The organism is Caballeronia sp. LZ043, from assembly GCF_031451075.1.
GTDB lineage: Bacteria > Pseudomonadota > Gammaproteobacteria > Burkholderiales > Burkholderiaceae > Caballeronia.
In genome coordinates, this window is sequence record NZ_JARUXT010000001.1 from 1,201,966 (window position 1) to 1,290,953 (window position 88,988).

At 64.6% G+C, this 88,988-nt stretch carries 79 protein-coding genes and 1 pseudogene (1 of these 80 running past the window's edge); 52 read left to right on the top strand and 28 right to left on the bottom strand.

The genetic code is table 11. The features are described from left to right. The 4 genes and pseudogenes from pcaF to pcaC form a co-directional block, all read left to right on the top strand. Positions 1 to 257, top strand: partial view of a 3-oxoadipyl-CoA thiolase gene (gene pcaF / locus QCE64_RS05345; RefSeq protein WP_310002976.1) — the final stretch only. 946 nt of this gene lie to the left of the window's left edge; 257 of the gene's 1,203 nt are visible here — the last part of the coding sequence; its start codon lies beyond the left edge, outside the window; the stop codon is at positions 255 to 257. A gap of 4 nt (positions 258 to 261) precedes the next feature. Beyond that, positions 262 to 1,599 (top strand): annotated as a pseudogene (locus QCE64_RS05350) (3-carboxy-cis,cis-muconate cycloisomerase); the annotation flags it as partial. Between the two features lie 42 nt (positions 1,600 to 1,641). Next, positions 1,642 to 2,430: a 3-oxoadipate enol-lactonase gene (pcaD, locus tag QCE64_RS05355; protein ID WP_310004151.1), complete on the top strand. Its 789-nt coding sequence runs from the start codon at positions 1,642 to 1,644 to the stop codon at positions 2,428 to 2,430. Between the two features lie 2 nt (positions 2,431 to 2,432). Further along, positions 2,433 to 2,822 carry a 4-carboxymuconolactone decarboxylase gene (gene pcaC, locus QCE64_RS05360; protein ID WP_309808034.1) on the top strand — a complete coding sequence of 130 codons (390 nt, stop codon included), beginning with the start codon at positions 2,433 to 2,435 and terminating at the stop codon, positions 2,820 to 2,822. A gap of 85 nt (positions 2,823 to 2,907) precedes the next feature. Here pcaC and QCE64_RS05365 read toward each other — a convergent pair whose 3' ends face one another. After that, entirely contained in the window at positions 2,908 to 4,209 is a 1,302-nt protein-coding gene (locus QCE64_RS05365) for a DUF3443 domain-containing protein (RefSeq protein WP_310002979.1), read from the bottom strand. A 9-nt stretch (positions 4,210 to 4,218) separates the two neighbouring features. Then, entirely contained in the window at positions 4,219 to 4,680 is a 462-nt protein-coding gene (locus tag QCE64_RS05370; protein ID WP_309929733.1) for a DUF2844 domain-containing protein, read from the bottom strand. A gap of 421 nt (positions 4,681 to 5,101) precedes the next feature. Here QCE64_RS05370 and bamC point away from each other — a divergent pair, with 421 nt between their 5' ends. Further along, on the top strand, positions 5,102 to 6,355 hold the full coding sequence (bamC, locus tag QCE64_RS05375) for an outer membrane protein assembly factor BamC (protein ID WP_404987296.1): 1,254 nt from the start codon (positions 5,102 to 5,104) through the stop codon (positions 6,353 to 6,355). Positions 6,356 to 6,839: 484 nt separating this feature from the next. After that, complete coding sequence (locus QCE64_RS05380) at positions 6,840 to 7,130, top strand: putative quinol monooxygenase (protein WP_310002980.1); 291 nt, start codon at positions 6,840 to 6,842, stop codon at positions 7,128 to 7,130. Between the two features lie 21 nt (positions 7,131 to 7,151). On the opposite strand, the gene QCE64_RS05385 is transcribed toward QCE64_RS05380, so the two are convergent. The 3 genes from QCE64_RS05385 to QCE64_RS05395 form a co-directional block, all read right to left on the bottom strand. Continuing rightward, positions 7,152 to 7,412 (bottom strand): DNA-binding protein, encoded by a 261-nt coding sequence (locus QCE64_RS05385; protein WP_309919647.1) that lies wholly within the window; start codon positions 7,410 to 7,412, stop codon positions 7,152 to 7,154. A 160-nt stretch (positions 7,413 to 7,572) separates the two neighbouring features. Then, positions 7,573 to 9,183, bottom strand: coding sequence for a malate synthase A (aceB, locus tag QCE64_RS05390; protein WP_310002982.1), 1,611 nt, complete (start codon positions 9,181 to 9,183; stop codon positions 7,573 to 7,575). 78 nt (positions 9,184 to 9,261) lie between these two features. Then, entirely contained in the window at positions 9,262 to 10,041 is a 780-nt protein-coding gene (locus QCE64_RS05395) for a haloacid dehalogenase type II (protein ID WP_309929736.1), read from the bottom strand. 192 nt (positions 10,042 to 10,233) lie between these two features. Between QCE64_RS05395 and QCE64_RS05400 the strand changes: the two genes are divergently transcribed. Both QCE64_RS05400 and QCE64_RS05405 read left to right on the top strand, forming a co-directional pair. Continuing rightward, positions 10,234 to 11,145, top strand: coding sequence for a LysR family transcriptional regulator (locus QCE64_RS05400; RefSeq protein WP_309915396.1), 912 nt, complete (start codon positions 10,234 to 10,236; stop codon positions 11,143 to 11,145). Between the two features lie 105 nt (positions 11,146 to 11,250). Further along, the gene (locus QCE64_RS05405) at positions 11,251 to 11,685 is read left to right on the top strand and encodes a universal stress protein (protein WP_309808040.1); all 435 of its coding nucleotides are present in this window, start codon (positions 11,251 to 11,253) and stop codon (positions 11,683 to 11,685) included. A gap of 112 nt (positions 11,686 to 11,797) precedes the next feature. On the opposite strand, the gene aceA is transcribed toward QCE64_RS05405, so the two are convergent. From aceA to QCE64_RS05420, 3 genes are all read right to left on the bottom strand, one after another. Then, complete coding sequence (aceA, locus tag QCE64_RS05410) at positions 11,798 to 13,105, bottom strand: isocitrate lyase (protein ID WP_310002984.1); 1,308 nt, start codon at positions 13,103 to 13,105, stop codon at positions 11,798 to 11,800. 396 nt (positions 13,106 to 13,501) lie between these two features. Beyond that, complete coding sequence (locus QCE64_RS05415; protein WP_310002986.1) at positions 13,502 to 15,166, bottom strand: DEAD/DEAH box helicase; 1,665 nt, start codon at positions 15,164 to 15,166, stop codon at positions 13,502 to 13,504. Between the two features lie 508 nt (positions 15,167 to 15,674). Next, positions 15,675 to 15,944, bottom strand: coding sequence for an acyl-CoA-binding protein (locus QCE64_RS05420; RefSeq protein WP_309915405.1), 270 nt, complete (start codon positions 15,942 to 15,944; stop codon positions 15,675 to 15,677). A gap of 182 nt (positions 15,945 to 16,126) precedes the next feature. Here QCE64_RS05420 and tsaB point away from each other — a divergent pair, with 182 nt between their 5' ends. From tsaB to QCE64_RS05440, 4 genes are read left to right on the top strand one after another with little or no spacing between them, the layout of a single operon-like run. Beyond that, positions 16,127 to 16,924, top strand: coding sequence for a tRNA (adenosine(37)-N6)-threonylcarbamoyltransferase complex dimerization subunit type 1 TsaB (gene tsaB, locus QCE64_RS05425; protein WP_309915409.1), 798 nt, complete (start codon positions 16,127 to 16,129; stop codon positions 16,922 to 16,924). Then, a complete protein-coding gene (gene rimI / locus QCE64_RS05430; RefSeq protein WP_309808045.1) occupies positions 16,921 to 17,415 on the top strand; it encodes a ribosomal protein S18-alanine N-acetyltransferase in 495 nt (164 codons plus the stop codon). Before tsaB ends, rimI begins: the two co-directional genes overlap by 4 nt. After that, positions 17,402 to 18,373: a uracil-DNA glycosylase family protein gene (locus QCE64_RS05435; protein ID WP_310002988.1), complete on the top strand. Its 972-nt coding sequence runs from the start codon at positions 17,402 to 17,404 to the stop codon at positions 18,371 to 18,373. The genes rimI and QCE64_RS05435 overlap by 14 nt, the downstream gene beginning before the upstream one ends. After that, positions 18,373 to 19,356 (top strand): DUF1853 family protein, encoded by a 984-nt coding sequence (locus tag QCE64_RS05440; RefSeq protein ID WP_310002990.1) that lies wholly within the window; start codon positions 18,373 to 18,375, stop codon positions 19,354 to 19,356. The genes QCE64_RS05435 and QCE64_RS05440 overlap by 1 nt, the downstream gene beginning before the upstream one ends. A gap of 18 nt (positions 19,357 to 19,374) precedes the next feature. On the opposite strand, the gene thiD is transcribed toward QCE64_RS05440, so the two are convergent. Genes thiD through lplT form a run of 4 tightly spaced genes read right to left on the bottom strand, consistent with a single transcriptional unit; the run spans position 19,375 to position 23,013 of the window. Further along, on the bottom strand, positions 19,375 to 20,187 hold the full coding sequence (thiD, locus tag QCE64_RS05445; RefSeq protein WP_309931560.1) for a bifunctional hydroxymethylpyrimidine kinase/phosphomethylpyrimidine kinase: 813 nt from the start codon (positions 20,185 to 20,187) through the stop codon (positions 19,375 to 19,377). A gap of 16 nt (positions 20,188 to 20,203) precedes the next feature. Then, the gene (gene thiE / locus QCE64_RS05450; protein ID WP_309929747.1) at positions 20,204 to 20,851 is read right to left on the bottom strand and encodes a thiamine phosphate synthase; all 648 of its coding nucleotides are present in this window, start codon (positions 20,849 to 20,851) and stop codon (positions 20,204 to 20,206) included. A gap of 2 nt (positions 20,852 to 20,853) precedes the next feature. After that, positions 20,854 to 21,669, bottom strand: a complete 816-nt coding sequence (gene thiM / locus QCE64_RS05455) for a hydroxyethylthiazole kinase (RefSeq protein WP_309929748.1) — start codon at positions 21,667 to 21,669, stop codon at positions 20,854 to 20,856. Between the two features lie 36 nt (positions 21,670 to 21,705). Next, positions 21,706 to 23,013, bottom strand: coding sequence for a lysophospholipid transporter LplT (gene lplT, locus QCE64_RS05460; RefSeq protein WP_309915426.1), 1,308 nt, complete (start codon positions 23,011 to 23,013; stop codon positions 21,706 to 21,708). Between the two features lie 280 nt (positions 23,014 to 23,293). On the opposite strand from lplT, the gene alr reads away from it, so the two are divergent. From alr to QCE64_RS05475, 3 genes are all read left to right on the top strand, one after another. Further along, the gene (gene alr / locus QCE64_RS05465) at positions 23,294 to 24,364 is read left to right on the top strand and encodes an alanine racemase (protein ID WP_309915428.1); all 1,071 of its coding nucleotides are present in this window, start codon (positions 23,294 to 23,296) and stop codon (positions 24,362 to 24,364) included. A gap of 51 nt (positions 24,365 to 24,415) precedes the next feature. Further along, positions 24,416 to 25,801: a DNA repair protein RadA gene (gene radA / locus QCE64_RS05470; protein ID WP_309808052.1), complete on the top strand. Its 1,386-nt coding sequence runs from the start codon at positions 24,416 to 24,418 to the stop codon at positions 25,799 to 25,801. Positions 25,802 to 25,998: 197 nt separating this feature from the next. Next, positions 25,999 to 26,262: a DUF2866 domain-containing protein gene (locus tag QCE64_RS05475; RefSeq protein WP_309915434.1), complete on the top strand. Its 264-nt coding sequence runs from the start codon at positions 25,999 to 26,001 to the stop codon at positions 26,260 to 26,262. Here QCE64_RS05475 and QCE64_RS05480 read toward each other — a convergent pair. Together QCE64_RS05480 and QCE64_RS05485 are read right to left on the bottom strand one after the other, a co-directional pair. Next, positions 26,259 to 27,296, bottom strand: a complete 1,038-nt coding sequence (locus QCE64_RS05480; protein WP_310002992.1) for a CaiB/BaiF CoA-transferase family protein — start codon at positions 27,294 to 27,296, stop codon at positions 26,259 to 26,261. The two genes, QCE64_RS05475 and QCE64_RS05480, sit on opposite strands and share 4 nt — an antisense overlap. Positions 27,297 to 27,312: 16 nt before the next feature. Further along, positions 27,313 to 29,250, bottom strand: a complete 1,938-nt coding sequence (locus QCE64_RS05485; protein WP_310002994.1) for an ATP-binding cassette domain-containing protein — start codon at positions 29,248 to 29,250, stop codon at positions 27,313 to 27,315. A 181-nt stretch (positions 29,251 to 29,431) separates the two neighbouring features. Between QCE64_RS05485 and QCE64_RS05490 the strand changes: the two genes are divergently transcribed. Continuing rightward, the gene (locus tag QCE64_RS05490; protein ID WP_309811483.1) at positions 29,432 to 29,923 is read left to right on the top strand and encodes a glutathione peroxidase; all 492 of its coding nucleotides are present in this window, start codon (positions 29,432 to 29,434) and stop codon (positions 29,921 to 29,923) included. A gap of 4 nt (positions 29,924 to 29,927) precedes the next feature. On the opposite strand, the gene cls is transcribed toward QCE64_RS05490, so the two are convergent. From cls to dapC, 6 genes are all read right to left on the bottom strand, one after another. Beyond that, positions 29,928 to 31,418, bottom strand: coding sequence for a cardiolipin synthase (cls, locus tag QCE64_RS05495; protein ID WP_310002996.1), 1,491 nt, complete (start codon positions 31,416 to 31,418; stop codon positions 29,928 to 29,930). Between the two features lie 143 nt (positions 31,419 to 31,561). Further along, the gene (gene prmB, locus QCE64_RS05500) at positions 31,562 to 32,446 is read right to left on the bottom strand and encodes a 50S ribosomal protein L3 N(5)-glutamine methyltransferase (RefSeq protein ID WP_310002999.1); all 885 of its coding nucleotides are present in this window, start codon (positions 32,444 to 32,446) and stop codon (positions 31,562 to 31,564) included. A gap of 43 nt (positions 32,447 to 32,489) precedes the next feature. Beyond that, complete coding sequence (gene dapE, locus QCE64_RS05505; RefSeq protein WP_310003001.1) at positions 32,490 to 33,626, bottom strand: succinyl-diaminopimelate desuccinylase; 1,137 nt, start codon at positions 33,624 to 33,626, stop codon at positions 32,490 to 32,492. A 97-nt stretch (positions 33,627 to 33,723) separates the two neighbouring features. Beyond that, on the bottom strand, positions 33,724 to 34,095 hold the full coding sequence (locus tag QCE64_RS05510) for an ArsC family reductase (RefSeq protein WP_310003003.1): 372 nt from the start codon (positions 34,093 to 34,095) through the stop codon (positions 33,724 to 33,726). 2 nt (positions 34,096 to 34,097) lie between these two features. Then, complete coding sequence (dapD, locus tag QCE64_RS05515) at positions 34,098 to 34,925, bottom strand: 2,3,4,5-tetrahydropyridine-2,6-dicarboxylate N-succinyltransferase (protein ID WP_309808060.1); 828 nt, start codon at positions 34,923 to 34,925, stop codon at positions 34,098 to 34,100. A 66-nt stretch (positions 34,926 to 34,991) separates the two neighbouring features. After that, the gene (gene dapC, locus QCE64_RS05520; protein ID WP_309915448.1) at positions 34,992 to 36,212 is read right to left on the bottom strand and encodes a succinyldiaminopimelate transaminase; all 1,221 of its coding nucleotides are present in this window, start codon (positions 36,210 to 36,212) and stop codon (positions 34,992 to 34,994) included. Between the two features lie 226 nt (positions 36,213 to 36,438). Here dapC and QCE64_RS05525 point away from each other — a divergent pair, with 226 nt between their 5' ends. The 5 genes from QCE64_RS05525 (at position 36,439) to def (ending at position 45,368) form a co-directional block, all read left to right on the top strand. Beyond that, positions 36,439 to 37,446 carry a DMT family transporter gene (locus QCE64_RS05525; RefSeq protein ID WP_309929761.1) on the top strand — a complete coding sequence of 336 codons (1,008 nt, stop codon included), beginning with the start codon at positions 36,439 to 36,441 and terminating at the stop codon, positions 37,444 to 37,446. Between the two features lie 124 nt (positions 37,447 to 37,570). Then, complete coding sequence (gene smc, locus QCE64_RS05530; RefSeq protein ID WP_309915455.1) at positions 37,571 to 41,086, top strand: chromosome segregation protein SMC; 3,516 nt, start codon at positions 37,571 to 37,573, stop codon at positions 41,084 to 41,086. Between the two features lie 188 nt (positions 41,087 to 41,274). Then, complete coding sequence (locus QCE64_RS05535) at positions 41,275 to 42,537, top strand: cell division protein ZipA C-terminal FtsZ-binding domain-containing protein (protein ID WP_309929765.1); 1,263 nt, start codon at positions 41,275 to 41,277, stop codon at positions 42,535 to 42,537. Positions 42,538 to 42,759: 222 nt separating this feature from the next. Beyond that, the gene (ligA, locus tag QCE64_RS05540) at positions 42,760 to 44,838 is read left to right on the top strand and encodes an NAD-dependent DNA ligase LigA (protein ID WP_310003005.1); all 2,079 of its coding nucleotides are present in this window, start codon (positions 42,760 to 42,762) and stop codon (positions 44,836 to 44,838) included. Beyond that, a complete protein-coding gene (gene def / locus QCE64_RS05545; RefSeq protein WP_309808066.1) occupies positions 44,835 to 45,368 on the top strand; it encodes a peptide deformylase in 534 nt (177 codons plus the stop codon). The genes ligA and def overlap by 4 nt, the downstream gene beginning before the upstream one ends. A gap of 92 nt (positions 45,369 to 45,460) precedes the next feature. Here the strand turns inward: def and QCE64_RS05550 are convergent, their stop codons facing one another. From QCE64_RS05550 to map, 4 genes are all read right to left on the bottom strand, one after another. Next, complete coding sequence (locus tag QCE64_RS05550; protein WP_309915464.1) at positions 45,461 to 45,697, bottom strand: hypothetical protein; 237 nt, start codon at positions 45,695 to 45,697, stop codon at positions 45,461 to 45,463. A 224-nt stretch (positions 45,698 to 45,921) separates the two neighbouring features. After that, the gene (locus QCE64_RS05555; RefSeq protein ID WP_310003007.1) at positions 45,922 to 47,871 is read right to left on the bottom strand and encodes a pseudouridine synthase; all 1,950 of its coding nucleotides are present in this window, start codon (positions 47,869 to 47,871) and stop codon (positions 45,922 to 45,924) included. Positions 47,872 to 47,877: 6 nt separating this feature from the next. Continuing rightward, a complete protein-coding gene (locus tag QCE64_RS05560; RefSeq protein ID WP_309915470.1) occupies positions 47,878 to 50,457 on the bottom strand; it encodes a [protein-PII] uridylyltransferase in 2,580 nt (859 codons plus the stop codon). Between the two features lie 73 nt (positions 50,458 to 50,530). Further along, a complete protein-coding gene (gene map, locus QCE64_RS05565; RefSeq protein ID WP_309831914.1) occupies positions 50,531 to 51,340 on the bottom strand; it encodes a type I methionyl aminopeptidase in 810 nt (269 codons plus the stop codon). 501 nt (positions 51,341 to 51,841) lie between these two features. On the opposite strand from map, the gene rpsB reads away from it, so the two are divergent. The 16 genes from rpsB (at position 51,842) to QCE64_RS05645 (ending at position 67,818) form a co-directional block, all read left to right on the top strand. Continuing rightward, complete coding sequence (gene rpsB, locus QCE64_RS05570; protein WP_309915473.1) at positions 51,842 to 52,594, top strand: 30S ribosomal protein S2; 753 nt, start codon at positions 51,842 to 51,844, stop codon at positions 52,592 to 52,594. Between the two features lie 141 nt (positions 52,595 to 52,735). After that, the gene (gene tsf, locus QCE64_RS05575; RefSeq protein ID WP_309915475.1) at positions 52,736 to 53,617 is read left to right on the top strand and encodes a translation elongation factor Ts; all 882 of its coding nucleotides are present in this window, start codon (positions 52,736 to 52,738) and stop codon (positions 53,615 to 53,617) included. A gap of 256 nt (positions 53,618 to 53,873) precedes the next feature. Continuing rightward, entirely contained in the window at positions 53,874 to 54,587 is a 714-nt protein-coding gene (gene pyrH / locus QCE64_RS05580) for a UMP kinase (protein ID WP_309808074.1), read from the top strand. A 91-nt stretch (positions 54,588 to 54,678) separates the two neighbouring features. Beyond that, a complete protein-coding gene (gene frr / locus QCE64_RS05585) occupies positions 54,679 to 55,239 on the top strand; it encodes a ribosome recycling factor (protein ID WP_309808075.1) in 561 nt (186 codons plus the stop codon). Positions 55,240 to 55,321: 82 nt separating this feature from the next. Beyond that, entirely contained in the window at positions 55,322 to 56,104 is a 783-nt protein-coding gene (uppS, locus tag QCE64_RS05590; RefSeq protein WP_309915478.1) for a polyprenyl diphosphate synthase, read from the top strand. Next, positions 56,098 to 56,910 (top strand): phosphatidate cytidylyltransferase, encoded by an 813-nt coding sequence (locus QCE64_RS05595; RefSeq protein ID WP_310003009.1) that lies wholly within the window; start codon positions 56,098 to 56,100, stop codon positions 56,908 to 56,910. Before uppS ends, QCE64_RS05595 begins: the two co-directional genes overlap by 7 nt. 18 nt (positions 56,911 to 56,928) lie before the next feature. After that, entirely contained in the window at positions 56,929 to 58,146 is a 1,218-nt protein-coding gene (locus tag QCE64_RS05600; protein WP_309915484.1) for a 1-deoxy-D-xylulose-5-phosphate reductoisomerase, read from the top strand. 7 nt (positions 58,147 to 58,153) lie between these two features. After that, on the top strand, positions 58,154 to 59,536 hold the full coding sequence (rseP, locus tag QCE64_RS05605) for an RIP metalloprotease RseP (protein ID WP_309915487.1): 1,383 nt from the start codon (positions 58,154 to 58,156) through the stop codon (positions 59,534 to 59,536). Between the two features lie 77 nt (positions 59,537 to 59,613). Continuing rightward, on the top strand, positions 59,614 to 61,926 hold the full coding sequence (gene bamA / locus QCE64_RS05610; RefSeq protein WP_309915490.1) for an outer membrane protein assembly factor BamA: 2,313 nt from the start codon (positions 59,614 to 59,616) through the stop codon (positions 61,924 to 61,926). Positions 61,927 to 61,969: 43 nt separating this feature from the next. Continuing rightward, positions 61,970 to 62,542 (top strand): OmpH family outer membrane protein, encoded by a 573-nt coding sequence (locus QCE64_RS05615; RefSeq protein ID WP_404987297.1) that lies wholly within the window; start codon positions 61,970 to 61,972, stop codon positions 62,540 to 62,542. Positions 62,543 to 62,570: 28 nt separating this feature from the next. Continuing rightward, the gene (gene lpxD / locus QCE64_RS05620) at positions 62,571 to 63,659 is read left to right on the top strand and encodes a UDP-3-O-(3-hydroxymyristoyl)glucosamine N-acyltransferase (protein ID WP_309919657.1); all 1,089 of its coding nucleotides are present in this window, start codon (positions 62,571 to 62,573) and stop codon (positions 63,657 to 63,659) included. Between the two features lie 174 nt (positions 63,660 to 63,833). Then, a complete protein-coding gene (gene fabZ, locus QCE64_RS05625; RefSeq protein ID WP_309808082.1) occupies positions 63,834 to 64,292 on the top strand; it encodes a 3-hydroxyacyl-ACP dehydratase FabZ in 459 nt (152 codons plus the stop codon). Between the two features lie 61 nt (positions 64,293 to 64,353). Then, positions 64,354 to 65,142, top strand: a complete 789-nt coding sequence (gene lpxA / locus QCE64_RS05630) for an acyl-ACP--UDP-N-acetylglucosamine O-acyltransferase (RefSeq protein ID WP_309808083.1) — start codon at positions 64,354 to 64,356, stop codon at positions 65,140 to 65,142. Between the two features lie 11 nt (positions 65,143 to 65,153). Then, positions 65,154 to 66,320, top strand: a complete 1,167-nt coding sequence (gene lpxB / locus QCE64_RS05635; protein ID WP_309808084.1) for a lipid-A-disaccharide synthase — start codon at positions 65,154 to 65,156, stop codon at positions 66,318 to 66,320. Further along, on the top strand, positions 66,320 to 67,021 hold the full coding sequence (gene rnhB, locus QCE64_RS05640) for a ribonuclease HII (protein WP_309915493.1): 702 nt from the start codon (positions 66,320 to 66,322) through the stop codon (positions 67,019 to 67,021). The genes lpxB and rnhB overlap by 1 nt, the downstream gene beginning before the upstream one ends. A gap of 20 nt (positions 67,022 to 67,041) precedes the next feature. Next, complete coding sequence (locus QCE64_RS05645; RefSeq protein WP_309915497.1) at positions 67,042 to 67,818, top strand: RNA methyltransferase; 777 nt, start codon at positions 67,042 to 67,044, stop codon at positions 67,816 to 67,818. Positions 67,819 to 67,833: 15 nt separating this feature from the next. On the opposite strand, the gene QCE64_RS05650 is transcribed toward QCE64_RS05645, so the two are convergent. Then, positions 67,834 to 68,652: a pyruvate, water dikinase regulatory protein gene (locus QCE64_RS05650; protein WP_309808087.1), complete on the bottom strand. Its 819-nt coding sequence runs from the start codon at positions 68,650 to 68,652 to the stop codon at positions 67,834 to 67,836. A 527-nt stretch (positions 68,653 to 69,179) separates the two neighbouring features. Between QCE64_RS05650 and ppsA the strand changes: the two genes are divergently transcribed. The 3 genes from ppsA (at position 69,180) to QCE64_RS05665 (ending at position 73,096) form a co-directional block, all read left to right on the top strand. Further along, positions 69,180 to 71,597 carry a phosphoenolpyruvate synthase gene (ppsA, locus tag QCE64_RS05655; RefSeq protein ID WP_309915499.1) on the top strand — a complete coding sequence of 806 codons (2,418 nt, stop codon included), beginning with the start codon at positions 69,180 to 69,182 and terminating at the stop codon, positions 71,595 to 71,597. Positions 71,598 to 71,692: 95 nt separating this feature from the next. Beyond that, positions 71,693 to 72,121, top strand: coding sequence for an NfeD family protein (locus QCE64_RS05660; protein WP_310003012.1), 429 nt, complete (start codon positions 71,693 to 71,695; stop codon positions 72,119 to 72,121). 36 nt (positions 72,122 to 72,157) lie between these two features. Continuing rightward, the gene (locus QCE64_RS05665) at positions 72,158 to 73,096 is read left to right on the top strand and encodes an SPFH domain-containing protein (RefSeq protein ID WP_309929781.1); all 939 of its coding nucleotides are present in this window, start codon (positions 72,158 to 72,160) and stop codon (positions 73,094 to 73,096) included. Positions 73,097 to 73,129: 33 nt separating this feature from the next. On the opposite strand, the gene smpB is transcribed toward QCE64_RS05665, so the two are convergent. Then, positions 73,130 to 73,579, bottom strand: coding sequence for an SsrA-binding protein SmpB (gene smpB, locus QCE64_RS05670; RefSeq protein WP_309808092.1), 450 nt, complete (start codon positions 73,577 to 73,579; stop codon positions 73,130 to 73,132). 119 nt (positions 73,580 to 73,698) lie between these two features. Between smpB and QCE64_RS05675 the strand changes: the two genes are divergently transcribed. Together QCE64_RS05675 and QCE64_RS05680 are read left to right on the top strand one after the other, a co-directional pair. Then, the gene (locus QCE64_RS05675) at positions 73,699 to 74,136 is read left to right on the top strand and encodes a type II toxin-antitoxin system RatA family toxin (protein ID WP_309831957.1); all 438 of its coding nucleotides are present in this window, start codon (positions 73,699 to 73,701) and stop codon (positions 74,134 to 74,136) included. After that, positions 74,133 to 74,459 carry an RnfH family protein gene (locus QCE64_RS05680; RefSeq protein ID WP_310003015.1) on the top strand — a complete coding sequence of 109 codons (327 nt, stop codon included), beginning with the start codon at positions 74,133 to 74,135 and terminating at the stop codon, positions 74,457 to 74,459. Before QCE64_RS05675 ends, QCE64_RS05680 begins: the two co-directional genes overlap by 4 nt. Positions 74,460 to 74,472: 13 nt before the next feature. Here the strand turns inward: QCE64_RS05680 and QCE64_RS05685 are convergent, their stop codons facing one another. Then, a complete protein-coding gene (locus QCE64_RS05685; RefSeq protein WP_309915507.1) occupies positions 74,473 to 75,447 on the bottom strand; it encodes a DMT family transporter in 975 nt (324 codons plus the stop codon). A gap of 198 nt (positions 75,448 to 75,645) precedes the next feature. On the opposite strand from QCE64_RS05685, the gene guaB reads away from it, so the two are divergent. The 10 genes from guaB to QCE64_RS05735 all read left to right on the top strand — a co-directional run bounded on the left by guaB (position 75,646) and on the right by QCE64_RS05735 (position 88,793). Further along, a complete protein-coding gene (guaB, locus tag QCE64_RS05690) occupies positions 75,646 to 77,106 on the top strand; it encodes an IMP dehydrogenase (RefSeq protein WP_309915511.1) in 1,461 nt (486 codons plus the stop codon). Positions 77,107 to 77,158: 52 nt separating this feature from the next. Then, a complete protein-coding gene (locus QCE64_RS05695) occupies positions 77,159 to 78,019 on the top strand; it encodes a hypothetical protein (protein ID WP_310003017.1) in 861 nt (286 codons plus the stop codon). A gap of 187 nt (positions 78,020 to 78,206) precedes the next feature. Beyond that, complete coding sequence (gene guaA / locus QCE64_RS05700) at positions 78,207 to 79,790, top strand: glutamine-hydrolyzing GMP synthase (RefSeq protein ID WP_309808098.1); 1,584 nt, start codon at positions 78,207 to 78,209, stop codon at positions 79,788 to 79,790. A 224-nt stretch (positions 79,791 to 80,014) separates the two neighbouring features. After that, entirely contained in the window at positions 80,015 to 80,206 is a 192-nt protein-coding gene (locus QCE64_RS05705; protein ID WP_309915518.1) for a transcriptional regulator, read from the top strand. A gap of 109 nt (positions 80,207 to 80,315) precedes the next feature. Continuing rightward, the gene (hsdR, locus tag QCE64_RS05710) at positions 80,316 to 82,706 is read left to right on the top strand and encodes an EcoAI/FtnUII family type I restriction enzme subunit R (protein ID WP_310003019.1); all 2,391 of its coding nucleotides are present in this window, start codon (positions 80,316 to 80,318) and stop codon (positions 82,704 to 82,706) included. 25 nt (positions 82,707 to 82,731) lie between these two features. Next, a complete protein-coding gene (locus tag QCE64_RS05715; RefSeq protein WP_310003021.1) occupies positions 82,732 to 84,210 on the top strand; it encodes a class I SAM-dependent DNA methyltransferase in 1,479 nt (492 codons plus the stop codon). Continuing rightward, a complete protein-coding gene (locus QCE64_RS05720; RefSeq protein WP_310003023.1) occupies positions 84,207 to 85,247 on the top strand; it encodes a PDDEXK nuclease domain-containing protein in 1,041 nt (346 codons plus the stop codon). Before QCE64_RS05715 ends, QCE64_RS05720 begins: the two co-directional genes overlap by 4 nt. Next, positions 85,240 to 87,615 carry a restriction endonuclease subunit S gene (locus QCE64_RS05725; RefSeq protein ID WP_310003026.1) on the top strand — a complete coding sequence of 792 codons (2,376 nt, stop codon included), beginning with the start codon at positions 85,240 to 85,242 and terminating at the stop codon, positions 87,613 to 87,615. Before QCE64_RS05720 ends, QCE64_RS05725 begins: the two co-directional genes overlap by 8 nt. Positions 87,616 to 87,742: 127 nt before the next feature. Continuing rightward, positions 87,743 to 88,003 carry a PDDEXK nuclease domain-containing protein gene (locus QCE64_RS05730; protein ID WP_310003028.1) on the top strand — a complete coding sequence of 87 codons (261 nt, stop codon included), beginning with the start codon at positions 87,743 to 87,745 and terminating at the stop codon, positions 88,001 to 88,003. Positions 88,004 to 88,292: 289 nt separating this feature from the next. Then, entirely contained in the window at positions 88,293 to 88,793 is a 501-nt protein-coding gene (locus QCE64_RS05735; RefSeq protein WP_310003030.1) for a hypothetical protein, read from the top strand. Positions 88,794 to 88,829: 36 nt separating this feature from the next. Here QCE64_RS05735 and QCE64_RS05740 read toward each other — a convergent pair. Further along, positions 88,830 to 88,988 (bottom strand): IS3 family transposase (locus tag QCE64_RS05740; RefSeq protein ID WP_310004155.1); only part of this gene is annotated, 159 nt, incomplete at its 5' end.

The window sequence follows — 88,988 nt, forward strand, 5'->3', positions numbered from 1 at the left end:
TGGACGTGATCGAGCTGAACGAAGCGTTTGCCGCGCAAGGTCTCGCGACGCTGCGCATGCTCGGTGTGGCCGACGACGACGCCCGCGTCAACCCGAACGGCGGCGCCATCGCGCTGGGCCATCCGCTCGGCGCGTCGGGCGCGCGTCTCGTCACGACCGCGAGCTATCAGCTGCATCGCACCGGCGGCCGCTACGCGCTGTGCACGATGTGCATCGGCGTGGGCCAGGGCATCGCGATCGTCATCGAGCGCGCGTAAGCGCATGTTCGCAGCCACGGGACGTCTCACGGATCTGATCTGCGGCAGCGAGGCCGCCAACGCGCTCTGGTCGCCGCGCGCGACCGTGCAGGCGATGCTCGACGTCGAAGCCGCGCTCGCGCGTGCGTCGGCGTTGCATGGCGTGATTCCGGCGAGCGCCGTGGACGCGATCGTCGCCGCGTGCCAGGCCGACGAGATCGACGCGCAAGCCTTGATGAGCGGCGCGCAGGCGGGCGGCAATCTGGCCATTCCGCTCGTCAAGCAGTTGACGGCCGTGGTCAAGGCGCGCGACGCCGAGGCCGCGAAGTATGTGCACTGGGGCGCGACGAGCCAGGACATCATCGACACGGGACTGGTGCTGCAACTGCGCGCCGCGCTCGATCAGCTCGATGCCGACCTGCGCACGCTCGCCACGGCGCTCGCCGCGCAGGCGCAGGCGCACCGCGCGACGCCGATGATCGGCCGCACGTGGCTGCAGCAGGCGCTGCCGATCACGCTCGGTCTCAAGTTCGCGCAATGGCTCGACGCCATCACGCGCCAGCGCGCGCGCCTGGGCGAGCTGAAAGCGCGCGCGCTGGTGCTGCAGTTCGGCGGCGCGGCGGGCACGCTCGCGAGTCTGCGCGACCACGCACTGCCGGTCGCGCAGTCGCTCGCGGACGATCTCCATCTGACGCTGCCAGTCCTGCCGTGGCATACGCAGCGCGACCGCATTGCGGAAGCCGCGGCCTGGTTCGGCATGCTGACGGGCACGCTCGGCAAGATCGCGCGCGACATCTCGCTGATGATGCAGACCGAGGTCGGCGAAGTCGCGGAGCCGGCGGCGGCGGGCAAGGGCGGTTCGTCGACGATGCCGCACAAGCGCAATCCGGTCGGCTGCGCGGCGGTGCTGACGGCCGCGACGCGCGCGCCGAATCTCGTCGCGACGATCTTTGCCGGCATGGTCCAGGAGCACGAACGCGCGCTCGGCGGCTGGCAGGCCGAATGGGAAGCGCTGCCCGACCTCGCGCGGCTCGCGGCGGGCGCGGTGACGAATCTCAACGGCATCGTCGCGGGGCTGGAAGTGAACGCGGAACGGCTCGCGCAGAATCTCGATGCCACCCACGGCCTCGTGCTCGGCGAAGCGGTGATGCTGGCGCTGGGCGATGCCATCGGCCGGATGGAGGCGCACAAGCTGGTGGAAGGGGCATCGAAGGCGGCGGTCGCGAACGGCCGTCCGTTGCTCGAAGCACTCGCCGCCAACGAAACCGTGATGCGCCATCTGTCGCGCGCTCAACTCGAATCCTTGCTCGATCCGGCGAACTACGTCGGACAGGCGCAGTCGTTCGTCGATGCGGCCATCGCGAACGCCAACTTGAAAGAACCGAAAGAACAGGAGCGTCAAGACATGCCTCTTGCTGAAGTCAACGGAACCCGGCTGCACTATCGCGTCGATGCCACGGCCGGCGACAGCGCCCCGTGGCTCGTGCTGTCCAACTCGCTCGGCGCGGATGTGTCGATGTGGACACCGAACATCGAGGCCTTCGCGCAGCGTTACCGGGTCCTGCGCTACGACACGCGCGGCCACGGTCACTCGGACGTGCCGCCGGGGCCGTACACGATCGATCAGCTGATCGGCGACGTGATCGGCCTCATGGATCATCTGAAGATCGAGCGCGCGCACTACTGCGGGCTGTCGATGGGCGGTCTCACCGGCATCGGCCTGGCGGCGCGGCATCCGCAGCGCTTTGCGCGCGTCGTGTTGTCGAACACGGCCGCGCTGATCGGCTCGGACGCGGTGTGGACGCCGCGCGCCGCGAAAGCGCGCGAGCCGGGCGGCATGCCCGCGCTCACCGACGCCGTGATCGCGCGCTGGTTCACCGCGCCGTTCATCGAGCGCGAGCCGCTTGCGCTCGCCAACATCCGCGATGTGTTCCGCCATACGTCGGGCGAAGGCTACGCGTCGAATTGCGAAGCGATCCGCGACGCCGACCTGCGTGACGAAGCGAAGACCATCACGCTGCCGGTGCTGATGATCGCCGGTACGCACGATCTCTCGACGACCGCCGAGCAGGGCCGCGAGCTGGCGGGTTATATCGAAGGCGCGCGTTATCTCGAACTGGACGCGGCGCATTTGTCGAACATCGAAAAGCGCAACGAATACACCAGCGCCGTTCTCGACTTTCTTGGAGCATGAGCATGACCGATGACGAACGCTACGAAGCCGGGATGAAGGTACGCCGCGCGGTGTTGTCCGACGCGCACGTGGACCGGTCGCTTGCGAACCGCACCGAACTCACGACCGATTTCCAGAACTTCATCACGCGTTATGCATGGGGCGAGATCTGGACGCGCGACGGCCTGCCGCGGCACACGCGCAGCCTCATCACGATCGCGATGATGGTCGCGCTGAATCGCAGCGAGGAACTCGCGCTGCATCTGCGCGCCGCGAAGAACAACGGCGTGACGCAGGACGAGATCAAGGAAGTGCTGTTGCAGACGGCCGTGTATTGCGGTGTGCCGGCAGCTAACTCGGCGTATCACCTGGCGCAGAAAATCTTCGACGAAGAGAAGCAGAAGCAGGCCTAGCCGCGCGCGCGTTCTCGAAGCAGATATCGAAGCGGATCCTGAAGCTGTCCCGGCGCAAACCGGGACGGCTTTTTTCATGCGCGGTTCAGAACGCGTAGTAAGGACCGGCGCCGGCCGGCGTCGCGCGTTCCTGGAACGCCGTGAAGACGCGCCGGCCGAAGAAGAACGGCAAGCCCCAGGCGAAGCCACTGTTCGACGGCCCCGCGAGATTGTCGAAGGCGTAATTGCCGCTGCCGAACAGGCTCGTCGAGGACGCGACGCTGAAATTCACCGTGCTTTGCGCGCCCGCCGGCGAGCGGATCGTCGCGCTGAGCGACTGCGTCGTCGCCGGACAGAACCATGCGCCGCAGCGGGCGAGTGTCGTCGAGGGAAAGAACAGGCCGTTCGAACCGCTGTCGATGTAACTCGCGCCATAGGTCGTGCCGCCGAAATCCGTCGACACGTAGGCGCTCGACGCATTCGCGGCGAGCACCGTGGCCGAGCCGAGCGCATTGTTCGCCTGCGAGCCGATGCCGAAGGTCAGCGTGCCGTTGACGCTGAAGGCGCCGTCATCCGGCACGTCGGGCAGTTCGATCACGACGCCGTTGTTGTCGGTGGCGAAGTTCGCGACCGGATTCGTCACCTGCTGCGCGACCGCGAGCGGGCTTGCGGCGCACGCGCCCGACGTGCACTGGTAATACCAGCGCGGCATGGGCGCGCTGGCGCAGTTCGCGCCGCAATCGGCGACGAAAGGCCCGATGCCGAGAATGCCGTTGCCGCGCAGCGTGGTTGCGTTGAGCATCGACAGTCCCGACTGGTTGCAATCCTGCGCAACAGCGGGGACCGACGGGTCGGCGATGATCTGCACCGACGTCGAGGCCGCCAGCTGGCCCGCGAGCCGGATGTCGGCCTGGCGCACCGCGCCCCACGTGTAGCCGGAACCGAACACGGCGCATTCCGCCATCGCCGAGCCGGACGTGCTGCCCGCGACGGGCGGCAGCGCCATCGTCGGATCGAGCGCGGAGGCCAGGACACGCAGACCGTGCGATCCGGTATCGACCTGAATGCCGTCGATGGTCTGGCAGGTGTTCGTGCCCGGCACGCAGAGCGTCACGCTGGTTTGCAGCATGTTGCGCGTGTCGGTGGAGGTGCGGGACACGGTGACGGGCTGCACGTTGGGCAACGACGATTGCACGACGGCCGTGCTCGCCGCGTCCGGCGCGCTTGCCTGTGCGGGTGCAGCCGAAGATGCGGGTGGCGCGGGTTGGGCGGTGGCGGTCCCGCGGGCGCTGGCCCCCCCCGCCGCGCCATCTCCTCCGCCACCGCCGCCGCAGGCAACCAGCAGCGAGCAGAGCGTCATGACGAGCAGCAGCGCGCAGGCTTCACGAAACGCTTCGAGGCAGGGCATGGCGGCCTCCTACTGAATGTCCGACGCGTTCACGCCGGGCGGCAGCGCGTTCGCGAGCCACGCGCGTCCGCTGAACTCGCGCAGGCGCATGTGGTTCTCGACGACCAGGTCTCCTGTCGCCACCTGCGCCGTGTGCAGTCCGAGCGCGCCCATCGATGCCAGCGCGCCTTCCCTGAACGTCTCGAAATGCGCGCCCAGGAGCGCCTGGATATCCGGCATCGCGGGCCCGCGCCAGGATACGGCGTAGACCGCGCCGTTTCCATCGACATACTCGCGGATGACGATCCCGTTCGCGTCGGTCGTTTCGCTGAAGGCCGGCAGGCCCGATTGCGCCCGCCGCATGACGGCGTCCGACGCTTCGTCCGACGCGCGCACCGTACCGCCGAGATGAGCCGTCGCGGTCGCCGTCAGCAGTAGAGAACATACCGCGAGCCCCCGCGCGATATTTTTAGGATGTCTGATCTTGGCCATCGAATCTCTCTCTCAGATTGGGAGTTTTCGTATTGTTTTAGAGGAGATTCTAGGGTTATGGTTAGCCTTCGCAATAGATGGCTGCTTTTGAACAGCTATACGCCGAATATTGCGCTCATCAAGAAAATCCAATATGAATCAGCGGGTTGGCGCGAACATGAACGGCAAACGCCGCCTTGATCAATCGTCATAAATTGTCATTTCTTGTCGGGTCGCTTTGGCAGCTCGTCCGAATGGTCCATCGGCGTCGGGCGTCGCAACGAAGGACCGAGATCGAATGCAACACAGGCTTGCCGACTCATGCCGCCGTGCCGGTCATGAGGGATATCCCGTGTTTTTGCACCAGCGCGCGCGGGATCGGTAAAATAACGGGTTGATCCACGGAAGAACGCCCGTGGCGTAGCGGAAGGACTTTCCAGACATGACAGATTTTCGTGTAACCAGGCGGGTAACCCAGCAGCTCACCACGCGGGCGGCCACGCGCATGGCTGCGCTGCTCGCGGTGGCAGGAATCGTGGCGGGATGCGGCTCGACCAATCCCAATGCGTTCAATTACAAGAGCGATCAGCGTTCGAAGCAGGTGTCTCTCGCCGTGCCGCCGAATCTGATCGACGAAGCATCCGACTCGCGCTCGCTGCCGCCGCAGGGCGGACAGGCCTCGCTCTCCGATCTCCAGCAAGTACAGAAAGTCGCCCCGAACGCGCCGACCGTCGTGCCGCCCGTCTCGGGCATGCACATCCAGCGGGACGGCGCCGAGCGCTGGCTCGTGGTCGACGGCAAGTCCCCTGATCAGGTGTGGCCGCAAATCCGTCGCTTCTGGCAGGAGCAGGGCTTCCTGCTGGTGGTGGATCAGCGCGACAAGGGCGTGATGGAAACGGACTGGAACGAAACCCATCCGCAGATTTCCGACGGCCTGATTCGCGACACGCTCGCCAAGGCCACCGGCAATTCGTATGTCACGGCCGAGCGCAACAAGTACCGGACGCGTCTCGAAAAAGCGCCGGACGGCGGCACCTACGTGTTCGTCAGCCAGAAGGGCATGCGTGAGGCGCTCACCGGCGTCAACAACGATTCGAGCCAGTGGCAAGCGCGTCCCAACGATCCCGCGCTCGAGAACGAATATCTGAAGCGGTTGATGTCCTCGCTCGCGTTGTCCGACCAGCGCGCGGCTTCAGGCGGCGCGACTTCGCTGGATACGCCGGCCGCCGTCGGCGCGGCAGGTGCAGGCGCGCAAGCTGCGAAGGGCGGCGATGCCAAGGCGGCTTCGGTCGCGGCACAGAACGTCGCGAATGCCGGCAACACGCCGATCCGCAACGAAGTCGTGCCCGAGGCCGATACCTCGCAAATCACCTTGCCGGAAGCCTACGATCGCGCGTGGCTGCGCGTGGGCACCGCGCTCGATCGCGCGAACTTCACCGTGGATGACCGGGATCGCGCCAAGGGCATGTACTACGTGCGCTACGTCGATCCGACCGACAAGACGTCGGCGGAGCAGGGCTTCTGGAGCCAGGTGTTCCACGGCCGCAAGGAAATGAAGGCCAAGCAGTATCAGGTCAACGTGCGGGCCGTGACGGAAGCGCAGACGCGCGTCGCGATTGTCGATGACAAGGGCAATCCGGATTCGTCGCCGCAAGCGCGTCAGATCATGGCGCTCCTCGCCGGGCAGATCAGCTGATCTCTCCCGCAAGACGCTGCTCTTCGCAACGCCTCCTCCGGGAGGCGTTTTTGTTTGCATCGCTCGCGAAGATTCCAGCAAAAGCGGTCATCGCATGCTCGTTTCGTAATGCGCGCTAATGCGAAACTCGCCTTCGATATGCGCAGACAATTCTTTCGATCGGGAAATGTGCGCAAAAGCTTATAAAGAATAGGCCCATGGATAGTACATTGCATCAATGGCGCGAATCGCCGCTTGAACTTCTTCGACAAGCGAGTCATCCCGCGCAATGCACCAGACATGCCGAACATTGGCTCGCCATGCAGCGAGCCCCGATGGCCCCGTCGCCTATCCTCGTAGGGCGACGGTTTTTGCCCGCGTTTCCACCGAAACGCGGGCTTTTTCTTTGTGGCTTGCGCCTGTGTCGCGCTCATGTGATTCCGGCAGCGCATGACGCGGACGGTTATGCTCGTGCTTCGTCAATCAACGAAGACAGGAGAAGCTCATGTCGGAAGTCGCCGTTGTCGCGATATTTGTCGCGAAGCCGGGCAAGGAAGAGGAACTGAAGCAGGTGCTCGAAGCGAACGTCGAGCCGACGCGCAAGGAGCGCGGCGCATTGCAATACGACCTGCATCGCGACAACGAGGAGCCGCGCCGCTTCATCTTCGTCGAGCGCTGGGAGAGCCAGGACGCGCTCGACGCACACGGACGGGCGCCGCACATCCAGGCATTCCGCGCGAAGGCGCCGGCGTTGTGCGAACACGGCGAAGTGCGCAAGGCGACGAAGCTCCTCTGAGCCCGCAGGAGCGGGACGTTGTCAGTGCGTTTCGTGCGGCACGTCGAGAATGAGGATGATGGTCCAGTCGGCGTCGCCTTCGTGATGGTACTGGCGTTCCGCGACGATGAACGGCTGCTGCTTGCCGTCCGGACCGAGAAAGAGCACGTCGCCTTCCATCGGCAGGCATTCGATGGGCGGCAGCGCCAGGTATGCGTCCTTGCTGGCGTTGCGCGGCATCAGTTTTTCGATCTTGCGCGATGCCGCTTCGGTCCATTCGATATCGAGCTGGATGTTGCTCATGCTGTCGTTCGCACGGTGAGTGCGCTCCACGGTTGAATCGTTGAAAAAGGCGATGCGCAATGTAGCACACGCCATGCTCGGTCCATCATGCGCCTCAAACGAAAAAACGGCCCGCAGGCCGTTTTTCTCGCACGCTGAAGCGTCGTTGCGGACGACGCGCTCAGATCTCCTCGTACAGCGGCAGCGTCAGAAACTCGGTGAAGTCGGCCGAGGTCGACATCTCCTCGAAGATCTTCGCCGCGCGTTCATACGGCTTCGTGTCCGCGCCCGTTGCGCCGACGCTCATTCTCACCTTCTCCAGCTCGTCGATGGTGATCTCGCGCACCAGCGCGGCCGTGACCTTGCGGCCGTCGTCGAGCGAGCCCTTGGGCGAGCGGATCCACTGCCACACTTGCGAGCGCGAGATCTCGGCGGTCGCGGCATCTTCCATCAGGTTGTGGATCGGCACGCAGCCATTGCCCGCGAGCCACGAACCGAGATAGTGGATGCCGACGTTCACATTGTTGCGCAGACCGGCTTCGGTGATCGGCGCTTCCGGACGGAAATCGAGCAGATCGTGCGCGGTAACCTGGACATCAGGGCGCTGCTTGCCGATCTGGTTCGGCTGATCGCCGAGCACGTCGACGAACGCTTTCATCGCGATCGGCACGAGGCCCGGATGCGCCACCCAGCCGCCGTCGTAGCCGTCGGTGGCGTCGCGCGTCTTGTCGGAGCGCACGCCGTCCATGGCGCGCTCGTTCGCCGCGGGATCGTTCTTGATCGGAATCAGCGCCGACATGCCGCCGATCGCCGGCGCATTGCGCTTGTGGCAGGTCTTCAGCAGTTCGAGCGCATAGGCGCGCATGAACGGCGAGGTCATCGTGATCTTCGCGCGGTCGGCGAGACAGAAGTCCGTGTCGTTCTTGAACTTCTTGATCGCCGAGAAGATGTAGTCCCAGCGGCCCGCGTTCAAGCCCGAGCTGTGCTCGCGCAGTTCGTAGAGGATCTCGTCCATTTCGAAGGCGGCGAGAATCGTCTCGACGAGCACGGTTGCGCGGATCGTGCCGCGCGGAATGGCGACCGCCTCCTGTGCCGCGACAAACACATCGTTCCACAGGCGCGCTTCGAGATGGCTCTCCATCTTCGGCAGATAGAAGTAAGGACCGCTGCCGCGCGCGATCAGCTCGTGCGCGTTGTGGAACAGATAGAGCGCGAAGTCGAACAGGCCGCCGGACACGCGCTGGCCGTCGACGGTCACGTGCTTTTCGTCGAGATGCCAGCCGCGCGGACGGACGATCAGCGTCGCGGTCCTGTCGTTGAGCGTGTACGACTTGCCGTTCTGCTGCAGCGAGATCGTGCGGCGCACCGCGTCGCGCAGATTGATCTGACCGACGATCTGGTTGTCCCAGTTCGGCGCGTTCGAATCCTCGAAGTCGGTCATGTACGAATCGGCGCCGGAATTGAGCGCGTTGATGATCATCTTGCGCTCGACCGGACCCGTGATCTCGACGCGGCGGCATTGCAGATCCTTCGGCAGCGGCGCGACGGTCCAGTCGCTCTCGCGGATCGAACGCGTGGCGTCGAGGAAATCGGGGCGCTCGCCGGCGTCGAGGCGTTGGGTGCGCTCGACGCGTGCGGCGAGCAAGTGCTGGCGGCGCGGTTCGAACTGACGGTGCAGCGCCGCGACCAGTTCGAGCGCTTCGCGCGTCAGGATGGCCTGGTAGTCCGGCTTGATGTCGGCCGAGATGGTCATGCCTTTCGGCAGCGAGAGCGGATTCGAGATTGAGGTCATTGTTTTCTCCTTGGTCGGTCAGACAGTTTTGCTTGCTGGTTTTGCGTAGTGGCTTGCGTGGGATTGATGCGTGGCGACTCAGGCCGCGGACGAACGGCGCGCGCTGCCTGCCGTACTGCCCGCTGTGCGGCTGCGCTCTCGCGCGGGCGGGCGCACCGCGCTCGCTTCGACGAACGCGACGAGATCCGCCATGCCGCGCCCGCGTCCATGCGGCGCGACGCCGAGTTCTTCGGCCGCCAGCGCCGCGCGATTGATCCAGAAACTCGTGTAGCCGAACCAGGTCGCTCCCGCGACGTTCCAGCCGCTGCCCGAGACGAACACGATGTCGCGCGGCGGCGCGTCGAAGGCGCGCGTGCCGAGTGCATACGCGGCGGGGGCGGGCGGATAGGCGCGCGCGGCATCGACGGACAGCACGTGATCGAACAGGCCGCTCATGCCGGCGCTTTTCACGGCGACCTCGAGCATCGGGGCGCTGCCGTTCGAGAGGATCGCGAGCGGCAGGTTGAAGCGGTCGCGCAGCGCCGTGAGCGCCGGCACGATGTCGGGAAACGTCGAGAGGCACGCGTATTCGTCGAGCAGGCGCTTTTCGGCGGCGCGGGTCAGCGCGTCGGCGAGCGCGAGACGCGCGGCGGCGTGGCGCAGCGCATCGACGGTGATCTTCCAGAACGGCTCGTAGTGCGTGCCGGCCGGGTCGGCGAGCGTACGCAATTGGGTGTATTCGATCTGCTTGCGGCGCCACAGCCGCGACAGCGCGACGCCGCGTCCCGGGAACAGCTGTTCGGCGGCGGCGACGACCGAATGGACGTCGAAGAGGGTGCCGTAGGCATCGAAGATGACGGCGCGCGGAAGCCGGGGCATGTCGGGGAGAGACGGGGGTGTCGCGTTTGCGGTGAGTGTCGTTCTGGCCGACATAGCCGTGCGCTCCGTGTAGAGGTCGGGACCGATTTTATTCGTGATCCAGGTGATGGAAAAAGCACCGCAACATCACTTGATCTTTTACTTTTTAATACCTAATCTGTGTCCGGTCTCCCTGAATGACGACGAAAACGCATGGATCGGTTCAAGCAGATAGAAACCTTCGCCTCGGTGGCAGCGAAAGGCAGTCTCTCGGCGGCGGCGCAGGCGGAAGGCATCGCGCCGGCCGTGATCGGACGCCGGCTTGACGCGCTCGAAGAACGTCTTGGCGTCAAGCTGCTGGTGCGCACCACGCGCAGGATCACGCTGACCTTCGAAGGTTCGGCGTTCCTGGAGGATTGCCAGCGCATCATCAACGACATGCAGAACGCCGAGGCCAGCGTATCGGCGGGCGGCGTGAAGGCGAGCGGGCACTTGCGTGTGTCGGCGCCGGCGGGATTCGGCCGGCGGCATGTCGCCTCGCTGGTGCCGCGCTTCACCGCGCAGCATCCGGATGTGTCGGTGAGCCTCGACCTGACCGACCGCATGGTCGATCTCGTCAATGAAGGTTTCGACTGCGCCGTGCGGCTCGGAGAATTGCCGGATTCGTCGCTGGTGTCGCTGAAGCTCGGCGAGAACCGGCGCGTGTGCGTCGCGTCGCCGGACTATCTGGCGCGCCGCGGCACGCCCGCCGATCTCGCCGCGCTCGCCCAGCACAATTGCCTGGCGCTCGGGGCATCGGCGAATCAGCAGCGCGGCTGGGTGTTCCAGCAGGACGGCCGGGTCGTGACGATCAAGGTGTCGGGCACGATGGAATGTTCCGACGGCGCGGTCCTGCATGAATGGTGTCTGGAAGGCCGTGGACTGGCGTGGCGCTCGTGGTGGGAGGTCGGCGAGGACATCGGTGAAGGACGGCTCGTGAGCGTGCTCGAAGGCTTTGCTGCGCCGCCCATCGGCATTCACGCGGTGTTTCCGCAGCGCCGGCATCTGCCGCTGCGCGTGCGCCTGTTCCTCGATCTGCTCAAGCATACGTACAACGCTCCGGGATATTGGGGCGACGAGGCGTAGCAGGGACGTTCGCTCCGGCACGCCGGGCAGTCCGGCGCGAAACGTCTCGCCGCCGCGCGGCCCTGACTACAATGAAGCGTGCCCCGAGGTTCGAAGGAGGACGCCATGTTCAAGCACATCCTGGTGCCGACCGACGGCTCCGAGCTGTCGCAGAAGGCCATCGACGGCGCGATCGATCTCGCGCAATCCGTTGGCGCGCGCATCACGGCTTATGCGTGTCTGCCGCAATATCCGTATTCGCCGTTCGCGGATGTCGCCGTCGAGCCGCCCGACGATTTCCACGCCCGCGCCGAGAACGAAGCCCGCGAGCATCTGCATGCGGTCATGCGCGCCGCCGACGACGCCGGCGTGCCCTGCAACAGCGTCACGAGCATCGAGGCGGCGCCGTATATCGGCATCATCGAAGCGGCGGAGCAGAATGGCTGCGACGTCATCCTGATGGCGTCGCACGGACGCCGCGGGCTCGGCAGCCTGTTGATCGGCAGCGAGACGCAGCGCGTGCTCACGCACACCAAGATTCCTGTGATCGTGTATCGTTGAGAACCGGCCAGTGCGCAGCGGCCGCCGCCCGCTTTCGCGAGGACGGCGGCCGCCGCTTTCTTCACTACGCTCCCTGATTCAGCCTGTTACCGCGTGATGATCGACGCGAGGGTCAAGCCACCTTCTTGTCGAAGAACTGCTCGTCTTCCGTCGAGCCGTGCAGCGCGGTGGTCGATGCGTCGCGCTCGACCGTCTGCGTGACCGCGTCGAAATAGCCGGTGCCCACTTCGCGCTGATGCTTGACCGCCGTGAAGCCCTTGTCGGCGGCGGCGAACTCGGCCTGCTGCAGTTCGACGAACGCGCTCATCTGCGAACGGGCGTAGCCGTGCGCGAGGTTGAACATCGAGTAGTTCAGCGCGTGGAAGCCCGCGAGCGTGATGAACTGGAACTTGTAGCCCATCGCGCCGAGTTCGCGCTGGAACTTGGCGATGGTCGCGTCGTCGAGATTCTTCTTCCAGTTGAACGACGGCGAGCAGTTGTACGACAGCATCTTGCCCGGGAATTCCTTGTGGATCGCCTCGGCGAATTTCTTCGCGTATTCGAGGTCCGGCTTGCCCGTCTCGCACCACACGAGATCCGCGTAGGGCGCATAGGCGAGACCGCGCGACACCGCCTGCTCCAGGCCCGGCTTCGTGCGGAAGAAACCTTCCACGGTGCGCTCGCCGGTGAGGAACGGCTTGTCGTTGTCGTCGATGTCGGAGGTGACGAGATCGGCGGCTTCGGCGTCCGTGCGGGCGATCAGCAGCGTCGGCGTGCCGCAGACGTCGGCGGCGAGGCGCGCGGCCGTCAGCTTGGCGACGTTTTCGCGGGTCGGCACGAGCACCTTGCCGCCCATGTGGCCGCACTTCTTGACTGAAGCCAGCTGATCCTCGAAGTGCACACCGGCCGCGCCGGCTTCGATCATCGCCTTCATCAGTTCGAACGCGTTGAGCACGCCGCCGAAGCCTGCTTCGGCGTCGGCCACGATCGGCGCGAAGTAGTCGAGGTAGCCTTCATCGCCGGGATTCTTGCCTTCCGACCACTGGATCTGGTCGGCGCGCGTGAGCGTGTTGTTGATGCGCTTGACGACGAGCGGCACCGAATTGGCCGGATACAACGACTGGTCGGGATACATTTCGCCCGCGACGTTGGCGTCGCCCGCCACCTGCCAACCCGACAGATAGATGGCCTTCAGGCCGGCCTTGACCTGCTGCATCGCCTGGTTGCCGGTCAGCGCGCCGAGCGCGTTGACGAACGGCTCTTCGTTGATCGACGCCCACAGCTTCTCCGCGCCACGCCGCGCGAGCGTGTGCTCCACCGGCACCGAGCCGCGCAGGCGCACGACGTCGTCCGCCGAGTAGCCACGCTTGATGCCCTTCCAGCGCGGGTTGCTTTCCCATTGCTGATGGAGTTGCTGAGCGAGTTGTTGACGTGAGGTCATGGCGTTTCTCCTTGAGATTGGAATGAACAGCGATTCGTGAAGCGGTGATTTTTCCTGGACTTGAGCTGGGTGCGCCGTATCGGGCGCTGTGTTTTGCTCAACTCTTATATAAGAGTCTAGGCAAACGACGCCGCGCGAAACACCCCTTGTGAGCAGAAATTGCGAATCTTTTTATTGTTTAGAATCAGTAATTTAAGCTTGAGATTTCGTCATTCGGAATTGCATTTTCTATGTTGCAATGCGTAAATTTGTGCCGCGCAGCACATCTTTTGCGACACAAAAGGCCATTGCGCATCGTGAAATATGGCGACAAGGCGAAAAAAAACCGATGCACGGGGCATCGGTTTTCTGGTGAAGCCGGAAGCGGCGCATGGCCGCTTCCTGTCAGACGAGGGCTTAGCTGCCGCGGCGCGGTGCGCGCGGGCCGTCGTTGCGGCGTGCGCTGTAGCCGTCGCGCGAGCCATAGCCGCCTTCGCCGCGATTGCCGCCACGATAACCACCGTCGCTGTTGCCGCCACGATAACCACCGTCGCTGTTGCCACCGCGATAGCCGCCTTCGCTGTTGCCACCGCGATAACCGCCTTCACGCGAGCCGGCATTCGGCTTGTTGCCGTAGCCGCTGGCGTTGCTCGGGCCGTAGCCTCGGCCGCTGCTGCTGCCGCCGCCATTGCCGAAGCGTCGGCCGCCACCGCCGTTGCCGCCCGGACGGCCGCGGCCGCCGCCGAAACCGCCCTTCGGCGGGCTCTTGCGCGGCTCGAAGCCGACCACGACATTCACCGGAAGCGGCGCACGCACGAAACGCTCGATGCGCTTGAGCGCGCCCATCTCGGCGTAATGCACGAGGCTGACGGCGGTGCCGCTGCGGCCCGCCCGGCCGGTGCGGCCGATGCGGTGCACGTAGTCTTCGGCGAACTTCGGCAGGTCGTAGTTGAAGACGTGCGTAATGCCCGGAATGTCGATGCCGCGAGCCGCGACGTCGGTCGCCACCAGCACGCGCACACGGCGCTCGCGCAGCGCGCGGATGGTGCGGTTGCGTGCGCCTTGCGGCAGGTCGCCGTGCAGCGCGGCAGATTCGAAGCCGGCGTCGGCGAGACGGTTGGCGATCAGGTCGGCGTCGCTCTTGGTCGCCGTGAAGACGATCGCCTGGTCCAGCGCGTCGTCGCGCAGCAGGTGGTCGAGCAGGCGGTCCTTGTGATCGCGGTCATCCACATAGTGCACGGTCTGCGCGATGTTGCTCTTCGCTTCGAGCTTCTGGACGATCTCGATGCGCTCCGGATCCTTCAGCAGGCGGCCGGTCAGCGAGCTGATCTTGCCGTCGATGGTCGCCGAGAAAAGCAGCGTCTGGCGCGAGGCCGGCGTGGCGTCGACGATCGTCTCGATGTCTTCGATGAAGCCCATGTCGAGCATGCGGTCGGCTTCGTCGAGCACGAGCATGTTCAGTTCGGACAGGTCGATACGGCCGCGCTCGAGGTGATCGATCAGGCGGCCCGGCGTGGCGACGAGAATCTCGGGGTTCTTCGCGAGCAGCATCAATTGCTGACCGTACGCGACACCGCCGAGGATGCTGACGGTACGCAGGCGGCGCAGGTGCTTGCCGTAGGTGGAAGCAGCGGTCGAGACTTGCATCGCGAGTTCGCGGGTCGGCGTCAGCACGAGCAGCTTCGGACGCGCGATCGGCTGCGGACGACGGCCGCGCGCGGCGTTCGGGTCACGCGGCGGGCGCGGTTGCTGGGCTTCCAGCTTTTGCATCTGCGAGAACTTCTCGATGGCGGGCAGCATGAACGCGGCCGTCTTGCCCGAACCGGTCGGGCTGGAGACGAGCAGGTCGCGGCCGGCGAGCGCGGCGGGAATCGCGCGCTGCTGCACGGGCGTCGGGCTGGCGTAGCCTGCGGCGGTCAATGCGGAGATGATGTCTTCCGAAAGACCGAGCGATTCGAAAGTGGGGCCGGTGGGCACGTCGGCTGCCGGGGCGGCTGCGGCGACGGGCGTGTCGGTGGTGGGGGTGAGGCCAATGTCTGCTGCGAGGTTGTCCAACGGGCTAGCGGTGAAGCTCGAAGTCATGTCGATCCTTGAAACGAGGAATAAGGCGTCGGCGCCAATCGGCATACCCAAGTCGTTGGATTCAGCGAGCGAAAAAACAGCGAGCAAATCGAAAAACGAAGGTCACTCACGCGAACGGGCGGTGAGTCTCTTTGTTAGAAGCTGTATCGGATACGGCAGGCCCGTTCGGCCGGAACCGAGCGATGGGCGCTGACGTCAGCCTGATGCATGACGGGCCGGGGACACTGACTGCGTGCAAAGCAACGCAAAACGGCCTAGCAGGGAGGGGACAGTTTCTAAACTGGATTGGAGCGAAACGCTACGATGTGCCTTGCTGCAAGAGGCCTGGCTGAGAAGCCGGGCAGCCGCCGCACGACACAGAAGCGTAAGTATATAGGAATTTGCTGCACCGCGCCAGATCATGACGCCGTTTTGGCGCATTCGCGCGCCAGGGACGGGCATGAGCAGATGCGGTGCGGTTCGTTTCGGGGAATGTTCGCGCCTGAATGACGCAGCGAGCCCCGCAGGCTCAGGTCGCTTCGCCGCGTTTCAACGATTCGACGAGTTCGACGTAGCGCGCCTTGGCTTCGTCGGCGGGCGTGCCTTTCAGCGCTTCCCACGCTTCGAACTTGAACTTGCCGGCGATATCGGTGAAGCCGGGCTTTTCGCCCTGGATGTCGCCGAGGCTGCCTTGCTTGAAGAGCGCATACAGGCGCAGCAGCGTGAGATTGCCGGGCCGCTCGGGCAACTCGGTGACGTCGGTTTGGGCCTGCACGAATTGCTGCTCGATCTCGGTCATGCGTGCTCCATTCGGGTTGAAAAGGCTGCGGTCGATCTTAGCAAGCGCCACGCGCTTTGCCTGTCGAGGCTTTCTTCGAACCGGGCACGCCTTCCAGACGCGCGCGCCTCCTGTCGTAAGCGTCGATGGCGCGAAACCGGTGCAGGTGTCGCATTACAATACCGGCTATGACACGCACTGCCATGCCCACAGCCACACGCACAGTCCTGCTGGCTCTCGACACATCGACCGAGTTCTGCTCAGTCGCGCTGTTACTCGCCGATTCCGCTTCTCCTTCCCCTGACACCGCCATCCCGTCCGTCGCGCCGCAGTATGCGAGCGGCGCGGTGCGCGCCTGGTTCCGCCACGAGGCCACCGGCGCGGTGTCCAGCACCCGCCTGCTGCCCGCGGTGCGCGAGCTGTTCGACGACGCGGGCCTCGCACTCGCCGATTGCGGCGCCATCGCGTTCGGCGCGGGTCCGGGGTCGTTCACCGGTCTGCGCACGGCAACGGGCGTCGCTCAGGGGCTGGCGTTCGGACTGAATGTGCCGGTGGTGCCGGTGAGCACGCTGCTCGCCTGCGCCGAAGCGGCGCGCCTGCACGATCCCGCCGCGCCGCAGCGCGTGCTCGCCGCGCTCGATGCGCGCATGGACGAGGTCTACTGGGCCGACTACGCCTACGACGCCGCGTCGGACGAGTGGCGCACGCTGCATCCGGCCGCGCTCGATGCGCCCGGCGCGCTCGCGCTGCCCGATGTGCCGTTCACGCTGGCCGGCAACGCCGCGGCGGCTTTCAGCGAGCGGCTGCCGGCGCTTGCCGCCGCCGCACACGTGGATCGCGAGGCGCTGCCGCATGCGTTGCCCGTCGCGCTGCTCGGCTTGCGGGCGTGGCGCGCGGGCCGTACCGTCGCACCCGAACACGCGGCGCCGGAATACGTGCGCGACAAGGTCGCGCAGACCACGGCCGAGCGCATGCGGGCCCGCGAGGAGGCGCTGCGGTGAGCGGCGTGCTGCTGGCGGACCGGTATCTCACGCCGATGACCGAAGCCGACCTCGACGAAGTCGCCGCGGTCGAGAAACTCGCCTATGAGTTTCCGTGGAGCCGCGGCAATTTCCAGGATTCCTTGCGCAATGGGTATTACGGCGTCTGCCTGCGGCATGTGACGGGCACGCTGATCGGCTATTGCGTGCTGATGCCGGTGGTCGACGAGATGCATCTGCTGAACCTGTGTGTCGCGCCGGCGGCGCAGCGCGCGGGCGCGGGGCTCACGCTGCTGCGCGAGGCGGTGCGCATCACGCGCTCCGAGAAGCTCGAAGGCGTGCTGCTCGAAGTGCGGCCGTCCAATCCGCGCGCCATCCAGCTATACGAACGCTTCGGCTTTACCGCCATCGGGCGCCGCAAGAACTATTACCCCGCGCGGCATCGCTCGCGCGAGGACGCAATCGTCATGCGTCTGTCGTTTTCGAAGGAGAGTGCGCATGGCGCTCGATGAATCGCTGATCGAAGAGCTCGGAATCGGGCCGGTGTGGGTCCGGCGCGCGGCGGCCAAGGCCCCCGCGATGCAGGCGGACGCGCCCGAAGTGCAAGCAACGGCTGCGGGGGTTGGGGAAGCGCCGCCCGTCACGGATCGAAGGGAAGTGCATGCCGCATCGCCCTTGCCGGCCTCACGGCCCGAAGCCGCGCAACCGAAAGCCGAGCGGCCGGAAGCGCCGTCCGCTTCCGACCTCCCGCCGCTCGACGCCTACGACGATCTCCCCTGGGCCGACGAAGCGCCCGCCGCCCCCGAACCCGCGCTGGCCGACGCCCCCGGCGACCTCGACATCGCCACGCTCGACTGGGATGCGCTCGCCGACCGTGTCTCGAACTGCCAGCGCTGCCGTTTGTGCGAGCGGCGCACGAACACGGTCTTCGGCGTCGGCGATCGCGAGGCGGACTGGATGCTGATCGGCGAGGCACCGGGCGAGAACGAGGACAAGCAGGGCGAGCCGTTCGTCGGCCAGGCGGGCAAGCTGCTCGACAACATGCTGCGCGCGCTCACGCTGTCGCGCGTGTCGAACGTCTATATCGCCAACGTCATCAAGTGCCGTCCGCCCGGCAACCGCAATCCCGAGCCTGATGAAGTCGCGCGCTGCGAGCCGTATCTGCAACGGCAGGTCGCCCTGGTGAAGCCGAAGGTGATCGTCGCGATGGGACGCTTCGCCGCGCAAAGTCTGCTCAAGAGCGATGCCAGCATTGCGTCGCTGCGCGGGCGCGTGCACGCGTATCAGGGCGTGCCGGTGATCGTCACGTATCACCCGGCCTATCTGCTGCGCAGTCTGCAGGACAAGTCGAAGGCCTGGGCCGATCTCTGTCTCGCGCGCGCGACCCATCGCGACGCGCTCACGGCGCTCGGCGTCCAGCCCGGCGCCGGGGAAGACGCGCGGCAAGCATCGGGGAAGGGCGGCCGCTGATGGCGGTCACGGCGAGCGAACTGACGCGCCTCGTCGAACGTTTCGACGACGTCACCGTGCGCGACCTCGCCTGGCTGCTGTTCGCGCCGGATCTGCTGAGCGGCGCGGACGCGGAACTGGCGCAGCCGGTCGCGTCCGCCGCCGAATACGACGCGACGCTCGCCTGGCTCACGCAACTCGACACCGCGCCGCAGAGCCTGCATGAACACGCACGCGATCCGCGCTTCACCCGTCTCGGCATCTACGCGGAAAGTCTGCTGCGCTACTTTCTCGTTCATGGGCCGGCGGCGCGTCTCGTCGCGGCGAACGTGCCGGTACGGCGCCAGCGCCAGACCATCGGCGAATGCGACTTCCTGCTCGAAGGCGCCAATGGCGCGAAGCTGCACTGGGAACTGGCGGTGAAGTTCTATCTGCATATCGGCGACGGCTCGGGCGACACCGCCTCTACCGCGCGGCTGTCCGATTATGTCGGCCCGAACCTGCAGGATCGCTTCGATCTCAAGCACGCGCGTCTGCTCACGCATCAGCTCGGGCTGACCGCGCGCGCCGAATTCGCGGCGCTCGGCTTCGACGGTCCCTGGCGGGCGCAATCCTTCATCAAGGGCCGGCTCTTCTATCACGGCCTGCATGCCGAGGCGGTCAGGCCTGCGCCCGAGATCGGCGCGAACCATGTGCGCGGCTGGTGGCTGACGGCGTCGGAATGGCGGGCGGCGCGTGCCGCGTCTTCGCACGGCGAACGCGCCTGGGTCGTGCAGCCGCGCATGGCGTGGCTCGCGTCGCGCCGGATCGATGCAGCGGCCGCCGACGCGCTCGTGGCCGAATCGGACGAAATCGCCCTGCGCCTCGCTCACGCGGCGACGCCGACGATGATCGCCACCTACGCGCGCAACGAGGCGGAAGATTGGGTCGAGGAATCGCGCGGCTTCATCGTGCCGGACGGATGGCCGGACGCCGCGCGCGCCTTCGCCCGACAGGCAGTCTGACGTCAATCAGGACGCGACTCACCACCAGCGAAAGAAATGATGCACCGGCCCGACACCGTGGCCCACGTCGAGTTGCCCGCTCGCCTCGATCGCGCCGGTCAGGTAGCGCTTGGCCTCCGAGGTGGCGCTCGCCAGGTCGCCGCTGTGCGCCAGCAGCGCGGCGATCGCCGACGACAGCGTGCAGCCCGTGCCATGCGTGTTCCTGAGCGGCACGCGCACGCCGCCGAGCCGCAACGCGCCATGTTCCTCGATGAGCCAGTCCGGACTTTCCGTCGAGGCAAGATGGCCGCCTTTCATCAGCACGGCCTGCGCGCCGAGCGCGCGCAGCGCTTCGCCTTGACGGACCATCGCGTCTTCGTCGGCGGCGGATTCGGTGCCGAGCAGCGCGGCCGCTTCCGGCAGATTCGGCGTGACGAGCATCGCGAGCGGCAGCAGTTCGTCGCGCAACGCGGCGACGGCTTCCGGCGCCAGCAACGCATGATGGCTTTTCGAGATCATCACGGTATCGAGCACGACATGCTTCGGCCGGTAACGCCGCAGTGCGTCGGCGACCGCGCGCACGATGCCCGCGTTCGCCAGCATGCCGATCTTGACCGCGTCGATGCGGATGTCGTCGAACACGGCGTCCAGCTGCGCGCCGATGAACGACGGCTCAGGCGCATGGACCGCCGTGACGCCGCGCGTGTTCTGCGCGGTCAGCGCCGTGATGACGCTCGCGCCGTAGGCGCCGAGCGCGGAGAAGGCCTTGAGATCGGCCTGGATGCCCGCGCCGCCGCCCGAGTCGGAACCGGCGATCGTGAGCACGTTGGGAATGGTTTGCGTGGCGGACATGTCGGACATGGCGAATTCAGGTTGGAGCGCGGGCGATCGTCGCGCGCAGGGCCGCCGCGGCTGCACGCGGATCCGCGGCCCGGCAGAGCGCCGATACCACGGCCAGGCCGGCGGGCCGGGCGCGCAGCACGTCGGCGGCGTTGTGCGCCTGGATGCCGCCGATCGCCACAGTCGGAAAACGCGCGGCGGCGCGGATGGCCGCGAGGCCGTCGATGCCGCATGGCGTGGAAGCGTCGGTCTTGGTCGGCGTCGCGTAGACCGGCCCTGCGCCCAGGTAATCGATGACGCCGGCGAGCGCGTCGGCTGCGGCGGTCTCCTCGAGATTCGACACCGACAGCCCGATCAGCGCATCCGGCCCGAGCATGTCCCGAACGACGCCGGCCGGCAGGTCGCGCTGGCCGACATGCACGCCATCGGCGCCGGCGGCGAGCGCGACATCGACGTGATCGTTGATGACGAAGGGCACGCCGTGCGCGCGCGTCAGCGGCAGGATGTCTCGCGCGAGGTCGAACCACGCGCGCTTGTGCCACTCGGGCGCGCGCAGTTGCACGAGCGTGGCGCCGCCCTCGAGCGCCGCGCGCGCGACCTGCACAGCCGCGTCGTGGCCGCCGCACTGCACCGGATCGAGCACGAGGTACAGCGACAGGTCGAAGGCGGTGCGCATCGTCAGCTCACGACGACGTCGCGCTGCACGAGCGTCTGGCCGAACGCGGCCTGATCGAGCGATGCGAGCCGGTCCAGGTACGCGACCGCGAAGCTGCCGGGCAGGGCGGCGTCGCGCGCGGCGAGTTCGCCGGCGATGGTCGAATAGGCGACGGCGGCCACCGTCGCGGCCCAGAACTCACTGGCATCGGACGCCGTGCCGACGAACGCCGCGACCGTCGCCGAGAGCGCGCAGCCGACGCCCGTCACGCGCGTCATCAAGGGCGAGCCGTTCGAGAGCGCGATCACGCGGCGGCCATCGGTCACGTAGTCGGTCTGGCCCGTCACGGCAACCACCGCCCGTGTTTTGAGCGCGAGGATCTGGGCGGCATCGAGGGCGGCGTCGGTGGCCGCGGTGCTGTCGACACCGCGTCCGCTCGCCGCGCCGCCCGACAGGCTGATGATCTCGGAAGCGTTGCCGCGGATGACGGCAGGTCTGGCATCGAGCAGGTCGAGCGCGAAATCAGTGCGGAACGAGAGCGGCCCGACCGCGACGGGATCGAGGATCCACGGCGTGCGCGCGTCGTTGGCGGCGTGCACGGCGGCGCGGATCGCGCGCGTCTGGGGCACGTCGAGCGTGCCGAGATTGACCGACAGCGCCTGCGCGATGGGCGCGAATTCCGCGACTTCCTCGCGCGCGACGACCATCGCCGGAGCCGCGCCGAGCGCCAGCAGCACGTTGGCCGTGAAGTTGGTGACGACGAGATTGGTCAGGCAATGCACCAGCGGAGCGCGCTCGCGCACACGGGAAACGAAGGCGTAGAGGTCGGCGGCGAGCATGAGGTGATGTCGATGAAGCGGCGCGTCAGTGACGCATCAGTGCCGCGCCTCGCCGATCAGCGCGACTGAATCGAACGCGCGCTGGTTGGCCTGATGCCGGCGCATCACAAAATACATCATGAGGCAGACGAACGAGCCGAACATGACGATGACGAACTGGATCGGCATGTCGAGCCAGACGAGCACCGCGTACAGGCACAGCATGACGAGCACGGAGAGGTTCTCGTTGAAGTTCTGCACGGCGATGGAATGTCCCGCCGACAGCAGCACGTGCCCGCGATGCTGGAGCAGCGCGTTCATCGGCACGACAAAGAAGCCCGACAGCCCGCCGACCACCATCAGGAACAGATAGGCGATCAGCAGATAGCCCGGGAAGTGCAGCTTGCCGAAGTAGATGCCCCAGTGCGCCGGAAACAGATGGCGGGTGTAGAACGCCATCACCATGACGGCGATGCCCATCATGATGCCGACCGGCAGCACCGAGAGCGAGCGCTTGAGCGGCACGCGGGCCGCCGCCAGCACGGCGCCGACCGCCACGCCGACCGCGATGACGGCCTGCAGGATGGCCGCCTGCGAGAGCGTCATGCCGAGCGAGACTTCGGCCCATTTCAGTACGATGAATTGCAGGGTGGCGCCCGCGCCCCAGAAGAGCGTCGTGACGGCCAGCGAAATCTGGCCGAGCTTGTCGCGCCAGAGGATGAGGAAGCAGTCGGCGAAATCGGTGATCAGCTTGAGCGGGCGCGTTTCCTGTTTCGGATAGCGCGCGCCGGTGTCGGGGATGCGCAGGTTGAACATCGCGGCGATCACGTACATCAGCATGATGACGAGCATCGCGGCTTCGGCGGGCGTATGGATGCGCGGAATGTGCAGCGACAGCAGATGACTCGCGATATGCGGACTGATGAGCGCGCCGCCCATCACGGTGCCGAGGATGATGGAGCCGACCGTTGTGCCTTCGATCCAGCCGTTCGCCGCCACGAGACGGTCGGGCGGCAGGAGCTCGGTGAGAATGCCGTACTTGGCGGGCGAGTAGGCGGCGGCGCCGAAGCCGACGATGCCGTACGCGAGCAGGGGATGCGCGCCGAACAGCATGGTGATGCAGCCGACCACCTTGATGGAATTGGTCACGAACATCACGTGACCCTTGGGCCGGGAATCCGCGAAGGCGCCGACGAAGGCCGCGAGCACCACGTACGAGAGGACGAAGAACAGCTTGAGCAGCGGCGTCATCCAGTTCGGGGCGTGAAGATCTTTCAGCAGTGCAATGGCAGCGATCAGTAGAGCGTTGTCGGCCAGCGATGAGAAAAACTGCGCGGCCATGATGGTGTAAAAACCTTTTTTCATCTGATCCGAAGCTTTCCTCACTGCGGGTGATCCGCCCCGGGCACGTCGTGTGTGACCGGGCTTATGCCTTTCGAAATGGGTTGTGCGCACGGCTTTATAACACGAAAATAGATGCATTCTGACTAGCAGTAATCTCGATGACGTGCGAAATGGCACGCCCGTCCCGAAGATTCGTCATAACTTACTGATTCGCAAGGCGCCTGAGCGGCGCAGCGGGATGCATCCCGCTGGCGTATGCTCGCCGTTCCGGCCGCCTTCATTGCCTTTCAACCAGACACTCATGCCGCGCCCCCTATCCGCAACCATCCACACCGCCGCACTCGCCAACAATCTCGCCATTGCCCGGAAGTTCGCGCCGAAATCCAAGATCTGGGCCGTCGTCAAGGCCAATGCGTATGGCCATGGTCTTGCCCGGGCGTTCCCGGGATTGCGCGCGACGGACGGCTTTGGGCTTCTCGACCTCGAAGAAGCCGCGAAGTTGCGTGAATTGGGCTGGGCGGGGCCGATTCTTTTGCTCGAAGGCTTTTTCCGCCCGACTGACATCGACGTCATCGACCGCTACAGCCTGACCACCGCCATTCATTGCGACGAGCAATTGCGCATGCTGGAAATGGCGCGGCTTTCGAAGCCCGTCAACGTCCAGTTGAAGATGAACAGCGGCATGAACCGCCTGGGCTACCGGCCGGAGAAGTATCGCGCGGCGTGGGAGCGGGCGCGGGCGTGCCAGGGCATCGGCCAGATCACGCTGATGACCCATTTCTCCGATGCCGACGGCCCGCGCGGCATCACTCATCAGCTCGAGGCCTTCGAGCGCGGCGCCGAGGGCATTGCCGGCGCGCGCAGCCTCTCCAATTCGGCGGCCCTGCTGTGGCATGAAGGCGCGCATTTCGACTGGGTGCGGCCGGGCATCATGCTGTACGGCGCTTCGCCGTCGGGCGTGACCGCGGATATTGCCGCCATCGGACTCAAGCCCGCCATGACGCTGCAATCCGAGCTGATCGCCGTGCAGACGGTCGATGCGGGCAGCAGCATCGGCTATGGCTCGACCTTCACGGCGGGGCAGTCGATGCGCGTCGGCGTGGTCGCGTGCGGTTACGCGGACGGCTATCCGCGCGTGGCGCCGGAAGGCACGCCGGTGATCGTCGACGGCGTGCGCACGAAGCTCGTCGGCCGCGTCTCGATGGACATGCTCACCGTCGATCTCACACCGTGTCCGAATGCGGGCGTCGGCGCGCGCGTCGAGCTGTGGGGCCCGCGTCTGCCGATCGACGACGTCGCCAGCGCGGCGGGCACGATCGGCTATGAGCTCATGTGCGCGATCGCGCAGCGCGTGCCGGTGCGCGCGGAATGACGGGTTCTGACTGGGCAATCCGAACGACTCCAGAACAAGGCAAGGCACTCAGTGGCAAAAGCAGCAAAGGCGAAAACGCTCTTTACGTGTAGCGAATGCGGCGGGCAGTCGCCGAAATGGACAGGCCAGTGCGCCGCATGCGGGGCCTGGAACACGCTGGTGGAAACCGTGGAGCAGGCGCCGTCGGCGCATCGCTTCCAGGCGCTGGCAAAGAGCTCGGCGGTGCGCAAGCTGGCGGACATCGAGGCCGCCGACGTGCCGCGTTTCACCACCGGTGTCGGCGAATTCGACCGCGTGCTGGGCGGCGGCCTGGTGCCGGGCGGCGTCGTGCTGATTGGCGGCGATCCGGGCATCGGCAAATCAACGCTGTTGCTGCAGTCGCTTGCCGAGATCGCGCGCGAGCGGCCCGCGCTGTATGTGAGCGGCGAGGAATCCGGCGCGCAGATCGCGTTGCGGGCCCAGCGGCTGGGGTTGATCGGCGGCGCAAGCGGCGCGGGCGACCTCGCGCTGCTCGCGGAAATCCAGCTCGAAAAGATCCAGGCGACCATCGACGAGCAGCGGCCCGAAGTCGCCGTGATCGACTCCATCCAGACCATCTACTCCGAAGCGCTGACCTCGGCGCCCGGTTCGGTCGCGCAGGTGCGCGAGTGCGCGGCGCAACTGACGCGCATCGCGAAGCAGACCGGCACGGCGATCATCATGGTCGGCCACGTGACCAAGGAAGGCAGTCTCGCGGGGCCGCGCGTGCTGGAGCATATCGTCGATACCGTGCTGTACTTCGAGGGCGACACGCACTCGTCGTTCAGGCTCGTGCGCGCGTTCAAGAACCGCTTCGGCGCGGTCAACGAACTCGGCGTGTTCGCGATGACGGAAAAGGGTTTGCGCGGCGTCGCCAATCCGTCGGCGCTGTTTCTCTCGCAGCACGAGCAGAGCGTCTCGGGTTCGTGCGTGCTGGTGACGCAGGAAGGCTCGCGGCCCTTGCTGGTGGAAGTGCAGGCGCTGGTCGATACCGCCCATGTTCCCAATCCGCGCCGTCTTGCCGTCGGCCTGGAGCAGAACCGTCTGGCGCTGTTGCTCGCGGTGCTGCACCGGCACGCGGGCATTGCGTGCTTCGACCAGGACGTGTTCCTCAATGCGGTCGGCGGGGTCAAGATCACCGAACCCGCGGCCGATCTGGCCGTGCTGCTCGCCATTCACTCGTCGCTGCGCAACAAGCCGCTGCCCAAGGGGCTCATCACCTTTGGCGAGGTCGGACTGGCCGGCGAGATCCGGCCGTCGCCGCGCGGCCAGGACCGTCTGAAGGAAGCTGCCAAGCTCGGGTTTTCGGTCGCGCTGATTCCGAAGGCGAATGCGCCGAAACAGGCGATCGACGGACTCAAGGTCGTGGCTGTGGACCGCATCGAGGAAGCGATCGACCGGGTGCGCGATCTCGAATAGGACGTTCGCGTAGCGCGCGCCGTGCGGCAGGGAAACCTGCAATGATCGGGCCCCTCGTAACGCGTCGTAAAATTATCGTTGCGCAATGTAACCCAATCGAAGCGCGCTTTTCTTATCCTTCCAGAGCTACGGACCCGGCAACCTCGCTCACGCCTCTCAAGAAGCGAGGTGACTGGAAGGATCGAGAGGACCACGCTTTGAAACACCTGAAATCTACCCGGCCGAAGCCCGCGTTCCATCTGCGCGGTTGCCGTGTCTCCGCGCCGCTGCAGCAGCCGTGGGGCAGCGGCTGCAGGATCGTGGAATGGATCGACGAGAACGGCCAGATTTCGCGCCGCGCCGTTGCCGCCGACGTCACCGAAGACGAAGTGGTCGCCACCATCCGCAAGCATGTGACCGGCCGCAAGCACGTGCTGGTGGATGACGAACGCGAGCCGCGCCAGGTTCTGCCTCGCCGCTAGTCTGGCGTCTGGCGTGCTTGCGCTGTAAAGAGAGGATGCATGGCCGCTTCGGCGGGGGTGAGCACCGGCGCGACGCAGCAATCGAGCGGCTCCAGCAACGCCATCCATTCGTCTCGCGTGCGCTCGCGAAAGCATGCCGCGAGTTCCGCCGACAGTTGCGCCGCATCCACGCCGCCGATAGCCTGCCCGAGACTCCAGTGACGGCCGGCCCAGTCCGGGCGGCCGAGCGCTTCGCACAGCGTTCGCCAGAACTTCAACTCGAGCGCGCCGACGGCAATGAAGCGTTCATCGCGCGTGCGATACACGTCGTAACAGGGCACGCCACCGTTCAGCAAACCCGCGCCGGCGCGCGTGACCGCGGGGTCTTCATTGGCGAGCGCGATGTGGGCCATCACGTTGTGGGCGTGCATCGCGTGCGTCATCGATATATCGATGCGCCTTCCCGCGCCGCCGCGCGCCACCTGCCACGCTGCCGCGAGCATTTCCGTCACTGCCGTCAACGCGCCGCCGAGCAGGTCGGCCAGCTGGACATTCGGCGCGATGGGCGTGCCGTCGCGGGCGGCTAGCTGATCGAGCACGCCCGCGTAGGCGATGTAGTTCAGGTCGTGACCGGCCTTGTGCGCAAACGGTCCCTCGGCGCCGAAGCCCGTGATCGCGCAATAGACGAGCTTCGGATTGGCCTCGCGCAGCACCTCGTCACCCACACCCAGCCGCGCCATGACCGCTGGGCGGAAGCTTTCCACCAGAATGTCCGCGTCGCGCGCCAGTTCGATCAGCCGGGCGCGACCTTCCGGCGTTTTCAGATCCAGCGTGAGCTGCCGTTTGCCGCGATTGACGATGCGATAGAACGCGCTCGGCACGCCGCGGGCGCGGTCGGCCGGGCTTTGCAGCATCGTGCGCGCATAGTCGCCTTCACCCGGCGGTTCGATCTTGAGGACGTCGGCGCCGAGTTCCGCCAGCCGCAGCGTGGCGACGGGTCCGGGCAGAAGCCGCGTCAGGTCGAGGACGCGCAGGCCGGTGAGTGCAGGCGTCACGTGGCGGGTCTCCTCATCAGCCGATCTGCTCCAGTTCCTCGTGCGTGTCGAGCCATTCCATTTCGAGCGTTTCGAGACGCGCACCGACTTCGCCCTGACGACGGAGCGTCTCGGTCAGCCGGGTCTTCAAGGCCGTGTCATAGCTCGCGGGATCGGCGACGAACGCATCGAGTTCGGCTTTCTCGGCGTTGAGCGTGTCCATTTCCTTTTCGATCTTCTTGATGCGCGTCTGCAGCGGCTTCTTCAGATGCGCAAGCTTCTGCCGCTCCTGCGCGTCCTGCCGACGCTGTTCGCGCCGGTTCACGCCGCTGTCCTGCGCCTCGCCCGCCGCCGCCGCGCCCGCTTCCCGAGCCGCCGCGCGCGTTTCGGCGGCATGTTGCAGCATCCAGTCGCGGTAGTCGTCGAGGTCGCCGTCGAACGGATGAAGCCGATGTTTCGCGACCAGCATGAAGGTGTCCGTGGTCGCGCGCAGCAGATGGCGGTCGTGCGACACCAGGATCAGCGTGCCTTCGAACTGCGCGAGCGCCATGGTCAGCGCATGACGGGTTTCGAGGTCGAGGTGATTGGTCGGTTCGTCGAGCAGCAGCAGGTTCGGCTTTTGCCAGATGATCAGCGCCAGCGCCAGCCGCGCTTTCTCGCCGCCGGAGAAGGGCGCGATTTTCGCCGTGGCCATGTCGCCGGAGAAGTTGAAGCTGCCGAGGAAATCGCGCAATTCCTGTTCGCGCGCGTCGGGGGCGAGGCGCGCGAGATGCTGGAGCGGCGAATCGTCGGGACGCAGGGTTTCCAGCTGATGCTGAGCAAAATAGCCGATCTGCAGACCGCGCCCCTGGCGCACGTCGCCCGACAACGGCGCGAGCGTGTGCGCCAGGGTCTTGATGAGCGTGGACTTGCCCTGGCCGTTGGCGCCGAGCAGGCCGATGCGCTGGCCGTTCTGGATGGACAGCGACACGCCCTCGACAATCGGAATCTCGCCGCCTTCCTCACTGTGATAGCCGCAGCGCACGTCCTCCATGACCATCATCGGATTGGGCGCCGCGTCGGGTTCGCGGAACTCGAACGTGAACGGCGAACTCGCGTGCGCCGGCGCGATCAGCTCCATCTTTTCGAGCGCCTTCACTCGGCTCTGCGCCTGCTTGGCCTTGGTGGCCTTCGCCTTGAAGCGGTTGATGAAGCTTTGCAGGTGCGCGACCGTCTTCTGCTGCTTCTCATAGGCGCTCTGCTGCAGCGCGATCTGCTGGGCGCGCAGCACTTCGAACTGGCTGTAGTTGCCGCCGTAGCGCTTGACCTGACGATTTTCCAGATGCAGCGTGACGTTGCAGACCGCATCGAGAAACTCGCGGTCGTGCGAAATCACGACCAGCGTGCCCGGATAGCGCGCGAGCCAGTCTTCCAGCCAGACAATGGCGTCCAGATCCAGGTGATTGGTCGGTTCGTCGAGCAGCAGGAGGTCCGACGGGCACATCAGCGCCTGGGCGAGATTCAGCCGCATGCGCCAGCCGCCCGAAAAGCTGGAAACGGGCTCACGCGTTTGCTCCAGCGTGAAGCCGAGGCCCAGCAGCAAGGTTTCGGCGCGAGCGGGGGCGGTGTAGCCGTCGGCATCCGCGAAGGCGGCGTGCGCTTCGGCTTCGGCGGCGCCGTCGTGCGCGGCGGAGGCAGCCGCGATGCGGGCTTCGATGTCCCGCAGGCGGGTATCGCCGTCCAACGTGTACTCGAGCGCGCTGCGGTGTACGGCGGGCGTTTCCTGCGCGACATGGGCAATGCGCCACGACGGCGGCATGGAAAAGTCGCCGCCGTCCGCGTGCAGTTCCCCGCGCAGCACGGAGAAGAGCGTGGACTTGCCTGCGCCATTGGCGCCGACGAGACCGGCTTTTTCGCCCGGATTGAGCGTGAAGCTGGTGTCTTCGAAAAGCGGCTTGGTGCCGCGCGACAGGCTGAACTGGTTGAAGCGGATCACGTGCGTAGGGCGGCGAAGGGGGCGCGGCTTGAAGAGAAAGCGCTATTTTAGACCGGACCGATCGCGCCACAGGGGTCGTCCGTTCGGCCGATGGCAGGCATTCGCGCGGCGGGTTAGCATCCCGGGACTTTCATCGAATGCGCATAGCGCGCCTTTCAGGAGCAGGATCATGAGCGAATCCATGAGCACACCCGGCACGGACATCTACGGTTTTTCGGCCGAAACCCTCGGCGGCGGCACCGTCACCCTGGACCAGTACCGGGACAAGGTGCTGCTGATCGTCAACACGGCGAGCGAATGCGGCTTCACGCCGCAATACAAGGGCTTGCAGGCGGTCTATCAGCAGCTCGCCGCGCGCGGCTTCGAGGTGCTGGGCTTTCCCTGCAACCAGTTCGGCAAGCAGGAGCCCGGCGACGCCGCGCAAATCGGTGCGTTCTGCGAGCAGAACTACGGCGTCACCTTCCCGATGTTCGCGAAGATCGACGTGAACGGCGCGAACGCCCATCCGCTCTTCAAGTACCTGAAGGACAAGGAACCCGGGCTGCTCGGCATCGAGGCCATCAAATGGAATTTCACGAAGTTCCTCGTGGACCGCAACGGCGCCGTGGTCAAGCGCTATGCGCCGCAGACCAAGCCCGAGGCGATCGTCGAGGACATCGAAAAGCTGCTCTGAGGCTTCAGAGGATCGGCGAGAACAGCCGCGCCACGTGCATCGCCATGCGCCGCCAGAACACGGCGCCGCGATAATCGTTGGTGTCGATCTCGACGGAATGCGCGAAATCGGCATCCAGCATCGCTTCCACTTCGGCTGCGAAAGCGCGGTCCACGGTGAGCACCGTGATTTCGAAGTTCAGGCGGAACGAACGGTTGTCGAGGTTCGCGCTGCCCACGGACGCGGCCGTGTCGTCCACGAGCACCACTTTCTGATGCAGGAAGCCCGGCTGGTAGCGGAAGATGCGCACGCCCGCCTGCACGAGGTCGTAGGCGAAGAGTTTCGACGCCGCGAACACCACGTGATGATCGCGCCGGCTCGGAATCAGGATGCGCACGTCCACGCCGCGCAGCACCGCGAGACGAAGCGCGGAAAACACGGCTTCGTCGGGAATCAGGTAGGGCGAAGTGATCCAGATGCGCTCGCGCGCCGCATTGATCGCTTCGACGAAGAACAGCGAGCAGGTTTCCTGCTTGTCGGCGGGGCCGCTCGACAGCACCATGCAATGCATGTTCTCGTCCGAATGCGGTGCGGGACCGAGTTCGGGCAGGCGCTGCGTGGCCCAGTACCAGTCCTCGGTGAAGACGAACTGGATGCTGGCGATGGCCGGTCCGCGCACTTCCACATGGGTGTCGCGCCAGGGCGAGAGACGCGGATTGCCGCCGAGATACTCGACGCCCACGTTGTGACCGCCAACGAACGCGCGCTTGCCGTCCACCACCACGATCTTGCGGTGATTGCGGAAGTTGATCTGAAAGCGGTGGACGAACTTGCGCTTGGCCGCGAACGGATGGGTTTCCACGCCGCCCGCGCGCAGTGCGTTCACGTAGCGGTGCGGCAGGTCGAAGCTGCCGACGCTGTCATACAGGAAGTACACGCGCACGCCTGCCTGCGCCCGGCGGATGAGCGCGTCCTTCAGCATCTCGCCGAGGGCGTCGTCGCGCACGATGAAGAACTGCACGACCACGTAGTGCTCGGCGGTGGCAATGGCGTCGAGGATCGCGGCGAAGGTGGCGTCGCCGTTCACCAGCACGCGCACCGAATTGCCGCGCAGGAACGGCATGCCGGACAGGCGCTGCAGCGTGCGGATGGTCGGGTTGCCGAGATAGGCGGCCGGTCCCGGCGCCAGTTCGCCGCGCGCGCCTGAAGAATCCAGAGCGGGCAGGGTGTCGGGCGCATCGCTGCGTGCGCCGGAATCCCATTCGGCGGGTTTCGAGCGGCTGCGCAGGATATCGAGTTCGAGGCGGCGCTCGTCGATATAGCCGGCGAACTTGCTGCGGCCGAGGAACAGGTAGGGGATGAGCGTGAAGTAAGGCATCGCGACCAGCGACACGGCCCACGCCACCGCGCCTTGCGAGGTGCGCGTATGAATCACGGCATGGATCGCGGCGATCACGCCCAGCACGTGCGCGGCGATCACCAGCGTGCCTATGTGGAGCCAGTCCGATGCTTGCATAGACGCGAAACGGGAGAGGAAAAAGGGTAGGCTGACGGCGATTCGCCATCTTACCCAAGCCTTCCGCGCGAAGTGTCAGCAATCGTTGCAGCGGGCGCCGTGCAGTGTCGCGAAGTCGTGCCGCGACGCCCGGTCGTGCGGTCTCAGGCCGGCAAGTCGGCGGCCTGGATCAGGAACACGTTGTCGTCGCCGGCGCTGGTCGAGAGCCAGACGAGATCGAGGCCGCCCAGCGCCGCTTCCACATTTGCCCGCTCGTTGCCGATCTCGACCACCAGCACGCCGTCTTCGGTCAGCCACTTGCCCGCTTCGCGCACGATGCGCCGCACCACGTCCATGCCGTCCGCGCCGCCCGCCAGCGCCAGTTCCGGCTCGTGCTGGTACTCGCGCGGCAGCGCCTGCATCGACTCGGCGTTGACGTAGGGCGGGTTCGAGAGGATCACCTCGTAGCGCGTGGTCGGCAGCGGCGCGTACAGGTCGCCTTCGAACAGGGTCACGCGCGTGTCGAGTCCATAGTCGTCGACGTTGCGGCGCGCCACCGCGAGCGCGTCCGCGGAAATGTCGACGGCATCGACATCGGCATGGTCGAACGCGTGCGCCGCGAGAATCGCGAGGCAGCCCGAGCCGGTGCAGAGTTCGAGCACGCGCGTCACCTGATCGGGGTCCGCCACGTAGGGTTGCAGGCCGTCCTGCAGCAATTCGCCGATGAACGAGCGCGGCACGATCACGCGCTCGTCCACGTAGAAGCGGTTGCCGTGCATCCACGCTTCCTGCGTGATGTAGGCAGCGGGCACGCGCTCGGTCGCGCGGCGTTCGATCACCTTCATCACGGCGTCGATTTCATGGTCGAGCAGGCGCGCGTCGAGGAACGGGTCGAGCGTGTCGAGCGGCAGATGCAGCGTATGCAGGATCAGATAGGCGGCTTCGTCGTAGGCATTGGTCGTGCCATGGCCGAACGAGAGTCCGGCTTGCGTGAAACGCGAGACGCCGAAGCGCAGCAGGTCGCGCACGGTCGTGAAGGGTAGCGCCATGGAAGGCTCCTGTTTGTTGTCGGACTGGATTGAGCGGACCGTTTCAGGCGATGAGCCGTTCCAGCACGCGGCGGTACACGTTTTTCAACGGCTCGATGAAGCGCACTTCCACATGCTCGTCGATCTTGTGGATGGTGCCGTTCGGCGGGCCGAATTCCACGACCTGATCGCAGATTTGCGCAATGAAGCGTCCATCCGACGTCCCGCCGGTCGTCGACAGCTCGGTGCGCACGCCGGTTTCGTCGTGGATGGCCTGCTCCAGCGCGTCGGACAGCGCGCCGCGCGGCGTCAGGAAGGGCAGGCCGCTGACGGTCCACGTCAGGTCGTAGTCGAGGCCGTGCCGGTCGAGGATCGCGTGGACGCGGGCCTGCAGTCCTTCCACCGTGCTCGCCGTCGAGAAGCGGAAGTTGAACATCAGGTCCGCGTGGCCGGGAATGATGTTGGTGGCGCCGGTGCCGGAGTGCAGGTTGGACACCTGCCAGGTGGTCGGCGGGAAGTATTCGTTGCCGTCGTCCCATTTTTCCGCGACGAGTTCCGTCAGCGCCGGGGCCAGCAGATGTACCGGATTCTTCGCCAGATGCGGATAGGCAATATGCCCCTGCACACCCTTGACGATGAGCTTGCCGCTCATCGAGCCGCGCCGGCCGTTCTTGACCATGTCGCCGAGCGTCGCGCTCGACGTCGGCTCGCCGACGATGCAGTAGTCGAGCCGCGTGCCGCGCGCCTTCAGCGCTTCGACGACCTTGATGGTGCCGTCGGTGGCGGGGCCTTCCTCGTCGCTGGTGATCAGGAACGCGAGCGTGCCGCGATGCTGCGGATGCTGCGCGACGAACTCCTCGCTCGACACGACGAACGCCGCCAGCGACGCCTTCATGTCCGCCGCGCCGCGGCCGTAGAGCTTGCCGTCGCGGTGGGTCGGCGTGAAGGGCGGCGAGGTCCACTGTTCGAGCGGGCCGGTGGGCACGACATCGGTGTGGCCCGCGAAGGCGAGCAGCTTGCCGGACGGGTCCGTGCCGGGCTTCACGGCCCACAGGTTGGTGACGCCGCCCGATTCGATCGTTTCGCAGTCGAAGCCGAGCGCGGCGAGCCGCTCGATCATCAGCGCCTGACAGGCCTGGTCGTCGGGCGTGACGGAGGCGCGCTCGATCAGCGCTTCGGTGAGGGAAAGGGTGCCGGACATGGTGAATTCACGTAGGTGCGATGAAAAATGCCGGCGCGCGGGCCGGCACTCGAAGCAAGCGGGCGATGACCGTAAGAGGCACAGTCATCGCGGGGACTCAGGCGAAGAGCGTGTCGTACTGCTCGGCGGAAAAACCGAGCGTCTTCACGCGCCCGTTCACGACGATTACCGGCCGCTTGATGATGGACGGCTTGTGGATCATCAGTGCAATGGCGCCGGCCGTGGTGCCGGCCTCGGCCTTGTGGACCTCCGACAAACCGCGCCAGGTGGTGCCGCGCTTGTTGATGAGCTGTTCCAGCGGCACGTCCTTGAGCCAGTCCTGGATCAGCGCGGTCGAAACGCCGGCCTTCTTGAAGTCGTGGAACTCGAACGGCACGCCGTGCTCTTCCAGCCACACGCGCGCTTTCTTCACGGTGTCGCAGTTCGGAATGCCGTAGACGACGGTGGTTGGAGTCGAGCCGCGGGCCACGTTCAGTCGCCTCGCAGCAGTTCGTTCAGGCCGACCTTGGCGCGCGTCTTGGCGTCGACCTTCTTGACGATCACGGCGCAGTACAGGCTGTGCGAACCGTCCTTCGACGGCAGGTTGCCCGCCACCACCACCGAGCCCGCCGGGATGCGGCCGTAGCTGACTTCACCGGTTTCGCGGTCGTAGATCTTGGTGGATTGACCGAGGTACACGCCCATCGAGATGACCGAGTTTTCTTCGACGATCACGCCTTCCACCACTTCCGAGCGCGCGCCGATGAAGCAGTTGTCCTCGATGATGACCGGGTTCGCCTGCAGCGGCTCCAGCACGCCGCCGATGCCCACGCCGCCCGACAGGTGCACGTTCTTGCCGATCTGCGCGCACGAGCCGACGGTGGCCCAGGTATCGACCATCGTGCCTTCGTCGACGTAGGCGCCGATGTTGGTGTACGACGGCATCAGCACGACGTTCTTCGCGATGAACGAGCCGCGGCGCGCGATGGCCGGCGGCACGACGCGGAAGCCGCCTGCCGCGAAGTCTTCCGCGGTGTAGTTCGCGAACTTCGAGGGCACCTTGTCGTAGAACTGCGAGTAGCCGCCGGCGGGCATCGGCGCGTTGTCTTCGAGGCGGAACGACAGCAGCACGGCCTTCTTGAGCCACTGGTTCACGGTCCACTCGCCGTCGCGCTTTTCAGCGACGCGCATGTGACCCTTGTCCAGTTGTTCGATGGCGTGCGCGACGGCTTCGCGGACTTCGGCGGGCGCGGCCTTGGGCGAGAGCTCGGCGCGGTTGTCCCAGGCGGTATCGATGATGCTCTGAAGTTGTTGCGACATAGTAGGGTTCGAGGATGGGTAATCGGGCCGGCTGGCGATGGGTCCGTGAGACTCAGTTCTTCAAGCTCAGGACGCGAGCGAGCGGCAGAATTCGACGATGCGGCGTGCGCCTTCGACACATTCCCCGGTTTCGGCTACCAGCGCGATGCGCACGAAGCCGACGCCGGGATTCGTGCCATGCGCCGCGCGAGCGAGGAAGGAGCCCGGCAGAACGGTCACATTATAGTCGGCGTACAGGCGCGCCGCGAACTCGGTATCCGTCAGGCCAGTGCGTTCGACGTTCGCCCAGAGATAGAACGCGGCGTCCGGCAGGCGCACGTCGAGCACCTCGGCGAGCATCGGCGTGACGGTCGTGAACTTCTCCACATACTTCGCGCGGTTTTCGCGCACGTGCGTTTCGTCTTGCCAGGCGGCGATGCTCGCGCGCTGGAACATCGTCGACAAGGCCGCGCCGTGATACGTGCGATACAGCAGGAAGTCCTTCAGGATCGCTGCGTCGCCGGCGACGAAGCCCGAGCGCATGCCCGGCACGTTCGAGCGTTTCGACAGGCTCGACAGCATGACCAGACGCTCGAAGCCGCGGCCGAGCAGGCGGGCTGCTTCAAGGCCGCCGAGCGGGGGCTGCGCTTCGTCGAAGTAGATCTCCGAGTAGCACTCGTCCGAGGCGATCACGAAACCATGTTTGTCCGAGAGCGCGAACAGTTCGCGCCAGTTGTCGAGCGTGAGCACCGCGCCGGTCGGGTTGCCCGGCGAGCACACGTAGAGCAGTTGCGTGCGGGCCCAGATGTCTTCCGGGACAGCGGAGTAATCGCAGGCGAAGTTGCGCGCCGGATCGCTGTTGACGAAGTAGGGCTCGGCGCCAGCGAGCAGCGCGGCGCCTTCGTAGATTTGATAGAACGGGTTCGGACAGAGTACGATGGGCGGCGCTTCGGCCATGCCCGCGCTGCGGCTGTCGATCACGGTCTGCGCGAGCGAGAACAGCGCTTCGCGGGAACCCGATACAGGCAGCACTTCGGTCGCCGGATTCACTTTCTCGAGGCCGTAGCGCTGCATGACCCATGCCGCGATCGCCTTGCGCAATGGCTCGCTGCCGAGCGTCGCCGGGTAGGATGCGAGGCCGTCGAGGGCGGCGATCACCGCGTCGCGGACGAGCGGCGGCGTCGGATGCTTGGGTTCGCCGATGCCGAAGCCGATCGGCGTGAATCCGGCGCGCGGTTCGATGCCTTCGAAAAGCGCCCGAAGCTTTTCGAACGGATAGGGCTGAAGTGTCTTGAGAAGTGGATTCACGGCGTGATCGATAAGCAGGGGTCGACGCGCGAGCGGCATCCGAAGGGCATCGAACGGAACGAGACAGACACTCGCCACCGAGTGCTTTGAACGCGCGCGCAAGGCAAGCTGAAGATTATAGCGCGGGGCCGTATGCGTGAAACGGCCGGCGGTCCGCCGCCTCAAGAGGCTGAACCATCAAACCGGAGACAGTAGTGAAGAAGCACACCATGACCGGCGCGCCGCAATGACCGGCAGTCTGCGCAATGCATGGCCCACGTTCGCGATCATGCTCGGCGCGTCCGTCTGGGGACTCGTCTGGTATCCGATGCGCATGCTCGCCGCCATGGGCTTCACCGGCACCGCCGCGAGCGCCACCACCAGCGCCGCCGCCTGTCTGTTCGTGCTGCTGGTCCGGCGCCGCTCGATCAGCACGCTGTCCTGGCACTGGCTGCTGGTCGCGCTCGGGCTGGCGTCGGGCGTGACCAACCTGGGCTTCGTGTGGGGCGCCATCCACGGCCAGGTGATGCGCGTGCTGCTGCTGTTCTATCTGACACCCGCGTGGACCGCGGTCTTCGCGCACTTCATCCTCAGGGAACGCCTGACGCGCGCCGATGCGTGCCTGTCGCTGCTCTCGCTCGCAGGCGCGGTGACGATGCTCTGGTCGCCCGAGCTGGGGCTTCCGCTGCCCGCCAGCCTCGCCGAGTGGGCAGGGCTGATGGGCGGCATGGGTTTCGCGATGAGCAACGTGCTGATCGTCAAGGTCTCGCGCACGCTGCCCGCCATGAAGGCCGAGATGCGCACCGCCGTGATCTTCGGCGGCGCGGCCTTGCTCGCGTCCCTCGCCACGCTGTTCGAGCCGATGCCCGCGCCGCCCGCCGCCGCGCTTTGGCCGATGGTCGCGTGCATCGTGATCGGGCTCGGCATCGTGCTCGCGGGCAACAACATGATCGTGCAGCTCGGGCTCGCGCGCGTGCCGCCGAATCGCGCGTCCATCATCATGCTGTTCGAACTCGTGGTGACGGCGCTGTCGTCCTGGCTCTTCGCGGGCGAGGTGCCCGGTCCGCGCGAATGGGCGGGCGGTGCGTGCATCGTCGCGGCGTGCGTGCTGTCGGCGTGGGTGCACCGGCGGCGCGTGCCGCCCAGCGTGCCGCGATCGTCGGATTCACCGCGTTCGCCGCACGCGTCCGAGGCGTCCGGCGCGAGCGAACACGCGCCGGAAAGCAAAAAGAAATCGGTTCGCGCGATGGTATGATGGTGTCCGCTTCGCCGGGCCCGGGCGCAGATCCATGCAGCGTACCGGCCCATGACGATCGACGGGCCGCACTGCGGCCTGTCTGCCATTCATCCTCCGTCTCATTCAAAACAGCGATATCGCCGTGCGTCTGACCTCGATAAAACTCGCTGGCTTCAAGTCCTTCGTCGATCCCACGCATTTTCAGGTCCCCGGCCAGCTGGTCGGCGTCGTCGGGCCGAATGGCTGTGGCAAGTCCAACATCATCGATGCCGTGCGCTGGGTGCTCGGCGAATCGCGCGCCTCGGAGCTGCGCGGCGAATCGATGCAGGACGTGATCTTCAACGGCTCGACGGCGCGCAAGCCCGGCAGCCGGGCAAGCGTCGAACTCATTTTCGATAATGCCGACGGCCGCGCCGCCGGCCAATGGAGCAGCTACGGCGAGATCGCGGTCAAGCGCGTGCTCACGCGCGACGGCACCTCCAGCTACTACATCAACAATCTGCCGGCGCGCCGCCGCGACATCCAGGACATCTTCCTCGGCACGGGCCTGGGTCCGCGCGCGTACGCGATCATCGGGCAGGGCATGATCTCGCGGATCATCGAAGCCAAGCCGGAAGAGTTGCGCGTGTTCCTCGAGGAAGCCGCGGGCGTCTCGAAGTACAAGGAGCGCCGCCGCGAAACCGAGAACCGCCTGCACGATACGCGCGAGAACCTGACGCGCGTCGAGGATATCGTTCGCGAACTGGGCGCCAATCTCGAGAAGCTCGAGGCGCAGGCCGTCGTCGCGACGAAGTACAAGGCCTTGCAGGCCGAAGGCGAAGAGAAGCAGCGTCTGCTGTGGCTCTTGCGCAAGAAGGAAGCGGGCAACGAGGCCGAGCGCCAGCAGCGCGCGATCCGCGAGGCGCAGGTCGAGCTCGAAGCCCAGACGGCGCGTCTGCGCGAAGTCGAGGCGCAGCTGGAAACGCTGCGCGTCGCGCACTACAGCGCCAGCGATTCGATGCAGGGCGCGCAGGGCGCGCTCTATGAGGCGAATGCCGAAGTGAGCCGGCTGGAAGCGGAGATCCGCTTCATCGTCGAGTCGCGCAACCGGGTGCAGGCGCAGATCGCCGCGCTTACCGCGCAGCGCGAACAATGGCAGGTTCAGGCGCAGAAGGCGCGCGACGAAATCGATACGGCGACCGAAGCACTGGCCGAGGGCGAGGAAAAGGCGGCCATCGCGCAGGAAAACGCCGCGACGAAACACGATGAACTGCCCGCGCTCGAAGCCCGCTGGCGCGACGCGCAGACGCAGTTGAACGAGGAGCGTGCGGGCATCGCGCGGGCGGAGCAGGCGCTCAAGCTCGAAGCCGCCCATCAGCGCAACGCGGACCAGCAGCTGCAGCAGTTGCAGCAGCGCCAGGAACGTCTGAAGAACGAGGCGAGCGGCCTCGACGCACCGGATGAAGCGCATCTCGAAGAGTTGCGCATGCAACTGGCCGAGAACGAGGAGATTCTCGCGGAAGCCCAGGCGCGTCTCACGGACGCGCAGGAAACCGTGCCGCGTCTGGACGCTGAACGCCGCGCCGCGCAGGAACGCGTGCAGAAGGAAAGCGCGCAGATTCATCAGCTCGAAGCGCGTCTTGCGGCATTGAAGCAGCTTCAGGAAAGCGTGCAGACCGAAGGCAAGGTCCAGCCGTGGCTCGACAAGCATGAGCTCGGCGCGCTGCCGCGTCTGTGGAAGAAGCTGCATGTCGAGGCGGGCTGGGAAGCCGCGCTCGAATCCGTGCTGCGCGAACGCCTGGCTGCGCTCGAGGTGTCGAACCTGGATTGGATCAAGGCCTTCGCCACCGACGCGCCGCCGGCCAAGCTCGCATTTTATTCGCCGCCCGTCGCGGGCAAGCCGGTCGAGACGCCGCAGGGCTTGCGGCCGCTGCTGTCGCTGGTGCGCATCGACGATCCGGGCCTGCGTGCCGTGCTCAACGAATGGCTTGCCGCGACCTTCGTCGCCGACGACCTCGCGCAAGCGCTGGCCCAGCGTCAGCAACTGCCCGATGGCGGCGCATTCGTCGTGAAGGCGGGGCACGTGGTGACGCGCGTGGGCGTGCAGCTCTATGCGTCGGACTCCGAGCAGTCGGGCATGCTCGCGCGGGCGCAGGAAATCGAGAATCTGACCAGGCAGGTACGCGCGCAGGCGCTCTTGTCGGACGAAGCGAAGTCCAACGCCGTGCGTGCCGATGCCGCCCATACGCAGGCCTCGCAGGCGCTTGCCGAAGCCCGCGCCGCCGCCGAGCGCGCCACCCAGCGCGTCCATGCACTGCAGCTCGACGTGCTGAAGCTCGCGCAGGCGCATGAGCGCTATACGCAGCGCAACACGCAGATCGGCGAGGAACTGGAAGAGATCGCCGCGCAGGTCGAAGAGCAGCGTGCGTTGCGCGCCGAGTCCGAAGCCGCGTTCGAGCGTCACGACGGCGAGATCGCCCAGTTGCAGGCGCGCTTCGAGGACAACCAGCTTGCGTTCGAAACCCTCGACGAACAGCTCACGGCCGCGCGCCAGGAACTGCGCGAGCTGGAACGCGCCGCGAGCGATGCCGGTTTTGCCGTGCGCGGCCTGTCCGCAAAGATCGACGAGTACCGGCGCAACATCGACACCGCGCACGACCAGAGCGAGCAGATCGCGGCCACGCTGGAAGACGCCCGCGCCGAGCTCGAGACCATCAACGAGCAGACCGCGCAAACCGGCCTGCACGACGCGCTGGAAGTGCGCGGCGCGCGCGAGGAAGCGCTGCATGCGGCGCGCATCGAACTGGACGACCTGACCGCGCGCCTGCGCCAGTGCGACGAACAGCGTCTGCTGGCCGAGCGCTCGCTGCAGCCGCTGCGCGACCGCATCAACGAATTGCAGTTGAAGGAACAGGCGGCGCGCATCAGCGGCGAGCAGTTCGTCGAGCAGTTGCAGGCGGCGGGCGTCGACGAAGCCGAGCTCGCACAGAAGCTCGCGCCGGACATGAAGCCGTCGTATCTGCAGGGCGAGGTCACGCGCCTGAACAACGCGATCCTCGCGCTGGGGCCGGTCAACATGGCCGCGCTGGAAGAACTCGCCTCGGCGACCGAGCGCAAGCACTTCCTGGACGCCCAGTCGGCCGACCTGACCGGCGCCATCAACACGCTGGAAGATGCAATCCAGAAGATCGACCAGGAAACCCGCGCGCTGCTGCAAGGCACCTTCGATGAAGTGAACCGTCACTTCGGCGAACTGTTCCCGCGGCTGTTTGGCGGCGGGCAGGCGAGGCTCATCATGACCGGCGACGAAATCCTCGACGCCGGCGTGCAGGTGATGGCGCAGCCGCCCGGCAAGAAGAATTCGACCATTCACTTGCTGTCGGGCGGCGAGAAGGCGTTGACCGCAACCGCGCTCGTGTTCGCGATGTTCCAGCTGAATCCGGCACCGTTCTGTCTGCTCGACGAAGTGGACGCGCCGCTCGACGACGCCAACACCGAACGCTTTGCGAACCTGGTGCGCGCGATGGCGGTCAAGACGCAGTTCCTGTTCATCTCGCACAACAAGATCGCGATGGAAATGGCGCAGCAGTTGATCGGCGTGACGATGCAGGAGCAGGGCGTATCGCGCATCGTCGCGGTGGACATGGAATCGGCGGCGGGTTTCGCGCAGAACGGCTGAAGGTCTCGCGGTTCGCGACACTGTTTCACTGAGTCATGGGTTGATTGGGCCGGACGATGATCCGGCGGCGTGCGCAAGGGCGCGGAGTGGCGCGCATCGGCCAGGCGGCGGCGACAAGCCGGAACGCGGTGCGATGCGGGCGACAGATCGCGCGGCGCTTCGTAACGTAAAAGAATGATGGAGCCTGCATGGATGAGTTGACGCTCGGTTTGATTGGAGCCGGTGCCGTGGTGGTGGGCGGCGTGGTGGTGTACAACGCGTGGCAGAACGCCAAGGTGCGGCGCAAGATGCCGCGCCCGATGCCGGACGAAGCCGCCGACGCGCTCGCGCGCCAGGACGCTGACGACGAGCAGCCGTTCATCGAGCCGGTGCGCCAGCCGCGCCGCGAGCCGGCCGCCGGAGACGGCGCCGCCGAGCGTGATTCGCGCGTCGAGCCGAGCTTCGGCACGGCGCAGGCCACGCAGGCAGCCTCGACGCCGCCTGTCGTGCCGGTTCCGCCGGCTGACACGGCCGTCGATCTCCAGGCCGAAGCGACGGCGCCGAACGGCGCAGCCGAAATCTCTGGCGATGACGCCGACGAAACCCGCGCCGAGCCGGTGATGCCTGCCGCGACCACGCATTCGTCGGCGCTGCCGGCGGTCGTGGATCGCCGCATCGATTGCGTCGTGCCTATCCGACTTGCCGCGCCGGTCGCGGGCGACCGCGTGATTCCGCTGGCGCAGCGTCTGCGCCGCGCGGGCACGAAGCCCGTCACGATCGAAGGCAAGCCCGAAGGCGACAGCGCGTGGGAACTGCCGCGCAACGGCGGGCGCTATGAGGAACTGCGCGCGGCGGCGCAACTGGCGAATCGCAGCGGGCCGCTGAATGAACTGGAATTCTCGGAATTCGTGACGGGCGTACAGCGTCTGGCCGACGCGCTCGACGGTGCGCCCGAATTCCCCGACATGATGGAAACGGTCGGCATGGCGCGCGAGCTGGACGGCTTCGCCGCGCAATGCGACGCGCAACTGTCGATCAACATTCTCTCCGACGGCGCGCCGTGGTCCGCCAACTACGTGCAGGCGGTGGCGTCGCAGGACGGCCTGCTGCTGTCGCGCGACGGCACGCGCTTCGTCAAGCTCGACGCGAAGCAGAACCCGGTGTTCATGCTGCTGTTCGGGGACACCAACTTCCTGCGCGACGACCTCACCTACAAGGGCGGCCAGATGATCACGCTGGTGCTCGACGTGCCGGTCGCCGACGAAGACATCCTGCCGTTCCGCCTCATGTGCGATTACGCGAAGTCGCTGTCGGAGCGCATCGGCGCGCGCGTCGTCGACGATCAGCGCCGGCCGCTGCCGGAGTCCGCGCTGCTCGCCATCGAGAAGCAGTTGATGACGCTGTATGCCAAGCTGGAGCAGGCGGGCATGCCGGCCGGATCGCCGGCGACGCGGCGTTTGTTCAGCCAGTAAGCGCAAGGGTTGCACGCGCTGTTCCGGCAGTGAAGACCGCGCCCCGACCGGGGCGCTTTCTTTTGCCTGCTTATCCTGTGCAATGGCGTGTCGAGCCGCATGTGCTGGCCGTTCGGCCGATGCCCCGATTGTCCGATCTTCTGCGACAATCGAACGACTGCCTGTCAGGTTGCAGGATCGCAATCACGGACAGGCGCGATCGATCTCAATCATTCCACAAGCATGTCCGCAAAAACCAGAGCCGAGTCCGCCGCCAGCCGCAAGTCGGGCGCCGCCGTGCCCAGCGCCGATCATCCGGCCGAACGCGCCGCCTGGCTGCGCTCGGAACTGGAGCGCGCGAACTACGCCTATTACGTGCTGGATCAGCCGGACCTGCCCGACGCCGAATACGACACGCTGTTCAAGGAACTGCAGGGCATCGAGAGCGCGCATCCGGACCTGGTCACGCCGGAGTCGCCCACCCAGCGGGTCGGCGGCGAAGTGGCCGAAGGCTTTACGCCGGTCGTGCATGACGTGCCCATGCTGTCGCTCAACAACGGGTTCGCGGACGAGGACATCGCCGCCTTCGACAAGCGCGTGTCCGACGCGCTGGACCAGGCGCCCGTGGACTATGCGTGCGAGCTGAAGTTCGACGGCCTCGCCATCTCGCTGCGCTACGAGGACGGCCGCTTCGTGCAGGCGGCCACGCGCGGCGACGGCGCGACCGGCGAGGACGTCACGGCCAACGTCCGCACCATCCGTTCGATCCCGCTCACGCTGAAGGGCAAGCATGTGCCCAAACGGCTGGACGTGCGCGGCGAAGTGCTGATGTTCAAGCGCGACTTCGAGCGCCTGAACCAGCGGCAGCGCGATGCCGGGCAGCGTGAGTTCGCGAATCCGCGCAATGCGGCAGCGGGCGGCCTGCGCCAGCTCGACTCGAAGATGACCGCGCAGCGCTCGCTGTCGTTCTTCGCGTACGGCATCGGCGTGCTGGACGGCGCCGAGATGCCGGCCACGCATGCCGGCCTGCTCGACTGGTACAAGGACATGGGCTTGCCCGTGAACGCGGAGCGCGCCGTGGTGCAAGGCGCGGACGGCCTGCTCGGCTTCTTCCGCAAGGTGGGCGAGAAGCGCGACAAGCTGCCGTACGACATCGACGGCGTCGTCTACAAGGTCGACCGGCGCGACCAGCAGGAACAACTGGGCTTCGTGTCGCGCGCGCCGCGCTTCGCGCTCGCCCACAAGTTTCCCGCGCAGGAAGCGCTGACGCAGCTCGTCGGCATCGACGTGCAGGTCGGCCGCACCGGCGCCATCACGCCGGTCGCGCGGCTCGCGCCGGTGTTCGTCGGCGGCGCGACGGTCACCAACGCCACGCTGCACAACGAGGACGAAGTGCGGCGCAAGGACATCCGCATCGGCGATACCGTCACCGTGCGGCGCGCGGGCGACGTGATTCCCGAGGTCGTCGGGGCTATTCTCGAGCGGCGTCCCGCGGATGCGCGCGAGTTCGTCATGCCCACGGAATGTCCGGTATGCGGCTCGAAGATCGAACGCCTGCCGGACGAGGCCATTGCACGCTGCACCGGCGGGCTGTTCTGCCCGGCGCAGCGCAAGCAGGCGTTGTGGCACTTCGCGCAGCGCCGGGCGCTCGACATCGACGGACTCGGGGAAAAGATCATCGACCAGCTGGTCGAAGAGAATCTCGTGCGCACGCCCGCCGACCTCTTCAACCTCGGCTTCTCGACGCTCGCGGCGCTCGACCGTTTCGCCGACAAATCCGCGCAGAACCTGCTCGACTCGCTTGAGAAAGCGCGCAACACGACGCTCGCGCGCTTCATCTATGCGCTGGGGATCCGGCACGTCGGCGAATCGACTGCGAAGGATCTCGCGAAGCACTTCGGGTCGCTGGACCCGATCATCAAGGCAACGGTCGAAGAGCTGCTCGAAGTGAACGATGTCGGCCCGATCGTGGCCGAGGCCATCCACAACTTCTTCAGCGAGGCGCACAACCAGCATGTGATCGAACAGTTGCGTCTGAAGGTGTCGTGGCCCGAAGGTCCGCCCGCACCGAAGGCGCCGCAGGGCGTGCTGGCGGGCAAGACCGTCGTGCTGACGGGCACGCTGCCCACGCTCTCGCGTGAAGAAGCCAAGGAAATACTGGAGAACGCCGGGGCGAAAGTCGCCGGATCAGTATCGAAGAAAACCGACTATGTCGTGGCGGGCGCGGAAGCCGGCAGCAAGCTTGCAAAAGCGGAGGAACTCGGCGTTCCGGTGCTCGACGAAGACGGTATGCGCAAGCTCTTGGAAGGAGCCATTCAATGATTCGCGAAATTCTGAAGATGGGCGATCCGCGCTTGTTGCGGATCGCGCAGCCGGTCGAGCACTTCGACACGCCGGAACTGCACGCGCTCGTGCAGGACATGTTCGACACGATGCGCGACGCCAACGGGGCAGGACTGGCCGCGCCGCAAATCGGTGTCGATCTGCAGGTGGTGATCTTCGGCTTCGGCCACAACGAGCGTTATCCCGACGCGCCTTCGGTACCCGAGACGGTGCTGATCAATCCGATCATCTCGCCGAACGGGCATGACATGGAGGAGGGCTGGGAAGGATGCCTGTCCTTGCCGGGGCTGCGCGGCGTGGTGCAGCGCTTCTCGATGATCCGCTATCAAGGCTTCGACCAATATGGCAATGCCATCGAGCGGCTTGCCGAGGGGTTTCATGCGCGCGTCGTGCAGCATGAGTGCGATCACCTGATCGGCAAGCTCTATCCGATGCGCATCACCGACTTCTCGAAGTTCGGCTTCACCGAAGTGCTGTTCCCCGGACTGGATCCGGCCCACGACGACTGACGCCGGGCCGGCGGCATGCGCTGGCTGCATGCGCCGCCCGGGCCTGGAAGGACGCTGGACGGGAGGCCGCTTCACACAACGCGGCCTTGCGTTCAGGCGAGGGTTTTGGAAATGCCGGAGATGTCCGGCTGACGGAACAGCGCGACGTGTTCGGGATTGGCGGTGGCTTGGAGGCGGCCATCGGGCAGGCGTGCGATCACCATTTCACCGACGCCCGGACTCATCACGACGACTTCGTCGCGCAGGGCGAGCAGGGCTTCGAGCCGTCGTCGGCCGCTGACGATTTCGAGGCCGGTTCCGGTTTCCCGCACGATGATTTCAACTGACATGGCCATTCTCCTTCGATGCCGTTCAATGCTTGCCGCCGTTCATCTGGCCGGCGCGGCCATGCGCGTCGCGCCCTGGCCTGCCAGATGTAACGGATCGATGATTCATTTTCTTTAACCAAAAAGCGGTCAAAAAAGAAAAGGCACGATCCGCGATGGATCGTGCCTTTCAGAGCGGTAAAAGTGGCGTGTACGCCACGCGCCGGGCAGGTCCCGACGCGCGGCGTTCAGAAGGATTCGTTGGGTCCGAGATAGCGCCACTGTCCCGGCGGCAGGTTGCCGAGCGTGACGCCGCCCATGCGGATGCGCTTCAGCCCGACCACTTCCAGCCCCACGAGCTCGCACATCCGGCGAATCTGCCGCTTCTTGCCTTCGCGCAGCACGAAGCGCAGTTGCTCGCCGTTCTGCCAGCTGACCTGGGCGGTCTTGAGCGGCACGCCGTCGAGTTCGAGGCCGTGGCGCAGCAGCGCGAGTTGTTCCGCGGGCAGATGCTTGTCGACATCGACGGTATGGTCGCCGAGCCGCACGCGCACCAGATATTCCTTGTCCACTTCCGAATGACCGCCGATCAGCTGCTTCGCGATGCGGCCGTCCTGGGTCAGCACCAGCAGGCCGGTGGAATCGATGTCGAGCCGTCCGGCCGGCGCGAGCGTGCGCAAGTGGCTGGGCGCAAAGCGGATGCCAGCGCGATCCTCTTCCCAGCGATTGGCCGGGGTGATCAGCGTGACGGCCGGCTCGTAGCCATCTTCCGCCTGACCCGACACATAGCCGACCGGCTTGTGCAGAAGGATGGTCACCCGTTGCGACTGCGCCGAGCGCGCTGCGGGCAGCACGTCGATTTCCGCCGTCGGACGGATGCGCGTGCCGAGCGTATCGATCACTTCGCCATCGACGAGGACCCAGCCTTTCTCGATCCATTCGTCGGCTTCGCGGCGCGAGCAGAGACCGAGTTCCGACATGACCTTCGAGAGACGCACGAGGCCGTCGTGGTGGTCGTGATCGCGATGCTTCGGTGCGGATTCGGCGGCGGGCGGCTGGCGCGTGTCGGTGTGACTTGCGCGCGCGGGTGCGCGACTCTCCGTGTTCTTGCGCGGGGCTGGACCGGAGCGCGCATCGGCGCCGAATGACTTGCGCGGGCCGCGCTCGCGGTCGCCGAAGGACGGACGCGTGTCGTCGCCGCGTGGCTTGAATGTGCGACGCTCTTCATCGCCCGCAGGACGCTCGCCACGCGCAGGCGGGCGGCCTTCGAACGATTTGCGCGGGCCGCGTTCGCGGTCACCGAACGCAGGACGCGAATCGTCGCCACGCGGCTTGAATGTGCGACGCTCTTCATCGCCCGCAGGACGCTCGCCACGCGCAGGCGGGCGGCCTTCGAACGATTTGCGCGGGCCGCGTTCGCGGTCACCGAACGCAGCACGCGAATCGTCGCCACGCGGCTTGAAAGGACGACGCTCGTCACCACCCGCAGGACGTTCGCCACGGGCAGGCGGGCGACCTTCAAACGATTTACGCGGACCGCGCTCGCCGAACGCCGGACGCGAATCATCACCACGCGGCTTGAACGTGCGACGCTCGTCACCACCCGCAGCACGTTCGCCACGCGCAGGCGGGCGACCTTCAAACGACTTGCGCGGACCGCGCTCGCGGTCACCAAACGGCGGGCGCGAATCATCGCCACGCGGCTTGAACGGACGACGCTCGTCGCCACCCGCAGGACGCTCGCCACGCGCAGGCGGGCGACCTTCAAACGACTTGCGCGGACCACGTTCACGCTCACCAAACGTCGGACGCGAATCATCGCCACGCGGCTTGAACGGACGACGCTCGTCGCCACCCGCAGCACGCTCGCCACGCGCCGGCGGTCGCCCTTCGAACGATTTGCGCGGACCACGCTCACGCTCACCGAACGCCGGACGCGAATCATCGCCTCGCGGCTTGAACGTGCGTCGCTTATCACCACCCGCAGCACGCTCGCCACGCGCCGGCGGCCGGCCTTCGAACGATTTGCGCGGCGCGTCGCCGCGATGCTCCCCGGCCGACGGCTTCGCACGTGCAGGCCGAGCTTCATCCGGCACGGCGGGCCGCGCAGGCTTGCGCCCGGTGGAGGTGCCGGTCCGGACCGGCGAACGCGTGGCCGAGGTCGGACGCGGATGTTTGGCTGTCAGTTTGACGCGCATAAATTCTCAGGCTGCGATCGCGCGCAGCAGTTCGGTTTCGACCTGGATCTGGGTGCGGTTGTTCGACAGGCTCTTGCCGTCGATCAGGAACACGTCCTCGACGCGTTCGCCGAGCGTATTGATCCGCGCCGCCTGCACGCCGATCCGGTGTTGCGCGAGCACCCGCGCGATCGAATAAAGAAGGCCCTGCCGGTCGTTGGCGGACACGGACAGGATGTAGTACTGGCCGCGGTCGTCGGGACGCAGGTCCACGCGCGGCGTGATCGGAAACGTCCGCACGAGCCGCGAGACGCGGCCCTTCGACGGTTCCGGAAGAATGCGCTCGTCGGTCAGCAGCGTGCTCAGTTGCTGTTCGACGAGATTCGCGATGTCGCGATAGCTGCCATCGTGCTCGGGATGCGCGACCAGGAAGTTGTCGAGCGCGTAGCCATGGCGCGTCGTCGTGATGCGGGCATCGAGCACCGACAGGCCATTGCGGTCGAAATACCCGCAGATGCCGGCGAACAGATCCGGGCGATCCTGCACGTACACGAGCACTTGCAAGGCCGCGCCGATCGGCGAGGGCCGGGCGCGCACGATGGGCCGGTCGCTTTCGACGTGCCGGTAGAGCACACGCGTCTGCCAGGCGATATCGGCGGGATCGTGACGCAGGAAGTAGCCGACGTCGAGCTGGTCCCACAGACGCTTCTGCGCGCCTTCGGGGACGGTTTCGAGCCGCAGCAGCGCGAGCGCCGCTTCCTGACGCGACTTCAGTTCCGAGTGCGCATCGGGCTCGGCGCCGCCGAGCACGGCTTGCGTCGCGCGGAACAGATCCTCGAGCAGCTTGCCCTTCCAGTTGTTCCAGACTTTCGGGCTGGTGCCGCGGATATCGGCGACGGTCAGCAGATAGAGCGCCGTCAGGCGCCGCTCGGTGCGCACGACCGAGGCAAAATGCTTGATGACCTCGGGATCGCTCGTGTCCTGTTTCTGCGCGACCTGGCTCATGGTCAGATGCTGCTGCACGAGCCACACGACCAGGTCCGTGTCTTCCTGGCCGAGCTCGTGTTCGCGACAGAAGCGGCGGGCGTCGGCCATGCCGAGCGTCGAGTGATCGCCGCCGCGTCCCTTGGCGATGTCGTGGAACAGCGCCGCGACATACAGCACCCACGGGCGCTCGAAGTTGCCCATCAACTGGCTGCAGAACGGGTACTCGTGCGCGTGTTCCGCGATCGCGAAGCGGCGCAGGTTGCGCAGCACCATCAGGATGTGCTGGTCGACCGTGTAGACGTGATAGAGGTCGTGCTGCATCTGTCCGACGATGCGCCGGAAATTGATCAGATAACGCCCCAGCACACTGGTCTGGTTCATCAGGCGGAAGGCGTGCGTGATGCCTTCGGGCTGCTTCAGGATCTCCATGAACAGCCGGCGGTTGTCCGGATCGCGCCGCCATGCGCGGTCCATCAGGTCGCGTGCGTTGTAGATCGCCCGCAGCGTGCGCGCCGAAAAGCCCTTCACGCCGCGCGTCTGCTCGTACAGCAGGAAGGCTTCGAGAATGGCGTGCGGTTCGTGTTCGAAGACATCGTCGCGGGCAATTTCCAGCATGCCCTGTTTCTCGACGAAGCGGCTGTTGAGCACGCGCGTGATGCCGCTCGTCGACGGAAACAGCTGCGCCTCGACGTTCTGGATCAGGATAGTCGCCAGTTGCGTCACGGCTTTCGCGGCCCAGTAATAGCGGCGCATCAGCTGTTCGCTCGCGCGCTTGGCGGCGGTCGCCTCGAAGCCGAAGCTCTCGGCCAGCGGCGTCTGCAGATCGAATACGAGGATGTCCTGGCGGCGCTTCGCGATCACATGCAGCCGTGCGCGCAGCGCCTTCAGGAAGCCCTCGTTGCGGCGCAGTTCGCGCGCTTCGCGCTCGGTGATGAGGCCGCGCGTGTCGAGTTCGCGCCAGTTGCTGCCGAAGCCCGCCGCGCGCGCGATCCACAGGATCAGTTGAAGGTCGCGCAGGCCGCCGGGGCTTTCCTTGATGTTCGGTTCGAGGCTGTACGGCGTGTCCTGGAACTTCGCGTGACGCTGGCGCATTTCCAGCACCTTCGCCTGGAAGAACGCACGCGGATCGAGCGTCTCGTGATAGCGCTCCGAAAAGCGCTGGTACAGGCGCGTGTCGCCGCAGATGCGCCGTGCCTCGAGCAGCGAGGTCTGCACGGTGATGTCGTTGGCGGCCTCCGCGATGCACTGCTCGACCGAGCGCACGCTGCTGCCGATGTCGAGCCCGAGATCCCACGCCATGCCGATGAAACGCTCGATCCGGCCGTTGAGCTCGGTGTCGGTGTCGGAGGCGCTGTCCGGCAGCAGCACCAGAATGTCGACGTCGGAGAACGGCGCGAGCTCGCCGCGTCCGTAGCCGCCCACCGCGACGAGCGCCGCGTTGTCCGGCATCGCGCAGGCGTGCCAGGCGCCTTTGAGGGCGTCGTCGGTGGCGCGTCCGAGCGCGTGCATCAGCGGCTCGACATTCGAGGTCGTCTGGAAGCGCTCGATGAGCGCTGCCTTCGCGGCCTTGTAGGCGGCGCGCAGGGTTTCACAGGGCGTGGCGACGGCGATGACGCTCATGGCTCGGATCGGCGGGCGGGAGAAGGGGCGGCGCTGCGCGGTGGCGGCGCGCGCCGGAGAGAGTGGAACGCGTTCAGGCGGTGGCCGCGATCAGCTGCGACGGCGCCTGCGTGCCGGCCGAAACCGTCAGCACGTCATAGCCGGTCGGCGTGACCAGCACGGTGTGCTCCCATTGCGCGGACAGGCTGCGGTCGCGCGTCTTGACGGTCCACTGGTCGGGCATCGTGCGGATTTCGCGGCGGCCGGCGTTGATCATCGGCTCGACGGTGAAGATCATGCCCGCCTGAAGTTCGATGCCGGTGCCCGGACGGCCGTAATGCAGCACTTGCGGCTCTTCATGGAAGACCTGGCCGATGCCGTGGCCGCAGTATTCGCGCACGACGCTATAGCCTTGCGACTCGGCGTGCTTCTGGATGGCCGCGCCGATATCGCCGAGATGCGCGCCGGGGCGCACCTGATCGATGCCGAGCCACATGCAGTCGAAGGTCGTCTGGACGAGGCGTTTCGCGAGGATCGAGCCCTCGCCGACGATGAACATCCGGCTCGTGTCGCCGAAATAGCCGTTCTTGATGACGGTGATGTCGATATTGAGCGCGTCGCCGTTCTTGAGCACCTTTTCACCGGGGATGCCGTGACAGATCACGTCGTTGACAGAGATGCAGGTGGCCTTCGGGTAGGGCGGGTAGCCGGGCGGCTGATAGTTGAGCGGCGCGGGAACGGTGCCTTGCTCCTTCAGCATGTACTCATGGCAAAGGCGGTCGAGTTCCTCGGTCGTCACGCCAGGCGCGATGTGCGGCGTGATGAAATCGAGCACTTCGCTGGCGAGCCGGCAGGCGACGCGCATCTGCGCGATATCGTGGTCGTTTTTCAGCGTAATGGACATGACTTGGCTCGGAAGGACGCGAGTGTGCGTGTAATGACTTGCGTACGCGGATTTCGTACGTGTTCTGATGCAATTCAGGCGGCCGTAGCGCGCCAAAGCGGCATTATCGCACTTCAGGAAAGGTGCCGCACCCGGATACTTGGGGGCAGATGGCGCAGCGGCAAGGCGTCGGGCCGGGTCGCCACGTCGAGTCGCCACGTCGAGTCGCCATGCCTTCGGCGCCTGACAGGCGGCTTGAGCCGATCAATCCTCACATGCTATACTCACGGGCTAAGTCTTAATCCACATCCATGGCAGCGTCACGGTTCTCCGGGGCAATGCCAGCGGTAATGCAGCGATCAAGGCTTGGAGATCAGTTTCACCCCAGTTTCACCAGTCAAGTCAATCAAGTCGAATCGCAAGCCGGCGCACCCAGGGTGTCCGGCGCCCGTCAGGCGAATTTCGCCACCCGGGCGCAGGATGCGGCAGCCGGCTTAAGACCCAACCCTCGCGGAGAATTTCATGGCAGTCACGATGCGTCAAATGCTGGAAGCCGGTGTCCACTTCGGTCACCAAACCCGCTTCTGGAACCCCAAGATGGCCCCGTACATCTTCGGTCATCGCAACAAGATTCACATCATCAACCTCGAAAAGACCCTGCCGCTCTACAACGACGCGCTGAAGTACGTGCGCCAGTTGGCAGCCAACCGCGGCACGATCCTTTTCGTCGGCACGAAGCGCCAGTCGCGCGACACCATCGCCCAGGAAGCAGCACGCGCCGGCATGCCGTTCGTCAATGCGCGCTGGCTCGGCGGCATGATGACCAACTTCAAGACCCTGAAAGTGTCGATCAAGCGCCTGAAGGACATGGAAGCGGCGCTGGAATCGGGTGAAACCGAGCGCATGAGCAAGAAGGAAGCCCTTCTGTTCGAACGCGAAATGGTCAAGCTGCAAAAGTCGATCGGCGGCGTGAAGGACATGGGCGGCATTCCGGACGCAATGTTCGTCATCGACGTCGGCTACCACAAGATTGCCGTGACCGAAGCCAAGAAGCTCGGCATTCCGGTCATCGCCGTGGTTGACACGAACCACTCGCCGGAAGGCATCGACTACGTGATCCCGGGTAACGACGACGCGTCGAAGGCCGTCGCGCTGTACGCCGAAGGCGTGGCCGACGCGATCCTCGAAGGCCGCGCGAACGCGGTGAACGACGTGGTCCAGGCCGTGCGCAGCGGCGAAGGCGACGAGTTCGTCGAGGTCAACGAACAGGCGTAATCGAGCCCTGTGGCCGACAAGAAAGGGGGCTTTGCGAAAGGCCCCTTTTTTTTAGCCGGGCCGCTGGACCTGCCTATTTTTCCTGCCGTGGGCGAGCCGTAAGGCCTGCGGCACGTATCAAACAGACTCAAGGAGCGAATGATGGCGGCAATTACCGCAAGCATGGTGGCAGAACTGCGCGCGAAGACCGACGCGCCGATGATGGAATGCAAGAAGGCGCTGACGGAAGCCGACGGCGACATGGCGCGCGCTGAAGAGCTGCTGCGCGTGAAGCTCGGCAACAAGGCGAGCAAGGCGGCATCGCGCGTGACGGCTGAAGGCATCGTCTCGGCGTTCGTCGACGGCAACGTGGGCGCGCTGGTCGAACTGAACTGCGAAACCGACTTCGTCGCGAAGAACGACGATTTCCTGGCCTTCGGCAAGACCATCGCCGAACTGGTCGCCAAGCAAAACCCGTCTGACGTGGCCGCGCTGTCGGCGCTGCCGCTCGAAAGCTCGACGGTCGACGCCGTGCGCCTCGCGCTGGTCGGCAAGATCGGCGAAAACCTCTCGATCCGCCGTTTCGTGCGTTTTGAATCCGCCAACAAGATTGCTTCGTACCTGCATGGCACGCGTATCGGCGTGCTGGTCGACTTCACGGGCGCGGACGAGCAAGTGGGCAAGGACGTCGCCATGCACGTCGCCGCGATGAAGCCGGTCTCGCTGTCGTCGGACGAAGTGCCGGCCGACCTGATCGCCAAGGAACGCAGCATCGCCGAGCAGAAGGCCGCCGAGTCGGGCAAGCCGGCTGAAATCGTCGCGAAGATGGTCGACGGTTCGGTCCAGAAGTACCTGAAGGAAGTCTCGCTGCTGAACCAGCCGTTCGTGAAGAACGACAAGCAGACCATCGAGCAGATGCTGAAGGCCAGCAACGCGTCGGTGCAGAAGTTCGCGCTGTTCGTGGTGGGCGAGGGCATCGAGAAACGTCAGGACGACTTCGCTGCCGAAGTCGCGGCGCAGGTTGCGGCGGCCAAGCAGTCGTAAGGCGGTGCTCTTAAGGCACTGATAAGGAGCATCTGCTGAAATAGCGCGACCGTTCGTCGCGCGGGCTGGACCGGCGGCGGTTGCACCGCCGTCCACTTTCAGCGCTCCGGTTCGCATCGTGCGGCGGGCGCGGCAGATCAGGGTTAACCCTCGTCTTCCGCGCCCGCCGCCCGATCCGGGCCGCTTGCAGTAAATATTGTTTCACCCCTACAGTTCTACGTTGTTGCAACCCTCCTCGGCGCGATCGGAACCTCATATGCCCACAGCCTACAAACGCGTACTCCTCAAACTCTCCGGCGAAGCCCTGATGGGCGACGATGCCTTCGGCATCAATCGGGCAACAATCGAAAGGATGGTGGCGGACATCGCGGAGGTAGTGCGGATCGGGACCCAGCTGGCGGTGGTCATCGGCGGCGGCAACATCTTCCGCGGCGTCGCGGGCGGTGCGGCCGGCATGGACCGCGCCACGGCCGACTACATGGGCATGCTCGCCACGATGATGAACGCGCTGGCGCTGCAGGACGCGATGCGCCACGCCGGCATCGAAGCGCGCGTGCAGTCGGCGCTGCGCATGGACCAGGTGGTCGAGCCGTATATCCGCCCGCGCGCCATCCGCCAGCTCGAAGAAGGCAGGGTGGTGATCTTCGCGGCCGGCACGGGCAATCCGTTCTTCACGACGGACACGGCGGCGGCGCTGCGCGGTTCGGAAGTCGGCGCCGAAGTCGTGCTGAAAGCCACCAAGGTCGATGGCGTATACTCCGCCGACCCGAAGAAGGATCCGCATGCAACGCGCTACAGCACGATCAGCTTCGACGAAGCCATCGGCAAGAATCTGCAGGTGATGGACGCAACCGCCTTCGCGCTGTGCCGCGACCAGAAGCTGCCGATCCGCGTGTTCTCGATCACGAAGCCCGGTGCCCTCAAGCGCATCGTGCAGGGCGACGACGAAGGGACGCTCGTCCACGTGTAAACTCTCGCAATATCGGGCGCGGCGCGCGGTGGCTCGGGCCCTGCGCGCCAGGCGCCGCTATTGCAGGTAAAACTCAGGTTTGGAGGTTCAAATGAGTGTGGCTGACATCAAAAAGGGCGTCGACCAGAAGATGCAACGGTCGATTGAGGCATTCAAGGCCGATCTCGCGAAGATCCGTACGGGCCGTGCCCATACTGGCCTGCTCGACCATATCCAGGTCGACTACTACGGCTCGAACGTGCCCATCTCGCAAGTCGCGAACATGACGCTCGTCGATGCCCGCACCATCGGCGTTCAGCCGTGGGAAAAGAAGATGGTCCCGGTGGTCGAGAAGGCGATCCGCGAATCGGATCTCGGCCTGAATCCGGCGACGCAGGGCGACCTGATCCGCGTGCCGATGCCCGCGCTGACCGAAGAGCGCCGCCGCGAGCTGACGAAGGTCGTCAAGAGCGAAGGCGAAACCGCCAAGGTTGCGGTGCGCAACCTGCGTCGCGACGCGAACGACCAGCTCAAGAAGCTCGTCAAGGACAAGGAAATCTCCGAAGACGACGAGCGCCGCGCCAGCGACGAAGTCCAGAAGTTCACGGACAAGTTCGTCGCCGAGATCGACAAGCTCGTGCAGACCAAAGAAGCGGAAATCATGACGGTGTGAGGCCGCAGGAACGGTCCCGCCGGCCTCGGCGTCTTACATTGAGGCCGGCTCTCACTCCTTCAGATTTCAAGATTCAGCGGCCATGACCTATACCAGCTCTACCGTTACCGTGCCCGATGTCGCAGCCGTACCGCGTCACGTCGCGATCATCATGGACGGCAACGGCCGTTGGGCGACCGAGCGGCGCCTGCCGCGCGTCGCCGGTCACACGCGCGGCGTCGATGCGGTCCGCGCGACCGTCGAAAGCTGCGCGCTGCGCGGCGTCGAGTTCGTCACGCTGTTCGCGTTCAGTTCCGAGAACTGGCGCCGTCCGACCGACGAAGTCTCCTTCCTGATGCGTCTTTTCGTGACCGCGCTGGAGCGCGAGATCGGCAAGCTGCACGCGAACGGCATCCGTCTGCGCGTCGTCGGCGACACCTCGATGTTCAACGACCGCATCCGCGCGCTGATCCAGCGCGCCGAGACCAAGACGGCCCGCAACACCCGCCTCACGCTGACCATCGCCGCCAATTACGGCGGGCGCTGGGACATCATGCAGGCCACTAAAAAGCTCATTGCCGAATCGCTGGAGAGCGGCGTGCCCGCGCGCGTCGACGACGAATCGTTCGCCCAGCATCTCGCCATGGCCTATGCGCCGGAGCCGGACCTGTTCATCCGCACCGGCGGCGAGCAGCGCATCAGCAACTTCCTGCTGTGGCAGCTCGCGTACACCGAGTTCCACTTCACGAATACCTACTGGCCCGACTTCGACGCCGCCGCGCTCGACCGCGCGATCGCCTCGTATGGCGGCCGCGAGCGCCGTTTCGGGCGCACCAGCGCGCAGGTCGAATCCCAATCGCAGAAGGCCGACACCCTTTCATGCTAAAGACCCGTGTCATCACGGCAATCGTTCTGCTGGCCATTCTCGTGCCGGTCACGCTGTATGCGCCGATCGGCGGATTCGCCACCCTGATCGGGTTCGTCGTGGTGTTCGCGGCGTGGGAGTGGGGGCGTCTCTTGAAGCTGAACGGCGCCGGGCCGGTCGCCTACGCGGTGGTCGCGGGTCTCGCGCTGATTTTCAGCGCCTGGCTCAACGTGGCGGGCAAGCCGCCGTACCAGATGGCGGCCATCTTCTGGGTGCTCGCCGGGCCGTACGCGCTGATCCGCAAGCCCGCGCTCGCCGCCGGCGCCTGGCGCGCGTTCCTGCTGTTCGCCGGCATCGTCGTGTTCATCGCCTGCTGGCACGCCGTCGTCGACGCCCGTATCCGCGGCGTGGCCTTCGTGCTATCGCTTCTGCTAGTAGTCTGGCTGGCTGACATAGGCGCATACTTCGCCGGCAAAGCCATCGGCCGGCACAAGCTCGCCCCGTCGATCAGCCCCGGCAAGACCTGGGAAGGCGCCATCGGCGGCTGGCTGGCCGTCATCGTGATCGGCGCGCTCGCCGCCACCACCGGTTTTTACGCGCCCACCGTATTCACGGCCTTCGCGGAGCGTCTCGGCTGGGACCGCGCGTTCGTCGCGCTCAGCGTGCTGGTCGCGTTCAGCGTGATCGGCGACTTGTTCGAGTCGCTTCTGAAGCGCCAGGCCGGCGTCAAGGATTCGAGCGGCCTGCTGCCGGGCCACGGTGGTGTGCTCGACCGCATCGACGCATTGTTGCCTGTTCTGCCGATCGCATTGCTCATGCTCGGCTAATCGGCTAGAGAAGAATTCATGCAAAAACGTCTCACATTGCTCGGCTCCACGGGCTCGATCGGCGATAGCACGCTCGACGTCGTGGCGCGGCACCCGGACCGTTTCTCGGTCCATGCGCTCACCGCGCACCGCAACGGCGACAAGCTCATCGCGCAGTGCCTCCGGTTCCAGCCCGAAGTGGCGGTCGTCGGCGACGCCGACACGGCCGCGCGCGTGGCGTCCGCCTTGCGCGCCGAGGGCTGCAGGACCGAGGTCACGCACGGTCCCGAGGCGCTGGTGGAAGTGGCCCGCGCGTCGCAGTGCGACACCGTGGTCGCGGCGATCGTCGGCGCGGCCGGCCTCGCGCCCACGCTCGCGGCGGCGCGCGCAGGCAAGCGCATCCTGCTGGCCAACAAGGAAGCGCTGGTGATGTCCGGCCAGATCTTCATGGATGCCGTGCGCGACAACGGCGCCATCCTGCTGCCGGTGGACAGCGAGCACAACGCCGTGTTCCAGTGCTTGCCGCCCTGCGCGGACAAGGAAGCCAAGCTGCACGGCGGCGTCTCGAAGATCATCCTGACGGCGTCGGGCGGTCCGTTCCGCACCCGCGAACCCGCATCGCTCGTCAACGTGACGCCGGAAGAGGCCGTCAAGCATCCGAATTGGGCGATGGGTCGCAAGATTTCCGTCGATTCGGCGACGATGATGAACAAGGGTCTCGAAGTGATCGAGGCGCACTGGCTGTTCGATCTTCCCGGCTCGCGCATCGAGGTGCTGATCCATCCGCAGAGCGTGATCCATTCGATGGTCTCCTACGCGGACGGCTCGGTGCTCGCGCAGCTCGGCAATCCGGACATGCGTACGCCCATCGCGCATGCGCTGGCGTATCCTGACCGGGTCGATTCGGGCGTCATGCCGCTCGATCTGGCGCAGATCGCCACGCTCACGTTCGAAAAGCCCGATTTCAAGCGTTTCCCGTGTCTCGCGCTGGCCATCGAGGCGCTGGAGGCGGGCGGCATCGCCAGCGCCGCGCTCAACGCGGCGAACGAGATCGCCGTGGAAGCGTTCCTCGAGCGCCGCATCGGCTTCATGGCCATCGGCGAGGTCGTGGAGCGCGTGCTGAATGCGCTGCCGAACACGAGCGCCGCGTCGCTGGACGACGTCCTCGCCGCCGATTCGAACGCACGCCGTCTTGCCTCCGGTTTCGTCGCAGAGCTCACCGCGAGCGCGCCAGGCGCCGAACCCATCGCCCATTGAGGCCGTCATGAACTTTCTGACCGAAATCGTCGCCTTCGTCGTCGCGATTGGCGTGCTCGTCGTCGTCCACGAATTCGGTCACTACAGCGTCGCGCGATGGTGCGGCGTGAAAGTGCTGCGCTTTTCCGTCGGCTTCGGCAAGCCGCTGGTGCAGTGGACCAGCAAGAAGACCGGCGTCGAGTGGACCATCGCCGCGCTGCCGCTGGGCGGCTACGTGAAGATGCTCGACGAGCGCGAGGTCGATCCCGACAGCGGCACGAAGATTCCCGCCGAAGACCTGCCGCGCGCGTTCAACCGCCAGAGCGTCGCCAAGCGCATCGCGATCGTCGCCGCAGGCCCGATCGCCAACTTCCTGCTGGCCATCGTGCTGTTTTCCGCGGTGTTCGCGGCCGGCGTCACCGAGCCCGCGGCCATCGTCTCGCAGCCGGCGCCGGACACCGCCGCCGCACGCGCGGGCTTCGAGGGCGGCGAAACCGTGCTGGCGATGCGCGACGCGTCGGGCGGCGAGACTCACACGATCCGCTCCTGGTCCGACCTGCGCTGGAAACTGCTCGACGCCGCGTTCGATCATCGCCGCGTGGTGCTGTCGGCGAAAACGAAAGACGGCACCTTCGATTTCCCGGTGAGCGTCACGGGCATCACCGACGCCGACGCCGATCAGGACTTCATGGACAAGCTCGGCTTCACGCCGGGCGGCGGCACGCTGACGGTGGCGGCCGTGGAAGCGGGCAGCGCGGCGCAGAAGAGCGGGCTCAAGCCCGGCGACACGCTGCGCACCATCGACGGCCGCACGGTCGACAACGCCACCAGCTTCATCGATTACGTGAAGGCGCACGGCGGCAAGCCGGTGACGCTCGGCATCGAACGCAACGGCAAGCTCGATGCCGTCCAGATCACGCCCGATCTCAAGCACGACGCGACGACCGGCAAGGAGATCGGCCGGATCGGCGCGGCGCTCGGCAACGTGCTGCCTTCGGTCAACGTGCGATACGGGCCGATCGAAAGCCTGCGTCTGGGCGTGAACCGCACCTGGGACATCAGCGCCTACTCGCTGCGCATGTTCGGGCGGATGATCGTCGGCGAGGCGTCGCTCAAGAACCTGTCGGGACCGGTCACCATCGCGGACTACGCGGGCAAGAGCGCGAGGCTGGGTTTGTCGGCGTTTTTGTCGTTTCTGGCGCTCGTCAGCATCAGCCTTGGAGTGTTGAACTTGTTACCGATTCCGGTATTGGACGGTGGGCATCTGTTATATTATTTGGTTGAGGCTGTCACCGGCAAAGCCGTATCCGATCGCTGGCAGCTGGTTCTGCAAAGGGCGGGCCTGGTCTGCATCGTCGCGCTCTCGATGATTGCGCTGTTCAACGACCTCGCTCGTCTGATTCGTTTCTGATCCACTTTGACAATTTCTGGCGGCGTCGCTCGGGCGACCGCTGGAACGAATGCAGCTTTAAATACTGGGGAAGCACGTTGTTCAAACCTCATCGCTTTGTTCCTAAGACGGCTGTGGCCGCGGCGCTCGCCGCGACGGGTATGGCGGCACACGCCACCACGCCGTTCGTCGTGCAGGATATTCGGATCGACGGTCTTCAGCGCATCGAACCGGGCTCCGTGTTCGCATACCTGCCGATCAAGCAAGGCGACACCTTCACCGACGACAAAGCCTCCGAAGCGATCCGCGCGCTCTACGCAACGGGCTTCTTCAACGACGTGCAGATCGCCACGGAAGGGAACGTGGTGGTCGTGCAGGTGCAGGAACGTCCGGCCATCTCGAGCATCGACTTCGCCGGCCTGCACGAATTCGACAAGGACAACCTGACGAAGGCGCTGCGCTCGGTGGGCTTGTCGCAGGGCCGTTCGTACGACAAGGCGCTGGTCGACAAGGCCGAGCAGGAACTGAAGCGGCAATACCTGACGCGCGGCTACTACGCGGCGGAAGTGACCACCACGGTGACGCCGGTGGACCGCAATCGCGTGGCCATCCTGTTCTCGGTGGCGGAAGGTCCGAGCGCGAAGATCCGCCAGATCAACTTCGTCGGCAACAAGGCGGTCAGTTCGAGCACGCTGCTGGGCGAAATGCAGCTCTCCACGCCGAACTGGTTCTCCTGGTACACGAAGAGCGACCTCTACGCGAAGGAAAAGCTCACGGGCGACCTCGAGAACGTGCGCTCGTACTACCTGAACCGCGGCTATCTCGAGTTCAGCATCGACTCGACGCAGGTGTCCATCTCGCCCGACAAGAAGGACATGTACCTGACGATCGCCGTGCATGAAGGCGAGCCGTACAAGATCAGCAGCGTCAAGCTGTCGGGCAATCTGCTCGACCGCGAAGCCGAGCTCAAGAAGCTCGTGAAGATCAAGCCGGGCGACCGCTTCTCGGCGGAGAAACTACAGGCCACCACGAAGTCGATCGTCGACAAGCTCGGCGAATACGGCTACGCGTTCGCGCAGGTCAACGCGCAGCCGGACATCGACCAGAAGGATCACACCGTCGCGCTGACGCTGCAGGTGGACCCGAGCCGCCGCGTGTACGTGCGGCGCGTGAACATCGTCGGCAACACCCGCACGCGCGACGAAGTGGTCCGCCGCGAAATGCGCCAGCTGGAAAGCTCGTGGTTCGATTCGAGCCGTCTCGCGCTCTCGAAGGACCGTATCAACCGTCTCGGCTACTTCACGGACGTGGACGTGGCCACGGTGCCGGTCGAAGGCACGAACGACCAGGTGGACGTGGACGTCAAGGTGGCCGAAAAGCCGACCGGCGCCATCACGCTGGGCGCGGGCTTCTCGTCGACGGACAAGGTGGTGCTGTCGGCGGGCGTCTCGCAGGACAACGTCTTCGGTTCCGGTACGAGCCTTTCGGTGAACGTGAACACCGCGAAGACCTACCGCACGCTGACGGTCACGCAGGTCGATCCGTACTTCACCATCGACGGCATCAAGCGCATTACCGACGCGTACTACCGTACTTACCAGCCGCTGTACTACTCGACCGATTCGAGCTTCCGGATCGTGACGATGGGCGCGGACACGAAGTTCGGCATTCCGTTCTCGGAGCAGGACACGGTGTTCTTCGGCGTCGGCGCCGAGCAGAACACCATGGACCTGGACGCCGCCACGCCGAAGGCCTATACGAACTACGTGAACGAGTTCGGCCGGGTGGTGAACAACTATCCGCTGACGGTGGGCTGGTCGCGCGACAATCGTGACAGCGCCCTCGTGCCGAGCCGCGGCTATTACCTGCAGTCGAACGCGGAATACGGCACGCCGATCGGCAACACCACGTACGCGAAGTTCGACGCGCAGTTCCAGTATTACTACTCGTTCGCGCGCGGCTTCGTGCTCGGCTTCAACTTGCAGGGCGGCTACGGCAAGGGGCTGGACGGCCAGACGTACCCGATCTTCAAGAACTACTACGCGGGCGGTATCGGTTCGGTGCGCGGCTACTCGCCGAGCTCGCTGGGTCCGCGCGACGCCACCACGAACGATCCGATCGGCGGCTCGCGCATGGCGGTCGGCAATATCGAGCTGACGTTCCCGCTGCCGGGCACGGGCTATGACCGTACGCTGCGCGTGTTCACCTTCCTCGATGCCGGTAACGTCTGGGGCGACCCGGGCCAGGGCGGCACGACCAGCGGCGCGAACGGCCTGCGCTACGGCTACGGTGTGGGTCTGGCGTGGATTTCGCCGATCGGCCCGCTCAAGCTGAGCCTGGGTTTCCCGCTGCAGAAGCATGAAGGCGATCAGTACCAGAAGTTCCAGTTCCAGATCGGTACGGCTTTCTAAGCGGCGTGTCGATGAACCCGAACTTCACTCAATTCGACGTAACGTGAGGAACACTTTGCGAACCGGTAAGCTTGCGAAACACAGGGCACTGGCGCTTGCGTTGTCGCTGGTTCTCGGCCTGGGCGCCGCCGCTGGCGCGAGCGCGCAGGAAGCGCGCATCGCGGCGGTCAATTCGGACCGCATCCTGCGCGAATCGGCGGCGGCCAAGGCCGCCCAGTCGAAGCTGGAGCAGGAATTCGCCAAGCGCGACAAGGCGCTGCAGGACATGGCGCAGCGCCTGAAGGCGATGTCGGACAACATCGACAAGAACGGCGCGTCGATGGCCCCGGCCGACCGCGCCGCCCGCCAGCGCGACCTCGCGCAGACCGACGCGGATTTCCAGCGCAAGCAGCGCGAGTTCCGCGAAGACCTGAACCAGCGCCGCAATGAAGAACTCGCGGCCGTGCTGGACCGGGCCAACAAGGTCATCAAGCAGATCGCGGAACAGCAGCACTACGACCTGATCGTGCAGGAGGCGGTGTATGTCAGTCCGCGCATCGACATCACGGATCAGGTGCTGAAGGCGCTCGCGGCGAATTCGAACGGCACGGGCGCGAGCGGCACCAGCCCGAACTGACGAGGACTGAGAGGAGATGGCATCAGGCATGGCGATCACGCTCGACGAACTGGTGAAGCGCTTCGGCGGAGAAGTGGCCGGCAACGGGGCGCACCGCGTCGGGAGTCTCGCACCGCTCGACAAGGCGGATTCCACCCAGCTCGCGTTTCTCGCGAACCAGAAGTATCTTCCGCAGGTCGAGACGACCCAGGCGGGCGCCGTGCTGATTTCGCACGCCGATCTCGAGAAAGTGACGAATCGCGCGGGCAGTAATTTCATCGTCACGCCGAACCCCTACGCTTACTTCGCCCGCGTGGCGCAGGCCTTCATCGACCTGGCCACGCCGAAGGCCGTGCCCGGCGTGCATCCGAGCGCGTATGTCGATCCCGCCGCGCAGGTCGCGGCCAGCGCCGTGATCGGACCGCATGTGACGGTCGAGGCGGGCGCGGTGATCGGCGAGCGCGTGAAGCTGGATGCCGGCGTGACCGTGGGCCAGCGCGTCACGCTCGGCGACGACGTGCATCTGTATCCCCACGTCACCGTCTATCACGGCTGCACGCTCGGCGCGCGCGTGATCGTGCACGCGGGCGCGGTGATCGGCGCGGACGGCTTCGGCTTTGCCCCGGACTTCACCGGCGAAGGCGAGGCCCGCACCGGCAACTGGGTGAAGATTCCGCAGGTCGGCGCGGTGAAGATCGCGGCTGACGTCGAGATCGGCGCGAATACCACGATCGATCGCGGCGCGATGGCGGACACCGTCATCGAGGAATGCGTGAAGATCGACAATCTCGTGCAGATCGGCCATAACTGCCGCATCGGCGCGTACACGGTGATTGCCGGGTGCGCGGGCATCGCGGGCAGCACGAACATTGGCCGGCATTGCATGATCGGCGGCGCCGTGGGCATCGCGGGACATGTGACGCTCGCGGACTACGTGATCGTCACGGCGCAGTCGGGCGTCTCGAAGTCGCTGCTCAAGCCTGGCATGTACACGAGCGCCTTCCCGGCCGTGCCGCACGCGGACTGGAACAAGAGCGCCGCCATCATGCGCAATCTCGACAAGATGCGCGAGCGCATCAAGGCGCTGGAGAGCGCGCTCGCCGGCGCAGGCAAGCAGGGCGACGAGCGCGGCGCTTGAGCGAAGCAAGCGGCATCCCGCGGCGAACGTAACATTCGGCCGCGGCAGAATCGAAAAGCGGGCCGGTCCGAACCGCCGGACTGGACCCGGCAAGAGACACAGCAATCCGGGCGGGCGTCGCAGACGGCCCGCCATCCCATTTCCACGCGGGACCCGCGCGTGAGCAGAACGACCATGAGCACAGAAAAAATCAATCTCGACATCCACAAGATCCTTACGCTGCTGCCGCATCGCTACCCGATCCTGCTCGTGGACCGCGTGCTCGAACTCGAGCCGCACAAGAGCATCAAAGCGTTGAAGAACGTGACGATCAACGAGCCGTATTTCCAGGGCCACTTCCCGACGCGTCCGGTCATGCCGGGCGTGCTGATTCTCGAAGCGCTCGCGCAGACGGCGGCGCTGCTGACCTTCGCGGAAGAGCCGCACGATCCGACCAACACGCTGTACTACTTCGTCGGCATCGATGGCGCGCGTTTCAAGCGCGTGGTGGAACCGGGCGACCAGCTGATCCTCAACGTGACTTTCGAGCGCTACATGCGCGGCATCTGGAAGTTCAAGGCGCGCGCCGAAGTGGATGGCGTGACCGCCGCCGAAGCCGAACTCATGTGTACCGTGAAGACCACGGACGCCTGAGCGCACGGGCGTCATCCGCGTCAGAGAAACGAGCAGCACGAACAGCATAGGCGAACAGCGCATGAGCAAGATTCACCCCTCCGCGATCATCGAGCCGGGCGCTCAGCTCGACGAGTCCGTCGAGATCGGACCGTACGCGATCGTCGGCGCGCACGTCGTGATCGGCGCCGGCACGACGGTCGGCTCGCACAGCGTGATCGAAGGCCATACGACCATCGGCCGGGACAATCGCATCGGCCACTACGCGTCGATCGGCGGCCGTCCGCAGGACATGAAGTACAAGGGCGAGCCGACCCGTCTCGAAATCGGCGACCGCAACACCATCCGCGAATTCACGACGCTGCATACCGGCACGGTGCAGGACCAGAGCCTGACGTCCATCGGCAGCGACTGCTGGATCATGGCCTACGTGCACGTAGGCCATGACTGCCGGCTCGGCGACAACGTCATCATGTCGAGCAACGCGCAGCTGGCGGGCCACGTGATCGTCGGCGATCACGCGATCATCGGCGGCATGTCGGGCGTGCACCAGTTCGTGCGCATCGGCGCGCATTCGATGCTCGGTGGCGCGTCGGCGCTCGTGCAGGACGTGCCGCCGTTCGTGATCGCGGCGGGCAACAAGGCGGAGCCGCACGGCATCAACGTGGAAGGGCTGCGCCGCCGCGGCTTCACGCCGGACGCCATTTCGGCACTGCGCTCGGCTTATCGCATCGTCTACAAGAGCGGCCTGTCGCTCGAGGAAGCCAAGTCGCAGCTCCAGGATCTCGGCGCCGCGGGCGGCGAGGGCGACGAGGTGGTCAAGGCCTTCGCCGGCTTCATCGCGGCCTCGCAGCGCGGCATCATCCGCTAGACCGCCGCCCGATGACCCCGTTCAACCTTCCGCCGCGCGTCGCGATGGTCGCCGGCGAGCCGTCCGGCGACCTGCTGGCGGCCTCGCTGCTCAAGGGCCTGAAGGGCGCGCTGCCGGAAGGCACGCGCTATAGCGGCATCGGCGGCCCGCGCATGACGGCCGAAGGCTTCGAAGCGCACTGGCCGATGGACAAGCTGACCGTGCGCGGCTATGTCGAAGCGCTGAAGCACATTCCCGAGATTCTGGGCATCCGCAACGAGATCCGCCGGCAACTGCTGGCGGAGCCGCCGTCGGTGTTCATCGGCGTGGATGCGCCCGATTTCAACTTCGGCCTGGAACAGCCGCTGCGCGAAGCCGGCATTCCCACCATTCACTTCGTTTGTCCGTCCATCTGGGCGTGGCGCGGCGGGCGCATCAAGAAGATCGTCAAGGCCGTCGATCACATGCTCTGCGTATTCCCGTTCGAAACGGCGCTGATGGAGAAGGCGGGCGTGGCGGCGAGCTACGTCGGCCATCCGCTCGCCGACGAGATCCCGCTCGAACCGGATACGCAGGGTGCGCGCCGTGAACTCGGCATCGCGACGGGCGGCCCGGTGATTGCCGTGCTGCCGGGCAGCCGGCGTTCGGAAATCGCGCTGATCGGCCCGACCTTCTTCGACGCAATGGAGCTGATGCAGCAGCGCGAGCCGGGCGTGCGTTTCCTGATGCCGGCCGCGAATCCGGCGTTGCGCGAGTTGCTGCGGCCGCTCGTGGATGCGCATCCGAACCTTGCACTGACGATCACCGACGGCAACGCCCAGCGCGCGATGACCGCCGCCGACGCGATCCTCGTGAAGAGCGGCACGGTCACGCTCGAAGCCGCGCTGCTGAAGAAGCCGATGGTCATCTCGTACAAGGTGCCCTGGCTCACGGGCCAGATCATGAAGCGGCAGGGCTATCTGCCGTATGTGGGCCTGCCGAACATTCTCGCCGGACGCTTCGTCGTGCCGGAGTTGTTGCAGCATTTCGCGACGCCCGAGGCGCTCGCGGACGCGACGCTGAAACAGTTGAACGACGACGCGAACCGCCGTACGCTGACGGACATCTTCACCGAGATGCACATCGCGCTGCGCCAGGATACGTCGCAGAAGGCGGCACAGGCCGTGGCGCGGGTGCTCGACACGCGGAGACCCCGGTAATGGCGTCACGGCAACTCACCCAGCCCGGCCTCGATTTCAGTTCCCCGCTTGACATCATCTGCGGCGTCGACGAAGCGGGTCGTGGTCCGCTGGCCGGACCGGTGGTCGCGGCGGCGGTGATCTTCGATCCCGCTAAACCACGCATCAACGGGCTCGACGACTCGAAGGCGCTGAGCGCGAAGCGTCGCGAGGAACTGTACGAGAAGATCGTCGACCGGGCGCTGGCGTATTGCATTGCGTCGGCGAGCGTCGATGAAATCGACACCATCAACATCCTGCATGCGTCCATGCTCGCGATGAAGCGCGCGGTGGAAGGGTTGTCCGTCGCTCCGACGCTCGTGAAGGTGGACGGCAACCGTTGCCCGACGCTCTCGATCCGCGCGGAAGCGGTCATCGGCGGCGACGCGCTCATCAAGCAGATCTCGGCGGCGTCCATTCTCGCGAAGGTCACGCGCGACCGCATGCTGGTCGAACTGCACGACGTCCATCCGATGTATGGCTTCAACGTGCATTCGGGTTACGGCACGCCGCAGCATCTGAAGGCGCTGCGCGAACACGGGCCGTGCGTGCATCATCGGCGTTCGTTCGCGCCGGTTCGCGAGGCGCATGCACGCTTCGGTTCGGTGCTGCCCGAAATCGCACCGGAAGTGCTCGAAGTCACCGCAGCCGCGCAAGACGATTCGGACATGTTGGCCTTCTGAGCGGCATCTTTCGACACCACGTGAAATCCATCACCTCGCGGGACAATCCGCTCTACAAGCGCATCAAGGCGCTCGCCGGCTCGACGGCGCAGCAGCGCCGCAGCGGCCACGCGCTGCTGGAAGGCCTGCATCTCGCGTCCGCCTATCTCGATGCCGCCGGGCAACCGGAAACCTGCATCGTGACCGAGGGCGCGCTCACGCACGAGGAAGCGCGGCGGATCGTCGCGCGCATCGAGGAAAAGCGGGTGATGGTGCTGCCGGATGCGCTGTTCGGCCAGCTGTCGAGCGTCGTGCATGGCGTCGGCATGCTGTTGCTGGTCGAGAAGCTCGACGCCGAACTGCCCGTGCGGGTCGCCGAAACTTGCGTGGTCCTCGATGGCGTGCAGGACGCCGGCAATGTCGGCTCGATCCTGCGCAGCGCGGCGGCGGCCGGCATCACGCGCGTGTTCTGCGCGCCGGGGACGGCGTACGCGTGGTCGTCGAAGGTGCTGCGCTCGGGCATGGGCGCGCATTTCCTGCTGGATATTTTCGAGGACGTCGAACCGGACGGGCTGATCGCGCGGCTCGACGCGCCCGTGACGATCACGGACTCCCACGGCGCCGTGGCGCTGTACGACTGCGACCTGTCCGGCGCGCTGGCGTGGGTGTTCGGCAATGAAGGGGCGGGCGTGTCGCAGGTCTGGCGCGATGCCGTCACGCATCGCGTGACGATTCCGCAGCCGGGCGGCATGGAGTCGCTGAATGTGGCGGCTGCGGCGGCGATCTGTCTGTTCGAGCAGTGCCGCCAGCAGCGTTGAACCGGCGCCTTCGCGTCAGTAGTAGGAAGGCCGCTCGGGCTTCACTTCCTGCAGGATCGTCGTGGCGATTTCCTCGATCGACTTGTGCGTCGACGACAGCCACTTCACGCCCTCGCGCTTCATCATCATCTCCGCTTCGTTGATCTCGTAGCGGCAGTTCTCCAGCGCGGCGTACTTGCTGCCCGGTCGCCGCTCGTTGCGGATCTCGGAGAGCCGTTGCGGATCGATCGACAGCCCGAACATCTTCTCGCGATGTTCCAGCAGCGGCGTCGGCAGCTTGCCGCGCTCGAAGTCTTCCGGAATCAGCGGATAGTTCGCTGCCTTCACACCGTATTGCATCGCCAGGTAGAGGCTGGTCGGCGTCTTGCCGCTGCGCGACACGCCCACGAGGATCACGTCGGCATCGGCGAGATTGCGGTTGGACTGGCCGTCGTCGTGCGCGAGCGAGAAGTTGATGGCCTCGATGCGGTTCTTGTATTCCTCGGTATCGGCGTTCTGGTGCACGCGGCCCATGGCGTGCGTGGACTTGATTTCCAGTTCCTGTTCGAGCGGCTCGATGAAGGTCTGGAACATGTCGAGCACGAGCGCGTTGCAGCCCTTGACGACTTCGTTCGACGCACTGTCCACCAGCGTGGTGAACACGATGGGCCGGCGGCCGTCCAGCGCGACGGTCTCGTTGATCTTCTCGACGGTCGCGTAGGCCTTGTCGATCGAATCGACGAAAGGCACGCGCACGAGCCGGAATTTCTGGTCGAACTGGGCGAGGATCGAATGCGCGAAGGTTTCGGCAGTGATCCCGGTACCGTCGGAAACGATGAATACGGAAGGCGGCATCGGCGGAAAGAAAAAAACGAAAAGGAAAAGGATGAAAGCGGGCGGCAGCGGTGGCGCGAAAGCACGGACGCCGGAAAAACCTGTGTTATGGTAACTGACCGCCGGCGAAGAGAAAAACGAGTGCAGAGCGGGCGCCTGGGTGTGGGATGCCCCACGAACAGGCCCGAAACACCTCGATTTTGCCGTTGAACCCCTGCCTGATCGAAACAATTTCGAAATGCAGCAAGGTAGAATAGCGGCAACCTGTTCGATAAGCAATTGCGGACAAACTGAAGCGGATTTTCGTCAAATCGCGGTCGTTTCGTGGCTTTTGTAGCGTGTTGCAGGGTAAATCCACGGTCTCGAGCAAGTTTCCGACGTTTCGCTTCTTTTTGACCACGCCCCGGTATTCACCGGTATCAAGCGGCGTGGCTCCCCCGAAGGCTTATCAAACAGGTTGTACGAGATGCGGCCGGCGCTTCCAATGAGCGCCGCCGCATATGAGCCCACTCGTGCGATCGAGAATTCCATCCACCTTAGGGGCTTGTATGAGTAACGCAGTCAATGTCGCGAAAGATGTCGCAAAGGATCAGGCGTATGTAGTTCCCTTCGAGCAGTTGCGAATGACCGACGTGGAAATCGTCGGTGGCAAGAATGCGTCGCTCGGCGAGATGATCAGCCAGCTTTCCGAAGCCGGCGTTCGCGTGCCCACGGGCTTTGCAACCACGGCCCTCGCATTCCGCGACTTCCTCCAGCACAACACCCTGACGGACCGCATCGCGAAGCGTCTCGAAACCTTCGACGTCGACGACGTCAAGGCGCTTGCCGAAGCCGGCAAGGAAATCCGTCAATGGATCGTCGACGCACCGCTGCAGCCGCGTCTCGAAGAAGAAATCCGCCGTGGCTTCGAGGTCCTGCAAAACAGCTCGCCCGAAGAGCTGTCGTTCGCCGTGCGTTCGTCCGCGACCGCGGAAGACTTGCCCGACGCCTCCTTCGCGGGCCAGCAGGAAAGCTATCTGAACGTGGTCGGCGTCGAGGACGTGCTCGATCGCATGAAGCACGTGTTCGCCTCGCTGTACAACGACCGCGCCATCTCGTATCGCGTCCACAAGGGCTTCACGCATGCTGAAGTCGCGTTGTCGGCGGGCGTGCAGCGCATGGTGCGCTCGGACGTCGGCGCGGCCGGCGTGATGTTCACCATCGACACCGAATCGGGCTTCAAGGAAACCGTCTTCATCACGTCGAGCTACGGCCTGGGCGAAACCGTCGTGCAGGGCGCGGTGAATCCGGACGAATTCCACGTCTTCAAGACCACGCTCGAACAGAACAAGTATCCGATCATCCGCCGCTCCATCGGCTCCAAGCTCATCAAGATGGAATTCACGAAGCCGGGCGAGCCGGGCCGCGTGAAGACGGTCGACGTGCCGCACGAGCAGCGCAACCGCTTCTCGATCACCGACGAAGACGTGATCGAACTCGCGAAGTACGCGGTCATCATCGAGAAGCACTATCAGCGTCCGATGGACATCGAGTGGGGCAAGGACGGCCGCGACGGCAAGCTGTTCATCCTCCAGGCGCGTCCGGAAACCGTGAAGAGCCAGGCGTCCGGCAAGGCCGAGATGCGCTTCAAGCTGAAGGGCCAGTCGAACGTGCTGACCACCGGCCGCGCGATCGGCCAGAAGATCGGCGCGGGTCCGGTGCGCGTCATCCATGACCCGTCGGAGATGGAACGCGTGCAGCCGGGCGACGTGCTGGTCGCCGACATGACCGACCCGAACTGGGAGCCGGTGATGAAGCGCGCATCGGCCATCGTGACGAATCGCGGCGGGCGTACTTGCCACGCAGCCATCATCGCGCGTGAGCTGGGCGTGCCGGCAGTGGTCGGCTGCGGCGACGCAACGGACATCCTGAAGGACGGCGCGCTCGTCACGGTGTCGTGCGCGGAAGGCGACGAAGGCAAGATCTACGACGGCCTGCTCGAAACCGAAGTGACCGAAGTCCAGCGCGGCGAACTGCCGGCCATTCCGGTCAAGATCATGATGAACGTCGGCAATCCGCAACTCGCGTTCGACTTCGCGCAGCTGCCGAACGCGGGCGTGGGCCTGGCGCGCCTCGAGTTCATCATCAACAACAACATCGGCGTCCATCCTAAGGCGATCCTCGAGTACCCGAACGTCGACGCGGACCTGAAGAAGGCGGTGGAGAGCGTGGCGCGCGGTCATGCATCGCCGCGTGCGTTCTATGTCGACAAGCTGACGGAAGGCATCGCCACGATCGCGGCCGCGTTCTATCCGAAGCCGGTGATCGTGCGCCTGTCCGACTTCAAGTCGAACGAGTACAAGAAGCTGATCGGCGGTTCGCGTTATGAGCCGGACGAAGAGAACCCGATGCTCGGTTTCCGCGGCGCGTCGCGCTATATCGCGGAAGACTTCGCCGAGGCGTTCCACATGGAATGCGTCGCGCTGAAGAAGGTGCGCGAGGAGATGGGTCTCGACAACGTCCAGATCATGGTGCCGTTCGTGCGGACCCTGAAGCAGGCGGACCGCGTGATCGAGCTGCTGGCGAAGTTCGGCCTGAAGAGCGGGACGAACGGCCTCAAGCTCGTGATGATGTGCGAAGTGCCGTCCAACGCGATCCTCGCCGAGCAGTTCCTGGAGCGCTTCGACGGCTTCTCGATCGGCTCGAACGACCTGACGCAGCTGACGCTCGGCCTCGACCGCGACTCCGGCATGGAACTGCTCGCCGCGGACTTCGACGAACGCGACGAAGCCGTTCAGTTCATGCTCAAGCGCGCAATCGAAACGTGCCTGAAGCTGAACAAGTATGTCGGTATTTGCGGACAAGGCCCGTCGGATCATCCGGACCTCGCCGTGTGGCTGGCGGAACTGGGCATCGAATCGATGTCGCTGAACCCGGACACGATCATCGACACCTGGCAGCAGCTGGCGAAGACCTTGTCGAAATAAGCAAAATCCGCCTTTCCCGATGCTTTCGGAAAGGCGCGAGCGTGCTATAAAAACACCCCGGACATCCTCCGGGGTGTTTGCATTTGGAGGCGGGCATGGCTGCGAGCGGACTGTTCTGGTGGGTGTCGGCGGGGGTGCTGATCGTGTTCGAGCTGTTCACTGGCACGTTCTATCTGCTGATGGTGGCGCTCGGCTTTCTCGCGGGCGGCGTGGCGCATGTGCTGGGCGCGCAGCCGCACCTGCAGTTCGTCGTGGCGGCGCTGGTCGCCCTGATCGCGGTGGTGGCGCTGCGGCGCTCGCGCTTCGGCAACTGGAAGCGGCGCGACGCGTCGCGCGATGCCGGCGTGAATCTCGATATCGGCGCCACCGTGGAAGTGGACCAATGGCGCGACGGCCGCGCGCGCACGATGTATCGCGGCGCGCAATGGGATGTCGAACTCGCGCCGGGCGAGGCCGAAGGCGCGCGCTGGTATCGCATCACCGCGCTCGACGGCAACCGGCTCGTGGTCGTCGCGCGCCGCTGAAGACACAAGACAACACAACTGCGAGGAGTAGCAAAGATGGACGTCACCATCGTCGGGGCCATTCTGCTCGTGATCGTCATCGTGATCGCGGCGCAAACCATCAAGATCGTGCCGCAGCAGCATGCGTGGGTGCTCGAGCGGCTCGGCCGCTATCACTCGACGCTCACGCCGGGCCTCAACATCGTGCTGCCGTTCATCGACCGGGTGGCCTACAAGCACGTGCTCAAGGAAATTCCGCTGGAAGTGCCGAGCCAGGTCTGCATCACGCGCGACAACACGCAGTTGCAGGTGGACGGCGTGCTGTACTTCCAGGTCACGGACGCGATGAAGGCGTCGTACGGTTCGAGCAACTTCGTGTTCGCCATCACGCAGCTCTCGCAGACCACCTTGCGTTCCGTGATCGGCAAGCTGGAACTCGACAAGACCTTCGAGGAGCGCGACTTCATCAATCACAGCATCGTCAATGCGCTGGACGACGCCGCGTCGAACTGGGGCGTGAAGGTGCTGCGCTACGAGATCAAGGATCTGACGCCGCCTAAGGAAATTCTCCACGCGATGCAGGCGCAGATCACCGCCGAGCGCGAGAAGCGCGCACTGATCGCCGCGTCCGAAGGTCGCAAGCAGGAGCAGATCAATCTGGCCGCGGGCGCGCGTGAGGCGGCGATCCAGAAGTCCGAAGGCGAACGGCAGGCCGCGATCAACCAGGCGCAGGGCGAGGCGTCGGCCATTCTCGCGGTTGCCGAGGCGAACGCGCAGGCCATCGAAAAGATCGGCACCGCCATTCAGACCGTGGGCGGCATGGAGGCGGTGAACCTCAAGATCGCCGAGCAGTACGTCAGCGCGTTCGGCAATATCGCGAAGGCCGGCAACACGCTGATCGTGCCGGGCAATCTCTCGGACATGAGTTCGTTGATCGCGTCGGCGTTGACGATCGTGAAGGGCGAGGGCGGCGGCAGCGTGATCCGCAAGGGCTGAAAAACAGGGCGCTGCAAGAGCGCCCTGTTTGCCTTATTTCGTGGCCGAACGCATCAGCCGTGCGCGCTCGCGATCCCAGTCGCGTTTCTTTTCGGTCTCGCGCTTGTCGTGCAGCTTCTTGCCCTTGGCGAGGCCAATCTCGCATTTCACGCGGCCTTCCTTGTAGTGGAAGTTGAGCGGCACGAGTGTGTGGCCGCGCTGCTCGACCTTGCCGATGAGCTTGTCGATCTGGTCGCGATGCAGCAGCAGCTTGCGCGTGCGCACCGGGTCGAGGTTCGCGAACTTCGAGGCCTCGGGCAGCGGACTGATATGCGTGCCGATCAGAAAGAGCTCGCCTGCCTTGATGACGACGTAGCCTTCCTTGATCTGCCCGCGGCCCGCACGCAGCGCCTTGACTTCCCAGCCTTCGAGCACGAGACCGGCCTCGTAGCGTTCCTCGATGAAGTAATCGAAGAAGGCTTTTCTGTTGTCGATGATGCTCATGAATGGAAAGTGCTCAACTCGTTTAAAATCACGATTTTAGCAGCGCGCCGGCACGCGAATGTTCTGATGCCGTGTTCTCTTGCGCGTTGCCGCCCAATTCAGCCTTCGCTGCGCCCTATATGGCAGATGTCCAGAAAACCGTGTTGATCCGCCATTCGGCGGAGGAAATGTTCGACCTCGTCACCGATGTCGCCGACTATCCCAATTTCCTGCCCTGGTGCGGCGGCGTCGAGATAGGCCGCCATGACGAGAACGGCATGGAAGCCAAGATCGACATCAGCTTCAAGGGCATCAAGCAGCATTTCGCCACGCGCAACACGCAGAAACGGCCGACCAGTATCGATATGGAGTTTCTGAGCGGCCCTTTCAAGAAGTTCACCGGCTATTGGCGCTTCACGCCGCTGCGGGCCGATGCGTGCAAGATCGAGTTCGCACTGCACTACGAGTTTTCCAATGTGATTCTGGAAAAGCTCATCGGGCCAGTGTTCAGTCATATCGCCAATACCTTCGTCGATTCCTTCGTGAAGCGTGCGGACCAGCGCTACGGCAAGCCATGATGCAGATCGACGTGTGCTACGGCCTGCCCGACGGCGCCAGCTTCCTCGCGCAGGTCACGCTGCAGGACGGCGCGAGCGTGCGCGAGGCCATCGAGGCGAGCGGCGTGCTGCGCGTGCATCAGGACATCGACCTGAGCCGGCAGAAGGTCGGCGTGTTCGGCAAGCTCAGTACGCTCGATGCCGTGCTCGTCGCGTTCGATCGCGTGGAGATCTATCGGCCGCTGACGGTGGATCCGAAGACGGCTCGCCTGCGCCGCGTCGAAAAAGCGCGGCGTGCGGGATCGATCGAAGGGCGCAAGTGGCAGTCGAAGGATGTGCGCTGAGCGTTGACTCGTGTCAATGTGCCGGGACTTCCCGTGTGGAAACCGCCGGCCGCACCGTATGCTGCCTCACGGACCAGCTGACGCCCGCGAGCAGCAGCACCACCGCCAGCACTTCGGGCGTGCGCGGCCAACGGCCGTCGTAGATGAAGGCATAGAGCAGCGCGAAGAGCGTCTCGAACGCGATCATCTGACCGGACAGCGTGAGCGGCAGGCGCTTCGCCGCCGCATTCCACAGCATGTTGCCGAGCCATGAACCGCCGGTTGCGAGCGCAATGCTCACGATCCAGAAGAGATGCCAGCGTTCGGGCGCGACAGCGGCCTGGACGGTGCCTGCGGGCAGCATCCAGGCGATCACGCCGAGCACCGCACCCAGCAATCCCGTCACGATGCCCCACAGCACGGACCACTCGCTGCCGTCGAAGTGATCGTTCGCCTGAAGATAGCGGGCGTTGACCACCGCGTACCAGGTCCAGGCGGCCAGCGCGCCGACGGCGCAGGCAAGGCCCGCGAGGCGCGTGAGAATGCTCGCGTGGGACACGGCCCCGGACACGCCGAGCAGATCGCGGAACACATCGAGGTTGATGCAGGCGATGCCCGCCACCACGAGCAGCAGCGGACCGGCGAGCCGCTTGAGGTCGATTGCGCCATGATCGCGCCGGCCGGCGAGCGTGACGGTGACCGGCAGGATCCCGACGATCAGCGAGGCCGGCGCCACGCCCACGAGCTGCACGGCGCTCGCGAGCAGCATGTAGTAGAGCAGGTTGCCGACCAGCGCGAGCCGGGCGAGGGCGACGAAGTCGGCGCGCGTGAGCTTCCTGAGCAAACCGCGGGCGATGGGCAGCGCCGCCGCGAGCGACACCGCGCCGTACATCAGATAGCGGCCGATGCTGAGCGTGAGCGGCGAAAAGTCGGGCAGAATGCGCGGCGCCAGAAAGATGAAACCCCAGATCGCCCCCGCCGACATTCCGTACATCACACCGCGCTGCATTGCCCGAGTCCCCGTCCGCATCCTGAAGAAGGCGCGAAGCGTAGCATGCGCGCCCCGCGCGCGGTTCGCGAAGACGATCCCGCACGCGGCGCGGCGCAGGCCCGGTTTTTGTCCGACGAGCGGCCTAACTTGCTGTTCGGACAGTGAAAACCCGGAGAACTATCGGTATAATCTGCTTTTGCGCCCATAGGATTTGCCATGCGTCTGATCCAGAAAGCACTCACGTTCGATGACGTGCTCCTCGTGCCCGCCTTCTCCAGCGTTCTCCCGCGCGACACCAGTCTGAAATCCCAGCTGACTCGCAACATCTCCCTGAACATGCCTCTCGTGTCCGCCGCCATGGACACGGTCACCGAAGGCCGGCTCGCCATCGCCATGGCGCAGCTGGGCGGCATCGGCATCGTCCACAAGAATCTCACCGCCAAGGAACAGGCGCGCGAAGTCGCCAAGGTGAAGCGTTTCGAGTCCGGCGTCGTGCGCGATCCGATCACCGTGCCGCCGCAAATGCGCGTGCGCGATGTCATCGCGCTGACGCAGCAACATGGCATCTCGGGCTTTCCGGTGGTCGAGGGCGCGCAGCTGATCGGCATCGTGACGAACCGGGACTTGCGCTTCGAAGAGCGCATGGACGAGCCGGTGCGCACCATCATGACGCCGCGCGAGCGGCTCGTGACGGTCAAGGAAGGCACCTCGCTCGCCGAGGCCAAGGCGCTGATGCACAGCCACCGTCTGGAGCGCGTGCTGGTCGTCAACGACGCGTTCGAACTGCGCGGCCTGATGACCGTGAAGGACATCACGAAGCAGACCGAGAATCCGGACGCGTGCAAGGACGAAGACGGCAAGCTGCGCGTGGGCGCGGCGGTGGGCGTCGGTCCGGACAATGAAGAACGCGTCGATGCGCTGGCGCAGGCGGGCGTCGACGTGATCGTCGTCGATACCGCGCACGGTCACAGCCAGGGCGTGCTGGAGCGCGTGCGCTGGGTCAAGCAGAACTATCCGCATGTGCAGGTGATCGGCGGCAATATCGCAACGGCGGCGGCCGCCAAGGCGCTCGTCGAGTACGGCGCGGACGCGGTCAAGGTCGGCATCGGCCCGGGCTCGATCTGCACGACGCGGATCGTCGCGGGCGTCGGCGTGCCGCAGATCACGGCCATCGCCAATGTGTCGGAAGCGCTGCGCGGCAGCGGCGTGCCGGTCATCGCGGACGGCGGCGTGCGCTTCTCGGGCGACGTCTCCAAGGCGCTGGCAGCGGGCGCGAACGTCGTCATGATGGGCAGCATGCTGGCGGGCACCGAGGAATCCCCGGGCGACGTCTTCCTGTATCAGGGCCGTCAGTACAAGGCGTATCGCGGCATGGGTTCGGTCGGCGCGATGAAGGACGGCGCGGCGGACCGCTACTTCCAGGACAATTCGGCGAACATCGACAAGCTCGTGCCGGAAGGCATCGAAGGCCGCGTGGCCTACAAGGGCTCGGTCAACGCCATCCTGTTCCAGATTGTCGGCGGCGTGCGCGCGAGCATGGGCTATTGTGGTTGCAGCACCATCACGGAAATGCACGAAAAGGCGGAGTTCGTGCAGATCACCGCGGCGGGCATGCGCGAATCGCATGTGCACGACGTGCAGATCACGAAGGAAGCGCCCAACTATCACGTCGATTGAGCGTCGCCGTTCCGTGGCCTCGCGCTTGTTCGTCAACTGACCTGGACTGCCCATGAAACCGTTGCTGCGCGTCGTACTGGTCATCAATGCCCTGATCTTCCTGGCGTTCGGCCTGTTGTTCCTGCTGACGCCATGGGCGGGCCTGTACAGCGCGTTGCAGCTCGATGCCATCCGTGTGCAGCCCGCATTCGCCGGGCAGTTGCTCGGGGTGGCGCTGATCGGCCTCGCATGGCTCGCGTTCCACGCGGCCGTCGACGGCGCGTTGACCGCGCGGGCGGCGCGCGTTTCGGGGCACGTGCAGTGGCTGTCGGGCGTCGTGGTGCTGGTCTGGCTGCTCGGATTGAAGATGCCGCAGGTCGACAGCTTCGGACAGATGAGCGCGGCGGTGGTCGGTGTCGTGCTCGTGGTGCTCGGGTTCGGCAGCGTGAGGCTGTCGTCGGCGGTGCGCCGGCGCGAGCGCGCCGCGCAGGCGGGCGCCGCTTCGGCGCAACGTGCCGAGAAGCGGGCGGCGAAAACACGCGACGAGGTCGTGACGCCCGTGGCGCCGGTTCCCGTTGCGGTACCGCCGGATACGGCAGTGCGCCCTTCGGCGCGGGCGCCCGAGGCGACCGGCATCGATCCCGTCAGCGGCCGCATGGTGGAGCCGTCGGGCCGTCCGCTCGATGGCGGCGCCGTGGATCCCGCAACCGGCGCGACACTCGATCCCGTCACGGGCCGCAAGCTCGATCCGGTCAGCGGACACGAGATCGACGCTGCGACCGGAAGGCGCATCGAGCCGGAGATCAGCGGCGGGATCGATCCGGCGACTGGCCGGCGGCTGGATCCACTCGATCCGCTTGATCCGCGTGATCCGCTTGATCCACGTGATCCGCTCGTTCCGCGCACGGGTCCGGCAAGCGGAGCGCCGCGCTGAACGCGCGCACTTCCCGGGCCGGCGCCGTCGCGAAGCAGGCGGGGCGCGGGTGGCAACAGGACATACCAGCACGGTCGGCCAGGGCGCCGGCCGTCGATTCATTTGCGAACACTTCGCTGGCGGCTCGCGCACGAGGGCGGGCCGGCAGCATCGACAACCATCGTTCTTCTAGCCTTTGGCCGCAGCCATGCACGACAAAATCCTGATTCTCGATTTCGGCTCTCAAGTCACCCAGCTGATCGCGCGGCGTATCCGCGAATCGCACGTCTACTCGGAGATTCATCCGTACGACGTCGATGAAACCTTCATCCGCGAATTCGCACCGAAGGGCATCATTTTGTCGGGCGGCCCGAATTCGGTCACCGAGGCGAAGTCGCCGCGCGCGCCGCAAATCGTCTTCGATCTGGGTGTGCCGGTGCTCGGCATCTGCTATGGCATGCAGACCATGGCAGATCAACTGGGCGGCAAGGTCGAGCTCGGCAATGTGCGCGAGTTCGGCTATGCGGAAGTGCAGGCGCTGAACCACACGGGCTTCCTCGAAGGCATCGAGGACTTCAAGGCCGAGAAGGGCGACTCCATGCTGAAGGTGTGGATGAGCCACGGCGACAAGGTCGTGGATCTGCCGGCGGGTTTCAAGCTGATGGCCTCGACGCCGTCATGCCCGATCGCCGCCATGGCCGACGACGACCGCCGCTTTTACGGCCTGCAATGGCATCCGGAAGTGACGCACACGGTGCAGGGCCGCGCGATGCTCGACCGCTTCGTGCTGGAGCTGTGCGGCGCGAATCCCGACTGGGAGATGGGGCATTACATCGACGAAGCGGTCGAGAAGATTCGCGCGCAGGTGGGCAACGAGAAGGTGATTCTCGGGCTGTCGGGCGGGGTGGATTCATCGGTGGCGGCGGCGCTGCTGCATCGCGCGATCGGCGACCAGCTGACCTGCGTGTTCGTCGATCATGGCCTGCTGCGCCAGAACGAGGCCGAGCAGGTGATGTCGACGTTCGCGGATCACCTCGGCGTGAAGGTCATCCACGTCGATGCCAGCGAAGTCTTCCTGCAGAAGCTCGCCGGCGTGACGGATCCGGAGGCGAAGCGCAAGATCATCGGCGCGGAGTTCGTCGAAGTGTTTCACGCGGAATCCGACAAGCTCACCGATGCACGCTGGCTCGCGCAGGGCACGATCTATCCGGACGTGATCGAATCTGCGGGCAAGGGCAAGAAGGGCGCGCACACCATCAAGAGCCACCACAACGTCGGCGGCTTGCCGGAGACGCTGAATCTCAAGTTGCTCGAGCCGCTGCGCGAACTGTTCAAGGACGAAGTGCGCGAACTCGGCGTGAAGCTCGGTCTGCCGCCCGCGATGGTGTATCGCCATCCGTTCCCGGGTCCGGGTCTGGGTGTGCGCATTCTCGGCGAGGTGAAGCGGGAGTTCGCGGATCTGCTGCGCCGCGCGGATGCGATTTTTATCGAGACGCTCCGGACGACCATCGACAAGGAAACGGGCAAGTCGTGGTACGACCTGACGAGCCAGGCGTTTGCGGTGTTCCTGCCGGTGAAGAGCGTCGGCGTGATGGGCGATGGACGCACGTATGAGTATGTGGTCGCGCTGCGTGCCGTGCAGACGCTGGATTTCATGACCGCGCACTGGGCGCATCTGCCGCATGAACTGCTCGGGCATGTGAGCAATCGCATCATCAATGAGGTGCGGGGGATCAATCGCGTGGTGTACGACATTTCGGGGAAGCCGCCGGCGACGATTGAGTGGGAGTGAAATCAGGTCCTTCGGGGACTATCGCCGGCTATCGGAAAGTAAGTCAACGTGTTGGTTTAAAAGAAAATATGTCGTTGAACCTATCGGCGGCTATCGCTGGCCGGCACAACAGTTGGCGGTAGGCCTGCGGCAAAATCGAGGCCGGACAGGGGAGCGAGTCGCCGCAAGTTTGGTTTCCCTCTCTGTCGTCGCTTGCCGCAGCCCTTTCGGACGACAACCTTCGTTTGCTGCGCCTGATCCATGAGAGACAGCCGAAGTCACTGACGGAACTGGTCGAACTCAGCGGCCGCAAGGTTCCGAGCCTGTCGTGCACTCTGAAGAAGATGGCCGATTACGGACCGGTTTCGCTGCAACGCGATGTTCGAGACGTTCAGCCCGCCGCATTGGCAACTGAATTTGTGATCGTGTTGCATTGAGTGTCATGGTCAAAGAGGATGACATCCTTGTGCCGGTCACAAGATGGAGTGTTGAGCGTCGAACGACAGGCAGCCAAGGGGGAAGTCAGCATGGGAGCAACCACGTTCTATGAATAAGCAGACACTCAGCGAACGCGATATCTGCACCAAGTTCATCACGCCGGCCCTGGAAAAATCCGGATGGGATGTTCTGACCCAAGTGCGCGAAGAGTTCCTGTTGACCAAGGGGCGCATCATCGTGCGCGGCAAATTGCACACACGCGGCCAGCACAAGCGCGCCGACTATGTGCTGTTCCACAAGCCCAACCTGCCCATTGCTGTCGTCGAAGCCAAGGACAACAAGCATGCCATCGGCTCGGGCATGCAACAGGCCCTCGGCTATGCCGAAATGCTACAAGTGCCTTTCGCATTCAGCAGCAATGGAGATGGCTTCCTGTTCCACAACAAGATTGCCAAGGACGGCATTATTGAGCGCGAATTCAGCCTGGATGAGTTCCCCAGTGCCAATACGCTGTGGCAGTGGTGGGCAGAGCATCAGGGGCTAAACACGCAGCAACAGGCCCTGGTGGCCCAAGACTACTACAGCGACGGCAGCAACAAGACGCCCCGTTACTACCAGTTGCTCGCTATCAACAAAACCATCGAGGCGATTGCCAAAGAGCAGAAGCGCATTCTGCTGGTGATGGCCACGGGCACAGGCAAGACCTATACCGCCTTCCAGATCATCTGGCGGTTGTGGAAGTCGCGTGCCAAGAAACGCATCCTGTTCCTGGCGGACCGCAACATCCTGGTCAATCAGACCATGACCAACGACTTCAAGCCGTTTGGTGCGGCAATGACCAAGATCCAAAAGCGGCAGGCCAACAAGTCGTATGAGATCTACCTGTCGCTTTACCAGGCCGTCACCGGTAACGAAGAAGAACGGAACATCTACAAGCAGTTCAGCCCGGAATTCTTCGATCTGATCGTGATCGACGAATGCCACCGAGGCAGCGCCGCTGAAGATTCGGCTTGGCGCGAGATCCTGACGTATTTCCATTCCGCCACACAGATTGGCCTGACCGCCACGCCCAAGGAAACCAAGGACGTATCCAACATCGACTACTTCGGCGAGCCCATCTACACCTACTCGCTACGCCAGGGCATCGCCGACGGCTTTCTCGCACCCTACAAGGTGGTGCGCATCGACCTGGACAAGGACCTGGCCGGCTGGCGTCCCGACAAGGGTATGCTTGACAAGCACGGCAACGAGATCGAAGACCGCATCTACAATCAGCGTGATTTTGACAAGACGCTGGTACTGGAACAGCGCACGCACGTGGTGGCGCGCAAGATCAGTGAATACCTGAAAGCCAGCAACCGCTTCGACAAGACCATCGTCTTCTGCGACAACATCGACCATGCCGAACGCATGCGCCAGGCGCTGGTCAACGAAAACGCCGACCTGGTGGCGCAGAACCACCGCTATGTCGTGCGCATCACCGGCGACAACGAAGAAGGCAAGATGGAGCTGGATAACTTCATCTTCCCGGAAAGCAAATACCCCGTCATCGCGACCACCTCCAAGCTGATGACCACGGGCGTCGATGCCCAGACCTGCAAGCTCATCGTGCTGGATCAACGCATCCAGTCCATGACCGAATTCAAGCAGATCATCGGTCGAGGAACGCGCATCAACGAGGACTTCGACAAGTACTGGTTCACCATACTCGATTTCAAGAAAGCGACCGAACTGTTCGCCGATCCGGCTTTCGACGGCGATCCCGTGCAAATCTATGAGCCAAGCCCTGGCGAGCCACCGCTTCCTCCAGATGAAGAAGATGGGGAGGCGTCGCCTGACGACGAATTCACTTATCCGATGCCGGACGACAACCCTACGTCCCCCGGCGGTGTAGCCGAACCGCTGCTAGGTGAGGAAGGCAGCAGCGTGCGCCGTTACGTTGTCGCCAACGTCGAGGTCAAGGTGGTGGCCGAGCGGGTGCAGTACTTTGACGCCAACGGCAAGCTGATCACCGAGTCCCTGAAGGACTACACCCGCAACACCCTGGTCAAGGAGTTCTCGTCGCTCGACGATTTCCTGCGCCATTGGAGCAAGGCCGAGAAGAAGCAGGCCATCATCGACGAGCTGGCCCATCAGGGGATCTTCTTTGAGGCCTTGGCCGACGAGGTGGACAAGCAATCCGGCAAGGATTTCGACCCTTTCGATCTGCTGTGCCACGTGGCCTGGGATCAACCCCCACTCACGCGCAAGGAGCGGGCCGAACATGTCAAGAAGCGCCACTACTTCGCCAAATACGGCGAGCAAGCGCAGAAGGTACTCGAAGCCCTGCTCGACAAGTATGCCGACGAAGGTGTGGCCGCCATCGAGGAAACGCAAATCCTCGCCATCGCCCCCTTCAACCGCCTAGGCACACCGATCGAACTGATACGTGCCTTTGGCGGGAAGACGCAATACCAACAGGCCGTGGGGGAGCTCGAACGAGAGCTCTACCGTGCCTGACCAGAACTAGACCCAGGAAGTATTCATGTCACTTGCAACTCTTATCAAATCCATCCAGGACATCATGCGCAAGGATGTCGGCGTCGATGGAGACGCTCAGCGCATCAGCCAGATCTGCTGGCTGTTGTTCCTGAAGATCTTTGACGACAAGGAACAGGAGTGGGAGCTCACCCAGTCCAGCTACCGCTCACCGCTGCAAAGCCGTTTTCGCTGGAGCAACTGGGCCAAGGATGCGGAAGGCATGACCGGTGAAGAGCTGATCGACTTCGTCAACAACGACCTCTTTCCTTCCTTGAAACAGCTTGCCACCAAGGCGGGTGTGTCCGCGCAAGGCCGGGTGATCGGCGCGGTCTTCGAGGATGCCTACAACTACATGAAGTCGGGCACTCTGCTGCGTCAGGTGATCAACGCCATTGAAGAGGACGTGGATTTCAATTCATCCAGCGACCGGCACCTGTTCAACGATATCTACGAGAAGATCCTCGCCGACCTCCAGTCGGCCGGCAACGCTGGCGAGTACTACACTCCGCGCGCAGTCACGCAGTTCATGGTCGATATTCTTGACCCGAAACTCGGCGAGAGCATCCTCGACCCGGCGTGCGGCACGGGCGGCTTCCTGACCTGCGCCATCGAGCACCTCAAGAGGCGCGTCAAGACGCCCGATGACAACCGGCTGTTGCAAGAGAACGTCCATGGCGTCGAGAAGAAGCCCCTGCCGCACATGCTGGCCATGACCAACATGATGCTGCACGGCATCGACGTGCCTAGCCGGATCCGCCACGACAACACGCTTTCTCGCTCGTTCAAGGACTATGGTCCGCGCGACCGGGTGGACATCATCATCACCAACCCACCATTCGGTGGCATGGAAGAGGATGGCATCGAAAAGAATTTCCTCGCCAAGCATCAAACCCGCGAGACCGCCGATCTGTTCATGGCGTTGATCATGCACCTGCTCAGGCACGACACGGGCCGTGCCGCTGTGGTGCTGCCGGATGGCTTCCTGTTCGGCGAGGGGGTGAAAACCACGCTCAAGCGCGAACTACTGGAAGAGTTCAACCTGCACACTATCGTGCGCCTGCCCAAAGGCGTGTTCGCCCCCTACACCAGCATCGCCACCAACATCCTGTTCTTCGAGAAGGGCGGTTCTACTAAGGACGTATGGTTCTTCGAGCATCCCTATCCGGATGGCTACAAGAGCTATTCGCGTTCCAAGCCGCTGACCATTGATGAGTTCGACCGCGAGAAAGCCTGGTGGGGCGGCCCGCAACGCAAGGGGCGCAAGACCACGGAGCATGCCTGGAAGGTCTCTGCCAAGGATCTGGCTGCTCGCAACTACAACCTGGACTGCAAGAACCCGCACGAGGTGACTGTCGAACTAGGTGATCCGGACGAACTGATGGCCGAATACCAGGACATCAGCCGCCAGTTGCAGGTTGCCCAGCAAGCGCTGAAAGCCGAACTGCTGGCGGCGCTCAAGGTCACCAGCGGGGAGGCGGAATGAGCGACAAGCCCGTGTCACTCGTTACAGCCCCGGAAGGCTATGCCAACTGGTTGGGCGAGCTGAAGAATCGCATCCACAGTGCCCAGCAGCGAGCCGCGCTGGCCGTTAACCGCGAACTGGTGCAGCTCTACTGGCAGATCGGCCGTGACATTCTGCAACGACAGGCCGAGCAAGGCTGGGGGGCCAAGGTCATCGAGCGGCTGGCGCACGACCTCAGGACAGCCTTTCCCGAGATGAAGGGTTTTTCCCGCGCCAACCTGATGTACATGCGTTCCTTCGCTGACGCCTGGCCGGACGCGGCAATTGTCCAACAGGCTGTTGGACAATTGCCCTGGGGCCACAATCTGGTGCTTCTGTCCAAGCTGAAGCAACCAGAACAGCGCCTCGCCTATGCCCAGCGTGCCGTGGAACGCGGCTGGTCGCGCGCCACGCTGGAAATCCATATCGAAACCCGCCTGCTGGAACGAGAAGGTCAGGCAATCACCAACTTTACCGAACGTCTCCCCGCGCCGGGAACTGATCTGGCTCGGCAAGCCCTCAAGGATCCCTACCTGTTCGACTTCCTGGATGTTGGTCAGGAAGCCAACGAGCGGGAAATTGAATCAGCGCTAGTCAAGCACATCACCCAGTTCTTGTTGGAACTGGGCGCGGGTTTCGCCTTCGTCGGTCGCCAGGTCCATCTGGAAGTGGGGGGTGATGACTTCTACATCGACCTGTTGTTCTACCACCTCAAGCTGCGCTGCTACGTGGTCATCGAGCTGAAAGCCGAGAGGTTCAAACCAGAACACCTCGGTCAGTTGAGCTTCTACCTCACCGCCGTGGATATGCAGGTCAAAGCCGAGCAGGACAATTCCACCATCGGCCTGTTGCTCTGCAAGAGCAAGAACACCGTGGTGGCCGAATACGCATTGCGAGACAAGACCCAGCCCATCGGCGTTGCGGAATATCAATTGATCGAATCCTTACCTGAAGAACTGCAAACCAACCTGCCCAGCATCGAACAGCTCGAACGCGAACTGGGAGGCGAACATGAATAAGCACACCGCCCAACTACTGGAAAAGCATTTCGACACCGCCTTTGCTGCACCTGATGGCATCAAGAAACTGCGCGAGCTGATCCTGACGCTGGCCATGCAGGGCAGGCTGGTGCCGCAAGATCCGAGCGAGCAGCCTGCAAAGGAATTGCTGCAAGAGGTGGAAGCCGAGAAACAGCGGCTGGTGCAGGAAGGCAAGGTCAAGAAATCCAATTCCTTGCCGCAGGTGACGGAAAAAGAAAAGCCATATGTGTTGCCGCAGGGATGGGAGTGGGCGAGGTTGCAGTGTTTTTCCGATTACAACGGAAGGCCAAATATCGATCCGAGTCATATTGATGACGATGCCTGGCTGCTTGATTTGGAGGACATCGAAAAGGAAACCTCTCGGCTCATCTGTCGGGCAAGGTATTGTCAGCGCGAATCAAAATCCACCAAGTCAACTTTCAAGAAAGGCGACGTTCTTTATGGAAAGCTGCGTCCGTACTTGGACAAGGTCATGGTGGCAGATTCAGATGGAGTCTGCACCACTGAAATAGTGCCGATCGTTCCAAGCAAAGCATTGATCCCTGAGTTTCTTCGTTGGCTTCTAAAACGACCGGATTTTCTTTTGCATGTAAATTCACTGATGTACGGTGTAAAAATGCCTCGTTTGGGGACGGATGACGCCATTCGCAGTGTTCACCCACTCCCTCCCGTGAATGAACAACACCGCATCATCGCCAAAATCGACGAACTGATGGCCCGTTGCGATGAGCTGGAAAAACTGCGTTCTGCACAGCAGGGAGCACGTCTGACGGTTCATGCCGCAGCCATCAAGCAACTGCTAAACATTGCTGAGCCTGGGCAGCACCAGCGCGCCCAGAACTTCCTCGCCGAACACTTCGGAGAGCTTTACACCGTCAAGGAAAACGTCACCGAACTGCGCAAAGCCATTCTGCAACTGGGAATGAGGGGCAAACTCATCCCGCAAAGGCCGGACGACCAGCCCGCCAGCGAACTGCTGCCGGAAATCGAAGCCAAGAAACAGCGGCTGGTGAAGACAGGCAAGATCAAGAAGCCCAAGCCAGTACCTTCAATCGCTCAAGTAGATGAGCCATTTCCTGTTCCTGACAATTGGCGATGGGTGAGGATTGCCGAGCTTGCGGAGTCGGTAGATTATGGAACATCACAGAAAACGTGTGACGATTCCTCACTTGTTCCTGTTTATCGAATGGGAAATATTGTTGATGGTCGATTGATAGATGAAGGATTCAAGTATGTCTCGCCAGAAATCGACGAACTGCCTCGCCTTTTCCTTCAACCAGATGATATTCTTTTTAACCGCACGAACAGCTATGAGCTGGTTGGAAAAACGGCGCGATACACAGGCCATGCCGAGCAGGCGACATTCGCATCTTATCTGATTAGGATCAGATTACTTGACGGGTTACTGAGTCCAGTTTTCATGAGCTTAGCCATGAATGCTCCCTATTTCAGATCAACTCAAATCGAACCTGAAATTGTTCAACAGTGTGGGCAAGCGAATTTTAACGGTACAAAGCTTTCACTTTGTGTTGTTCCTCTTCCGCCTCTCGCTGAACAACATCGCATTGTCGCTCGCATCGATCAATTGATGGCTTTATGCGACTCTCTAGAACAGCGGATCGACGCGACCAATGACAAGCAAACCGAATTGCTGAGCAATCTGATTCGTGCACAATCGCGAGGCAATACAGCTGGAGAACTCCAGCGAACGTCGCGTTCAAAAGCCCAAGTCATTGACCTCACCACCTACCGTGCCAGCATCGGCTGCTATGCAATCAACAAACTCGCCAACGCCCAATACTTCGGTCGAACCGCTGCCGCCAAGGTGATGTATCTGGCGCAAGCACATAATGGCCTGGATTTGGATTTGAAGCCCGAGCGGGAAGCTGCGGGGCCACTGGATGCCTGGATTTATGATTTCGAGCGGCAAGGTCAAGACCAACGCTGGTTCGAGGTCAATGAAAAGACCTTGGCCAACGGCAGGAAAAAGACGGAATACCGCTGCTTGTCGGCGCTGTCGGAGCCCGCAGCGAGAGCCGAAGCCCTGATGTCGTCCGGCCAGCGGGCTGAATTTGATCGTTTGATTTACGCCCTGGCAGGCAAGAAGACCGAAGAGGTCGAGATCATCGCTACGCTTTTCGCCGTTTGGAACGATTTCCTAATCGATGGTGTTCAACCGACGGATACGCAGATCATTTTCGATGTTCGCGAGAACTGGCACGAACGTAAAGCACGCTTCACCCCAGCCGAGCTCGGCCGATGGCTTGATTGGCTCCGCAGAGAGAACATCATTCCTCGAGGACTGCCACCAAGGACCGCGCAGCAATCGAGATTAGGTTTCGATTAATGACGGTTCTTGGACAGGCCGAATCTCTACCAACTGACGGCCGCTGGAAGCGGGGAGGGCTGCGGGGAAAATTCCTTGTCTCAGATCGGGCCGGAATCTCTATGTATTTGCGGCTCTGATATCGGGCATGGGTCAGGTGCTGGATCAAGGCCATAAATACATTGAAGACATTGGCATCGTGCTGTGCAAAGAGAAGAAGCGCACCATTGTCGAATACGCGCTGCGTGACGCGCGCAAGCGCATCAGTGTGGCGGCTTACGAAATCACCAAGACGATCCCGAAAAAGCTGAAGGATCAGGCGCCGTCGCCCGGAGCTGTTGCCCAATGCTGGACCCAAAAAGCGGGGCTGATGTGCGGTCTCAAGTTATGTATGATTGGTGTTGATTGATGATACGCCGATACTCCACAAACCCGCGTCAGCACAGCGTCTGCTTTTCTGACGGTATGAGCGACGGTAAGTCTTTTTCCGATCACAACCAAACCCTTTGACCGTGCGGAGTTGGGCGAGGTGTTGATGATCGAGTGGGAGTAAGGGTCGAACAAGCTCGGAACGCGAGCTTGTTCGCACTTGTGTCACCCCTACGCGCATGACTGAGTCAGCCGCGAGTGACAACTTCAGAGCCCGCCAAGTGCGGGCTTTCTCGTGTGACGGCAGTTTGTTCATGGATTATTGATTCATGGAAGACCTGATGCACGACCTGAAGGCAATTCTGAAAGACCTGGCGGATGCTGAACCCTACAAGCCTTCGAAAAAGCTGCATATGGAGCGGTCGAGAAAGCTGGTTCGTCTGCTGCTCGTGCTGGGCGCGTTATGCATGCTTCTGCTTGTCATCGCGGGCCTCTGGTACAAGGTCCGGCATACGCCGGCACTCGCTTATATCGCGCTTGTTCTCTGTATTCTGACTTGCTTGTTCGGCGTCTCCGCTACGCTCGTTGAACCGGTTACTTCGTTCATGGTCATGCTGCGCTGGAAAGAGGAAACGACGAATACCTTCATCACCGAAATCGAAAATGATGAAACTAACGTCAAGCGTCTGATCCGCTACGACGACGCTGGGCTGAAACGCGCGCAGTACTGGGTTCAACTCAAGATCAAGCGGCTCGATACACGCATCGTGTTCTTTTTCGGAGGAAGCACGGTCGTGTACTCGCTGCTCGCGCTCACCTTCTCGAACTGAGGTTCCCTCGGTTTTTCGCCTTCCAGAGGCCCCGGGTTATGCAGCGGCATTCCTTGTCCGCTGAGCCACAACCCAGTCTTGCATGAACTGGGTTGGCGACACGAAGCCAAGCGATGAATGACGACGACTGCGGTTATAAAACACTTCGATGTATTCGAACAAGTCCGCGACGGCTTCGCGTTGCGTGCGGTACCT

Bases quoted from the DNA above. Each gene is read 5' to 3' on its own strand.
- pcaD (WP_310004151.1), top strand. From the start codon at position 1,642: ATGCCTCTTGCTGAAGTCAACGGAACCCGGCTGCACTATCGCGTCGAT.
- pcaC (WP_309808034.1), top strand. From the start codon at position 2,433: ATGACCGATGACGAACGCTACGAAGCCGGGATGAAGGTACGCCGCGCG.
- QCE64_RS05365 (WP_310002979.1), bottom strand. From the start codon at position 4,209: ATGCCCTGCCTCGAAGCGTTTCGTGAAGCCTGCGCGCTGCTGCTCGTC.
- QCE64_RS05370 (WP_309929733.1), bottom strand. From the start codon at position 4,680: ATGGCCAAGATCAGACATCCTAAAAATATCGCGCGGGGGCTCGCGGTA.
- bamC (WP_404987296.1), top strand. From the start codon at position 5,102: ATGACAGATTTTCGTGTAACCAGGCGGGTAACCCAGCAGCTCACCACG.
- QCE64_RS05380 (WP_310002980.1), top strand. From the start codon at position 6,840: ATGTCGGAAGTCGCCGTTGTCGCGATATTTGTCGCGAAGCCGGGCAAG.
- QCE64_RS05385 (WP_309919647.1), bottom strand. From the start codon at position 7,412: ATGAGCAACATCCAGCTCGATATCGAATGGACCGAAGCGGCATCGCGC.
- aceB (WP_310002982.1), bottom strand. From the start codon at position 9,183: ATGACCTCAATCTCGAATCCGCTCTCGCTGCCGAAAGGCATGACCATC.
- QCE64_RS05395 (WP_309929736.1), bottom strand. From the start codon at position 10,041: ATGCCCCGGCTTCCGCGCGCCGTCATCTTCGATGCCTACGGCACCCTC.
- QCE64_RS05400 (WP_309915396.1), top strand. From the start codon at position 10,234: ATGGATCGGTTCAAGCAGATAGAAACCTTCGCCTCGGTGGCAGCGAAA.
- QCE64_RS05405 (WP_309808040.1), top strand. From the start codon at position 11,251: ATGTTCAAGCACATCCTGGTGCCGACCGACGGCTCCGAGCTGTCGCAG.
- aceA (WP_310002984.1), bottom strand. From the start codon at position 13,105: ATGACCTCACGTCAACAACTCGCTCAGCAACTCCATCAGCAATGGGAA.
- QCE64_RS05415 (WP_310002986.1), bottom strand. From the start codon at position 15,166: ATGACTTCGAGCTTCACCGCTAGCCCGTTGGACAACCTCGCAGCAGAC.
- QCE64_RS05420 (WP_309915405.1), bottom strand. From the start codon at position 15,944: ATGACCGAGATCGAGCAGCAATTCGTGCAGGCCCAAACCGACGTCACC.
- tsaB (WP_309915409.1), top strand. From the start codon at position 16,127: ATGCCCACAGCCACACGCACAGTCCTGCTGGCTCTCGACACATCGACC.
- QCE64_RS05435 (WP_310002988.1), top strand. From the start codon at position 17,402: ATGGCGCTCGATGAATCGCTGATCGAAGAGCTCGGAATCGGGCCGGTG.
- QCE64_RS05440 (WP_310002990.1), top strand. From the start codon at position 18,373: ATGGCGGTCACGGCGAGCGAACTGACGCGCCTCGTCGAACGTTTCGAC.
- thiD (WP_309931560.1), bottom strand. From the start codon at position 20,187: ATGTCCGCCACGCAAACCATTCCCAACGTGCTCACGATCGCCGGTTCC.
- thiE (WP_309929747.1), bottom strand. From the start codon at position 20,851: ATGCGCACCGCCTTCGACCTGTCGCTGTACCTCGTGCTCGATCCGGTG.
- thiM (WP_309929748.1), bottom strand. From the start codon at position 21,669: ATGCTCGCCGCCGACCTCTACGCCTTCGTTTCCCGTGTGCGCGAGCGC.
- lplT (WP_309915426.1), bottom strand. From the start codon at position 23,013: ATGAAAAAAGGTTTTTACACCATCATGGCCGCGCAGTTTTTCTCATCG.
- alr (WP_309915428.1), top strand. From the start codon at position 23,294: ATGCCGCGCCCCCTATCCGCAACCATCCACACCGCCGCACTCGCCAAC.
- QCE64_RS05490 (WP_309811483.1), top strand. From the start codon at position 29,432: ATGAGCACACCCGGCACGGACATCTACGGTTTTTCGGCCGAAACCCTC.
- cls (WP_310002996.1), bottom strand. From the start codon at position 31,418: ATGCAAGCATCGGACTGGCTCCACATAGGCACGCTGGTGATCGCCGCG.
- prmB (WP_310002999.1), bottom strand. From the start codon at position 32,446: ATGGCGCTACCCTTCACGACCGTGCGCGACCTGCTGCGCTTCGGCGTC.
- dapE (WP_310003001.1), bottom strand. From the start codon at position 33,626: ATGTCCGGCACCCTTTCCCTCACCGAAGCGCTGATCGAGCGCGCCTCC.
- dapD (WP_309808060.1), bottom strand. From the start codon at position 34,925: ATGTCGCAACAACTTCAGAGCATCATCGATACCGCCTGGGACAACCGC.
- QCE64_RS05525 (WP_309929761.1), top strand. From the start codon at position 36,439: ATGACCGGCAGTCTGCGCAATGCATGGCCCACGTTCGCGATCATGCTC.
- QCE64_RS05535 (WP_309929765.1), top strand. From the start codon at position 41,275: ATGGATGAGTTGACGCTCGGTTTGATTGGAGCCGGTGCCGTGGTGGTG.
- ligA (WP_310003005.1), top strand. From the start codon at position 42,760: ATGTCCGCAAAAACCAGAGCCGAGTCCGCCGCCAGCCGCAAGTCGGGC.
- def (WP_309808066.1), top strand. From the start codon at position 44,835: ATGATTCGCGAAATTCTGAAGATGGGCGATCCGCGCTTGTTGCGGATC.
- QCE64_RS05550 (WP_309915464.1), bottom strand. From the start codon at position 45,697: ATGTCAGTTGAAATCATCGTGCGGGAAACCGGAACCGGCCTCGAAATC.
- QCE64_RS05555 (WP_310003007.1), bottom strand. From the start codon at position 47,871: ATGCGCGTCAAACTGACAGCCAAACATCCGCGTCCGACCTCGGCCACG.
- QCE64_RS05560 (WP_309915470.1), bottom strand. From the start codon at position 50,457: ATGAGCGTCATCGCCGTCGCCACGCCCTGTGAAACCCTGCGCGCCGCC.
- map (WP_309831914.1), bottom strand. From the start codon at position 51,340: ATGTCCATTACGCTGAAAAACGACCACGATATCGCGCAGATGCGCGTC.
- rpsB (WP_309915473.1), top strand. From the start codon at position 51,842: ATGGCAGTCACGATGCGTCAAATGCTGGAAGCCGGTGTCCACTTCGGT.
- tsf (WP_309915475.1), top strand. From the start codon at position 52,736: ATGGCGGCAATTACCGCAAGCATGGTGGCAGAACTGCGCGCGAAGACC.
- pyrH (WP_309808074.1), top strand. From the start codon at position 53,874: ATGCCCACAGCCTACAAACGCGTACTCCTCAAACTCTCCGGCGAAGCC.
- frr (WP_309808075.1), top strand. From the start codon at position 54,679: ATGAGTGTGGCTGACATCAAAAAGGGCGTCGACCAGAAGATGCAACGG.
- uppS (WP_309915478.1), top strand. From the start codon at position 55,322: ATGACCTATACCAGCTCTACCGTTACCGTGCCCGATGTCGCAGCCGTA.
- QCE64_RS05595 (WP_310003009.1), top strand. From the start codon at position 56,098: ATGCTAAAGACCCGTGTCATCACGGCAATCGTTCTGCTGGCCATTCTC.
- QCE64_RS05600 (WP_309915484.1), top strand. From the start codon at position 56,929: ATGCAAAAACGTCTCACATTGCTCGGCTCCACGGGCTCGATCGGCGAT.
- rseP (WP_309915487.1), top strand. From the start codon at position 58,154: ATGAACTTTCTGACCGAAATCGTCGCCTTCGTCGTCGCGATTGGCGTG.
- lpxD (WP_309919657.1), top strand. From the start codon at position 62,571: ATGGCGATCACGCTCGACGAACTGGTGAAGCGCTTCGGCGGAGAAGTG.
- fabZ (WP_309808082.1), top strand. From the start codon at position 63,834: ATGAGCACAGAAAAAATCAATCTCGACATCCACAAGATCCTTACGCTG.
- lpxA (WP_309808083.1), top strand. From the start codon at position 64,354: ATGAGCAAGATTCACCCCTCCGCGATCATCGAGCCGGGCGCTCAGCTC.
- lpxB (WP_309808084.1), top strand. From the start codon at position 65,154: ATGACCCCGTTCAACCTTCCGCCGCGCGTCGCGATGGTCGCCGGCGAG.
- rnhB (WP_309915493.1), top strand. From the start codon at position 66,320: ATGGCGTCACGGCAACTCACCCAGCCCGGCCTCGATTTCAGTTCCCCG.
- QCE64_RS05650 (WP_309808087.1), bottom strand. From the start codon at position 68,652: ATGCCGCCTTCCGTATTCATCGTTTCCGACGGTACCGGGATCACTGCC.
- ppsA (WP_309915499.1), top strand. From the start codon at position 69,180: ATGAGTAACGCAGTCAATGTCGCGAAAGATGTCGCAAAGGATCAGGCG.
- QCE64_RS05660 (WP_310003012.1), top strand. From the start codon at position 71,693: ATGGCTGCGAGCGGACTGTTCTGGTGGGTGTCGGCGGGGGTGCTGATC.
- QCE64_RS05665 (WP_309929781.1), top strand. From the start codon at position 72,158: ATGGACGTCACCATCGTCGGGGCCATTCTGCTCGTGATCGTCATCGTG.
- smpB (WP_309808092.1), bottom strand. From the start codon at position 73,579: ATGAGCATCATCGACAACAGAAAAGCCTTCTTCGATTACTTCATCGAG.
- QCE64_RS05675 (WP_309831957.1), top strand. From the start codon at position 73,699: ATGGCAGATGTCCAGAAAACCGTGTTGATCCGCCATTCGGCGGAGGAA.
- QCE64_RS05680 (WP_310003015.1), top strand. From the start codon at position 74,133: ATGATGCAGATCGACGTGTGCTACGGCCTGCCCGACGGCGCCAGCTTC.
- QCE64_RS05685 (WP_309915507.1), bottom strand. From the start codon at position 75,447: ATGCAGCGCGGTGTGATGTACGGAATGTCGGCGGGGGCGATCTGGGGT.
- guaB (WP_309915511.1), top strand. From the start codon at position 75,646: ATGCGTCTGATCCAGAAAGCACTCACGTTCGATGACGTGCTCCTCGTG.
- QCE64_RS05695 (WP_310003017.1), top strand. From the start codon at position 77,159: ATGAAACCGTTGCTGCGCGTCGTACTGGTCATCAATGCCCTGATCTTC.
- guaA (WP_309808098.1), top strand. From the start codon at position 78,207: ATGCACGACAAAATCCTGATTCTCGATTTCGGCTCTCAAGTCACCCAG.
- hsdR (WP_310003019.1), top strand. From the start codon at position 80,316: ATGAATAAGCAGACACTCAGCGAACGCGATATCTGCACCAAGTTCATC.
- QCE64_RS05715 (WP_310003021.1), top strand. From the start codon at position 82,732: ATGTCACTTGCAACTCTTATCAAATCCATCCAGGACATCATGCGCAAG.
- QCE64_RS05720 (WP_310003023.1), top strand. From the start codon at position 84,207: ATGAGCGACAAGCCCGTGTCACTCGTTACAGCCCCGGAAGGCTATGCC.
- QCE64_RS05725 (WP_310003026.1), top strand. From the start codon at position 85,240: ATGAATAAGCACACCGCCCAACTACTGGAAAAGCATTTCGACACCGCC.
- QCE64_RS05730 (WP_310003028.1), top strand. From the start codon at position 87,743: ATGGGTCAGGTGCTGGATCAAGGCCATAAATACATTGAAGACATTGGC.
- QCE64_RS05735 (WP_310003030.1), top strand. From the start codon at position 88,293: ATGGAAGACCTGATGCACGACCTGAAGGCAATTCTGAAAGACCTGGCG.